Origin of the sequence: Halorussus sp. AFM4 (assembly GCF_051194995.1) — an archaeon.
Classification (GTDB): domain Archaea; phylum Halobacteriota; class Halobacteria; order Halobacteriales; family Haladaptataceae; genus Halorussus.
Genome location: NZ_JBNTJT010000005.1, coordinates 171,028 through 283,660, shown reverse-complemented (window position 1 = coordinate 283,660; position 112,633 = coordinate 171,028). Strand labels below are relative to the sequence as shown.

The window sequence follows — 112,633 nt, the reverse complement described above, 5'->3', positions numbered from 1 at the left end:
GGGGAGTCGCTCTCCGAGTGGTTCATCGGCGACCGCTGTCCGAGACATGCAGACCATGTCCCGGCGAACGCGGACATCATCGTTCAGTACGAAACGTCGCCGACAGCTCGCCGCCTGAACGCGCTCAAGCGTAACGCCCGCAAGATCGCCCGACTCAACGACTAACTGCCCCATTCCGACTCGGAGTTCGATATGATATTCCTCGGAGTTTCCACCCCACTCGATAGCCGGCCAGACCCAGTTCAACGACTGTACGCCACTCTCGCGGATGTAAACGATGCCGTAGATGGGCCCAGATACCTGCGAAACGCAACTGGGTCGCTCGACTGGCCGGACCGTGGAGTGTACTTCTTCTTCTCGTCTGACTCCGATCTGGAGTCAGCGCCGGCGCGAGACTGGCACCTTACTCGCGTCGGGACCGTCGGAGTCTCCGAGGGCAGCTCGAACACGCTCTGGAACAGGCTCCGGCAGCACCGAGGGAATTTCCGTGGAAAGTACGCCGGCGGCGGCAACCACCGGGGGTCGATCTTCCGACTCCACGTCGGCCGTGCACTCATCGAACGCGATAACCTCCACGATGACTACCACCACTGGGGAACGCCGCTGCGCGACCTCGACGTCGAAACGACGACCATCCGTGAACAAGAGCATCCGCTCGAGCAACGGGTCAGCGACTACATTCGCGACCTGCCGTTCCTCTGGGTGAACATCCCCGACGAACCGGGCCCCGAGAGCGACCGTGCAACGGTCGAAAAGAACGCCATCGCGACGCTTAGCCACTTCCGTCGAACCAACCCCGACCTGTACAAGGACGGCTGGCTTGGCCACGAATCGCCGAAGCCAGAAATCTACAAGACGGGGCTCTGGAATATCAACCACGTCGAGGCGTTATACAGTCAGCACGTCGTCGATCTCATCTCCGAGTACGCCGAAAAGACCCAGCCTCTCTCCGAGGAGTGATGGGGCGTTTGTCTCCCCCTCCAGGCAGGTGGAGGAATAACTTTGAACGCTACTACCACCGACCCGCCGTATGAGGCGGTCTTCCTCGATGAACCACCGCTTCCTGCCGGGTTCATGCAGGAGTGTAAGTCTGAACACGACCTCCCGTTCTACGTCGACGTGCCGCTCCCGGACAGTGTCCCGAAGGATACTGCCGACCGCGAAATCGACCTTGCAGAACGCATCCTCTCGGCCGGCGGGACAGAGACTCAAACGGCGCCGACTCACCACGAGGAGATCCGGAAGTCAATGACCGAGTGGGCGCCCGACCATGGCGAAGACATCGATGGCGACCCCGGCTACTGGCGGCGGATGGTTCTCTCGCTGTCGCCTCGTGAGCGGAACTTCGGCACTCTTCGTGGCGAGTACGAAGAGCAACTGCAGAAGGCTCGAACGATTCTCGCCTGGGCAGCCGACACCATCAGCCAGGACGTCCTCGAGGAGGTCGAGCAAGAGCAAGCCGACGCTATCCGGGAGAAGTGTCGGGACGCTGCAGAAGCGGTGAAGGCCGAGCGAAAGCGGGAAGCGTTCAGAGACGACCCACCGGTGTCGGTCAACGGCTGGGAGCGCGTCGACGTCGACCACGGTGACGTCCGACTCGCCTACCAAGCAGAGAACCATGGAACGCCGGTCATCGCGGTCGTCTACGACCAGCCTGACGGCGGGTTGGAAGCTCGCGAGTTCACGCTGGAGAGCTGGAACAAGGCAGGAGGTAACCCTCACGAGACGCGGACGAACCGACATCTCGTGAGTTCGGTCGGAGACACTGCGTTCGACCGGCTCTACAGCCACGTCCACACGTTCGACGTTGAACCACTCCCGGCCGACGCCGTGGAGGCGTAACGATGGGCGACGAGCGAGCACGCGCCGAAGACGCGATCGAGGCAGCACTACGGGAGCGAGGTGGCACAGGGCAAGAACTGCTCGGGGAGTGTCCATACAACGCGATTGCGCTCTCCGACGAGCTCGAGGAGAGGTTCGACGACCGCGTGGTTCTGCTAATCCGTGGGCTACTCGACATGGACCGGGCGCCGTCGCCGCTACCAGTCATCGATCCAGACCACCACGGGAACGCTCACTGGTGGGTCGAGATGCCTATCGGCGGCGTCTGGCACACGCTCGATATCGCCTCGGAACTCCCGGACCGTCGAGGAGAGTCCATCATCGTGAAAGGGCGCCCAGAACACTACGTTCCCTACAAAGTCAACCCTGAAACCAAGTATTTCCGACCCAGATGATGCGAGTGGCTGGATAAAGATACCGGGAGCTTGAGCCATCTCCAAACTGACTGTCACGGTCTCGATTGGGGTGGTTTGTCACTCTCAAAACCGAGTGAGAGAGGTTCTCAGGTGAACAAAAGTGGCAGTCTTGAAAATCGTTACAGCATCCAACTGGCCTCAAGTTTCGGGTCGCGAATTCATCGAAGCAGTGATCGGCCGATACCGGTTCCGCGGTCACAGCTCTAACCTGACCGTCGAGGTCAAAGACACCGACGAAGGTCAGGACTTGGCAATCAACGGGAGGACAGGCTTTGCCGCCTTCCCCGAGGAGAACGTCGACAGCAAGGACGATCTTTCAGACCCCGAAAAGGTGCTCTATTGAAAACGACAGACGGCGTCAGGATTGTTTCGTAACGGTTTGAGAGAATGAGGTCGAGAAGTCGAGTGTGGCAGTCGCGCTCCTCGACCTCATTGAGAAGGCACTACGTGTAGCCAAACAAGCGTTGGGAAATCACGCGGGGAAGCCCGAGTCAGGCGGGCTTCCCCGCGAGGCCCACATCGTCGCGCACTGTATTCGCAAGGAAGAGGGTCACACCTTTACGGAACTGGTTGATCGGCTCGGACTTATGCCGGAGGTGTGCGACCGCCTCGGCATACATCCCGAGGCGTTGCCTGACCCAACCACGTTCTACCACTCACTTGATCGATACGCGATGTACGTGTGGCGGGCGTTGCTGCGCGTCTCCGCGCAGCAACTCCGCCAGTCTGGCCACGTCGCCCTTGACAGCACGTTCTTCGAACGTGACCAAGCCTCGCAGTATTATCTCCAACGTCAGAGCCGGACAGTCACAACAATCAAAGCGACGACGCTAACTGATACAGAGTCGCTGGCGGTGCTGGACGTGCATTGCTGTATCGAGCGGGAACACGATACGAAGGCTGGCCCGCGGGTCGTCCGCCGGAATGCGGACGACCTGCGGGCCGTCGTCGCCGACAACGGTTTCCAAGACTGGCATACCGAATACGAACTGTCCGCGTACGATCTCGACTACCGCGTCCATCATCGTGGATCGAAATTGATGGCTGTGGCACACAACGCACTCAACCGGACGAACGGCTACCCGCAGCGGTGGATGGCGGAGACGTCTTACTCAACGACAAAGCGAACGCAAGCCTCCGCCTTGCGTTCGCGGTTCTGGTATCGGCAGTTCCGTGAAATCGTCTTGATGTTCGCTCTCCACAACATCAAGAAGACCGCTAAGAAACTATGATCCTACCGCCGTACCGCATATTCATAGAGCAGATTGAACAGCAATCTCGGCGATGAATATTCCGTTATCGACTATTCGATTCAGATTCTCCAAGATAGAGAGTTGCCAACGGTCTTTTAGTCCAATCTGGTTGCTCATTCGTTGGTCTAGCGCGGCGAGATCCTCCGTGATTTTCTCGGATTCCTCTAACGTATCGAAAACGGCTTCTAAATCTTCGTGGCCCAACGTTACATCTACAGCTCGTCGTACTACGTCGGTGACGTCCAACCCTAATTGTTCGATTTCGGTTTTCAATTTACTCGGCGGAGACTGTTTCATCTGGAGGACAACATTTGCGATATCTTCTGCGGAGTCAGCGATTCGCTCAAGATGTTGAGCTAACATGTAACACTCGAAAATCGTTGGTCGGTCGAGTCCAAGATCGTCTACCGCGTCATACGAAGTCATCGTTCGGTGAAAATAACCTGAGACCATGGCGAAGATGCGATCTGCCTCGGCTTCACGCGTGATAACTCCTTGGCGTGCAAGTTCTGTGTTCTGCTCGACAAATGAAGTTATCGCATCCCGTTGCATGGATAGAACAACGGATTTTAGCCGGACCACCGATTGTCGAAGCGAGATGTCCGACGTATCGAGGATATTTTTCAATGTAATTCTGGTTCCGGTCTCTTCCATAATCTCAATTCCCATGAGCTTCCCAACTGTTTCCCTAACGCACCGTCGCTGATCAGTTGTAAGCTCTTCTGCAGTAATCAAATCAATTTGTTGAAAACCGTTAGCATAGATTGCCCGGATTATCCTCGCCACATGAATCTCGTTTAATCCCTCTATTGGTACCTGTACATACTCTCTCTCCTCGTCCTCTTGGTCCTGTGGATGAAGTAGCAGAGACCCATCTCCGTGGGGTTCGATATAGACTGATGACCCGGCTTCGAGTCCTTGCTCTATCGCCCATTCTTTCGGGAGTGAGACGGTGTACGTCGTTCCTCCGGCGAGCTGGACTTTTCGTGTTACTCGTTCGTTTTGGGAAGCCGTCATCGGGTTAAAGACCGTGGTAATAGACCACACAATTGAATAGTTCTTCAACTGTTTTAACGCTTTGTTGCATATCTCGTCGAACCATTCTTAATTGATAGCATTCAGTTAGAGGCCTCAAGCGCAATTAGAACGAACAGAAGAATACGTCTACCCGGATTACCCGAACTTTCCGGTAATGTAATCGTTGACCCGGCTATCGTCTGGATCCTGGAAAATCTTCTTCGTTGGACCGAATTCAACGAGTTTTCCACCAGTGAGGAATACACCGGTGTTGTGGCTGATTCGCGCAGCCTGTTGCATATTGTGCGTCACGATGACCACGGTATAGTCAGTACAGAGTTCAGCAATGAGATCTTCGATCTCGGCGGTTGCAATCGGATCGAGTGCGCTAGCGGGTTCGTCCATGAGGACAACCTCTGGGTCAACTGAAATTGCCCGTGCGATACAGAGTCGTTGTTGCTGTCCACCCGAAAGGTCGAGCGCACTCTCGTCAAGTCTATCTTTGACTTCGTCCCAAAGTGCTGCGCGCTTGAGTGCTGTTTCCACCTTTTTGTCTAGATTGTCGTCCTTGTTCTGAATTCGCAATCCGTATGCGACGTTGTCGTAGATGCTCTTGGGAAACGGATTCGGGGTCTGAAATACCATCCCGATTCGACGCCGGAGCACAACAGGATCGACGTCGCTAGTGTAGACGTTTCGCCCATCAAAGAGAAGTTCTCCCTCGACGCGAGCGGCTTCTATCAAGTCGTTCATCCGATTGATGCATCGCATGAAGGTGGATTTCCCACATCCCGACGGGCCGATAAGAGCGGTTACCTTGTTCCTCCGGACTTCCATACTGACGTTTTCCAACGCTTGTTCGTCATTGTACCACACGCTCAAGTCGCGCGCTTCGATAATCGGTTTGGTTTCAGCCTCTTGACCCCCCTCCGCGGCTGCCTCTGTGACCTCCGGATCAACCTCCATATCTACTAAGAAGTCGCTTCCGCCGTTCGTGTCCGTGTCAGTGGTGTTGCGTTCGTTCATAGTTCTCGTCGTTACTTCCCCCGTTCGTAGCGGTATCGAATGAGGATCGCCGTCCCGTTCAACAGTAACATTAATCCGAGCAACACGACGACGCTGGCGGCGACCACGCCGAACCGAAACTCCGGCTGAGGGAACGACGCCCACGCAAATATTTGCAGGGGGAGCGCGGTGGCCTTCTCGAACAGCCCCGTCGGCGGACGGAACACCGTCGTCGCCACCCCGATCATGATGAGAGGGGCCGTCTCCCCGATGGCTCGTCCGAGTGCGAGAATCGTCCCCGTCAGGATTCCCGGAAGCGCTTCCGGGAGGACGACGTTGCGAATCGTCTGCCACCGGCTCGCACCCATCCCGTAGGATGCTTGTCGATGGGAATCGGGGACCGACCGGAGTGCCTCCTGCGCAGAGACGATGACGATTGGGAGAATGAGGAGGCCGAGTGTCACCCCAGCCGTGATGACGAGTCCGCGATCCATGTTCAGCGTCTTCAAAAACAGTGCCAAGCCGAGCAGTCCGTAGACAACCGAGGGGACGCCAGCGAGGTTGCTAATGTTCACCTGAATTAACTGCGTGAATCGGTTGTTCGGCGTGTACTCCTCAAGGTAAATTGCGGCTCCTACCCCAACTGGAAACGTCAACAGCGCCATTACGCCGACAACCAATAACGAGCCGATTATCGCTGGATAGATACCCGCGTCTTCCGGGAATCGAGAATACGAATTCGTCAGCAGCTCCCAATTGAGCCACGACCCTTCGGGCTGAAATAGGGCTAACGCGTCAACGGTGACGTAGCCTAGGAGCACGGCAAGCGAGACGATTCCGATGAGGGTTGCGCCTAGTAGAATGACTTCGAACAATCTTCCCCGAAGTTCTTCGTAGGTCCGGGACGCACCACCCTGGAGGAACCCCTCGGCGTCGGTGTCTGTTGCCATTAGCGGTATACCTCCCGATATCGATTGCGAATATACTCTGCGATGAGATTCATGCTGAACGTCATGACGAATAACGTCAGTCCTAGGGCGAACATGGCATAGAAGGCAGGCGTTGACCCCGTAATGTCGCTCAGGCCGATGTTGACCATCGCCGCCGTGATGGTTTCGGTCGATTCGTAGAAGTTCTTCATGACGTCCGGAAAGTATGGCATCTGGGGGCTCTGCCCGGCAGCAATGGTCACGGCCATCGTCTCGCCGATGGCCCGCGAGAGCGCAAGGACATACGATGAGATGACGCCGGAAAACGCCGCTGGCACGACGACCTTCGTAGAGACATCGAACTTCGTGGAACCGAGGCCGTAGGCTGCCTCCCGAAGCGAGTCAGGGACGGAACTGATCGCGTCCTCACTGATCGAGGAGACCATCGGAATGATCATGATGCCGACAACCACGGACGCGCTCATGGCGTTGAACGTTCCGAGAGGAAAGAACGTCCGAAGTGCTGGCGTGATATACACCAGCGCGAAGTATCCGTAGACGACCGTGGGAACGCCAGCGAGGACCTCTAAGGCGGGCTTGATAACCGAACGAACGCGGTCACTAGCGTACTCGCTCAAGTAGATAGCAGCCGCGAGTCCTATTGGGAGCGAAACCAATGCCGACCCGATTGTGATGATCAGTGTTCCGCTGACGAGCGGAAGCACGCCGAACCGGTACGGCTTGATTGCTGGCTCCCAGTGGGTTCCGGTGAGGTAGTCCAGTATCGAAACCCGCTGGAAGAACACAAGCGTATCTCCAATCAGCGCTCCGATGATTCCGAACGTGACGAAGACGGTTAGCGCAGCGCAACTCAACAGGATGTACTTGTACACCCGTTCTTTCCTGACGGCGACTCCGCTGCGCTGGAATGATTGCTCCGTACCCCGGCTAGATTCCCCACTCATTTGTAGTCGTTCGTAATCATGAAAAATTGATTAATCAATCCGCGATCTTCGTCCCCCTGTTCAGTCGGCATCGAAACCGTTTGAAGCTCAATTTGACGTTGTCGTGCCTTCTGCGGTCGTGTTTTCACTTGCGGTGGTGGTCGGTATCGTCGTGGTGAGCTGCCCGTTGATCGCCTGCTCCAGTTTTTGGAGATCGCTCTGGACGTCCTCCTCCGATTGGGGAACGTATCCAATCTGGTTGGCGATGAGTTCCGTGCTATCGGTCTGATTCAGGTAGAACCGAACGAACTCCTGCAGCGCTTGCTTGTTCTGTAGCCGCTGGCTGTTCACGTAAATGAACAGCGGACGTGCAAGCGGATACTCGCCGCTCTTGGCGGTTTCGAGGTTCGGCTGGACGCAGCCATCGCCGCTGTCTATCTGAAGCGTGCGCACGTTCTGAGTCGGGTTATTTTGGATGAACGCGAACGGGACGTATCCCATTGCGTACTGGCTGTCGCCGACGCCCTGCACGATGAGGTTGTCCTGCTCGGTCCCCTCGAAGTCCGACCGCATGCTGTCCTCCTCGCCGACGACCTCTTCTGTGAAGTAGTCGAAAGTGCCAGAAGTCGTGGCCGGACCGAAGAGTTCGAACTGTTCGTCGGGCCAGTCGGAGTTCACGTCGGCCCAGGTCTCGGGCGCAGTATCCGGCGACCAGATCTGTGCCAACTGCTCGGTCGTCATGCACTCACCTACCCAGTCATTCTCGCTGTTGACGATGACAGTCAAGGCGTCGCTGGCAATCTGGAACTCGACGGGCCAGAACCCGGTATCGACCGCCTGCTGAATTTCCTCGCGCGAAATTGGCCGACTCGCGTCGTTGATGTCGCTGTTCCCCGGAAGGAACGCGTTGTTGAACCCGGCACTGGTACCGTCCCGTGATACCGAGATGTTCACGTTCGGATGCTCCCGGGAGAACTCCTCAGCGACTGCGGTCGAGACCGGATAGACCGTGCTGCTCCCCGAAATCGAAATTTCTCCCGACAGTTCTTGGTCCTGCGCTGCGCTGACGTGTCCAGCGACCCCCAGTCCTGCAACCCCCGTTGCGAGCAAGAACTTGCGTCTCGTAGCTGTTCCCCACTCCCCGTTCTCTGACGTGTTAGACGCCATCAACAGTTCGGGCAACCGAAAGCGGAAAAACAGTTGCTATGAGGGATATAGCTCGCCCAATCGGTACCACTAGTACTCCGTTCTGCTTCCCCAAGTACGACCTTGCGTACGTACTCTATTTATCGAAATGTTATGCGGCAGAAATGCATCCACGCCGTCAGCTTGATATTCTCTACAGATGTTAAAGATTTCGTTAGTTGATACGCGAGGATGCCTCAACCTACCTGATTGACTCTGAGAAAATATTAACAGACACCTTGGGCGTCGCAGAGCGTCGTGTACGAGAGTGGAACCTCCTCGCAACGAAGCCGATGAGTTCGCTTTCCGCTAATCCAGACCTCCGATTCTTCGTTTTCTCGTTCCACCCAACCCTCACGCTCCAGTTCCTGAAGCACTTCTATTACTGTACGATTAGGGAGGGAAGTGTCTAGAGCTTTCACCAACTCTTTGGTAGTGAATGCATCCGTGATGAGGGCATACCGAACGGCTTCACTAGCAATCGTTGCATCCCGATGGATGGGCTCTCCCATATGTTACCATATATCATATCACGCTAAGAATCTTTCGCCGCCACTAAAACAAAATTTGACGAAAAAGACATACAGTCACCGAGAATACGATGGATGAATGCGTTGGAGGCCTCAGAGTCACTTGGCATTTTCCCACACGTATATAGACCACATAGTAAGAATTGAATCGTCGCGCCCTCTCTAAGGTACAAACAGCAGGGCTGAGAATCCTGATGACAGAAAGACATCCGGAGGTCTGCAGATGAACCAAGCAACGATTTTTGGCGACATTCACGGAAATATTGCTGCACTAGAAGCCGTCTTCGACGATATGGCAGAGCGCGGTGTCGATCAGAATCTGTACTGTCTCGGCGACCTCGTCGGATACGGGACGTCACCCAACGAAGTCACGGAGTTCGTGCGCTCGCGGGAGATCCCCACTATCATGGGCAACTACGATCAAGGCGTCGGCAACAACAGTAACGACTGCGGTTGTGCGTACGAGACGGAAGATGAGCAACAACTGGGCGAACAGTCTATTAGGTGGACGAACGAACAGATTACGGAGGAGAACAGAGAGTTTCTACAGGGACTGGAATCGGAGATCAGGCTTCAACTCGGTGACCTGCAGGTACTCCTCGTCCACGGCAGTCCGCGTAAAATAAACGAGTATCTGTATGAAGACCGTCCCGATGCCAGCTTCGAACGGCTCCTGGACAACGCAGAAACCGACGTTCTGGTCTGTGGACATACGCACCTCCCGTATCATAAGGTACTGCCAAGTGGACGCCACGTGATCAACGCAGGGAGCGTCGGGAAACCAAAAGACAACGACAATCGGGCGTGTTACGTCGTGCTGTCAGCGGATGGTGAGAAACTCGACAGCGAGTTCATCCGCGTATCGTACGACATCGAACGAGCAGCGACAGGAATCGAGACGACAGCGATGCCCGACGAGTTCGCCGAGATGCTCCGTGAGGGAACGGGATAGGAGGAGTAACCCTGTCTTCGAGCATCAGGATGTGTCAAGGTGATATGAATCAGAGTAGGTTTTCGACCGAACTTTCACCTCGCTAGTTCTCATGAATACAGATATGGTGGAAAAGGTATCCGTTAGTGAAGTTGAGACTACAGCGGGTTTAGCGAGGCTATGATGCGTGGTTTCAGCCGAATCAGTGAACAGAAACTGCTTCAGATCTCTCTTCGTTCGCTTCTTCGTGTCGCACTAGCAACCAAATAGTCGTTTTCCCGAGATTCTCGATAGCGTTGCCACTCGAAAATCTGCGCTGACCCAGAGCGAGGACCCTGCTATCCGATTCCTGTCTCCTTCTTCAGCAGCGTCAATGTGTTATCAGCCGTCACGACCGGCGCGTGCTCGTACTCACCAGTCAACTCGACTTGGACGAGTAAATCCACGGCTCGCCAAATCGAGTACAGCAGACACGCGAACGCGAAATAGAAGAAACGAAGCCCAAAATCCTTCGACGTGGTGGCAGCCATGAACCGTTTGATCGACTTGTACCCGCTCGGCTCTGTTGAAATCCTATTGGTCAAACACTATCTGCGGTGAAACATCCGTTAGGTAGGTGTGCGAACTGACCGCGGTATGTTCCTAAAAATGGCATCGAACTACCTACTGTCTCCCTGTTTAACTCCACGCTGCACCCAGAGCGACACCTATTGCCAAGCCGATAGCCATCCACGGTGCTAAATCGTTCATCGCAACGCCAAGGGCCGCTCCAACTCCAGTCCCGACCGCAATGCCCAGCCCCATCTTGTTTCGGGTCCCATGTTCACTTTGACTTTTGGACATATGGTCTTATACACTTCCTCAGACATTAACTCTATCCACTCTACTTAACGACCGATGTCAGAATCTGTTAGCTGTTGAGGATTTCAACAGAGCCGTTCGCGCTGTTGTTTCGACGGTATTCTGGAGTTCAGTAGTGAAGCGATGGTGCCAGCTGCGCCACAGGGTCGATTGATCGGGCACTGACTCCAAACCTATCCGTTCGCAGAGATCGGGATGTTTGGTGAGGTATTCGACGGGGGCGGTCTCGTAGTCCCAGCCATAGCATTCTTTCAGCAGGAACAGGCGAAACAGTGCCTCCATCTCGTAGCTCATCGACCCTGTGTATCGATCGTGGTGATCGAACTGGACGTATGCAAGCGGCACTGCATGGACGAATGGTTCGACGGCCTCGTGATCGTCATGCTGGAACCATGTTTCCGCAACGAGGCGAACATCCGATTCCAGTGCGGGGAGAGATGAGCGATCGAACAGCGGAGAGGACTCGTACGTCGGCCAGTCGACGTACGATAGCTGGGCAATCCGGCGGAAGACGGTACGGCGAGACTCACGTGTCAAGACCACGATGAGAGGGTGGCGGCGACACGCTCAAGTATTCGTTCAACTGCTCAATACAGAGTAGCGATGTATCGTTTCGATAAGCAACCTACTCGGTCTCTGTCAAGAGCCGCGTGCTGAATGCAGCGCGCGTGCGTCGCACAAGTGTCTTTCGGATATGTCTCTGTTAAATCACGCGTTTCACACAGCCGTCCTCCTTCGAGAAGGGGAATCCTCTACGGAGAGCGGATGCAACCAACAATCAGAGATCGCTTGAGGCTGGCTGACTCAGCAATCATGTCGGTTGCCGACACACAGAGCTCGTGCCGCCGGTGTATCGTGTCGCCCCCTATGTGGTTGACGACGCCACGTTCGCCTCAAACCCCATCCCGTTGATTACGAGAAACGAGAGGAGGAGAATCGCGGCGATGCCGATGAATGCCCACGAGAGGATTTTCCGGGTGGCCGTCGAGAGTCCCAAGCGGCGACCCGATAGTTCGGTGGCGAACAGTGCTCCGAGGAACATAGACAAACCAGCCGTGGCGATTCAGACGGCGCCTAAGGGCGACACAGAAACGAGCAGGAGGCCGTAGGCAAACATCAGACCCCCGACCAACATGCCCGCGATAGGGATGTAGCCAAGCGACCCGCCCGCCCGAGAGGCGACAGGGGTAGTCATGATAACATAACCGTCGTATGAGGATATATCCGTTCCGTGCTGAGTGGTATCTACTGGTCCAGAACCGCTGGACGCCAACGGCCCAGAAACCACAGGCCTGAGTGTGGACTCTACAGTCGCTCGCGAACGGCATTGCTGCACACAGTTGCTAGACTGGCCGATGAGAACACACTGAAACGCGAGTCGGGGTTCGATCAAGACGGGCGGAGCCTGTGACCGGGCGGGAAATCAGTCGGTTGGCTCTTCAACGGACCCGGGAGTTCTGTCCCCCTCGGCTCGTTCGAATAGTTCGGGGCGCGTGGTGTAGAGGAGATATGCAACGCCGGCGAACCCCAGCGCGACGCTCGCGAGGGTCTCCGCAGGGATTTCATCGGTGACGGTCAGCCGCGTAAATCCGAGGACGAATAGGAGGCTCGCACCGGCCAACATGAGCTTGGCGTCGCGGGTGCGGAACTCGCCAGTGTCAGTCCGGACAGCCCGAACCAGTAGGTGAGCGGCAAGGAGACTGATTCCCAGGAATCCGACCACGACGAGCCCTTGCAGAACGGTCAGGAGGAGTTGGTCAGTCACTGCCGTTTGGAGAACTGGGAGCAACCCTTCAGCAATCATGTACATAGGTTGTTCTCTGAAGGCATAAACACCGCCGTGAACGCTGGTAGCACCGGGCAGAACGCGTGGCTCAACGCCCTGTGGAACATTTGTGCACGTTTCCTGTAGCCCGCACACAGGTACTGACAGGTGCTCGGTGGCTTCCCGAGACGCTGCTGGATAGAGTGCGCGAGTCAGTCACTCGAATTTCTCGGTCTTAGTGCGACGTACAGAGTGTACGTTCAGAAACCGGCTACTGATGATTTCACACCGATACAGATAAGCTAGTGAATCAGTAGAACTCCGCTCAATCACCCTCAATTCTATCTTTCTGTAGCTTATAGCGGCGCTTGATGAGCGAAAGAATACTGTCTGGGTATACTGTAAATGAAATAATTTTGCTAGTGAGTATACTTACGACAGCAGTATTCGCCGTTATTATCGCAATAGCTGAGGAGAAGACAGTTCTCTATGCCGGTTTGACCATTGGTGTGGGATTAGTGGCACTTGCTGTAGTGCTCAGTTTTTATGCAAACAATCAGCAAGACGGCAGATGAGTCGCGCCTGTGCTGTAACGGCCAGCTCAAATGGCTCTGATCCCCGAAGTGTAACGTCGGTACTTCCCGACTGGCGTAATCGGCGGAATTGAATCGACGAATTGACCACGAGAAAGTATCTGTATCTAGATGTGTTCAAGATCTGCTCTATTGAGAATGGGAGGCAGCGGCAGGATTACTCCGTAATAGTTTAAGGAAAGTGATACTTTCAGCATCTTGCAGACGAGTCAGTACGTATTGAGACTGACAGTCTCAACTATTGTGGCTGTTCGAGGCACGTGGTAGCGGGGAGACGACCGATTGGATACCGAGATGTCGGGTGTGGGTAAGGCGGCATAGGTCGGTTTTGTACCCAGATATTAAGCGAAAAGAGAGCCACAGTCAGGCTAATGGAATATACGATTCAGCTTGACGAACCGGTCTCTGATGAAATCAAGCGGATCGTCGAGGGCAAAATCGAGGCCGGCATCGAGCACATCGATGGGGATATGGATCGCCACGAAACGGTCCACGAGGTTCGCAAACGCTGCAAGGAGGTACGTGCTGCCGCACGGCTTGTTCGGCCGGTGTTGCCGACATACAGTGAGATGAACGCCCACTACCGGGACGCTGCCCGCCGCATTTCGGACATCCGGGACGCACAGGCTGCCATCGAAACCTTTGATGACCACGTCCGGCCAGCGGCAGATGACGATGGGCGACTCTCAGCGGACACATTGGATGGGATCCAGGAGACGCTCGTCAACCGTCGTGAGGAAGTGGCAGCCGAACAGGATTTTGACCAGCGACTAGCGAACGTCCGGGCGGACTTGGTCGAAGGCCGTGAATACGTCCCCTACCTGCCTATCGCCACGGATGGCTACGATGGCGTCGCCGGTGGTCTGCGGAAGTCATACAAGCGGGCACGCAACCGGATGCCAGAAGCGTACGAAGACCCTGACTTCGAAGCCTTCCACGAGTGGCGCAAGCGGATCAAATACCACCGCTACCACACCCGACTACTGCGGAGTATTTGGGTCGGCCCAATGAAAGCTCGCCGGGCAGAACTGAAGACTCTCTCGGATGTCATCGGTGACGAGAACGACCTTGCGGAGTTCGCTATATTGATGCACGACGAGAACCTGTTCACAGCGGAAACCCGCGTCGTCCTCGACTCCGTTATCAGGGGACGACGGGCTAAGTTACACCGGAGGGGCCGACCATTAGGCGAGCGACTGTTCGCCGAAAAGCCCGACCGACTTGTCGCCCGGTTTGGCCAGTATTGGGGGGCCACCAGAGAGTACGAATATAAAGATTCGAAGGAATAGATTCTTGAAGATAGATCAATATCACTATCCTGCTGCTGGAATTGAACAGTAAGTGGTCCCGACAGCAGTTTCGCATCTGATTTTGTAAAAAGCTTCAGTGTTACACGCCAGGACAGTATGATTGTGTAGTGAGAAGTAGTAGTATATATACCTATTATAAAATTGTTATAGGCCACGACAATGGACAATACAATATCGCCTGTCCGTTTGGGAAACCCCAGCGTTGATCAATTATGCCATTGCCATTAGATTCGACCGATAGTTTGCAACGCGTCCATCAGCGGCTCGACGCTGACCAGTGGGAAGATATCTACATTATCGGAGACGTTCATGGCTGTTTCTCGGAACTCGAGGCATTAGTTGATAAGCTTTCCATAGGGCCGGACGACCTCGTCGTGTTTGTCGGCGACCTCGTCCGCAAGGGTCCCGACAGTTGCGGCGTGCTCGAGTTCGTTATGGAGCGCCCAAATATGTTTACGGTCCGTGGCAACAACGAGCAGAAACTCATCGACGGCGACGCCGAGCTACCGGCACTCGGCCCCAAACACTTCGAGTACATCGAATCGATGCCTGTCATCATCTCGTGGGACGACGTGGCAGTCGTTCACGGCGGCATCGACCATCGGAAACCTCTGGCCGAACATTCCGTCGATGAACTGCTGAATATGCGGTCGCTGGCCGAAGAAGGTGGATACAATCGACCGTTCTGGTTCGAAACCCGCTGCGAGTCGCCACGGGTCTTTTTCGGTCACACTGTCCTCTCCGAGCCCCTCGAGACAGAGGCGACGGTCGGACTCGACACCGGTTGTGTCCACGGCCGTCAGCTCACTGCGTACGATTACCGAGCGTCGCGGTTCGTTACACTCTCCCCGGAGACCACCTACGTGGACCGCAGTTCTGACTCCATCGTGACACCCCAAGCCCAATCGGTTCTGACGGCAAGTGACTGAGGATACTGCCGAGAACGTGTGCATCGGCGAGCCAATGCCGCGCGCCGTACTGACCGACTTCGTCAAATAGTGCCGCAGCAGCCAGCTCTCAGGTAGCGTCCAGATTCTCGACACGTGTGGCAACTAGCACCCGGAAAAAGCGTGCGAGTTCGTGGACAGTCGAGATAGAGTCGACGTACTCGTACCGCGAGAACTCGGTACAGATACAGTCTCCCTCGCGCTTGTACGTCTCAATGCACCCTTCGAGGCGGGTCTGAACAGTCTTCATTTCCCCCGCTGACAGTCCGTCGGCGAGGTCGACCCCGGTCACGTCCTCAACGATCTGCTGGTAGTGGTCGGCGCGCAACCGCCATTCACCGTCCTGCTGTTCCAGACCGGGCAGTTCCGGTGGGTCGCGCCCGTCGATGCCCTCAGTACGGATCCATACTGCCATCAGCATTGAGTGAAACATTGTCAACAATACACAAACGTATTTCGGATTAGATTCGGCGGCTGGCCGGAAGAGTAGTCCTTCGCCCGGCATTTCCCGGACAGACTCAACGATTCAGACTTGGTTCCGGGATGTCGAGATGAACATCGAGTCGTGAGGATCTTCGTAAGCATAGTCCGGTTCGACACTGACGGTTTCGTCGCGATGGAGGTCGTAGGCGGTCAATGCACCGCCGTACACACAGCCGGTATCGAGACCGACGGCATGTGGACCGACGACCGGATCCTCAAGGACAGTGTAACCGAAAAAAAACCCGCGGTGGCCCCTCGTAGCTGTCGAACCAGAACGGCCGTGTGTACCCGCCCTCGGGAGCGAGCGATCTGACGGTCTGTAAGTCCTGGACCGTGTGGTCCACAGGCGGCTTTCGCGGGTCGATACCCGCGTGTGTGACGATCACCTCGTCCCAGGAGACAACTGCCGGAAGCGACGCGATCCAGTCCAACTCGTCTCCGGTGAGATCCGGAAGACGCGTATCGCCTCTGAGGAGTGTCTCCTCGTTGTTCCCGCGGACTGAGAGCATGTTGGGGGACGACCGGACGAGGTCAACCACCCCATGGCTGTCTGGCCCTTTCGTGACGAGGTCACCGACGAACACGAGGAGATCGCCTGAGCCCGGGTTCAGTTCGGAGAGCAGTCTGTCGAGTTCCTCGCGGCACCCGTGAACGTCCCCGATAATGTAGATACGATCCCACTCGGATCCGTCAAGCCGTTCGTGCTGGGCCTCGATATCGTCGTTGAACTCCATACGGCCACTTATTTGATTAACGGAGTCGCTCGGTGAAAAACCGTCGCTGTGAGTTGTTTCAGTATATATTCACACAGAGACCCGAAGTAACAGGCAAACGCCGTTCTGGGAACCGGAGGGTGGATATCCGCTACTGCGTCCGTCGGGAGTTATCCGGATAGTTGCGAACCCGTGTCATCACCACGGTACTCATATATTATTATATACAGATATATAGATGAACGTAGACGTATTAGCAAGACGTTACTGATCGCTCTCGATAGATATGGCTGAGATGTCTCACGGCCCGCTCATCTGCAGAGACTGTTACACCGAGTCGGAGATCGAAGCGGTTTCCCAGGGATCACAGACGGACACTGACGGCGGACTGACGTGTCCAAACTGTGAGAGTACGTCGTTCGGTGTCTGACAAGAGCTAGAGAAGACGATGGCAGACGAACCGACGGCAAAAGGCGAACCTGACCTCTCGAAGCCAGAATACTACCTGAACCGCGAGCTTTCGGAACTGGAGTTCCAGAGCCGTGTTCTCCACGAGGCGGAGGACGACCGCAATCCCCTGTTGGAACGGGTGCGGTTTCTCGCATATTTCACGAAGAACACGGATGAGTTCTTCATGAAGCGGGTCGGTGGGCTCAAACAGCAGATCGAAGCTGATATCACAGACCGGTCAGTCGACGGCCGTACACCTGAAGAACAGTTGCGGGAGGTGATTGAGAAGGTCCGGCCGATGTTCCAGCGCCAGACAGATGTCTGGGAGAACGAACTTAGGCCGGCGCTCGCCGATGCGGGCGTTCACATCTTCGATTACGGTGATCTCCCGGAAGATAAACAGGCCGACATCCGGGCGTATTTCAGGGAATCGATCCTTCCGACACTCACCCCGCTCTCGTTCGATCCAGCACACCCGTTTCCCTTCATTTCAAACCTCTCACTCTCGCTCGGGATCCTGACCCGGCGCGGGGACGACGCCGAACCCACGTTCACCCGCGTGAAGGTTCCGCCGAACCAGCCGCGTCTCGTCGAGGTTCATCGCGAGGGTGACGAGTCCGCGTACGTCCTCATCGAGGACGTCATCGAGGCGAACCTCGACATCCTCCTCCCGAACGTTGAGATCATCGACGTCTCGAAGTTTCGGTTGACGCGCAACGCCGAGATCAGGCGGGACGAGGAGGTTGCGGAGGACCTCATCGACGCCATTGAAGACCTGATCGAACAACGCCGGTTCGCTAAGGTGGTCCGACTTGAAGTCGCCGATGATATGCCCGACCGGAGTCTGGACCTCCTCGTCGAGCAACTCGACATCGAGAGACGGGAGGTGTACTACCGGTCCGGGGCGATTGACTACGAGGATCTCTTCGCCCTCACAGACCTCGACCGGCCAGACCTGAAACCGCCGGCGTGGTCCCCCCAACCCCATCCCCGTCTGAATCCGATGCGGACGGAAGCCGATATTTCCGATGACAACTCGGACATCTTCACGGAAATCAAGCGTGGAGATTTACTGGTTCACCACCCGTACCACTCCTTCGAGACGACCGTCCAGCAGTTCCTCAACGAAGCGGCGACTGACCCTAAGGTATTGGCGGTCAAAGCAGCGATCTACCGAACTGCGAGCGACTCGAAGGTAATCCAGAGCCTCATTGACGCCTCGGACAACGGAAAACAGGTCGCTGTGATGGTCGAACTGAAAGCCAGGTTCGACGAGCAGAACAATCTCGAATGGGTGCGTCGGCTCGAAGAAGAGGGAATCCATGTTGCATATGGAACTGTCGGATTAAAAACACACACCAAAACCGCGCTGGTGGTCCGGCAGGAAGCGGACGGCGTTACCCTGTACTCACACGTCGGCACGGGGAACTACCACTCCGAGACAGCGAAGGGATACGTCGACCTTGGCATTCTCACCGCCGACCGTGACATCGGGCAGGATCTGGTCAAGGTGTTCAACTTCTTTACTGGACCCTCGCTGGACGAAGAGTTCCGCAAGCTGCTCATTGCTCCCGAGACGATGCGAGAGAAGTTCACCGAACTCATTCGTCGCGAAGCCGAACACGCGAAGGCTGGGCGTGGCGGCCGCCTCGTCGCAAAGGTAAACGGTCTCGAGGACCCTGAGATCGTCGCGGAGTTGTACCGAGCATCGATGGCAGGGGCAGAAATAGATCTCTTTGTCCGGGATATCTGTCGCCTCCGTCCCGGCGTGGACGGCCTCAGTGAGAACATCACGGTCCACTCCATCGTCGGACGGTTTCTCGAACACTCGCGGATCTTCTATTTCGAGAACGACGGTAATCCGGAGTGGTACATTGGGAGTGCCGACTGGATGACCCGGAACCTCGACCACCGCGTGGAGGCCGTCGCTCCGGTCGAAAGCCCGACGGTTCGTAAACAGCTTCGGTTCATTCTCAGAATAATGTTCACAGACAACCGTCGGCGGTGGGTAATGGAACCTGACGGGAGTTACGAGCAGGTACACCCGGACAGCGACGAACCGATACGAGACACTCAGTCGATCCTTATGGAACAGACTCGGTGCGCAACAGACGGTACGACGAACCAAGGCGTAGTCATAGACGACCACTTCATTGACGAAGACCTGCTGGTTGAACCGTCCTCAAGGGCGAACAACGACACCCGTCCACCAGGAGATGACGACAATCCAGAGGTGCTGGACGCCCACTCTGAACACTGGTACGTCCCTGACAGTGACCAATACGCCTACGCCGTCCGAACGCCCGAGGGCGACCGTCGATATTTCAAAACCCAAGAGGGTGCCACACAGTTGCTCGAGCGGCTCTACGACTAACTCTGAGCGAGGGCCCTGGATTATTCAGCACTGAACATCTGTGTCGGGTATCAGATAGCAGACGACGACCTCGGGCTGAACCATCTAATTATGCTCCGTTGAATGACGACGCCCTCTGTGGGTTGGATCGCTGATTTCAGGTGATTTGGACGCCGTCTTGCGATATGGGGCGTCTCAGAAACCTCTCACAGACGTTTCACGAGTTCGCTACGAACCACGTTGAGGAATCGGACGTACCCGCCGTCGCCGATGGCGACGACGGGTACGACAAATCCACGAAGATCGCGCTGCTCTTGCTCAAAGAGGAAGTCAACAAACTGCTCCGGCAGTTCGAAGACTATCTCAACGAGATGCCGAGAATCCTTGACGTGTTCGGGCTTGAGAAGTCTCCTGATTACACGTCGTTCAGCGTGTGGGACGGTGAATTTCCGATGCGAGAGTTGCGCCGCCTGCTCCGCCGGTCAGCGGAGCAGGCGGGCCTCTCAGGAACGGCGTCGATTGATGCGAGCGGCTTCCAGCGAGATCAGGCCAGCTCACACTACCGAAATCGTGTCGGCTACTCGTTCAATGCCATGAAGACAACGCTGTTCGTTGATACGGAGTCACTCGCCATCATGGACGCTCATTTCACGACGAAGAAAGCCTATGACGGCCATATTGGGCTGCAGGTCTTTCGGCGGAACGCCGAAGACCTGCAGGCACTGCTGGCTGACAAGATGTATTCATGGAGTGATCTCCGGGAAGCCTGTCGTGACGCGTCAACGCGTCCAGTGATCAAACACTGCGAGCAGAATGCACTCAAGAAGGCTCACAACGCTCGAATTGACGACGAAGTCTACAATCAGCGGTCGATGAGTGAGACGGTGTTTGCGATGCTGAAGGACGATGGCGACGAGATCCGCTCCCGGAGCTGGCACGGCCAGTTCCGGGAGCTCACACGGAAGTGCATCGTACATAACCTCTCGCAGGCGGCGAGTTAGGGCTCGCCGCCTGCTTCCCTTCTCCGGACGTATCCAGGAGAGGCATCGCCATCGTCCATCTCAGACTTCACGCGGTATCTTGTGAAACTGATGTTTTGATCACCGTGCACGTCGGCTGAAATCGAATTATCCGATCTCAGAATCTGTCGATAGAGCGTAGGTACTGGCGGAAATCTGAATGTCACAATGTTGATTCCGCCGCCATCTTGCGTTCAACACTGCAAAGTTAGTCGTCCAGACGGTCGGTCACGAGAAAACTCGGTTCCCCCTTCTCGCAACCCAGTACACGGTGTGGCCCGACAAGACTGTCGAGTACACCGAACTCGAGAGCGACCCGCAACACCCAGACAAATCCGGCGACCAGTAACCCGGCTGTTGTTCTCGCACCAGCAGCCCCGCATTTCCAGATAGACACATGTCCACCGAAACTACCACGGCAGCCCCCGACGAGAGTCAGACCGACGTATCGAGTGACAACGACGAAGACACCATCACGACGCTCAAAGATCAAGCACCGGCGTTCGAGTGCTATATCACGGAAACCGCGACGGTCAACGTCTCGAAGTCCATGAACCTCGACCCGGTCGAAGGCCGCATCTTCGAGGACGACACGTACAGTCGGCCACACTGGGATACGGTCTCGGTCGAAGACTACTACTGTAGCCACTGCAGAGAAGAATTCGAGACGGAAGAAGAGGCGAAGAGCCACCTGAAGCGTCAGTACTACCGGTGGCGGGCAAAGTACCAGCTTCCGGGGATTCCGGGGTCGACGACTGAAGAAGTAGAGGGAACACTGACGGTGGACGACGAGCTCGAGGAGTTCGACGTCGATGGCCTGCCGGTCGTCGGAGCGACCAACAGCAGCCGGAGTGCAGCAGTCGTCAGAGACGGGGTCAGTGGGCTCATCGCGACGAGCCGCCGAGCGTACTCGATCCCCGAGAACTTCGAGTTCGACGATTGGGAGCCCCTGGACGACGGCCAGCTCACCACCCCAGATGGAGCGCCCCGGCTCAAGAAGCGCCTCCTGAAGAAAGCCATCGACTACCTCTCGACATCGTACAACCAGCCGTACGATCCCGAGAACTACACGCTCTACGACCGTGGCAACAGTGTGTTCCTACTCGTCGCGAACGGAGAAGCGATCGTGATCGCGCCGACCGTCACCAAATCCTCGTCCTGACCTCACTACTCCGCCACCGCAGAGCAGTTTGTTACTCTCAGTCAGAGCGAGAGAGTCATGTCCCTAGATGCATCCACACGGTCGAGTCGTTCCGATGCGGTCCAACTCCCGCTCCCGGCCGAGAATGGACTGTCCTCGGTCGCGCCCGTCGTTCAAGAGACGCTCGCAGCGGTCACGCGCCGACTCATGGACGACGGGATGCCTGAAGGGACCGGTCCAGAGCTTCGAGACCGAGTTCTCCTGGCACTCGAGTCCGAGTGCGAGGAAGTGACGGTCCCGGACGTCCGCGAGTTCCGGGTCATCACGGACGTCGACGAGGCAGCATCGTACCCCGACGTCCTCCGAATCGTCGTACAGGAGGTCCTCCCTCACGTCTTCGAGAGACCAGTAAGCCACGGCGATCAGCCGATTCTCAGCCAATAACAGAGAACACCGATGAGTTTCGATACCAGCAGTCAGAACACGACACTGAACCGATACGGTTCGACCAGCACGAGTGAAGCGTCAGCGACCGCGGGGCCAGGACAACCAATTCCTGACTCTATCGAGCCGCTCACGCTCACTAACCCTCCAAGCCGGCCCGATACTGACGTTCCCGAGTGGAAGCACAACCGGACCGAGCACGGGCTCTCTCTGAAGAGTTTCAAGGGCGCTGGGTTCGTCGGCGGAAACGGAGATCTTCAGGTCGCCTCGCACGACGGACGGTGGATCGTCGACGGTAGCGTCAGGAAATACATCGAGGCGCACGGCGACCGAATCTGGCCCATTCCAGAGACATACACGGCATTCAACGAGTTCCCGCGATACCTCGCCCGGATGGACGGCGCGCTCCACCGATACGGATGGGGAATTAGCGCAGACCAGCTCGAAAAGACGCTCCGGCTGTTGACCGGCGGCGGACGGTACGACGCGACCGAGTACACGCTGTACGCCTGCTGTGAGAAACCGTACGTGCTTGCGGGCCCGGAAGGAGCGGTCCTCTCAAAAATCGGGCTAGTCCATCGCCCCGACCACGAGTACAATCGTCCGAAGGAACAGATCGGTGTTCCCGGTGGCCAAATCACGGTCGAGGAAGCGAACGAGGACATCTTGACCGGCATCTCGCGGTTCGCCGCGATTCTCGACACGCACTTCGATCGACGACTCGTCTCGCACACCGGGTCGCCGCGAGCAGCGCAGGGTCGGCACTGGTTCGAGACTGCCAGTGGCGACTCGGTTGCCGTCGACGCGGGAGAACTCGAGACGCTCGGCCAGCTTGCGACCACGCCGGAAGACGTCTCGGTGTATCAGGGGACCGAGGTCGACCTTCCCGTCGGGGACCATACTGCAGAGGTGTCGTGGACTGACCCGTCGTATCAGGTCGGTGAGCGCAATCGAGGAAGCCCAATTGTGGGCTACGAGTTCGTCTGGGGACGCCGACCAGGCCTGACGTACTCGGCGGAAATCCACACCCACTGGCTGTACGAAGCAAAGAATCACGGTCACTTCCAGTACAAGATGAATCACTATACGACTCGGCTGAAGACGGTAGAGGTCTGAGCGATTAGACGCGCTCAACTATTTTATCGGACGACACCGTTTTTCGTTGATATGTATCTCCCCTACCTTGCTCTATCTCAAGTTTGAAGCTCGTGTTCCCCGCAATAATCCGTTCGATCGTCCAAACACTGCCATCGCGGTGGCGGACCTCATCGCCGATATCGAAATCATTGACAGACCACCCACGAGTCATTTCGTCTAAGACCAGTTCTTTGAGTTCATCGAACAGTTCTGGCTGCTCTTCTCGGAGTACATCGATATCTTCTGGAAGCCGATCTTGGATTCGTCGACGAACACGATTTGCGGTGCGGCGTTGAGCGCTCTTATCTGCATCAAGTTCTCCCCGAATAATCCCCCGCTCTGCATCCGATAGTAGTGCTTGAAAGCTTTGAGAATTCTCTTGGCCCTCAGAATCCGCTCCGACTCCCGGGACTGTTTCCATCCCTAATCCAAGAAGGAGATGGCGAATGCTTTGGACTTCGTGATGGACCTCGTCAAGAACCTCTACCCGTTCACGGACACCAGACTTGTTCGCAAGAACCTCGGTATCGTGTTCTAAGTCGTCCAATTCGTTAAACACAGGAAAGAGTACGGCTGCTGAACCTCCATGTCCGTACAGTACGGAAGCATACTCTTCGGCCTTGAAAGGGCCTGAAACAAGCTCTTCTATCGTGCCATGAGGGATGCGGTCTTCTGCTTCAGACCCAATCTCTCTGATTTCGTTGATTCGTTTCTCTGCAGTATCTTCTCGATAGACGTCCATACGTTATTTCAAGAGGTGGTGGGTTGTATATCTTCACCCGTAAAGGTCACCGCCCTTGCCTGTTTCTCACTCTCCGTTAGAGTAGGAGAGTACCATGCCTGCTTCTTGCCCCCTCGACGAAGAGCCCGTGTACTCAACCCGGTACGGGTCCGCCTACAGTGGCGACAGCCGCGAGCTACTCGCGAAGCTTCCCCCGAATTCTATCGATCTGATCGTCACTTCGCCCCAGTACGGGCTCGTCGCCCAGAAAGAATACGGGAATCCAGACGCGACCGATTACGTCGACTGGTTCTATCCGACACTTCCCACACAAACCACCGTCGATGGCAGGCCGGATATTCCACGCTAATCCACATCATTAAGTAGAATTGTCTACATAGACTATGTATGGCGACTGAGGCCACGCGTACCTACGTTGGTTCCATTCAGAACCAGCATCAGGTCTGCGATGGCCTCGACTCGCTCGGTGATTCCGCCTCAAAAATCTGGAACGTCGCACGTTGGACAGCCGACCGCATCTGGAACGCAATCGGGGAGATTCCAGACGAAGGGGCGCTGAAATCGTACATGAAGAACCAGCCGTGCTGGAAAGACTTGAATGCACAATCCAGTCAGAAAGTCATCGAAGAACTTTCCGACGCTTTCCAGTCGTGGTTCGACCTGCGACAGAAAGACGACAAGGCGAATCCGCCAGGCTACCGCAAACACGGCGACACTCGACCCCGTAGTACGGTCACGTTCAAAGAAGACGGCTTCAAACACGACCCCGAGAACAACCGCGTCCGACTCAGCAAAGGCTCGAACCTCAAAGAATCGTGGTCGGACTTCATCCTCTGTGAGTATCAAACCCGTCCGGACATTGACCTCTCGGAAGTCAACACGGTGCAGAACGTTCGCGCCGTCTGGAACGGCGACGAGTGGGAACTGCACTTCGTCTGCAAAGTCGAACTCGAAACTAACGACTCCGCAGGCGACGAAGTTGCAGGCATCGACCTCGGCATCACGAACATCGCCACGGTCGCGTTCCCCGACGAATACGTCCTGTACCCCGGCAACTCGCTCAAACAGGACAAACACTACCTAACGCGATCCGAGTACGAGACTGAGGGTGAGAACGGCCCGTCGGAGAAGTCGATGTGGGGGCGTCGAAAACTCGCAGAACGCGAGACACACTTCTACCACACGCTTACAGATACCATCATCACGGAGTGTGTTGAACGCGGTGTTGGCACGCTCGCGGTGAGTTGGCCCGAAGACGTGCGAGAGTCAGACTGGGGCAAGACGGGGAACAAGAAATTACACTCGTGGGCGTTCGACCGCATCTACCAGTATCTTGAATACAAGGGCGAGATATATGGCGTTGAGGTGTTGAAGGAGAACGAGTGGGACACCTCGAAGACCTGCTCACGGTGTGGTGACGACACGAAGTCAAATCGTGTCAAACGTGGCCTGTACGTGTGTTCGTCGTGTGAGTTGGTAGCCAACGCGGACTGTAACGGGGCGGAGAATATGCGTCAGAAGATAACTCCGAGTCCTCATGGAGAGGATAGGAGTAACGGCTGTGTGGCACAGCCCTCGGTACACCTGTTCGACCGCGAGAGTGGGATGTTCACCACGAGAGAACGGGTCGTATCGTAGACCGGAAAATATCCCACCTGCGGTACGGGAAGCCCCGCCGTTTACGGCGGGGAGGATGTCACCCGTTCGCGAAGGCCGCCGCTCAAGTCCTCAAGCCCGAGGGGAATTTCATCATCAACGTCGACGGTGCGTTCCAACCTGACCAAGCCGTCCGAACGCTGTACCAGTATCAGCTTCCGCTCCTACTGACGGGGAGCAACAATATCGACGTAACGCCAGTCACAGACCAGGACGACACCACCGGTGCCTACGAAGTCGCCTCGACCGACGAAACCCGGACGCCGCCCGAGATGTTCGATCTCGTGCAGACATACTACTGGTTGAATCCTGCCCCTGACCCGAACACGGCCCAGGAATACGTAAAGAATAGACGGACGAGGGCGTTACCGTCGATGGAGTTCTGCTTCTGGTTTACGCCGGCAGGAAGCCCGCCAGCGCTCAATTCGGACGGGTTCGGCGACGATCACGACCTGCGGCCCGACCCCGACGAAGGCTGGATGATGAACGGCGACCAGCCGATGAACATGTTCGTCGAAGCGCCTGCAGGGATGCCGGTACCCGACCACGGACGAGACATGGGGGAAGTGACGCTCCAAGACGCAGGCCGCGAGCGTAGGCGTGACACCCACGGTCCCAGTGAGACAGCCGGGGACAGCGAAGAAGCACTCTCGAATCAACAGCTACTCGCTCAGGAGCCGAACATCCTGTCCATCGCGAACACCGCGTGGAACACCCACTACCTTCGAGCCTGTCGGAAGCTCGGTCGCGACCCCCACCCAGCACGGTTCCCCCACGCCCTGCCAGAGTACTTCATCAAGCGAGCGAGCGAACCGGACGACGTCGTGCTCGATATCTTCGCCGGGTCGAACATCACGGGGATGAAGGCCGAAGAACACAACCGCCAGTGGCTTGCGTTCGAGCGCGACCACGAGTACCTCGCCGACTCTGAGCTCCGGTTCCAGACGTGGAGCGAGATCGAGATGGAGGCAGACGAGGGCCAGGCGTCGCTCACGGGGTTCTAACAGTGGTTTATGGGGTCCCTTTGAGGAAAATCCGGATTCACGGAAGTATCAGATTTGGTGCATAGATTGGCCAGATACGTTTCGATGGTGTCTATCGCCCCTACGAGGGGTGGCGGGACGCATTAGATGCCGCCGATAGACGATAGCTTCGGAATGACGCACCGAAACACGGGCAGCGCACCACGCAGGAATAACCTCCAATGGTGAGGCGCCATGGGCGGGCCTCGAGGTGACGGTCCCCGACCGATCGGGCTCAAGTGTCGGTCGTCGCGCTCGTAGAGTGTGCCCTCGTCGAGCTCACGGACGAGGCCGTGGGCGCCGTCTTCGTCTCACGGCAGGTCGGACGATCGACGCGGACACAGTACGTCGCCGGCGACGACATCGGTGAGTAGTTCCAGAAGCGGCACTTCGACGACCGGCTGGGCTGGCACGAGACAACCGTCCCTCGACGAACCGTTCGAGACGAACTCATCCCCCAGCTCACACGGTCGGCCTCGACGCCGGCAGAACGGTCATATGAGGGAGCAGCCAGCGAGCCAGACACCTTCATGGTGAAACCGGTTCGAGATCTCCAGACACGATAGCGGCTAGGCTTAACCAACATCTCGGACTGATACCGGCACAGTGTTGGTTAATACTGAGGGGCGGATATACACCCTCGCCCCCGTCCGCTGCCCTGTCCCTCAAGTGAACTCATCCCGAGGCACGGAGACACTTTCCCAAATAACAAACAAGCCAAATAGCTATGTTCCAACAGTCCCAACACTATTCTATGTCGAGCGGCACCATCGATATCGACGAATTCGAGAACGCCGACGCCGACGAGTTCGAGGAACGGAATGACACCGAGCAGATCGTACTCTTCCTCGACGAGCATGACGACCGAGCGTGGAAGGCGGCGATGATCGCCGACCGACTCGGGTTGGAGACGGACGCTGTGAGCGCGATCCTCTCGCGATTGAAGGAACGCGGGGTCGTGCGGCACAAGCGCCCGTACTGGGCAATCACGGACGACAAGGAACGACTCCAATCGGCCTACCGGCTCCACCGACACCACGAGACGGCAGACGAACAGTACGGTGAGGAGCGTCTTGAGGACCTCCAGACCGACGAGATGGAAGAGGTACAGTGACTGCGTTCGAAGAACTAGACCGTGGTGATATCGTCTGGGCCACCGACCCGCTTTCGGAAAAAGGTCGCCCGATGCTCGTTCTCGGGACACCTCGATTCCCGAACCATGGAGTACAACTCATCACGTGCCTGATTTCCACGAAGACCTATCACGAGGAGTCGATCACGCTCCGAGATGACGATTACGAAGGCGATTCGCTCGGAGAACGAAGTTACGTCCTCCCGTGGTCGCTTGCGACCCTCAACAGTGCTGCAGACGTGGAGCACTATCTAACCTCGCTCGTCGACGAACGCACCGAGGATGTGACGAATCAGTTGATCGACTACATCTCCTCCTGAGAATCCCTCCCATTATTGCTGTTAGAAAAGCACGTCATCCAGGCCGATAACAAGGATATCGAACTGAACCTTCCCAAATGCCGCGGAGCGTTCTAGAACTCTTACAGCCTTAATCGGTCAACCATTACGCCGGCGTCGTCGAAGTCACGCAGGACGAGTAGCCACGCCAGTATGCCACTCGGGATATCGACCGGACCGTGACGACGGTCGCCGGGGACCGCGGGTATACGATTACGCCGGCGTTCATAGATGCTGTCGGCCGTAGCGAGACGAACGCCGACATCGACACCTACATCAACCGCCACGGCGTCGCCGACCTCGCGACGGCGCTCACCTACGCGGTTGCTCAGTAGCGCGGCGAGGTGACCCATCGGCGGATTGCTGAAGCTCTCGATATCCCGTCACTATCTGCGGAGATGATCCTGCAGGCGCTCTGGCCCGTGGTCGACGAGCAATACGATATCAAGGAAGTAGGGGCGGCACTCGACAAGTTAAACGTCTGCGACAGCGCCGCTGATGATGCGTGAGCCGCCCCACATCGCCGACACCGGCCTGTTCGTCGCGATAAGACAGCCCTCGAACAGTCGCTACGGGGCTGTTCGGCGATTCGCTCACCGGAACGACATCACCTTCGTCCTGCTGGAACGGGTGTACCGGGAGGTGACCGTCGACGACCTTGACGTCGAGGACGTGCCGGTAGACACCGCGATAGACGAAGGCTGGCGACAGTTGTGGCGCCGCTCGAATGCTCCGAGCCTATCGCCTCGAGGGTGATGGACGGCGTCCAGCGCTACATCGCGAACGCCGACGACCGGCCCGCGGACGAGGTCGAACGGGTGGACGTGGCCCCCGCCGCCTTAGCTACCTAGCATCTTAGCGCGGTGACTGAAATCTACAGTTACACAACCGATGTTGCGGATGGCCAGGGAGCCCAAACCATGCTCCCGGGTGAGGGGTACGGTGACTCGTTGACGTTGGTGAACGGGTTCTGATTCATCGAGGACCTGGTCGCCGACAACAGCTGAGGGGATTCAGTCCTCATTCAGTGGGAGAGAACGCTCAAAAGCCCTCGGCCGCTCGGCGTCCCGCGACCGCCGCTGCGCGCGCAGCCACGACTTAGAATACTCAATTTAATATCGGCATCTTAGGATCCAATTAATGTACTTCTCTAATTGTCCAAATCTATTGAGGCGGTCGGTGTTTCCTCACCCGCGAACGTCTCCAGCAAGTACAGAACACTGAACCCGAAATTCTCATGAATCCAATCCTGATTCGAATAGATGTCCGTGAAGTCACCAGTTATGAAATGGCTGATACCGATCTCCTCCTTCAGGAACACAGCATCGCAGATCAACGCGATATCCGCGTTGTTCTTCATGTGGACGGGCCACTCCTTCAACCGCTTCTCGACGTCCGGATACTCTCTGTCCCGCACCGGTTCCAGATAGACACGGGCCTCGATCTGGTCCTTGTGCTTGATCGACCGCTCCATCAAGACGTCCTTCAGCTTCCGAGCAGCCTCACGAGCGGTCCGCCGAGTGAGCTCGCCCTCCTTCTCGAAGTACCACTCAAAGTACTTCTGGAGCCGTGGCCGGACCTCCATCTCCTCGGACTCCTTCATGTCGAACCGGTCGACGTACTCGTCCATCACCGTCTCAATATCGAGCTCTTCGTCGCTGTAGGTTTGCAGCTTTTTCCCGAACTGCCTCAGCTTCAACCGGAACTTCGCCCGTTTCTCCCCGTACAGGCCTTCATCCCGGTCTAACCGGATGTCGGCGGAGCGCCGACTGTTGTCGCCAGTACTGGAGCAGTACTCGTAGACTGCGTTCTTTCCGGTGTAGATTGTGTTGTCGGTGTCGAACAGGCGTTTGGCGTCGGGGTACCACCGGTCGTTGATGAATGTGAGTCCGAGCAGGCAGTTGGTATCTACGAAGTACCGGGTCATGGAAGGGTTAGTTAGGGGGCGGGTGAGAGACCGAGGAGGGCGATTGCGACTCCGTCAGCGGCTTCAGACACTACTTGGTTCTCTTTCAGGTCTGTGTGTAGCCGGGAGCGTTCTCGCTCTATCAGTTCGAGTTCCTTCCGAATCTCCTCTTGTCGGCCTTCGAGGTCCTGCGTGTCTAGTTCCTCGGCGATCTCTTCGGGGGTCAATCCGGTGTTTTCGCGTTGGGCGAGGTCGATGCAGAAGATGGTCCAGAACAATTCAGAGACCTTCAGGGCCTTCTGCGGCCGGTACTCTTCGGCATCAAGTTCAGCACTTACGACCGAGTACCAGAGATCCAGGTCCTGCTCCAGCCACGGGTAGTCGTCGACCGGGAAGGTATCGATGATATCGAAGACCGTGTTGATGACTGCTTCCCTGCTGGAGTCTACTTCGGGGTAATCTGGTTTGTCGTCGATAGCGTCACTGAGCTGTTTGTCGAGTCGTCGGTAGTGGCGTTGGACGTCGTAAGGCGCGTCCTCGTACATGTCATCGGTCAGCCCCTCCGTATTTTGTTCGTACAGACGGTTGAGTGCTCGGGAGAGTGCGAGTCGAGCCTTTGTTTCTTCCTCCCTAGGGAGGCTGACCTGGGAAGCTGAAAGGCTGCAACGGACTTCTCGGCTATCGTCACTCCAGTCTACCGTGACTGGGGATCCACCGGTCTTCGCCATGGTTCCGAACTTGTACCAGAAGTGCTGGATATCCGTGTCTAATCCGACGTCGTTGAGTTCCTTGTCTGCGAAGTAGAGCAGTTTATAGAAGGTTTTGGGGCGTAACGGGTTCGAGTAGAATCTCTCGTCCAAGAGAAGGGCCGTTACCTCCCCTACGCTCAGTGTAGAGGTCATGCTTATCCGAAGCTAACAGCACCACCTCTAATTACTGTATTGAAAACAGTGAATCTGAATCAGGAACGCCCAAAACCGTGGCCAAGCATCCAATTCTTGGCCTGAATCCGGGACCATTCACTGCGACGAAATGATTTAGGTACTCCATTGTGAGGTTCGGCATAACGTGGCGCTCACCAACCTCCTAGGCGAACGCGAGGCCCTCGCTAAAAACTCGGAAATCTACGGTGACAAGGTCCAGGAGTACATGGAGGCGATGGGATACTACATCACGGAAACATCGCCTACCCATGGCGGGCTTGTCGACCAGAAATACGAACTCCCAGAGATCAGGGGTGACCGAGAGGTCTGGGTCGAGCTCAAGTGGACAGACCAGCGCCGTCACGGGAAGAAATTCCTCGAGGAGATGGGGAAGTACTTCCTCCACTACATGGACCGGTCTCCTGAGAAACGGTTCGACGTGGCCATCTTCGGGCGGAACCTCGAGAACTTCAAAGAGTGGCGGAAGATCTTCGACGTCACCAAGCAAACCGACGAGGCAATCCAGGAGTTCTACGATCGGGTCTGCGAGAACGACAAACTCTCAGACGACCATCGAAGGAAGATTAAGAGCTATCCGATGGACGATTTCGAGGAGTTCCTGAGTGACACCCACGTCTACCAGGCCGACTACGACTCGCTCTTGATGAAGATCGAGGAGTTCGAGAAAGACGACCGGTTCAAACCCGACTTCTTCCAGCGCGAAGCCGAACCCATCACCGACAGATCAGAGCTGACCACCAACCTCGTCGAGATAACAGAGTACCCTGAAACTCTGTACATCGGAGACCAGGTGGAGGGCGCGACACAAGAGGTCGCATTCAAGCTACGCCCATTCACGGTACCGACGTGGTTCAAGTCGAACAAGGTGTATAGCCTGTTGCCGCCGGAGGAAATGCCGAGAGCGGTCAAACAGTTCATTGACCCGGACACGGTCGAGGAGACCGGGTTCCGGTCGTGGGTAGAAGCCGATCAAGGGAACGCCGATATTGGGAAACGGCTGATCCGGGCCGTTGTCCTCTCCAATGGTGAAGACCGTGGCTGCATCGCGATAAACTACCGTAGCGACTATCACCTATACTTCCCACACGAAGACCCCGAAGCGGAGGTCCGGAAAGAAGAGGGGCGACAAGTCACAAAACACTACGATGAGGCCGAATCACCCTTCTTCCGCCACCACTCACTCCGTATCGGCATCCTCGAATACTCGGGACAGTACTTCCTCACCCTGAAACCAGCTATCCTGTTCACCACCAACGGGAAAGAAAACCGGATCACCGGGGAACAAGCCAAACCGTTACACGACAGGTTCAGCCCCAGCCGACACGGGAACAACCGGAAAACACGGAGCCGGATCAACCACTGGTGGAAAATCCTGGACTACGGCGACCCCAAACAGGACGAGCTGGACATCGGGACAGAACCCGTGATGCTCGAAGTCAACAAAAGGCCGCCGAAAGACACCGACGAACGGGACGGCACCATGCAGAACAAGTGGATAGGAGATTTCCAATGAACGAGTTCACCGCCGAAGTCCTCGACGAACCCGGCTTGATGTTCGCTGACGGCGAGGACTCCATCGACCCCCGAGTCGGATTGATGAAATACGGACCAAGAACTCCATCCGGCAAATCCGAACACCAGGTAATCAACGTCGGATACATCGGGTCTGGCCGGTCTCTCGGCGGCCTCGAGAAACTGTTCAAGGACATGGAGCTGGCGATCACCGCCGACGAGGACAAGTCGAAGCGGTGGAAACCACCGTTCCCCGGCCTCGGCGAACGGTCGCCGCTGAACTTCACGTTCAATACGCAGAAGCGGTGGCGGCAGACGATTACTCGAGGCGAGATCCGGGACCTGAAACAAATCCGCAGCCGGAAAGACCGATTGGAAGAAGCGGTCGAGATCATCAAGATCAACCTTGAAGTCCTGTACGCTAAGGAAACGCCGCCTGACGTCGTGTTCATCGCGATTCCAGAGGCGATGTGGGACGCATGCACTCCATCCCACCAGGACCATGCCCGGATGCAGTCAGAGACCAGCGACTTCCACAACCGGATCAAGCTGCTAGGGATGGAAGTCGGGTTGCCGACGCAGCTGATGCAGCCGAAGACCCTCCGCGGTGAGGATGTCCAGGACAAGTCCGAGATCGCATGGAACATCGCGGTCGGAACACTGTACAAGGCGCAACGCGGCCATCCCTGGAAACTAACCGAGCTGGAGGATGGAACGTGCTTCGCCGGGATATCCTTCTACAAAGAGCGAGGCGGAGACCAATCCCGAACACGGACAGCTATGGCCCAAGTCTTCCTGGAGACAGGGGAGAACTTCATCCTTCGAGGTGACCCCGTCGAAGGAGAGAAGCACGGCCCAGGGAACAACCACCTCGCAGAAGACGACGCCAAGCAACTGGTAAAGAAGATTCTCAGGCACTACCGTAGCCACAAAAAGACTGAGCCGCGACGACTGGTGCTTCACAAGCGGTCGGAGTTCTGGGAAGAGGAGCGAGAGGGCTTCATCAAAGGTGCCGGGAACATCGAGTTGATGGACTTCGTCACGGTCCGAGAGCGGCACCCAGTCCGGGCCTTGAGTTCCGGGATTTATCCGGCGCTTCGAGGCACAATGGTCTCCGCACCGAACAACGAGGAGCACTACCTGTACACGAAGGGGTACATCCCGGCCTTGTCGACGTATCCGGCCTCGAACATCCCGGAGCCGATCGTGGTCAAGCCGGATCCAGAGGTCAGTGATTCATCGCCACAGAAGCTGTGCCGAGAAATGCTGGCGTTCACGAAACTGGACTGGAACACTTCGGATTTCTGCACGAAGCTTCCGGTTACAATCGGAATCTCAGATGCCGTTGGGAACATTCTGGCTGAAGCCGAAGCTCAAAACACCAGTCTGGACATCCATTACTACCATTATATGTAGAACATCAGCTGGATTGTGTTCTAGTTGACTGGAGTACCGATACCATCCGTTTCTATCGGCCCCTCAATGGGCGAGGGGTTCGCTGTACTGGCGGGTTCCCTGAACACGGTGAAAACGATGGCAACCAGAGACATCTACGAGAGCGGATTCGACGAAGACGTCCGAACGGAATCGAGTGCGAACCAATGTCCCGAATGTGACGGCCGAGTCACCACGAACGCGGTCAAAACGATCTGTGAGGACTGTGGCCTGGTCATCGACGAACAGCGTATCGATCACGGGCCGGAGTGGCGGGCGTACGACGACGAGGAGTGTGAACGAACGGGCGCCCCACTCACTGCCGCCCGCCACGATCGCGGCCTGTCGACGGAAATCGGTCGCGGCACCGACGCGAAGGGGAACGAGATCTCTGGGCAGAAGCGGCGGCGACTCGCGCGGATGCGCCGTGAGCAGACCCGTGGGCGCTGGCGGTCGAAAGCTGAACGTAATCTCGCTCAGGGACTAGGCGAAGTGCGTCGGTTGGCGAGTGCACTCGAACTCTCCGATTTGGTCCGCACCAGGCGTGTCAGCTCTTCCGGAGCGCCCAGAACGAGGATCTGCTTCGTGGCAAATCCATCGAGGCCATCGCCGCGGCCAGCGTGTACGGGGCCTGCCGGTGCAATAGCCGCTCACAGTTGGTGGACGACGTCAGTGAGATGGCCTTCATCGCGGAATGGCAGGTCACGAACGCGTACAATACCTGTCATTCCGATTGCCGTTCGGGATCGTTTCCATCGTAAATTCTTCCTTGGCATTTCTTTTTAAACTTTATTAGAATACGAAGGCCCGACTTATATACCACATCTCAGATGCCCCCGTGGTAGAGTGAAAAGACTGAACGGGGGGTAGTAGAGTGAATTTGCAGAGTCAACTTCGAAGCGACCGGGCCAGCTCTCGGAAGCGATTGTCCTCGTCGTTCGCCAAGTTCTCCAAGGCAGTCTCAACATCCACTAATAAGGCGTAGGTATTCGTGATACCCCGCCCCCGACCACGGCCATGCCGATCCTTTTCTAACAGGCCAGAGTGCTCAAGATCGTTCAACTTCTCTCGGAACGTATGTTCAATCAGCGTATCCGTTCCGACTGCCTCGCTGAAGTCTAGATAAGTATCGTATAGATCACTCGTTTCGGCGGGCGTCTCCCCATTTCGTGCAGCCGCTACTACCGTAAGCAGTGCTAGCTTCCGCTGAGTGGTTTCAGCACGAATACTCTCTCCGACACGGTCACGTTCGAGCTGAGCTTTAGCATGGCGGACATGCTCTTCAGTTACGGTCTCCTCGTTGGCTTGCTTGGAAGTCTCGCACGCTTTCGATAACAATCTTAGTGCCTGTCGAGCGTCGCCCGAATCCTGGGCAGCAAATGCTGCGCAGAGCGGAATCACGTCGTCAGAAAGAACATCACTCTCAAGTGTGGCTGCTGATGCCTCTTTGTCAGTGAACCGAGTGTCGCGTAGCGCCTTTACTGCACGACGAGCGAGAATGTCCTTAAGCTGGTCAGCTTGACATCCTCCCACCCCTGAAGGGGTGGGATTCCTCCAGTGGGGATGTTGGCTACGCCGCACCCACGGAGGCAAGTTTCCCCTCGCGGGTACTCTGGTTTGTGCGCTCCTCGTTGGGACTTACCCTCTCGGGAGAGCGTGATGACTCCGACCACGTATGGTCGTCCCACTTGAGGCGCACGGGCCGTGCCATCGACCCGACTTCTTTGCCAGCCTGCCGTTCAAGGAACGTCCGCGAGGCACCGAGGTCGGCGTGTCCCTCGTAGCCGCACGCGCACCGGAACACGTCGCCCTTTCGTTCCGTGTTCTCGCGCCCCCCACACGCCGGACACTCCGCCGTCGTGTACGCTTCCGACCGCAGTTCAACTGTAATGCCGTACTCCTCGGCAGTCGTTGCGAGCTGGTCGATGAACGAGCGGAACGCCCAGAACTGGTGGGTCTTTTCGTTCACCACCGCACTCCAGTGCTTCGACAGCACGTCGGTGAGATCGCCGACGTACACGGTCGCGACGCCCTCGTCGTACAGTCGTTCGATGAGGTCGCGTACAAGGGCGTATTGGACGTGGTCGCGCCGTCGTGTTCGCTTGCGATACAGCCGCCGAATCCGCTGGCTGCTGTATCGCCCCTCGCGAAGTTTCGACTGCAGGCGAGCAATCTCTCCGGTCGTCTCGCGGAAGCGGGCGAATAGGTCGCGGCCCTCGTAGAGGTACTGCTGGCCGGTCGTAGTGGTACAGGCGACGAGGTTGTTCGCGCCCACATCCAGAGCAGCCGCTTGGTCAGCTAGTGGTGGATCCTGTCGAGGACCGGATACGGTGACAGGCTGAATGGCTCTGAACGTGTCGGCCACCTCGTCGTAGTACAGTTCTAGCCGGCCCTGTTCGCCGTCCCACTTGGGAGCGCCGCAGACTTCCAGTCGCAGGCGGTCGTGGTAGCCAAGCCCGTACTCGTCTTTCAGGTCTTGCCCCACGGGGATTTCGAGGCGACTCCGCTCGCCGGTAACGAGGGTGTACTGGTCGTTGCGGATGTACGTCCGCAACTGCCGACCGTCGTCCTCGTTGCCCCAGTAGCCGGGTGGGGCGGTGTCCTCGCCGTCCTCTCGGGCGGCGAAGAACGACCGCCACGCCTCGCCGTTCTTGCGGATGACCTGTTGTGCGGTGGCGGAGCCGAGGACGCCGACGTACCGTTTGCGGTAGTCGGCGGTGTCCCACACGGAGTTGCCATCGAAGAGCTGCTGGCGGCGTTCGTAGTTGAGTTCGTTCCACAGGCTGGCGGAGGCGTCCAACAACTCGCGGAGCAGTTGCTCGTCCTCGGCGGAGAGCGGGCGCACTGCGAACGTATTGGTTCGCCTCACGATAATAGACATTTGGAGTCTTCCGTCCAAATGTCTTTTGGACACGGACGATGCGACCGAATATCGACATCTCGCACACATTGAATGGGCGCGTGAAAGACTACGCCGAACGGCAGGACGTGAGCCTCGAAGAAGCCTACCGGGAAATTATTGAAGCAGGTCTTGAGGCGGTGGAACATCCAGACGAGCCGTAGCGCGTGGATTGCCGGGCTGTGTTGTCGCTCACACCCACCCCTAAAGGGGTGGGCTTCCGCTCGCTACGTGTCAGAACCGACGGAAACACGCCTTCATGCAGAAATCCCGGAAATATAGCGATGGTGGGAAACGGTGATCCTCTGCTCCCCGCCTTGACTTCGCTTTCGAGAATACAATAGGTCAGTGAATTCCCATTGCTTCGATCTGTTCTTGATAGCGGTTCCGAATCATGACCTCAGTCACTTGCGCCACGTTGGCGACCTCCCTCTGGGTTTGCTTTTCGTTACAGAGGAGCGACGCCGCATAGATCGCAGCCGCAGCGAACCCCGTTGGAGACTTCCCCGACAGCAACCCTTGGTCTGCAGTCTCGTCGATGATCTCGTTGGCCTTCATCTTCACTTCCTCACTCACATCGAGTTCAGACGTGAACCGTGGGACGTACGCTTTCGGATCGACGGGCTCCATCTCGAGGCTAAGTTCCTTCGTAACTTACCGATACGTACGGCCGATTTCTTTCTTTTCGACCCGAGATACCTCAGCAACTTCATCAAGACTCCGGGGAATGGTCTCTTGGCAGCAGGCGGCGTAGAGACAGCTGGTCGCAACCCCTTCGATGGACCGGCCACGAATCAAGTCGTCTTGGAGAGCCCGACGATAGATGACTGACGCGACTTCGCGGACCGACCGAGGGACACCGAGCGTCGACGCCATCCGATCGATCTCCGACAAAGCGAACTGGAGATTGCGCTCACCTGCATCCTTCGTGCGAATGCGTTCCTGCCACTTCCGTAGCCGATGCATCTGACTTCGTTTCTCCGAGGAGAGCGACCGACCCTAGGCATCCTTATTCTGCCAATCGATCTAGGTGGTCGGAGCGCCAACACGACTCATACTCTAGCGTTCGCCATGATTGAACGCCCGCCACTCCGAATCTCTGTCCACATTGATTTCCTCAACAACGAGTTCGCAATCCTCACAGACGATATCGTTACTATCGTCGCTCAGAACGAGAACAAAACTATTCGTCGGCTAAATCATCGGGGATCTCGAGACCGCGAGCGTCCATGACATAGCGGGCCCAGAGTTCTGGATGGTCTGCCGCCATCCGGAAAATCGCGTCATAGTGTTCGCGGCCAGCTACGTTCTTAACTCCATGCTTATGGAGAATGCGGTCAACCTCGAACTTCTGAATCTCGTCCTGAGTTTCACGTGTTTCCTCCCGGACGTAGACGTTCATCTGCATGTCGCCCTGGACGAAGGGAAACGCCGGGTCCTCATAGGGGTCGACTGAGTCCTCGACCTCCGTCTGGTCGTCGCTTGTTGGTTCCTCAGTCTCCGTTGTCGTTGCCGATTCGTCCATCGACGTCTCCGTGTCCGCTTCCGAATCTGTCTCCTGCGACTGCTCTCCAGCCGCTTGGTCAAGATCCTCAAACGCCATTATCGGACCACCTCCCCGGTTTCAACGATTGCAGCCAGTTCAGCATAGTATGGGAGCTGGTCACAGTCTGAATCATAGTCGCGGAGGGGTTTGCCTACGTCGTGGGCTTTGTCAATTGCGCTTCGATGCCGAATACCCGGTAGCGGCCCATCATAGTCACCATCATCGATATCTTGCCAGTCACTCTCAGTAAGACGGGCAAAGTTCGGGATGATTGCGTCCGCGTTACTCAGACCGTTTAACTCTTCGAGCAGGCTGCGGTCTCGAGTATCGTAGTCGATGCGAGCACGGAGATCGGTGGGGACAACAGCAAGGATGTTCAGGTCGAAGTACTCACGTGCTTCTTTGACGAGGCGGTTCATCGTGTTGGTGAGTCCGCTCTCGTAACCATTTTCTGGTCGAAGCGGTAGGATGATGTTCTCAGTAGCATACATTGCGTTGTCGTTCAGCTTCCCGCGGTTCGCGGGGCAGTCCACGATAATGTAGTCGTATTCGTCGCCCAGAAGCGGGTCAACGATGTTCTTTTTGAGTCGAGTGGTTCCCATTGTTGCTTCCTTGAGTGCACTCTGCACGGTCTCAAGGTCTTCGTGAGCAGGGAAGAGGTCGAGGCCATCAGCGACGGAAACGATATGCTCTCTCGGGTCAGCGCCCTCGACGATTACGGACTTCGCGTGATTATCCTCCTCGTCATCGGCGCTAGCGTACAGGTCCTCATAGCCGAGGTTCAGCGTCATGTGGCCGTTGTCATCAAGATCGATGACGAGTGCTTGACCGTTCCTGTGAGCAAGTTCACGGGCGAGGTTAATTGCTGTCGTAGTCTTGCCGGAACCACCCTTAAGCAAGTTGACCGCGACAGCGCGTGATTCTGGCTCGTGAGGCTGATACGGGTCAAGTACGTGTTCTTCTTTATCCATTGGCGTCCTCCCGCCAGACTCGGTGACGCGTCCACAACCGGCGACGAGTCTACAACTTGCACCGGGTGTACACATTGTGGCGATTGGTCCGAGTCTGGCCTTTGTACGCTAACCCCCTCACCCATACTGCATAAAAGTTTCTACCGAGTGTACAAATTCTAGTCACGGCGCCATCGGTAGCAGTTGCACAATTTGTGCCAATTGTACCGATTGTGGACTTTCAAGGATTCAGTCCACCGTCTACTAGTACACTCTCTAGGTAACGCACCGTCCACGCCCGCTACAACCGTCACGGAGTGTGAGGCCGCCACCAATTGTACAAACGCTGCCGATTGGACCGAAACTGGCCTTGGTACGCTTACCCCCCCCTTACTCAAGCCGCATATAGATCCTCACCGGGTGTACAAATTGTATCTCCAGCGCCACCTGTGACGGTTGTACAATTTGTGCCAAGTGTACCAATTGTACAACCGATGCCGGTGGTTCCGAGTCCGGCCTTTGTGCATTAACCTCCTGGCCTGTAGCGCATACAAAGCGCCACCAAGTGTACAAATTCCAGCCACGGAGCGACCTATAACGGTTATACAAATTGTGCAAATTGGAGCGGTTCTACCCTTTCTAAAATTCAACTTGCCGTCCAACAGAACACTCCCCCTGGGAGACGTACTGTCCACGCCCGCTACAACCGCCACAAAGTCTGAGACCGCTACCGATTGTACAACCTTTGCCGATTGTTCCGAGACCAAACGCGGTCCTCCAGCGCCGCCCTCCAAGAGCGACCCGTACTTTTTCACCCTCCATACGGATGAGAGGGTCGCTAACCGCCGCCTCGCCTAGCAGCCATGCACGACAAACTCACATTCTACTGGACAGTCGCGAGCGGGAGTTCTCGGAAAGCTATCCGCACCGCCGGTCTCTCAGTCGACAAAATGGAAGACGAGCTCACAACCCGAAACGTCGACCTTGACCCAGACGACGTTCCAGAGCCCGAATTCGCGATGGTGTCGCACGCGACGAAGATGAACGAGCCTTGGGACGGGCCCGACTGGATGATCGACTCCGGCGGCTACTCAACGCTGAACTCGAACGCCAGCTACGAAACCGACGTCGAGGAGTACATCGACTACCTGCTCGAGCATGAGTCGAAAATCAGCCGGTACGTCCTGCGAGACTGGGCGTGCGAAGACGAACTCTTACGGAAGTACGACCGGACGGTTCGCGACCACCAGAAGTGGACGATTCGCGACCATATCAAATGCCGCGAGCAAGCGGACGCTGCCGGGTTGGACGCAGAACCTGTCGCTGTCCTCCAGGGCTACGACATTCGTGACTACCTCTGGCACTACGACTACCTCCGCGAACACGGCTTGCTTACCGACCATCTGGGTATCGGGTCGGTCTGCCGGCGGAACTCCGAAGCGCAACTCCGATCGACGATCGTGCAGCTGCGCGAAGAGATTCCCGACAGGATTACGCTCCACGGGTTCGGCGTGAAACAGACACTTCTGGGCTACCCTGACGTCGTCGACGCGCTCAACAGCGTCGATACCGCTGCCTGGAACTACGGCCTACGGATGGACGCCGAAGCGAATAATTCTGCAGAAGGCCATCGGAATACCTGGAATCGGAATCTGGAAGCCTACATCGCGTACCGCGAAAAGATCACCGGGTTGCTGGACGCCGTCGAGGACGGAGACGGTACTTCCCAAATCACGCGCATCGGGAACTGGTCGGCGACGCCCGACGTTCCAGATGGAACGTATCCGATGGTCGAGTGTCTGTGCGGGACGGTCCTCGACCCGAACTCGCTCATCAACGACGATCTCCCAGACCCGGAGCCGGCTTGTCGGCACTGCGAGCGGTTCATCATGTCTCTGTGGGACCGGAATCTCGACCCCCACGACGAGTTCGGGACTCCTGACGACGAAGTCGTGCCCGACCCGTCAGATTCGGTGTCCTCACCGGGCGAGTCACAGGGAACAGACCCGATTCTGAAGCCAGATGCGGGGATTCCGACCGGCCTCGCGGCGCCCGGTCGATAAGTCCGGGGACAGGTATTTGAGAGAATCGCGACGTGTGCACCACATGGAAGATGATCCATCCGTTTTTCGCCAGCTCGTGGAGACCGGCCAGGGGGACGTGATTGCTATTGACCCCGATGGAGGGATAGTGGAGATTGGAGAGACATCGCTTCGCCTCCGGAAGCAGACCGAACACGAAGGGTTGGAGGTTCTTTCTCCGTCCATCACGGAGCATGGGAGTCTACTATTTAAGGACGATCGCGATGGTTCGTATATCGAAATTGAGTTCATCGATGGGGGATGTGAGGAGTCGTAGGGTGTTTTTCGCCGCCACAGGTGGTGGCGCGGCGCTCGTCAGCGCATAGGCAGCCACACCGTCGGCAGTCCGAGCGCCGGCCATACAAAGGTAGTTTGCCATGTTAGAAGGAAGAACCATCGAGAACGTTCGGCGCATGACCGACGAAGAACTGGAAAGCGAGCACTGGCACCACTATCGGGGGAGTACACCCCTCGTCCTTGAACTCGATGATGGGACGAAGGTGTACCCATCGAAGGACCCCGAAGGGAACGGCCCCGGTGCGCTTTTCGGCGAAAACGAAGACGGCCAGAAGGTTCGATTCGGACTCAAGTAATCAGCAGGTTGAGAACCCCCTACCCGGCTTTTCATACAGGTCCACGCGGATTTTCAGAACTGCAGTAGCCAACAGGACCGTTCGTGAACGTTAGAGCGGTGCTCTAACAAGTTTTCTTGCGCTCCGGGCGGTGAGAGCGATGGTCGCAATTCAAAACCCGTTCAGTCGAGACCTCACGCAGGTCGAGGCCGACGAAGTAGACCAGCCCCGGCCTACCAATCCCCGCTACGGAGAACCGGAAAGCACAGTCGCAGTCCGGGCCCCATGCGAAGCCTGCGGCTGTCGCTGGGTCACCAACCCCGAGATCGTCATTCCGGAGGGACTCGTCGAATGCGGTCACTGCGGGATGGTTCGGGGTCACCTCTACCGTGACTCGAAACTCACAGAATACGCCGACGAGGACACAACATCAGCTGACGGCTCGACATTCGAATACAAACGGGTGAGCGGAGGGCCGCAAGACGGCTTCGACGAACTGCTTAACGGCAGCCGGTACCTCGTGTTCGTCTCCCCCTGGTTCGACTTCCTCTCCGCGTTCGATGCGCTCGTTGAGCGCTGTCCATACATGCGTCACCGGTTCCTCGAGGACCACTCGCTGGAGGGAGAGTAGATGCCGGCAGAGAACGGGTACGTCCCGACGCCGGCGCCGGTCGCGGACTACGCTGCTGCAGCCGCGTTCGGAACGTCCCGGCCGGGCGAGATCGACGACGGTCGGATGCTATTCCCAGGTCTGGGAACCGGGAATCTCTACGATGCGGTTCGGCGGTACTGCACGGAAGGTGAGAACTGGTACGTGCCCAATTCGACTACGAGTTCCCGGACTGCGTCGGAGTCGAGAACGACCCGGCACGAATCGAAGAGTTTGACGACCAGCACGCTGACGCGCCGGTCGACGTCGTAGAGTCAGATTTCCTGTTAGACCCGCCAGACGGGAAGTTCGACTGGATTCTCGGGAATCCGCCCTATGTCCGCTACAATCGGCTGCCAAAGAACAAGCGCAGTCGGTACCGAGAGAAGTTCACGCTCGCGACGGATCAATTCCCCCTGTACGTGCCGTTCTTCGAGCAGGCGCTCCGACTGCTCAAGCCCGGCGGGTGGCTCACGTTTATTCTCCCGATCGGAGCTCTCACAACCGGGGTTGCCGCACCGCTGCGGGACACGCTTCGCTACTACTTCACGGGCCCTATCATGTACTTCCCCGAGCAGACATTCAACCGGCAAGTCGAGACCTTCCTGGTCGGGCTGAAGAAAGAAGAGACGAAGGGACACCATCTCTGGCTTGAATCGCTCTACGAATACGAACTACGGCCGATCCTCAAGAGGCTCGACGTCGACGATATCGATGACGCAGTATCCAGCTACTACACGAGTCACAAGCTCACCGAACGGATGGTCACTTCCCGAGACGCTCGAGAACGAGAAGGCCGGCAGACAACTCGGCTGGCGAAGGAGGCCGGAGAGTCGACAGGGTCGAGTGGTCGGCAGGTCGCCCTCGGAGAGTATTGAATAGCAACACGATAAAGTATAAAACAAGAAAGAATGAGGATAAACCATGGTTGACCACTCGAGAGTAACTGGCAGCGGAAAGGCTCGAGAAGTCTTCAACGCCCTCCGAACTAGCAAGTCCGACGAAATGGAGCTAATCGACCCCAAAGGGGCAGAAGCGTAGAGAGGCCAAGTCGTATTCTAGGGACTTCTTCTACGGACAGCTGCCGGTCGGTAGCCACTGCTATCAAAGGGGGAGCGGGCGGCGTCGTTTGTGGCCTCCAGGGCAGTGAGGAGGTCGCTATTCCCACATGATTCAGATGGACACGTACGATATTGCGCCCCCGCCCGATGCGGTCCGGACCGGCGAAATCCCGAAACCAGACCCAGATACGGACCCAGTCGATATCTGGGAGATCGGGAGAGTGCTCGACACGTCTGGAGTCAGTAGCCGCGGAAAGGACAAAGGAGTCCTGTTCAGCGGCGGAGACGACTCGTTGGCGCTGACTCACATGGCGATGGAGCAGGGTTGGGCCGACTTCGTCATCCACCTGGACACGAACAGTTCCATCCCCGAGAACATCGACTACGTCCGAGAAGTCTGCAAGGAGTATCAGTGGCCGTTCTTCATCATCTCGTCGCCGATGCCGCTTGACACCTTCGCGTACCGCTACGGGTTCCCGGGAAGTTCCTGTCACACAATGGCGTTCCAGTACTTCAAGGGACGCCAGCTGGGACACTTCTACCGGAAGCGATCTGGTGACGTGAAACTCTTCTCGGGCGTTCGGAAGCTCGAGTCCGACCGCCGCATGGAGAACATCGAAGCAGAAGTCCAGTACGAGGACGCCTCCGAGAGTGGGAATTTCACCGGCTGGTGGGTTTCGCCACTCATCGACAAGACCGACGACTGTGTCCACGAGTATCGCGGGCGCCACGACCTCCCCCGGAATCCCATCAGTCAGAAAATCCACCGTAGCCGCGACTGTCAATGCTTGGCCTACGGGAACCGTTCGGAAGAGCTCGTGATGATCGAATCCGAGTACGCCGAGTTCGCCGAGTGGCTGTTAAACGTCGAGAAGCGCGTGCAGGAATACCGCGGTCGCGTCTACCTTCTTGAGGACAAGTACCCCGAAGTCGCCGAGCGCGTCGAGGACCTCCGAGAACGTGAGACACCGTATCCGATGAAGCTCACCGTCCTCAAAAATCACTTCCCCCATGTCTACGAGGATATTGTGACCGTCACGACCGAGGACGCGATCCTCCGGGGGAAGATGGAGCCAACAAGCTACATCGGTCACGGCGGACTGTCCACGAAGGAACTCCGCAACCTCACCGCGTCGGCCGACATCAGCCAGAAGACGCTCTGCGAAACCTGTGGGGATGGCTGTAGTACGCTCGTGACGTCCGTCAAGCGCGACGTCGAGGCCGCCAAGAGCAGGCTCGAAACCACGTCGACGAACAGCATGTCGCAGGTCCAGACCAAACTCACGAGCCATTGACCGTTATCGCTAACTGCCGGCAGGCGACTATCGAGGCCGTGAGCCTAGCAATTACAGCGGAAAGATGGTGTGTCGCAGGGGGTTTTATTTCCCCCAGGGGGAGCGAGGGGTTAATTCCCATCGCAGTCAGCACGAGGTAGTCAACTCATGAGCGAAAGTCAAACTTCGACGGAGAAGGCAGAATCGTCCACCAAGGGCCCGAACGTGACCCCCGGCAGCATCCCGACCGGCAGTGCTGTCCCGGCAAGCCCGAGTAGCAACAACAACTCGGGCACCGAAGACAGTCCGAACGACGACACGGAGAGTCCGGAAGCAGTCCCCGAGAAGACCGAGAACGAGGGCAACGCCGAGGAGGGTCAGGACAGTCCTGCCGCCGAGGTCGGAGCAGCGTCGGTCGAGGAACCCGAGCCCGCTGCTGTCGAAGACGACGGCGAAGACGAGGAAGTAACGGACGGCAAGGACGAGGAGAACGACACCGAAGAGACAGCAGCAGACGTAGATCCGGCCGAGGTCGAGAACAACGAGAAGGAAGCGCCGGACGTCGAGGCTGAAGTCGAAGAGGAGACCGAGATCGATGTCGAGGAGGACGGCGGCGAGGACACCGCAGCGGACGACGCCGCCGGCGACGAGGAGGAGGAGAGTGCGGAGGTGTCGGGGAAGGTCTCGCACTTCAACACCGCGATCAAGGCGGGTGTCCTGAAGGACACGGTGTCTGCGCTCCGAGCGCTCGTCGACGGGTGCAAGATTCGGCTCACGCAGTCTGGCTTCCACATCCGGGCGGTCGACCCGGCCAACGTCGCGATGGTCGAACAAGATATCGGGAAGGCCGCGTTCGAGACCTACGAGATCGATGAAGGGCTCATCGGGCTCGACCTCGAGCGGTTCGAGGACATCATCTCGATGCCGGGCAAGGACGATCTGGTGACGCTCCGGCTGGACCCCCAGTCCCGGAAGATGAAGATCCTGTTCGACGGGCTCGACTTCACCATGGCGCTCATCGACCCGAAGAGCATTCGCGCAGAGCCCGACATTCCGGAACTGGAGCTGCCCGGCGCCGTCACGGTCAACTCCAAGAAGATCGACCAGATGGTCACCGCCGCGGACATGGTCTCGGACCATCTCTCGTTCGGCATCGACGAGACGAAGGGTGCCTTCTACGCGACCGCGGAAGGCGACACCGACGACGTCACCGTCGAGTACGAGCAGAACGAAGTCGAGGACCTCGAACTCGGGGACGCCCACTCCATCTTCTCGCTGGAGTACATGGGTGACATCGAGAAGGAACTGCCGTCGGACACCCTCATCAAGATGCAGCTCGGAGACGGCATGCCGACGAAGCTCTCGTTCCAGTTCGAGAACGAGGCGGTCGACGTCCTCTACATGCTCGCCCCGCGGATCGAGAACTGACCTGCGTTCCCTGAGCCGCTTCGGACCTCCCGTTTTTGTACACGAGCACCGGCAGTGCGCTCGTTCAATACACTAACCAGTAGCTTTCCAGACCCATGACAGCCAGTGATACGACCGCGATTTCGACGGAGAAAGACTACGGGGAGACCGTGGACGCTCGCGGGACGCCCGAGGACCTAATCCGTGAATTCCAGGAGGCAAACGGTGGACTGTTCACGACTGACCCGTGTTCCGGTGCCAAACACGCCCAATTGCAGAGACCCGGTGGACGGTCAAGGACAACGGTCTCGCCGGCACTGTATAGTTAGGCCAGTTTAAGAAGTAAGAAGGTTGTAGCGGTCGTGTCCTATGCAAGCCGCAAACCTGCTCAGAGCGACGTTAGACACCGTGACTCATGAGTGTTGGCAGCGGGAACAGACGGCGATACCCGTCAGGGCGTTCGCCGTCCGGCTCACGCTGCCGGCTGTTCGCTCAGAGAAACAGCAGCGATTCTTGGTTTGGAGTTGGGTGCATCGGCTAGCTGACAGCGTCGGCGACCCGCAGTCGGGCCAGCCGACGCGGGTCGCAGTTGACGAGACAGCTGTCCGAATTAACGGAGAGTGGTCTTGGGTATACGATGCAATCATCCTTGACGAAAAGGTGCTGTTAGACATTGCAGTGTTTAGACGGCGTGGGACTGATCCGATGGCTGTGTTCCTCCACGGTCTTACCGAGAAACATAATCTTTCTGATACAGAGTTTCTCGTTGATGGCGCAGGCTATCTGACATCACTCTAACGATTAGAGTTGAGCGGTCAGCTTGAATATCACGATCAAAACCATATCGAGAAGTGGTTTTACACCTTCAAGATGAAGATCAACTGCTTCCATTCGTCGTGGGTGGACAGTCGGCATTGAGTCCGCCAATGGATTGCATATTCCGCCCATTACTATAATGTCCAGCGACCGCACTAAGCGCTCGATGAACGTACGCCAGTCAAGGAGGAAAACTAGACGATGCCTCCACTAGGACATGACGGTCGCTGGCCAATGATTCTGGAGCGTCAATGAGAACGCTGTCAGCCTCCTCGATGACTCAGGGTCACCAGTCGTTGCTGTCAGTGCCATGAACAGAACGTCTTGTGATTCGACGGTCGCGATACTCGTGAGATTCCGACTCGGTCGGAAGAACCGGAGGTCATGACGACCTACGCGGACCAGCCGATATCCAACGATGAACTGCCTGACGTCACAGCATAAGAGTTATTTCAGAAGACGGAGGAGAGTACCTCCAGTAGATCGACACGGATACCCAACCACTCGACTCCTTTGTACCCTAGGAAGATTCCGACGATTCCGAGTACGCCAGAGAGATTAGCTGGGGCCGGGATTGGTATCTGTACAAGGCTGAACAGGGTCCCGGCGAGAAACCCCGTCAGTAAGGCCAGAACGAGTTGAGAGGCCATAGTCACCTTACAGGTTCAGAACTGATAAAGATCGAGTCTTCAGAGGAACCGGTCAGTGAGTCCCCGGGTATCGCGTGACCTACATCTGGCGGTGGGGAGACAATGTGTTCCTCACCCGGTGTACCGTTGGATATCACGCTCGCGATCGATATCACGAACAACGCCCACATCCTCGGTCTCGATGAGGGCCGCATCCTCGTGCTCCTCGATAAGCCGTCGACCACCCCGGTCACCCGTCACGTCTGAAAGCACGTCGAAATGCTCCGAACCGAAGAGTACGGGATTGCCCCGTTTACCCTCGTAGCTTGGGGCCAAGATCGTTCCCACTCCTGCCACGTACGCATCACGTAGAGCGTCGACTGTGTCGGAAGCGACGAACGGCATATCACCAAGTGCGAAGACCACACCGTCCCAACCGCGCTCCAACGCAGTTTCGACCCCAACACGGACGGAGGTACTTTGTCCCTCCGCGTAGTCTTCATTATGCCGGAACATCACGTCTAGACCATCGAGAGCATCTCGTACCGCTTCAGCCTCGTGTCCGACAACGACGACGACCTCAGCAAGTTCGGAATCGAGGAGGGACTGGACTGAGTGTCGCACGATGGGTTCGTCCGTGACGGTCGCGAGGAGTTTGTTCCCATCCTCGAACCGCTCACTCACCCCGGCAGCGAGCACGACACCGCCGACGGCCCCTTCTCCATCGGTGAACACGTTGGAGGTCACGTCCAGATCGGTCGGCATCCTCTCGCTGGTCATTCGGTCGTAGCGTACGGAACGACGGGTACTGACTCTTCCGACTGGAATCCGGTCTTCGTCAAGACGAACCCGTCAGCGCGGGTTGCACGGGTGCTCGAGGAAAGGACGCTCGGGTCGAACGTGTCACCGTAGACGGCAAGCGGTGAGCTTTCGTGTCCGAGTGGCTCCGCACGGCCGTCACCGAGCGTTACCGGGATGGCGTACTCGAACCCTTCAGTTGGCACATCGACGCTGACGGTGGCAGTGGCGGACACGTCCGCGAGCGACGACTCGCCTGTGAAGAAGGGTCGGAGTACGAGCGTCGCGATGGTGTGGGCGCCGACCGGTTTACCGGGGACGGCGAACGCGACGGCATCGTGGTCCGGCAGCACCGCGGCGGCGATGGGTTTCCCTGGCCGGACTCGGACTCGGTGGAACAGTACGTCCCCCAACAACCGAAGTGCACGGATGACGTGGTCCTTCTTCCCGACGCTCGTCCCGCCGGTGGTGACGACGACGTCGCGATCGGCAGCGACCGACGCGATAGCGTCTTCGACGCGGTCGTACTCGTCGGGGACCGTCCCCTCGTACGTCGCCTCGTGACCCCACGACCGTACCAGCGACGCCAGCATCGACGAATCGAGGTCGGTGCTTCGACCCTCGTGAATCTCGGTTCCGGTCGCCAGCAGGCCCACATCGAATCGCTCGACGACAGGGACAGATTCGTAGCCGAGGTCCTGGAGGAGGACGGCGTCCTTCGCGGAGAGGCGCTCGTTGGACTCGAAGAGCGTCTCTCCGGCGGCGACGTTACTGCCGCGTTCGTAAACGTACGTCCCTGGGTCGAGAGGAGGACCGTGGAGTTCACCGTCTCTGACGGTGGCCTCCTCGATCTTCAGGACTGCGTTGGCCTCCTCGGGAATCGGTGCGCCGGTTGCGACACGGACCGACTCGTTCGGGGCCAGTGACGGTGGGTCGTCCTCGGGGAACACCTCACCGTCGAGGATCTCGAACGGGTACGACTCGTTCGCGTCGAACGCGAACCCGTCCATCGTGGAGTGACTGTGTTTCGGAACGTCGGATCCGGCGAGCAGCGACTCCGCGAGGACGCGTCCCTCGAACGCGTCGGACATCGAGATGTGCTCGCTGGACTGCGCGGCGAGAGTTCGAGAACGGAGCGTGAACACGGTCTCGACCGCCTCTGACCGCTCGACCGCGTCCCCGTGGTCGTGACTCGGGTGGCCGTGGTCGTGTGACATATCGGAAGGTCTCGGGATGAGACCATATTTGTTATGTCGTCAGTCGATGATGTCCCAGTCGGATTGATGGCGTTCGAGGACCTCGCGCGAGTGGTCGTCGAGGGGGTGGTCTCTGTCCGGCACCGCTATCTCGTGATCGGGCTCGAAGAGTTTCGTCGTGAAGTAGCGATGGCCGGTGTCGGTGACGATGGTCACGACCTCGTCGATGTTGGGCCGCTCCCGGGCTATCTTGATCGCCCCTTCGACGTTGGCTCCGCTGGAGATACCACAGAAGATGCCTTCTTGGTCGGCGAGTGAACGAGCACGCTCGATCGCGACGTCGCTCTCCACGACCACAACGCCGTCGAGGAGTTCCGGGTCGAGGTTCTCGGGGACGAACCCGTCCCCGATGCCCTCGATCTCGTGTGTGCCCCACTGGCGGCAGGACAGCAGGGGCGCTTCCGCCGGTTCGAGGGCGTATATATCGACGGCCGGGTCCGCGTCCCGCAGTCGCCGTCCCACACCGGTGACGGTGCCGCCCGTTCCCTGCCCTGCGACGAACGCGTCCGGCGCACCGCCGAGCTGCTCCACTATCTCCGGCCCGGTGGTCTGTTCGTGCGCGGTCGGGTTATCGGGATTGCTGAACTGGTTCGGGAACCAGTACTCGTCGGGGGACTCGTCGAGCATCTCCTCGACGCGCTGTACGGAGAGGTCGACGTCACTCTCGCCGCCGGGTGTCTCGATGAGTTGGCCTCCGTAGGCCCTGATGACCTTCTTACGTTCCTCGCTCATCCCCTCCGGCATGACAATCGTCACGTCGTAGCCGAGCTGGGAGCCGACGAGCGTGCAAGCGATGCCCGCGTTACCGGTCGAGCACTCGACGATTTCCATTCCCGGTTCGAGGTCGCCCCGGTCCTCGGCGGCGGTGATCATCTCGTGGTAGATGCGGTCCTTGATGCTCCCCGATGGGTTGACGAACTCGAGCTTAGCGTAGATGGTCGCGTCAGCGTCGTCGCTCGCTCCCGGAAGTTCAATCAGTGGTGTGTCGCCGATGGTCGAGAGGACGTCGGTCGTCTTAGCGCCCACGTCAGTGTCTGACGAACGCATGCGTCATACAGAACATATCCAGGTAGAAAGTATCGACGGACCCGGCGATAATCGATATCCCAGGGCGTTCTGATGTCACGACCCATCGTAGAGCCCTCGCAGAACGGTCGTTCGAGAGGGTGAAGGATGTTACTTGGGAACCTTACCCTCGACGCCTTCCACGTAGCTACTCATCTTCTGGAAGATGAACGTCTCGTTCTTGTCCGCGAACTTGCTGTTCGCCCACACGTCGAGGTTCCCCTTCTCGATCGCCGAGCGCTTCTTCGAGACCGTGTTCTTCACGTCCTTCGGGACGGACGGCCCCCAGTCGGAGAGGTCGACGAGACCGCTTTTGAGTCCCTTCCAGTAGAAGTCTGACTTCCACGAGCGATTCCGCACGGACTTGAGTGTCGGCTCGTAGAACACATCCCAGTGCCAGATCGGCGAGGTGAGGTAGTTGTCACCTCCGAACTTGTCCATCGGCGCATCGTAACCGGTCGCCCAGATGTTCGCGCTGTTCGCCGCTTTCACGGCCGCCGGTGAGTCCTGATGCTGCGCCATGACGTCTACGCCCGCGTCGATGAGCGTCTGTGCTGCCTCCTTCTCCTTCGGCGGATCGAACCACGTGTTCGTCCAGCGGACCTTCGTGGTCACCTTGTCGTTCACCGACCGGGCACCGAGCGTGAACGCGTTGATGCCGCGGACGACCTCGGGGATGGGGAACGCCGCGACGTACCCGAGCTGGTTCGCTTCGGTGACGAGGCCGGCGGCGACCCCCGCGAGGAATCGCGCCTGGTACATGCGGCCGAAGTACCGGCCCATGTTCTCCGCTGTCTTGTACCCCGAACAGTGTTCGTAGAGTGTGTCCGGATTCTGCTTGGCGACCTGTAACATCGGGTCCATGTACTCGAAGGTGGTCCCGAAGATGATGTCGTATCCTTGCCGGGTGTACTGCTCGATGACTCGCCGTGAGTTCGCCGGGTTGACGGCCTCCGAGTACGCCGTATCAAGCCAATCGTACTTCTTGGCCACGGTCTTCCGACCTTGGTCATGGGCCCACGACCACCCGAGGTCACCGACCTCCGAGATGTAGAGCCACGCGGCCTTGACCGATTTGCGTTGGTCCTGAGTTGCGTTGTCCCCACCTGTACAGCCGGCGAGTCCCACCGTACCTACCGTACCGATCGCTTTTATCGCGTCTCGGCGAGTTGCGTTCGTGTCCATGGTTGTTGGCTTTCGTGCTTCGTTGTGGTTCGTCAAGGTCCACCGACGGACCCCCTGTTACGACCCGTGCTAACGTAACACAACCCATTCCATAAGAGTATGCATTACTGACAGTTGGGCACACAATTTGTTCAATGGGTCCTCTAGATTCCATTTTCTTCGATTGATAGGTATCCATCACCCCCTGACTAACTTTCACGCTTCATACCGGCCAGAGGAGAACAAACGTTATACCCCTGGCAGATGCAGACGTGCTTGTGACTACCAACCATGGATGAAACTCCATTCCTGTCGATGGAGGGGATCGTCAAGGAGTTTCCCGGGGTGATCGCCAATGACCACGTGGACTTCGCCGTCGAACGCGGCGAGATCCACGGACTGCTCGGGGAGAATGGGGCGGGCAAGAGTACGCTGATGAAGATCCTGTACGGACTGTACTCTGCAGACGAAGGCAACGTCTGGCTCGACGGCCGTCGACTCGAGCTAGAGTCCCCACAGGACGCTATCGATGCCGGCGTCGGCATGGTCCATCAGCACTTCAAGCTGATCCCCAGATTGACCGTTGCGGAGAACATCGTACTTGGCGAACGCGAACCCGCGTCGGCCTTCAGGGAGGACGGCGAGTACGACGGGTGGCTTCCGGCCGAAGTTCGCGAGAACTCTGTGTTTCGGAGTCTTGCCCGGCGGTTCTCCCTCGGACTCGACGTCCCTGAACGCGAGATACGTGAACTCGCCGACGAGTACGGCTTCAACATCGATGTATCCTCGCACATTTGGCAACTGGATGTGGGCCAGCAACAACGTGTGGAGATATTGAAAGCGCTCTACCGCGACGTCGAACTGCTCATCCTCGACGAACCGACCGCGGTGCTGACGCCGACGGAGGCCGAACGACTCTTCGACACCCTCGAACGGTTGGCGGAACAGGGACTCTCCATCATCTTCATCACGCACAAGCTCAAGGAGATCAAGACGATAACGGACCGCGTGACCGTCCTCCGCGAGGGAGAGAAGGTCGGGACCGTCGAGACGTCGGCTGTGAGTCGAGCGGACCTCGCCGAGATGATGGTCGGCCGAGAGGTTCTCTTCCAACTCGACAAGGAGGCCGTGGAGATCGGTGAGACGGCGCTTCGAGCAGAGAACCTCCACGCCGCCGACGACCGCGACATCGAAGCGCTGTCTGGCATCGATCTGACCGTCCGCGAAGGCGAGATCGTCGGTATCGCGGGCGTCAGCGGGAACGGACAGAAGGAACTGGCCGAGGCGCTCGTCGGACTCCGTGACCTCACGGCCGGGTCGATAACACTCGGGGAATCGGACCTCACTGGCGAACATCCCCGCAAATTCATCGACAACGGCGTCTCGTTCGTCCCGGAGGATCGGTTGAGGTACGGCTGCGCGGAGGACCTGTCCGTGATGTACAACGCGACGATGAAGGAGTACCGCGACGGCCAGTTCGGCGACAACGGATTCCTCGACTACGACTCGTTGTGTGAGTACGCCGAGACGCTCGTCGAGGAGTTCGACGTCCGCGGCGTCCACGACGTCGCCGAGGTCCCAGCGGGCGACCTTTCCGGTGGCAACCTCCAGAAACTCATCCTCGCCCGCGAAATCCACCGCGACCCTCGCCTTCTCGTCGCCAACCAACCCACGCGCGGCGTCGACGTCGGCGCGATCGAGTTCCTGCGGTCGGCGCTGCTCGACCAGCGCGAACGCGGTACCGGCATCGTCCTCATCTCCGAGGACCTCGACGAGATATTCGATCTCAGTGACCGCATCCTCGTCATGTACGAGGGGGAGATCGTCTACGAGACCACGCCAGAGGAGGCCGACCGCGAACGCGTCGGCCTCGAGATGACCGGTGGTGCGGGGACCGCCACTGTTGATCCAAGGGGCGAGTCCGGAACGGACTCGACCGACTCAGCGGTGACCGACGGGGGTGTAGAGCGATGAACATCGACGTCTCGATCTCCGCCAGGGAGGACGTCCCTTTCTGGCTGGCCTACGGGACACCCGTGTTCACCGTCGTCGCCGCCCTCGCGGTCAGCGCGATCGCCTTGGTCGCGCTCGGCGTCAATCCGGTGGCGGCCTATGCGTTGATGTTCTTCGAGACCGCCACGAGTACGTTCGGCATCACGGAGACGTTGATCAAGGCGGTGCCGCTCATCCTCACTGGACTGGCCGTCTACGTCCCGCTCCGAGCCGGACTGTGGAACATCGGTGCGGAGGGTCAGCTCTACGTCGGCGGTATCGCCGGCACGTGGATCGGACTCAACGTGGGGCTGCCAGCGATCGCGCTGGTGCCGTTGGCGTTCCTCGGTGCCGCAGTTGCGGGTGCCATCTGGGCCGGCATCCCGGGCTGGCTCAAGGCGCGGTGGGACGTCAACGAGATCATCACGACCCTGCTGTTGACGTTCGTCGCCATCCAACTCACGAACTACGTGGTTCGCGGCCCGATGCAGGGTGGTGCTGGGAACTTCCCCGTGAGCGCGATGCTACCCACGGCGGCACAGCTGCCGACGATCCTCGGCACCGGCGTTCACGTGGGACTGGTTCTCGCCGTACTGGTCGTGATCGGGACGTACGTCCTCGTCAACAAGACCCGGTTCGGGTTCGAGGTGACGTTCGTCGGCTCGAATCCCGAAGCCGCCGAACAGGCCGGAATGAGCATCTACAGGGTGTACCTGTACGTGTTCGTCCTCGCCGGTGCATTCGCCGGATTCGCCGGCGTATCAGAGATCGCGGGGGTACAGGCTCGGCTCAGGCCGGACTTCTCGCCCGGTTACGGATTCACGGCCATCCCCATCGCCCTACTCGGACGGAACGGGGCATTCCGCGTCATGCTCGCAGCATTGTTCTTCGCATTGCTGTTCGTCGGCGGGTCGAGCATGGAGGTGAACTTCGGCGTGCCAGCCGCATTGGTAGACGTCATCCAGGCGCTCATCATCCTGTTCCTCATCACCGCCGAGTTCATCAAGAGCTACAAGGTCGACGTTCGGATGGAACGCGAACGGTCGAAACAGCCGACCGGTCAGGTGGAGGAGGTCTGAATGGTGGGATTCCTCGCAGGCCTGCTCGACGCGACCGTACAGGCGGCCACCGTTCTGATCTTCGCGAGCCTCGGCGAGATCATCAGTGAGCGCGGCGGCGTGCTCAACCTCGGGGTCGAGGGGATGATGCTCGTCGGGGCACTCGGTGGATTCGTCGTCACGGTCATCACGGGTAGCTACTGGTTGGGGTTCCTCGCAGGTATCCTGCTGGGAGTCGCGATGGCGTCGATCCACGCGTTCCTGACGATCTCGCTCAAATCGAACCAGGTCATCAGCGGGATAATGCTGACGCTGCTCGGGACCGGCCTGACGACGTTCTTCGGCCAGCAGTGGGTCAGCAAATCGATCACCGGGTTCCCGAAGGTGACGGTCCCGATCGTAGGCGAGTACCTCGTCGAGATACCCATCATCGGCGAGGCGTTGTTCCGCAGCACCGTACCGGACTTCATCGCGCTCGCGATGGTCCCGCTCGTCTGGTTCTTCCTCTTCCGGACGAACCTCGGACTGGAGATGATCTCCGTCGGCGAGGACCCCGAGACGGCCGACACCATGGGCGTCGACGTGTTCAAGATGCGATATCTGAGCGTCCTTCTCGGCGGCGCCTTCGCCGGCGCGGCCGGGGCCCACCTCTCGCTCGCGTACTCGCAGCTGTGGGTACCCGGGATGGTTGCGGGTCGTGGATGGATCGCCGTCGCGCTCGTGATATTCGCACAGTGGCGGCCCGAGCGCGCACTCGTCGGAGCGTACCTGTTCGGACTCCTGGACGCCTTACAGCTACGCTCGCAGGCGATCTCGCTACAGCTCGACCCCGGAACGCCGTTGGCCGAGCTCGTCAATCCGGTCCTCGAGTTCCTGATGCATCCGACGATCATGGCGACGTACCCCTACCTCGCGACCATCCTGGTCCTGGTCTTCACCGTGGTCCAACTGGAGAACAAGCAACTCGGCGTCCCGTCGGCCCTCCTCGAACCCTACAGCCGCGAGAGTGACTGATGGCGAGCGCCAGTCCAGTTCGGGACCTAGCTTTCGACGGTCTCGAGCATCCCGGTGTCGAAGGAGGTGACGAGACCGTGGGAGAACCGGTCGGTCCGTTCGAAGGTCGCCGCGACGATGTCGCGTGCCGATTCCCGGAGTGCGGGCGTGTCCGCTTTGTTTATCAGTAGGACGGCGGTCGCTCCGCCAGGCACGTTTTTCAGGCCGCCGTTGGTGCTAGCGAGAACAGTCCCCATCGCATCCGGTGTGAGGGTCGTTCCGACGTCGCGTCCTGCGATGGCCGCCACGCGGTCCGGTCGATGTACCGTCGGCGCTTCGAGTCGAGAGCCGACTGCTCGAACCGAGGCGACCACGGTCACGACGGTGCTGGTCTCCGGCACGACCGGTTCGTTCCGACCGGGCGCCTTGAACTCCCGGCGCCGCGCACCGTCGGCCTTGACGAGAAGCCAGTCGAACAGCCCGGATGCGAACACGGACTCGACGACCGACGGGTCGTGACCACGGACCTTCTCGTCGGCACGTTCCGGATTTTCGACCCGTTCGGCGGCGAACGCTACGGGGGCTCCGCGGTCGGCGAGAGCATCTGGCAGGTCGTCCGGTGCGGCTATCACCTGTGGAAGTCCATCCGGAGGCGGCGTGTGGGTCGTCGTCGTGTATCCCACGGTCACATCGCGGTGTGCGGCCTCACCGACGAGGTGCTGCATCGCCGTCTTCTTACCCCCTGCGCCGACGAACGACACGAGTTCCCGGTCACCCAACCGCAGCGCTTCCGCGAGGTCCATGGTTCACGGTCCGCGGCCACGGACAATAGCGTTACCCCAGGTCACGTCGAGGGAGACGACAATGTTTTGCATTCTCATGGGGAATGGGCGGACATGAAACGCGTCGACGTCACGGGCGAGGTCTGTCCGCGACCTGCACTCATCGTCCGACGGGAGCTCTCCGAGATGGAGCCCGGCGAGGAGCTACTCGTTCAGGGGGACTATCCCCCAGCCAAACGCAACCTGGAGCGGACGTGCACCAAGCACGGATACGATGTCACGGCGCTCGATGACGACGACGCGAGCGAGACGTTCGAACTCCGCGTCACCCTCCCGGCGGACGCTTCGGAGGCGGAGGCCGAACAACGATGAGCGACGCCGATACTCCCGGAACCGATTCCACCCGACTCACCGAGTACGTCGAACTCCACGGTTGTTCCTGCAAGGTCGGACAGGACGATCTCGACGCCCTGCTGTCGGAGGTCGGCCTCACCGACCAGCAGGACGAGCTCCTCCTCGGCGTCGGCGAGGACGCCGCCGCGCAGCGCTTGCGCGACGACCTGGCGCTGGTCTCGACAGTCGACTTCTTCACGCCTATCGTCGACGACCCGTACGACTTCGGTCGGGTCGCCGCCTGCAACGCAGCGAGCGACGCGTTCGCGACCGGCGCGATCGACGATGTGAGCTGTCGTGTGGTACTGGGCGTTCCCCGTGAACTTCGAGACCGCGCTCCGGCGATCCTGGCGGGTATCGTCGACGCGTTCGCGGCGATGGAGGGGACGGTTGCCGGCGGGCACACCATCCTGAACCCCTGGCCGTTCGCTGGCGGTGCGGTCACGGCGACTGCGGACCCGGACCACCTGCTCGACACGCGTACCGCCGCGCCAGGAGACCAACTCTACCTGACCAAGCCGCTAGGAACGCAACCTGCGATGGGTGCCTTACGCGTCAAGGACGGCGAGTTCGCCGAGATGCTCGAAGAGACGGCCCCTCGGTCGATGGACCGGATCGGCGAAGAAGCGACTACGTGGATGACCACACCCAACCGCGCTGCCGCCACGGCGGCCCGCGAGCACGCGACGGCGGCGACGGACGTCACCGGGTTCGGTCTCCTCGGACAGGCCCGGGTGCTGGCAGAGAACGCAGACGTCGGCGTCGAGATAACCTCCCTCCCCGTGATCGCGGGCACCGTCGAACTGTCGCACCTCTTCGGGTACGGGCTCGAGGAGGGTGAGAGCGCCGAGACGAGCGGCGGTCTCCTGTTGTCGGTCCCCGCCGAACGGAGTGCGGATCTGGAGGCCGCGCTCTCGGATGCCGGGGTGTTCCACCGGCGGGTAGGCCGCGTCACCGACGGGTCCGGCGCTCGACTCACCGACCCCGAGATCGAGGCTGTCTCCCGCTGACGGATCGAGGCGGTCGCCCTATCGGAGGTGCAGCATCGCCTCCAGGACGCCACCGCCGAGACAGAGCGCCTTGTCCGATACCTTTGTATGGTCGACCGACTCGCCTCGGGGGTCGACATCGCCGAGCTTCCCACCTTCCGAGACCCCGACACCGTCGTGGACCAGCCCGCGAACGAGGCCGTCGATGTCCGCTTCCACGGGGTTGTCCTCCACGTATCCGACGACGTCGCCCGCAGAGACGAGGTCGCCGATGGCGGCCGTCGTCTCCCACTGCCCGTCGGTCGGCGCGCGGAGGACACGCTCGTGGGTGTACCCCCGACGCTCGCCCGGTTCACCGTCGTAGGTGCTGGCCGTCCCCTCGTAGAAGACGCGACCGAGTTGGTGACCGCGGTCGGTCTCGACCACGGCGTCGACGTCCTCACCAGCCTCGAACCCAGGGCCGAGTCCGATGACAACGTCGGCGTCGTCCCGCGCCGTCCCCGTGTCGCGACGACCCTTGGCCATTATCGCATCGACAAGCACGGCGGCGTCGAGTTCGGTGGCGACCGCTGCGTCCGGATCGTCGAGCACCGGTACCTCGTCGTCCGTGAGGATCTCCAGTGCCTCGTCGATGTCGGCAGCACGCCGTCCGACAACGCCCTCTACCGAGATCTCGTCCTCGTACATCGCCGTGGCGAAGGCCACGGTTCGTCGGACGACCGTCGGCCTCGCGACCTCGGTCACGATGACGGGATACCCTGCCTGCTGGAGCCGGTACACGACACCGCTTCCGAGGTCGCCGCCGCCTCGGACGACTACGAGATCGTCGAGGTTCAATCGCGACGCCCTGCGTCCCGACGCGTCGTAGCGGTCCATGCTGATCTCCGCGAGGATGGACACCGCGATGTCCTCCGGGCCGCCGCCGCCGAGGTCGAGACCCACGGGCGCACGGACCTGCGCGAGATCGCGGCGGCTGTATCCGTCTTCGACGAGCGACTCGATCACGTGTTCGGTCTTGGTCTCGCTGGCGACGAGACCGACGTACCCCGCGTTCCCGTCGAGGGCGGCCGCGACCGCCTCCTGATCGAACGTCCCGCTTCGCGTCGCGACGGCCACGGCCGTCTCGGACGTCATGGACTTCTCCCTGAGAACGTCGCCGTAACTACCATGGATCACGTCCGTACCATCGGGGAACTGCTCCGGATCTGCGTACTCTTCGCGGTCGTCGACGACGGTGACGTCGTAGCCCAATCGGTCAGCGAACGCTGCGAGTTCGACGCCGATGTGACCGCCCCCAGCGATGTAGAGTCTGGGCTGGCCGCGGATGCGGTCGACGAAGACGTCCATCTCGCCGCCGCACACCATCCCGGTGTTCCCGCCGCGTTCGAGTTCGTACGTCCGGACCCCTGGCTCCTCGTCGCCCCGGAGCACCTTGCGGGCGGCCTCGATAGCGAGCCCTTCGACCGAGCCGCCGCCGATGGTCCCGTACTCGTCGTCCTCCGTGACGAGCATCCGGGTTCCGACGCTCCGCGGGGCGCTCCCGTCCTTCCCCACCACGGTCAGCATCGCTGCCGATTCGCCCTGGTCGACGAGTTCTGTGAGTCTCTCGAAGGGGCTCATAGGAAGTTCTTCACCTCCTGTTCGAGGACGAGCTCTATCACCGTGTCGTACGAGATACGTTCGACGTCGGGCGGAAGGTCGACGCCCCTTACCTCGACGTCCTTCGCCACGGCGTACGTGGGGACGTCGAGGTCGGGCTCCAAGAGGACGCCATCCTGGATGAGGACGATGCGTGCATCGTCGTCTCCTGCTGCGGTTCTGAACGCGACGTCTGCCATCGGTTTGTCTACGAGGTAGAGCATGGTTAGAAGTCGAGTGTACGGTCGACATCGCGGATCATCTCGGCGACATCTTCGCCCGATCGGACCGCGATGTCATCGGCTATCTCTTCGGAATCGATACCTCGCTCGGCCATCGCAGCTGCGTCCGCGACCATCCGGCCGTTCTCGGCATGGAGGTCCGCGATATGCTCCGGCATGTTCAGCGCGTCGCGGTCGACGGCGGCGCGTGCGGCGTAGACGCCGTCACCGGTGAAGACGACCGTGACGTCATGGCGGTCGAATCCCGCCGCGACCCCGCGGGCGGCCCGCAGCCCCTCAGGGACGTGGACCCGGCCGTACGGCGGCCGTGTGATCAACACGGCGACGTCCCGCTTCATAGCGATATCACCCGGTCGGCTTCGCCGAGCATGTCCGCGAGGTCGGGGAGCAGCCCGATCTCCACGCCGTCCGGGTAGTCGGTCTCGGCATCGATGCCGCGTGCGTTCACGCAGAGTCCGCAACAGATGACCCCCGCCCCGTCCTCGACGAGTTCCTGGAACTTCTCGGTGGGCATCTCGTCGTACAACCCTGCGTCCGAACAGTCCGGGAACTCCTGGTCGGCGACCGGAACGAGCGCACCGTCGAGGTAGTGGAAGTATGTCACCTCGTGGCCGTCGTCGAGCGCCGCCCGGCCGAGTTCGTAGGCGGTCCGCCACCGTTCGCTGTCGAACGGACCCCCGGTGACGAGGAATCCAAGATGAGCCATGTTAACAACGTAGTGCAGTACTCGGTATTATGGTTTGCCCCGATCTCGCCCGACGATCGCTCAGCCTTCGCGTTCCGCCAGCGCCTGCTTGACCTTCTCGGCCGTGATGGGGAGCGTGTTCATCCGGACGCCGACGGCATCGCGGATGGCATTACTGAGCGCCGGCGGGACGCCGTTCGTCGGCAGTTCGGCGATGGACTTCGCACCGAACGGCCCGGTCGGTTCGTGGGTCTCGACGAGGATCGTCTCCATCGGTGGGTGGTCGGTGGTCCTTGGCATACCGTACAGTCGGAAGCCGAGCGTCTTGGGCTGTCCGTCGTCGTCGAACTCGAGACCGCCGCTGGTCGCGAACTCGAGGCTCATGTGTTCGCCGCCTTCGATCTGGCCCTCGACCTGGGGCGGGTTGATGGCGACACCGCAGTCCGCGGCGAAGACCATCTTGTTGATCTCGAACTCCCCTGTATCCTCGTTGACAGTCGCGTCTACGAACTGGGCACCGTACGGCGGTGGGCTCTCGTCCGTCGAGTGGTGGCCTTTGCCCATGATCTGCTCGCGCTCGTCGTCTCCGTACGTGGCCTCGTAGCCTATCTCCTCGAGCGAGACGCTGTGGCCGGTCTCCTCGCTGTAGACCTCCCCACCGCCGGTCTCGAGGTTCTCCGCGGGCTCGTCGAGGAGCTTCGATCCCCAGTGGAGGATCCGCTCCTTTGCGTCCTCGGCCGCCTTCTTCACCGCCTGGCCGCTGATGTAGGTCGTCGACGACGCGTACGCACCGTAGTCGAACGGGGTCAGATCCGTATCGGAGGACGTGACGACGACGTCTTCGGGGTCACATCCCGTGACCTCCGCGGTGATCTGGCTGAACATCGTGTCCGTCCCCGTCCCGGTGTCGACGCCGCCGACCTGCAGGTTGAACGAGCCGTCCTCGTTCATCCTGAGCTGGGCGGCGCCCAACTCCTTCCCGGCGACGCCGCTCCCCTGTGCGATGATCGCCATCCCGACGCCTCGATGGAGATGCTCCTCGTCCGGTTGGTCGAGATCGTCGTACCTGATGGCCTCCTTGCCGCGTTCGATGCACTCGTCGAGACCGCACGACCGGATGCGCCGGACGAACCGGTCGCCGTCCTTGAGGATCGCAACGTTCCGGTCGATGTCCCCTTCGCGGACGGCGTTTCTCCTCCGGAACTCGACGGGGTCCATGTCGAGTCGGCGGGCGACCTCGTCCATGTGTGATTCGACGGCGAAGTGGCCCTGAGGCGCACCGTAGCCGCGCATGGCCGCCCCCATCGGTAGGTTCGTGTGGACGACATCACCTTCGAAGCGGACGTTGGGTACCCGCGGGTACAGCGGGAGCGGCTTCGTCCCGACGTTGAACGCGACCGTCATCCCGTGGGTGCCGTACGCGCCGGAGTTCGACAGGGTATAGAGGTCCATCGCTCGAAGGTCGCCGTCTTCCGAGACGGCCGTCCGCATCCGCATCCGCATCGGATGGCGGAATCGGAGCGCGTAGAACTCCTCGCGGCGGGTCATCTCCAGCTTGACGGGCATCTCCGCCTTCAGGTGCAGGGCGAAGGCGATCGGCTCGATGGCCATCTCCTGCTTCGAGCCGAATCCGGCGCCGATCCGCGGCTTCTTGACCCGGATGTCGCGGATCGGCACGTCGAACAGGAGCGAGAGCTGCCGTCGCGTGTGGAAGGGGACCTGCGTCGCCGTGATGAACGTGTATCGGTTGTCCTCGTCGGTGTACGCTATCGTGGTGTGGGGTTCGGGGACGCAGTGGGACTGATAGGGGGTCTCCCACTCGGTTTCGAGCACATGGTCGTCGTCGGCCTCCTCGAAAGCGCCCTCGACGTCGCCGAGCTCACCCTCGAAGTGGGACTCGAGGTTGCGCTCGTAGTCGGCGCCGGTCTGTTTGTTCTCTACCTCGTCCGGTTCGAACAGTTGCGGTGCGTCGGGTGACAACGCCTCCTCGGGGTCGAAGACCGCGTCGAGTTCCTCGTACTCCACGTCGATCTTCCGTGCAGCCTGGTCGGCGGTCTCCTTGTCCTTCGCGGCGACGGCCGCGATGGGGTCGCCGACGTATCGGACGTGTCTCCGGAGCACGCGCAGGTCCCAGGGACTCGGCTCGGGGTACGACTGGCCGGAACTGGAGTAGGCCTTGTCCGGGACGACGTCGTCCCACGGTGTGACGACCGCATAGACGCCGTCCATCGCCTCGGCCTCGCTGGTATCGATGTCGGTGACGTAGCCGTGGGCGATGTCGCTGCGGACGACCTTCGCCTCCGCGAGTTCGGGGAACCGCTCGCGGTAGTCCGCGGTGTACCGCGCCTGCCCGGTGACGATCTTCCGTGCGTCGTACTTCTCGGTGTCCTCGCTGATGTTCTCGCGTTCCCGTCGTTCCGTCGACGCCTCTCCGGTCTCGACGGCCTCCGTCTGAGACTCGTCCAGCTCCTTGACCGCCCCGCCATCCGGTTCGGTCTTGTCGGCTTCGCGACGCTCGTCCTCGCCTTCGCTCATCTCTTATCACCTCCGACCGAGTCGCTGCACGAGCAGTTACAGCCGCTCGCATCCGTCACGTCTGTAGGCAGCCCACCGTCGGCAGCCACGGCCTCGTCGTCGCGGAGACGGTCGCTCGCATCGAGGACAGCTTCGACGATCTTCTTGTAGCCGGTGCATCGACAGAGGTTGTCCGACAGTGCTTCCCGGACCTGTCGCTCCGTCGGGTCCGGGTTCTCGTCAAGCAAGGCCTTCGAGCGCATTATCATGCCGGGGATGCAGAACCCACACTGCAGCGCGAAGTTGTCGACGAAGGCCTCCTGGACCGGATGGAGGTCATCCTGACTTCCGAGGCCTTCGATGGTACGGACCTCAGTCCCATCCGCCTTAGCGATCGGCGTCACACACGATTTCTCCGGTTCACCGTCGACCATGACCGTACAGAACCCACACGCACCCGTATCGCATCCCCGCTTGGCACCGGTGTATCCGTTCTCCCGTAGAACGTCGAGAAGGCTATCCGATTTCGATACCTCCAACCGCTTTTCCTCACCGTTGATTTGTAGTTGCACCTGCAAGCGAACCACCGTCCTGGGGTAGGTTATACTGTAACACTCTGGCTGTGGAGCATAAATAAACTGTCGAGGTTTCTGCTATGATTAATTCGTAATAAAACATTTGCTGAGGTGCTCCGGCGGAACTGTCGCCCACCTCACGTCGATGAAGGTTCGAACAGGAGACAAACTCGTCACACTCGGGGCTCCTCACGAGGTTGCTCAGACTTGGCCCCGAGGGACCCCGTCGGCTCGGATGACGGTATCGACCACCTGAGGGAGATTCGTGTCCTCCAAGCTGAGCTAACCTGCAAGATCAAGATCGGACCACACAGAAGGCGCCAAGCGATTTGGCAACAGGACACATTCGTCCACACACCGTTTGGCAGGATGGACAGAGCGCCTGGACTCATCGGAACCAGATAGGGATTCACCACCGTCGGCCAGTCAAGATGACATTATCGGTATCAGAGACGGGTACAATTAAGGGACGGCGCAGCGATTTGCAATCATGAGAGTCGTGGTGCCGTTCGACCCGCGTGACCCGAAGACCCGACTCGACGCAGTTCTCGGCGAGAGCGAGCGAGGGGAGTTCGCGCGTGTAATGCTGGCCGACGTCGTCGAGGCAATCCGCAGTACCGATACCACCCCAGAAGTGCTGACCCCGACACACATCGAGGTGTCCGGAGCGACGACGCTCGTGGACGACAGACCATTGAGTCGGGCAGTCAACGCGGTACTGAACGCGTCTGCGGAACCTGTTGCTGTGGTGATGGCAGACCTCCCGATGCTCACGCCGGCAGCGTGCTCCCGGCTCTTCGAAGCCTCGGGAGAGGTGGTTCTCGCGCGGGGCACAGGTGGTGGAACGAACGCACTCGTAAACCGCCACCCAGACTTCCGGGTCGATTACCACGGCGCTTCGTATCTCGACCACCTCGACATCGCCGAGCGGTGCGGTGCGTCGGTGACCCGGTTCGACTCCTACCTTTTCGGTGTGGACGTCGACGAACCCGACGACCTCCAGGAGGTTCTGCTCCACGGACGCGGACGGTCGGATGAGTGGCTCCGAGATGCGGGATTCCGACTCGAGACCGGTGACGGCCGCGCGACCGTCAAGCGGAGACGAGAACCTGACGACATGACCACAGTACGTACGTAACTACTGGCGGTACATGTGGATTTAAGGGTGAGTGCGGAATCATCTGACCCGTGAAACGCGTAATCAGTTCGCACGATGCTCCGGAAGCGGTCGGTGCGTACAGTCAGGCGACGACGAACGGCAACATCGTCTTCACAGCAGGGCAGATTCCGATGACGCCCGACGGGGAGCTGCTCGATGACGAGCCGATAGCCGTCCAGACCGAGCAGTCGCTATCGAACATACGGGGCATCCTCGCCGAGGAGGGACTCGAGATGAACGACGTCCTCAAGGTGACCGTCTTCCTCGACGATATCGATAGCTTCGACGAGATGAACGAGAGCTACAGCGAGTACTTCGACGAAGACCCGCCGGCCCGGAGCGCGGTCGAGGTTGCGAACCTTCCGAAGGGTGTCGGCGTCGAGATAGAGGCCGTCGCGGCGAAAGACTGACCAGCGCGGTACGCTTCGATCTCCACTCTGCTGGCACCGATCGAGGTCGGTGGTCGACGACTCGCCGGCGTCCCCTTCACAGTGGGAGTCGGCAACTCCCCCGGACGCGACGTGAGGTATCGCTCGCACAGAAACAGAAGACGGCCGGTAGGTTGCTCCACGGAGGACACAAATTTCTACTGGAGTTTGGCAAACAGTCTTTATTACGTTCGTATTGAGTTATAAATAACAAGTTATATGATGTTGTGTGGTATCGATATTCACGATACTCCATGTCAGGGGAGGCCAACCCAGATGAAGTGATAGCCAGCGACGAGCCCGAGACTGGGGAGGTAGTGGAGGAGTCGTGGTTCGCCAACTTCTTCGGATTCGAGGAGCACGGCACCGATCTCCGCACGGAGATACTCGCGGGGATCACGACGTTCCTGACGATGTCGTACATCGTCGTGGTCAACCCTGCGATCATGGCCGGGATACCCGGCACGAAACCGGGTATCATCATCGACGGGTATGCACCGGGTGAGGTCAGGCAGATGTTGGCCGTTGTCACCGTTCTGGCGGCCGCGGTGGCCATCTTCGTGATGGCGTTCTACGCCAACAGACCCTTCGCCCAGGCGCCGGGCCTCGGCCTGAACGCGTTCTTTGCGTTCACCGTGATCGGCGCGCTGGGTATCCCGTGGCCGACGGCTCTTGCAGCGGTCGTGACCGAAGGAGTGCTGTTCATCCTCCTCACGGCAGCTGGTGCCCGGAAGTACATTATCCATCTGTTCCCGGAACCCGTGAAGTTCGCGGTCGGGACGGGAATCGGACTGTTCCTCGCCATCATCGGTTTGGAGGAGATGCGGATCGTCGTCGACGATCCGGCAACACTCGTAACGCTCGGCAGCGTCGCGTCCGACCCCATCGCTATCGTTTCAGTGCTGGGTCTGTTCCTGACCCTGATGCTGTATGCACGCGGAATCAAAGGGTCCATCGTCCTCGGTATCATCGCGACGACGGTCGCGGGCTACGCCATCGAAGCCGCTGGCCTGGTTGAGGCCGGGACGTTGACGGCGCAGATTCCGAACGCACAGTACAACATCACACCGCTGGTCGGTGCGTTCATTCAGGGCTTCCAGAACGTCGACGCCTTCGCGTTCGCGCTCGTCGTCTTCACGTTCTTCTTCGTCGACTTCTTCGACACCGCAGGGACGCTCACCGGCGTCTCGCAGGTCGCCGGCTTCCTCGACGAAGACGGGAACCTCCCCGAGATCGAGAAACCGCTGATGGCCGACGCCATCGGAACGACCGTCGGCGGGATGATAGGCACCTCGACGGTCACCACCTACATCGAGTCCGCGACCGGCGTCGAGGAGGGCGGTCGAACCGGGATGACCGCGCTGGTCGTCGGACTGCTGTTCCTCGCAGCGCTGGTGGTCGTGCCGCTCGCTGCCGCGATCCCGCTGTACGCCTCTCACATCGCGCTAGTCGTCGTGGCGCTGCTCATGCTGCAGAACGTGACTGACATCCGATGGGACGACCTTTCGCACGCTATTCCAGCGGGGATGACCATCCTCATCATGCCGCTGACGTTCTCCATCGCCTACGGCATCGCTGCAGGCATCATCAGCTATCCGGTGGTGAAGACTGCGCAGGGGGAGTGGGACGACGTCCGCGTGGGCCAGTGGGCGCTCGCCGCGGCGTTCGTCGTTTACTTCGTCGTCCGGACGAGTGGCCTGATGCAGACGGTCAGCTAGGTCGGGCACGTTCGCGCTTCGCCCGCACCTCGGGTTGGAGGTCATCCGCCACAGGAGGATGCCGTCGGCCGTTGTCGGATATCACTCATCCATCCGTAATCGATAGAACATTCAGGTCCTCCATTTGGTATATGGTTACTAGTAGCAAGGTATATGTTGGTTCACCCTGTGATATCTTGGCATGGCGGATAGTGACTCCAGCGTCGACGTCATCTACGGTGTCGACGACAAGCCACCGATGCACGAATCGATTCCGCTGGGACTGCAGCACATCCTGGCGATGATCCTCCCCAACATCGCACCGCCACTGATAATCGCCGGCGCGGTCGGTCTCGCGACGGGGAAGACGACGTTCCTGGTCCAGATGGCGCTGTTGTTCGCCGGACTCGCGACGATCGTACAGGCGATACCTGTGGGACCGATTGGTGCTCGATTGCCGATAGTCATGGGGACGAGCTTCGCGTTCGTCGGCGCGATAATCGGCGTGGCGACCCAGTACGGCTTGCCCGCTGCATTCGGCGCGTGCGTCGTCGGTGCCGTCGTCGAGATATTCATCGGATGGAAGTTCGAGTGGTTCGAGGAGTACTTCACGCCGCTCGTGAACGGCCTGATAGTCGTGATAATCGGCCTGTACCTCATCCCGGTCGGGATGGACTACCTTGCCGGCGGAGTCAACGCATCGAACTACGGTGCGCCGGTGAACCTCGCTGTCGGCGGCCTCGTGTTCGTCGTCGCAGTCGGCCTCAACCAGCTGTTTGACGGCTACGTCCGGATTCTGAGCCTACTGATCGGTATCGTCACCGGGTATGTTGCCGCTGCGGTCCTCGGACTCGTTGACTTCACCCCAGTCGCCGAAGCGGCGTGGTTCGCCTTCCCGTCGCCGCTGAAGTTCGGTATCGCGTTCGAGCCCGTTCCGATACTGATGCTCGGCGTCATCTACGTGACGACGTCGATGGAAACAATCGGGCACATCTCGGCCATCACGGCTGTCGAGGACCGCGAGCCGGAGGAGGATGAACTCAGAGGCGGCCTGCTTGCCGACGGTGTGATGAGCGGGCTCGCCGGGCTGTTCGGTGCGTTCCCGAACACCTCGTTCGCACAGAACGTCGGCGTCGTCACGTTCACCGGTATCATGAGCCGGCTCGTCGTCGCCGTCGGGGGAGCCGTCCTCGTGGTGCTCGGATTCGTCCCGAAGGTGAGTGCAGTGTTCTCGACGATGCCCAACCCGGTCCTCGGGGGTGCCACCCTCGTCATGTTCGGTATGGTCCTCTCCAACGGGTTCAAGATCCTCAACGACAACGTCAGACTCAACCAGCGCAACATGGTCATCATCGCCGCATCCATCGGCCTCGGCCTCGGCGTCGCCACGCGGCCGAAGGTGCTCCAGCAGCTCCCCGAGCAGGCACAGACCTTCTTCGGCGAGGCCGTCGTCGTGACGGCTCTCGTGTCGCTGCTCCTCGATAACCTCATCCCGAGAACCCGCGGCGAAGTCGACGAGAGCTCCACGGACCTCGGACCGAGTGCCGCCGTGGAGGACGACGATTAAGCCATCGCTGCGGTTTCCGTCTCTTCGACAGGTCGAGCGCGAACGAAGGACGCCACGGAACGTAGTGACAGATAGCTCAACTACCAGCCAGAACGTCGACGTAGTCGAACGCATCGACGTCGACGAGTCCGTTGTTGGTGAGTCGGTACTCCGGGATTACCTCCAGCGCCAGGAATGACAGTTCCATCAGTCCCCCGTCGTGTGAGAGTCCAATCTCGCGAGCGGCCGCCTCGACCGTCTCGAACCTCCGTTTGACGTCGGCGAGCGGTTCGTCGGACATCAGTCCGGCGACCGGAAGCGGAAGCGCCGTCAGGTCGTCCGACGCGGGATCGTACGCTGCGACCCCGCCACCGATATCTCGGAGGTGGTTGGCGACCTGCGCCATCGCATCATGGTCGGTCCCCGCGACGATGCAGTTATGCGCGTCGTGAGCTACCGTGGAGCCGACGGCACCGCGGTCGAGACCGAGCTGACGGACGAAGCCCCGACCGATACCGCCATCGCCGCCGTGCCGCTCGATGACCGCCAACGGAAGGACGTCCGCGTCCGTATCCGCCACGAGAGCGCCCTCCAACGCTCCTGGCGCGCCCCCGACGACGACCGGGACCTCGGCCGTCATCCCGGCGGTCTGGAGGCCACCTTCGGCGTCTACGACGCGGACCTCGACCGGACCGGGACCCGGGTGTTCGATCGCCAGGTCCGCGCCTGTCACACGGTCGAACTCGACGGTGTCGGTCGCCACCGCCGACGCCGGCGGTTCGCCCGCACCGGCGGTGGGGTCGAGCCGACCGTCGACGAGGACGTGCTCGACGTCCCACGACTCGAGGTCCGCAAGCAACACCAGGTCAGCCGGTGCCCCGGGTTCGATGCGGCCGAACGGGAGGTCGTAGCTCTCGGCCGTGTTGATGGTCGCCATCTGGACCGCTTCGACCGGGTCTACGCCCGATCGGATGGCCTTCTCGACGGCGAAGTCGACGCCACCTCGCTCGACCAGGTCCTCGACGTCACGGTCATCGGTACACAGGGACAGCCGGCGCGTGTCGACATCGTCGACGAGCTCGACGAGGTCCTCAAGGTTCTTGCTCGCCGAGCCCTCGCGGAGGTAGACGCGGAGGCCGGCGGCCACCTTCTCGCGGGCCTCGTCGAGCGCGATGCTCTCGTGATCGTTGTCGAGGTATCGAGCCACCTCCTGAAGGTCCGAACCGGTCACCCGCGGCGCGTGCCCGTCGACCGGCAGTCCGCGTTCGCGGGCAGCCGAAACCTTGCGGTGGATGGTCTCGTCGCCGGCCAGCACGCCCGGGATGTTCATCACCTCGCCGAGCGCGACGACCCTCTCTGCGTCGAGTAGTTCCGCCACGTCGTCGGCGTCAACGGTCGCACCGCCGTCCTGTAGGTGTGACGTCGGCACCGACGACGGAACGGTGAACCGGGCCTTCAACGGCGTGTGTCTCGCGTCCTCGATGACCTCACGAACGCCCTGTGCGCCGAGCACGTTCGCAATCTCGTGTGGGTCGTGGATGACGCTGGTCACGCCCCGCGGAACCACGGCGGCGCCGTACCGCGCGAGCGTCACCATGGACGATTCGACGTGCATGTGGGCGTCGATGAGTCCCGGCGCGACGTATCCGGTCTCGAGTTCGCGCTCTGCCGGCCGTTCCTCGAGGGCGACAACTTCACCGTCGTCGACCGCCACGGGACGGTCCTCCAGGTTGCCGGTGTTGACGTTCACCAGGGTCCCGCGGATCAGCAGGTCGACGGGGTCGGTCATCGCCAGACACCCCCGTCTCGGAACGGACGCTGTGGAATCCCATCTGTATGCCTCGGGATAACACCTGACATACGAACAGTATCATCGACGGAGGACTAATATCTTATCACGCGGTCCATAACGTCGGTCGAGTCGGAGTGTCAAGCTTGCTGCGTACGTAGGGTCGGTTAGACAGCGTGGTAGTCCACGTATGGCCTTCTGAATCCAGGATGATGCCGTCAGCGAGTCCTACACAGAGGTGATGCGTACCAGTACAGGCAGCTTCAGAGAACGATGGAACCGTCAGTGAAACACTGACAGAAAGAATCGCTGATGAACTGGGCCCTATTCGTCCAGTGCCCGCTTTATCTTCTCTGCCGTTATCGGCATCTCGTTGATGCGGACGCCAACAGCCTCACGGATCGCATTACTGAGTGCTGGGGGGACGGTGTTCGTCGGTACCTCGGCGACCGACTTCGCGCCGAACGGCCCGGTCGGTTCGTGTGTCTCGACCAGGATGGACTCTATCGGCGGCGACTCGGCCGCGGTCGGGAACTCGTAGTCGTCGAAGTCCCTGACCTCGGCGCGACCCTCGTCGTCGAACGTGATACCGTCGTTGACCGCCATCTCGTAGCTCATGTGGTTCGCGCCCTCGATCTGTCCTTCGGCCATGCCGGGGTTGATGGCGACGCCGCAGTCGACCGCCACCGCCATCTCGTTGACCTCGAACTCGCCGGTCTCCGAATCGACAGTCACGTCGACGAACTGCGCGGCGAACGGCGGCGGACTCTCCTCGGTGCAGTGGGTGCCCTTCCCGAGGATGTGTTCGCGCTCTTCGTCGCCGTAGGCGGCCTCGAACCCGACCTCCTCGAGCGAGACGCTATCGCCGGTCTCCTCGCTGTAGACCTCCCCACCGCCGGTCTCGAGGTCCTCCGCGGGCTCGTCGAGGAGCTTCGATCCCCAGTGGAGGATCCGCTCCTTCGCGTCCTCGGCCGCCTTCTTGACGGCCATCCCACTGATGTAGGTCGTCGACGACGCGTACGCGCCGTAGTCGAACGGCGTGGTGTCGGTGTCCGAGGATCGGACGACGATGTCGTCCTCGTCGACGCCGAGCACCTCCGCGGCGATCTGGATGAACGCTGTGTCGGCTCCCGTCCCGATGTCGACGCCGCCGACCTGCAGGTGGAACGAGCCGTCCTCGTTCATCATTATCTGGGCGGCGCCGAGTTCGTCGCCGGCGACGCCCGTCCCCTGTGCGGAGAGCGCCATACCGATTCCGCGGTGGAGGTGGTCGGCGTCGGGTTGGTCGATGTCGTCCCAGCCGATGGCCTCCTTGCCGCGCTCGATGCACTCGTCGAGACCGCACGACCGGATGCGACGCTTGGCGCCCTCCCCGCCCATCATGCCCGCGATCTCGTCGAGATCGCCGACCTCCATGTAGTGGCGCTGGCGGAACTCGACCGGATCGAGGTCCAGGTCGCGCGCGACCTCGTCCAGGTGGCCTTCGAGCGCGAGGGTCCCCTGCGGAGCTCCGTAGCCTCGCATCGCGCCCGTCTGGGGTGTGTTCGTGTGCACGATGTCGGCTTCGAACCGGACGTTGGGGACCTTCGAGTACAGCGGCATCGGTTTGCTCCCGACGTTGCCCGCGACCGTCATCCCGTGGCTCCCGTACGCGCCGGTGTTCGAGAGCGCGTACAGCTCGAGTGCCTCGATGGTGCCGTCGTCGGTGACCGCGGAGCGAGCTCGCACCTTCATCGGGTGGCGCGAACGCATCGCGTAGAACTCCTCGGCGCGGGACGCTTCGTACATCACCGGTCGGTCGGCCGCCAGCGACAGCGCGAGCGGGATCGGTTCGACGACCATCGCCTGCTTCCCGCCGAAGCCACCGCCGACGCGCGGCTTCTTCACCCGGATGTCCCGGATCGGGATGTCGAACAGGTGGGCCAGCTGGCGCCGCGTGTGGTTCGGGACCTGCGTGCTCGTGATGAGGACGTGTCGGTTGTCCTCGTCGGTGTACGCCAACGAGGTGTGCTTCTCGACCTGTGCGTGCGACTGGCGGATCGTCTCCCACTCGGTCTCGTGGACGTGAACGTCCTCCTGTTCCATCGCCGCCTCGACGTCGCCGATCTCCCCCTCGATGTGGGACATCCGGTTACGGTCGTAGTCGTGGCCGACGATCTTGTTCTCGACATCGTCCTCCTCGAAGAGTTGCGGGGCGTCCTCGCTGAACGCCTCCTCGGGGTCGAGGACGTAGTCGTCCTCCTCGTACTCGACCGCGATAGACTCCGCCGCGGCCGCGGCGGTCTCGGCGGATTCGGCGGCGACGGCCGCGATGGGGTCGCCGACGTAGCGGACGCGCTCGTTGAGCACGTTCATGTCCCACGGGCTCGGTTCGGGGTAGGACTGTCCTGCACTCGTGTACTTCGCGTCCGGGACCTCGTCGGACCACGGCGTGAGGACCGCGTGAACGCCGTCCATCGATTCGGCCTCGCTCGTGTCGATGTCGACCACCCTGCCGTGTGGGATCTCGCTCCGGACGACCTCGGCGTGGGCCAGGTCGGGGAACTGTTCGTCGTAGTCGGAGGTGTACTTCGCCTCGCCGGTGACGAGCTTCCGGTCGTCGTCCTTCTCGGACGGCTGGGAGACGCTCGCGCGCTCGTCGGGCGCCTTCCTGTTGTTCGCGGGTTCGTCCCACTCGAGGGGATGTTCCTCGGGTTCATCGAGTTCCTCCCCGACCGGCTGGGATGCCGCTCCGCCGTCCGCCTTCGGTTCGTTCGCGTCGTCACTCATGGGATCCACCTCCACAGCCGGATGCGGCTGGTGTACCGCCGTCGGTCACGGCGGCCTGCTCGCCGCGCAGACGTCCGGCCGCGTCGAGGATCGCCTCGACCGGTTTCTGGTAGCCCGTACAGCGACAGATGTTGTCGTCGATGGCGTCGCGGACCTCCGCCTCGGACGGATCGGGGTTGTCCGAGAGCAGCGACTTCGCCTGTAGTATCATGCCGGGGATGCAGAACCCGCACTGCACCGCGAAGTGGTCCACGAAAGCCTGCTGGATGGGGTGCAGATCGTCCTGGCTACCGAGGCCCTCGATGGTGGTGATGTCGTGGCCGTCGGCCTCCTCGGCCGACATGCCGCAGGCCATCCTCGCCTCGTCGCCGACCAGCACCTTGGACGCTCCGCAGACGCCGCCGTCACAGCCGCACTTCACGCCGGTGTATCCCTCTCGTCGCAGTACCGTCGCCAGGTCCTCCTCGCCGCCGACGTCGACAGCTTCCCGTTCGCCGTTGATTGTCAGGTCGATCTTCACGATGTTGCCTCCGTTATGTGCACTGGTGGCACACCAGTTGTACTGTAAGATGTGAGAGCGCAACACAAATATCTATGGTTGGAATTGAGAGGGATGGGTCCTTCTCGCCTCGGAAGCCGAGACGGATCGCCGGCAGAGCTACACCGCCAAGACGCTCACAGAACGGTTCCGCCGCCACGTCTCGGCGCAAATCGTGTGGCAACTCCCGGCCAACGACCGCACGTCCCGACAGAAGATTCCACACGACACGTATATTTTTCAATGTGGGTGTGATTCTCAACCGCATGGAGATAGCACTCCTCGGCGGTACCGGCGACATCGGTGAAGGACTCGCACTGCGCTGGGCGCGTGACACGGACCACACCATCCTCATCGGCTCCCGGATGCCGGAGAAAGCGAGGAGCAAGGCCGATGCCTACCAGACGCAGTTGACCGAGCGCGGCGTCGAGCACGACGTGGAGGGATACGGCAACGAGGAGGCCGCGGCCCGTGGTGAAATCGTCGTGGTGAGCGTTCCACCCCAGTACGCGTCCGACACGGTCGAAGCGGTCGTGCCGGCGCTCGACGACGGCGACGTGCTGGTGAGTCCGGCCGTCCAGATGACACGCGACGCTGACGGGTTCCACTACGACCCGCCTGCGGCGGGAACCGTCGCGGAAGCCATCGCGGCGGCCGCACCGGCCGGCATCCCCGTCGTCGGCGCGTTCCAGAACCTCGCTGCGGGCGCGCTCACCGACCTCGACAACGACCTGGCAGCCGACGTGGTCGTGACCGGAGACGACGGGGACGCCAAGGAGGTGGTCCGGTCGCTGGCCGAAGACATCACGGGAATCCGCGCCCTCGACGGCGGGCCGCTCGCCAACACGGGCGTCGTCGAGAGCATCACGCCGCTGCTCATCAACCTCGCGATGAACAACGAGGGGATGCACGACCTCACCGTTCGGTTCCAGTAGCAGTCGGAGAACGTCTACAGTTCGCAACTCGATACAGCCGCAGATGCGACTCCACTGCGACGGCCAGTTCAGCTGCTGACAGGCGGTTCGTCGACGGACGACACCGATTCGGTCACGCGAATCTGTACGGAGAACTCGTCCTCGGCGTCGCGAGGCGGACCGTCGGACACGTCGTATCCGTGCTTGTAACAGGTCCGCCTGATACTCCGCTCCGCCGGCGGATAGTCGCCGACGACGACCAGTTCGTCCCCCGGGTCCAGCTCCGCCAGACACCGGCGAACGACCAGCACCGGTTGCGGACAGACCAGGCCGCTCACGTCGATCTTCACGGGGCGATGTATGTGACCGATACCCATAATGATTCGGTCCGTCGCGGCGTTCGGGAGGTGGCGATGGGTGGCGGGTCGGGCACATCATCCATGGCAACTCGTCAATGGGGGTATGATGCGGGGAATCTGCCAACCACGGAATGAGCGTATCTCGGTGAAGTCGCCGCCGTTGCCCTCTGAGGGTGTACGGGCCGGGGTGGCGAACCGAAGCCCTCGATGGGCGTCGTGCCGAACGTGGGTCCAGTTACCGAGATACAGGAGAACACGGAATCCGCGTCGTACCTGGAGGAGGAACCCGGGGGAAGACTACCCTATGGCTTGACCTTTCGGGCAACCTTGCGCGCTTCCTCGAGGTCGAGGTCGATCTCATTCGCCCGACGGCGTACCTCGTCCGGGTCGGCGGTCATGACCTCCCCGTCCTCCATGAGGACGTTACCGTCGACCATGGTGAAAACGACATCGTCGCCGTGAGCCGCGAAGACGAGATGTGAGAGGATATCGTGCAGCGGTGTCGCACGGGTGATGTCGGTCCGGATGCCGATGATGTCGGCACGCCAGCCCTCTCGGAGTCTGCCGACTCGGTCGAACCCGGCGGCCTTCGCACCGTTGATCGTCGCCATGTCGAATATCGTCTCCGCAGGCGTCGCCGTCGGGTCGAGGTGCTCGACCTTCTGAAGCAGGCTGGCCTGGCGCATCTCGGTGAAGGGGTCGAGCGTGTTGTTGCAGGGCGGGCCGTCGCTACCGAGCGCGACGTTGATGCCTCGGTCGAGGTAGTCCGAGATGGGTGCGACGCCCGAGGCCAGTTTCATGTTCGACGACGGACAGTGGGTGACGTGGGTGCCGGTCTCTGCGAGTATCTCCCGCTCGGACTCGTCGGTCCACACGCAGTGGGCGAGTACGACATCGTCGCCGGTGAGTCCGACCTCGTCGAGCCAGCGGATGTTCCGCATCCCGGTATCCTCCTCCACGGTCTCGATCTCGCTGCGGTTCTCGCTCGCGTGTGTGTGGATACGGACATCGTCATATGCATCCGCTATCTCGCGAGCGCCTCTGAGACAGTCCTCGGTGCAGGAGACCGCGAACCGCGGTGTGACGGCGTACCGGATGCGGTCGTCGTAGGACCTGTGGTACCGCCGGATGAGTCGCTCGGTCTCGTTCAGTGCACGGTCAGTGTCCTCGAGCAGGCCGTCCGGTGACCGCCGGTCCATGAGGACCTTCCCGATGGCGCCGCGCAGCCCCATCTCGCCGGCGGCCTCGAACGCGCGGTCGGCGTGCGCGACCGAGAGGTGGTCGATGGCGGTCGTGGTCCCGGTCTCGATGAGTTCGAGGTAGCCCAGCTTCGCGGCCGACTCCATCTCGTCGGCGGTCAGGGACGCCTCCATCGGGAGGACGTAGTCGAACAACCAATCGAGGAGCTCGGTGTCGTCGGCGATGCCGCGACCGAGCGACTGGACGGAGTGGACGTGCCCGCCGACGAGCCCCGGCATGAGAACGTCGTACTCCTCCCGCCTGTGGTCGGGATACAGGTCTAGCAGTTCCTCGCGCTTGCCGACCGCCTCGATGCGCGAGTCCGAGACGACGACACTGCCGTCACGGATGACAGTCGACGAGTCGGCTACCACGGTCCCCGAAAGTATCATGTCCACCTTAGAGTCTGACGCTGCAATCTCAAAGGCTTTGCCCGTAACACCGTCCGTGAGGGGCTGTGAACCAAGTCGCGGGTGACGAGGAGTGAGAGTTCGAGGGCCTCACTCGTTCGCCTTCTTCTGCACCGCACCGAGGAGAACGTCGGTGCCGACCAGGATGTCCTCCCACTCGGTGTACTCGCTCTCGCGGTGACTGATGCCGTCGACGCTCGGGACGAATATCATGCTCGTCGGGCAGATCTTGTTGAGGTAGTTCGCGTCGTGGCCGGCACCGCTGACCAGTCGTGTGTAGTCGTAGCCGCGTTCCTCGATCGATTCGACGACGGTGTCGATGCAGTCCTGGTCGAACGGGTCTGCGTCGATGCGCATGATCTCCTCGAACTCGTACTCCAGCCCTTCGCGTTCGGCGGCCAGTTCGATCTCCCGCTGGATCTGCTGGACGGCCGTCTCGACGACGTCGTCGTCGTACGACCGGAAGTCGATGGTGAACTCGACGGTCTCCGGGATCACGTTGATCGCGTTCGGCCAGACGTCCACGCTGCCGACCGTGCCGACGAGATCCGTTCCTTCGGTGGCGGTGAGGCGGCGGACGGCCTGGACGATGTCACTGGTCGCGACCATCGCGTCGTGGCGCATGTTCATCGGCGTCGGACCGGCGTGATTGGCCTGGCCTTCGAACGTGACGTTCATCCAGGAGAAGCCGAACACCCCTTCGACGGCGGCGACCGGGAGGTCCTGCTGTTCGAGGAACGGTCCCTGCTCGACGTGCATCTCGAAGTAACAGTGCAGGTCGCGGGGCTCGCAGGGGGCCTCGCCCTTGTAGCCGATGCGTTCGAGCTCCTCGCCGAACGTGTTGCCGTCCTTGTCCTCGCGCTCGTAGGCGTACTCCAGGTCGAAGACGCCGCAGAACACCCCGCTCCCGAGCATGTCCGGTTGGAACCGGACGCCCTCCTCGTTGCTCCAGGAGACGACCTCCAACGGCCGTTCGGTCGAGACGTCGTCGTCGTTGAGTGTCTCGATGACTTCGAGGGCACCGAGGACGCCGATGACGCCGTCGAATCGCCCTCCGTTGTACTGGCTGTCGACGTGGGACCCGAACATGACCGGATCGAGGTCCGGGTTGGAGCCTTCGCGTCGACCGAAGATGTTCCCCATCTCGTCGATCGTCACCTCCAGACCCGCGTCGCGGAACCACTCGACGATCTGGTCGCGCGCTGCCTTGTTCTCGTCGGTCAGCGACGGTCGGTTGACGCCGTCGTTCTCCGTGGCGCCGATCTGGCTGAACTGTTCGAACCGTTCTCTGAACCGCTGGTCATCGATTGCAACATCCGGCATACACAAATCAACCGGGAGTACCAACTTCAACATTCCGCCGACATACCGTCTCTTCACGATCTCGCTCGCGTGGACGGTGTCTGTCCGGATTGTGGTCGCGTTGGAGTCCGCCGACGGCCGTACGTGTCAACCTACCAACCTACCGAAAGAACAAAAGTCGTGATACGCGATTTCAGCCTATGGCTCCACAGCGCAGCGACTCGCTCGAACTGCGGAACGCACGGATTCTCGACGGAAGTGGACGAGATGCGTTCGACGGACACGTGCTGGTCACCGACGGCCGGATTCAACGCATCGCCGACGACCCGATCGGCGTAGAGCACGTCATCGACCTCGACGGGGCGTACCTGGCACCGGGGTTCGTCGACATGCACGCCCATTCGGATCTGCGGCTTCTCCACAGGCCCGGGGCGGAGGAGAAACTGACCCAGGGCATCACGACCGAGGTACTCGGACAGGATGGCGTCAGCGTCGCACCGGTGCCGGCGGACCTGAAGTCCGAATGGGCCGCACGGGTCCAGTCGCTCGACGGGACCATCGACGGGGAGTGGCCGTGGGAGACGGTGGGGGAGTACTTGGACGAACTCGACGCCGCCGACCCGGCCGTCAACGCGGCCTACTACGCCCCACACGGGAACCTGCGGTCCCTCGTAGCGGGGTTCGAGGACCGCGAGCTCTCGGACACGGAGATCGACACTGTGCAGGAGGAACTGCAGATGGCTATCGATGACGGTGCGTTCGGGATGTCGAAGGGGATGATCTATCCGCCGAGCTCCTACGGGCGCGATACCGAACTCGAGGCGCTGGCGGAGACACTCGCCGAACGCGACTCGTTCATGATATCACACGTCTGGAACGAGACCGACTACGTCGTGGAATCCATCGAACGGTACATCGATATCTGCCGCCGCGGCGGCTGTCACGCGCACGTCTCCCATCTCAAGGTCGGCGGGGAACAGAACTGGGGGAGGTCCGAGGCCGTGCTCTCGCTGTTCGACGAGGCAGAAGCGGCCGACCACCGCGTCTCGTTCGACCAGTACCCGTACACGGCGGGGTCGACCATGCTGACCGCGCTCTTGCCACCGTGGGCCCGCCAAGGGGATTCCGCGGACATCCTTGAACGACTTCGGGACGACGAAACGGTCGGCCGTATCGCCGACGATATCGATTCACCCGGTGAGTGGGAGAATCTCGCCCGGGCGGCCGGCACGTGGGACAACATCCTCATCACCAGGACCGCCAGCGGTGCGCATCAGGGCGAGACCGTGGCCGACATCGCCGACGAGCGTGGCCTCGACCCCGTCGAAGCGATGTGTGAGCTACTCGTCGAAGAGGACCTCGACGTGACGATGGCCGACTTCATCATGTCCGAGGAGGATATCGAACGGTTCCTCGCTGACGAGCGGGGGACGTTCTGCACCGACGGTATCTTCGGCGGGAAGCCCCACCCCCGTGCCATCGCGACGTTCGGACGTATCCTCGAACGCTACGTGAACGAGCGCGAGGTGCTCTCGCCCGAACGCATGGTCTACAAGGCCGCCGGCCGGCCGGCCGACATCCTCGGGCTCGAGGACCGGGGGTACGTGAAGGAGGGATACGTGGCGGACCTCGTCGCGTTCGAGCTTTCGGACGTATCGGCCAACGCGACCTACGAGGACCCGTATCAGCTGACCGACGGCATGAAGTACGTGCTCGTCGGGGGCGAGATCGCCGTCAAGGATGGCGAACGGACGGCTGCCCGGAACGGGTCCGTCCTCCGTTCGACCGAGGAGTGGGACGGCGACGCTCGCCCGCATCTCGACCGCAAAGTGACCGAACAGGTTCCTTCGGAGTAAGGCGGACGCGGCCGGTGAGTGTCGCCGGTTCCCGTCCGGACAGATCGAGCTAGGAACCGCCACATACGGTGTGTCCAATCGCGTGGCAGGATGTTGTTGTTAGACACACCCATAGTTATATATGAGATGTCGGTCTACTTGAAGAAGGACTCCATGAGCGATACGAACAGAGTGAGCGATAGAGGAGACCGTGTCGGGCTTTACCTCCAGGACAAACACTCCATCCGGGAGAACATGGAACTTGTACAGTACGCCGAGGAGAACGGCTTCGACGAGGTCTGGCAAGCCGAGTCTCGCCTCGCCCGCGACGCCATCACCCCTATGGCGGCGTACGCCGCAATGACCGACGATATCAAGATAGGATCGGGCGTGATCAACAACTGGACCCGGAACACGGCACTCATCGCCCAGACGATGAGCACGCTCGAAGAACTCGCCGGACCGAACCGTATCCTCTGCGGCATCGGTGCGTGGTGGGACCCGCTCGCCGAGAAGGTCGGCATCGACCGCTCGAACCCCCTCCGAGCGATGCGCGAGTGCGTCGAGGTGACGAAACAGCTCCTCGACATGGAGAACGTCACCTACGACGGCGAGTTCGTGAACGTCCGTGACATCGAACTCGACGTCGTCCACGGCGACTCCGGGCCCCGCACGGTGCCCGTCTACGTCGGCGCAACCGGGTTCAAGATGCTGGAACTGACCGGTCACTTCGCCGACGGGGCCCTGCTCAACTACCTCGTCAGCCCAGAGTACAACCAGAAGGCGCTCGACGCCCTCGAGACGGGGGCCGAACGCTCCGACCGGAGCCTCGAGGACATCGATCGGCCGCAGTTGGTCGTCTGTTCGATGGACCACGACACCGACAAGGCGCTCGACAACGCCCGGGAACTCATCACCCAGTACCTGGGCCAGCAGCCCCACATCATGAAGGCGAGCGGCGTGAGCCAGGACCTCATCGACGAGGTCGGCGAGGCCATCGGGGGCTGGCCGGCCGACAAGGACGACATCAAGGAGGGGATGCACCTCATCCCCGACGAGGTGGTCCACAAGCTGACTGCCAGCGGCACGCCCGAACAGTGCCGGCAGAAGGTCCGCGAGTACGCAGAGAACGGCTGTCAGTGTCCCATCCTCTATCCCCTCGGCGATGATCCCCGCCTCATGATCGACGAGTTCGCAGACGGCTATATGTAGTCCGAAAGAGACGCCTCCTTTTCATCACGAGAACAGACATCCATCAGACGGGGTCTGGCATCACCAAGGACGGGTCACCGTCGGTGGCATCAACTACATCCTGTTCGCGCTCCTTGCACTACTCACTGACCGACGGAGATCGTATCGGGTAGCCGCCTGATTCGGGAAGGACGCAGAGGCCAAGACCCTTCGTCAGATCGTGCTCACATCACGAGACCACCGCCGGAGGAGATCGGAAGCAGGGATACCCGCGGTATCAGTCGTCCGCCACGGCCTCCTGGGCGTCACCGTAGAGGTTCTGGACCTCCGAGAGTTCCGGGTCGATACGTTCGACGTCGCCGGTCGCCTTCTTGGCGCTCTCGGTGTCCTTCAGTCCGAAGCCGGTGGAGTTGACGACGACAGTCTCGTCAGGCTCGACGATACCCTCCTCGAGGGCCTTCCGAACGCCAGCGACCGGCGCCGCTCCGGCGGGTTCGGAGTATATCCCCTCGGTGCTTCCGAGTAGCTTCTCGGCCTCGAGTATCTCCTCGTCGCTGACCAGGACGGACGTTCCGTCGCTCTCCTCGAGCGCGCGACACGCCTTGATGGTGTTCCGCGGGCGACCGACGGCGATGCTGTCCGCCAGCGTGTCGGCGATCTCGTCGACGTCGTCGTGTGCGTGGAACGCATCGTGGATCGCGGAGGCGCCCTCGGCCTGCACGCCGAGCATCTTCGGCGTGTCCTCCACGTAGTCGAGTTCGTAGAACTCGCGGAATCCCTTCCACGCACCCGCGATGGTACACCCGTCGCCCATCGAGAAGACGACCCAGTCCGGAACCTCACCGCGGACCTTCGACTGTTCGGCCAGTTCGTGGCCCACCGTGCGCTTGCCCTCGACCTGGAACGGATTGATCGCCGCGTTGCGGTTGTACCAGCCGTACTCGTCGGTGACCGTGACGCTGAGGTCGTAGGCCTCGTCGTAGGATCCATTGACTGCGAGCACGTCCGCACCGTACACCAACGGTTGGGCCAGTTTCCCCGCGGGGGCGTCCCCCGGGACGAAGATGCGGCAGTCGAGACCGCCGCGCGCGGCATACCCGGACAGCGAGGCGGCGGCGTTACCTGTCGATGCGCACGTGATGATGTCCCGGCCCGCGTGTCTGGCCTTCGTCACTGCGATGGAACTCGCTCGGTCCTTGAAACAGCCGGTCGGGTTGCGGCCGTCGTCTTTCACGAGCGTCGTGACGCCGAGCTCGTCGCTGAGATTCGGGGCATCGAAGAGGTCGGTGCCCCCCTCGTTGAGCGTCACGGGCTCCGCGTCGTCGTGGACCGGCAGGAACGCCTCGTACTTCCATTGTGTCGCGATATTGCCGTCGAGGTCGGCGTCGAAGTTGTCCTGGATGACATCGTAGTCGTACTTGACCTCCAGGATCCCCTTGACGCCCTCGTGTTCGGGACAGGTGTAGATGACCTGGTCCGGGTCGTACTCCGCTCCACAGATGGTACACTCTAGCGTGGTTACGTGGTCCATCGCCATGCAGGAAGAACAGAGCGGTACTACTTAAAAACCACGCCGCAGCGGCCGGCCGTCCACGTTGACACATCGATTTGGGCAATGTTAACACGCGTCTCGTTTCCGTATACACTCTGTTCCATCCTCCGTATACACTCTCGGCGGGCGGACACCGAGGATCGGCCGGTGGTCAACCTTTTTGTCAGCCGACGGTCGTAGTTCGGGTATGGCCGATATCTTCCGCGCCGAAGTTACAGGTCCATCGGGAACGACGGAGTACGAACATCGTCCCGAGACGGACCAGTCCTTCGAGAACGCTCTCGAGAAGGCGAAGCAAGGCCAACGCCTCACCGTCGCCGACGGCGTCGAGCTCCTCACGACGGGAACCGACCGACTGGGGATCGACCGAGAGCGAAAGGAGGAGGTGCTCCGGATCGCCGACCGTCGCAGGGCCGAGACGGTCGGAGAGGAGGTCACGTTCGTCGCAAACATCAACAACAACGTCACAACGGCTTGCAACACTGGTTGTCTGTTCTGTAACTTCAAGGACTCAGCAGCGAAGTTCGAGACAGAACACGCAGGAGACCACAGTGGTTTCACTAAGACGCCCGCGGAATCCCGCAAGATCGTTCGAGACGCAGTGGACCGGGGTATCTACGAGGTGTGTTCCGTCAGCGGCCTGCATCCCGCACTCGTTCTCGACGACGAGCACCGTGAGCTGCTGGAGGCGAACGACAACGGTGACCTCAACTACAAACCGACCTCCGCGTACGAGGAAGACCCAGGAACGTACTGTGAACAGCTCCGAGCGATGAGCGTGGACGACGTGCACGTTCATTCGATGACCCCAGAAGAGGCGTATCACGCCCGGCGCGGGACGGACTGGGATTACGAGGAGGTGTACGCCCGGTTGAAGGACGCCGGACTGGACAGCGTTCCAGGGACGGCGGCAGAGATCCTCGTCGACGAGGTGCGTGACGTCCTCTGTCCCGGCAAGATCGGGACTGACGAGTGGGTCACGGCCATGGAGGCCGCCGCGGACGTCGGCCTCCCCATGACCGCGACGATCATGTACGGCCACATCGAGAACGCGAAGCATCGTGTGGAACACCTGCAGGTCGTGCGCGAACTACAGGACCGGACCGGTAACATCACCGAGTTCGTTCCCCTCTCGTTCGTCCACCCGAACACGCCGCTTGCCGAGTACGGCATGGTCGACGGCGGACCGAGCCGCGAGGAGGACGAACTGATGACCGCCGTCTCGCGGCTCTTCCTCGACAACATCGACCACATCCAGTCATCCTGGGTCAAGTTCGGCGACGAGCACGGGCTCAAGATGTTGAACTGCGGCGCAGACGACTTCATGGGGACGTTGTTGTCCGAGGAGATCACCAAGCGGGCCGGCGGTGGCCACGGTGAGTTCCGGTCGTTCCAGGACTACGTCGAGATGATCACCGCTATCGGACGGACACCGGTCGAGCGGTCCACCGACTACACCGAGCGAAGGCCGATCCCGCTCACGGACGAGCCCGTCGGGCCGAAGCTCGGGCCGAAAGCCGACGGTACGCCGCTTCTTCCGGAGTAACCCGGCACCGTTTCTGCGGCGGTCTTGCCACAGACCTGTGGTGGCCACACCGGAGTGATAACGCTTGACACACGAGGTGGCAGACCTGACAACCGGCACTACGTTTATACGGAACACCTCTGTTCGTATGGTCGTACGCTAGCCGACCACGGACGGGACCGTCAGCGGCCCGGATGTACGAATACGGCTAGTACGGAGACAACCATGTACGGAAGACGGTTAGCAACGATAGAAGAGATAATCACTCTCGTGAGTCCGGATAGCGACGAAGAACTCGCCGAGATCGAAGCCTGGGCCGACGACCGCGACGTCCGGGTGAACGCCGTCCCCGTCGGCGACGACATCGAGTCGGTGTACACGCCCGGAACGGAGTACCTCGGTGTCACGCTCGGCGGCGACGGAACGTACCTCGAGGGCGTCCGGCAGTTCAGCCCCCGAGGGATCCCGATACTCGGGGTCAACGCCGGAACCCTCGCCTTCCTCGCTAGCATCGCACCCAGCGACCTCACCGAGGCCCTCGACGAAGTGATTCGGGGCAAGGCGAACGTCGACAAGCGCCAGCAGCTTCACGTGGAGGCGAACGGCGTCGACTGCACGGGCATCAACGACGTCATGATCGAACACGTCCCACCTGAGGACCCGGTGGACCGCAAGATAACTCGGTTGCAGGTGTTCGCGGACGGGGAGTTCGTCGGCGAGTACGAAGGTAGCGGTGTCGCGGTCGCCACGCCGACGGGGTCGACGGGTGTCTCGTTGTCGGCGATGGGCCCAGTCCAGTATCCGAAGAACAACGCGTCTCTCCAGATCGTGCCGCTACACACCCACCGGATGGGCGTTCGCCCGCTCGTCGTCGACGCGGGAACGACCGTCACTGTCGTGTCCGACGGGCCGGCGAACCTACAGGTCGACGGCGGTCGAGCGCATACGGAACTCGGCGAGGACGACGTTGTCAGCATCGAGGGTGCAGACACCTCCGCGCTCGTCGTGAACACGAGTTACGACGACGACTTCTTCACTTCGGTGTCGGAGAAACTCGGTTGGAGCGTCCGCGAGGACCGACACGATACGGGGAAACAAGACCTGCTCTCTGCCGACGCGGACCGGGTCGACGCGGAGGAGAGCCTGCTTCGCCGCGCGAAGGAGGTGGCCGAGGAAGCCGCGCTCGCAGCCGGCGAACCGCTGAGAGAACTCCACGGGCAGACCGAATCGATCGAGTACAAGTCGGACAAGTCGGACATCGTCACGGAGGCCGACTACAAGGCCGACAACATCATCTCGACGGTCATCGCCAACGAGTTCCCGGACCACGGCATCCGTTCCGAGGAGGGCGACGCGATAGAAGGCGACGGCAGGTTCACGTGGCTCGTCGATCCGCTCGACGGAACCGGTAACTTCGCACACGGGAATCCGAACTACTCCGTGTCCATCGCCCTTCTGGAGGACGAGACGCCGGTCGTCGGCGTCGTATACGCGCCCGAGACCGACGAGATGTTCAGCGCGGTCGAGGGCGAACAGGCGCTCCTCGACGGGTCGCCGATATCGACGACCGACCGCGACTCGCTCGACGAGTGCATGCTGCTGTCGGGGTACGATCCGGACGGCACCTTCCTCTCGCACTGCTACCGGGAGACTCGCGGCGTTCGAAGCCTCGGGTCCGCGGCACTGAACCTCTGTTATCTCGCCCGCGGGAGCGCCGACGCGGTCTGGGAGTACGACACCCATCCGTGGGACGTCGCAGCCGGCATCGTCATCGCAGAGGCCGCGGGGGCCACCATCTCGGACACCGACGGGAGCGCGTACGACCCGCTCCCGGACGACGGGTCGCGCAACGAACTGGTCGGCTCGAACGGCGCGGTCCACGAGACGCTCCTCTCGCACCTCGAGAGCGAACAGGCCCTGCAGATGACCGAGCGGGGGACGGCCGACTGATCGGCTACTACAACTCACCCTTCTTGCGTCGGTACGTCGACTATCTGCTACACGGACAGTCGACCGCCGGAAAGCGGTCGGCCATCCAAGGATGCCGTGAACCGAGCTCTGGTGGGGTCACCGCAACGGTTCGCGGGCGAGGAAATCGCCGTCGCCGGGCGAGGAGAGCACCCGGTGGTCCCGGGCCGCGACCTCGCCGTCTGCGATGACGGTGTCCACGCGTCCGGTCCACTGGCGTCCCTCGTACGGCGTCCAGCCGCCGACGAACTCGAGGTCGTCGGCAGACACCTCGTACGCTTCGCGGCGGAGCAGGACGATGTCGGCGTCGGTACCGACCCGGAGGCTGCCTTTCTTCGGATAGACACCAGCTTCCCGTGCGGGGCGGGCGGAGACGAGTTCGGCGAGCCGCGGCCACGTGAGCCGGTCCTCATGAACCCCCTCGCTCACGAGGAACTCTAGCATCGTCTCGATGCTCGGCAACCCAGCATACGGTTCCCAGATGTCCTCCCACCCGCGTTCACGTTCCTCCCGATAGGTCGGGAAATGTTCGCTGGCGATGAGATCTATCGTCCCGTCCTGGACCGCGTCCCAGAGGCGTTCGACCTCGTCGACCGACTTGAGACTCGGGTTCACCTTCAGGAAGGGGCCGAGGTCTGCCACATCATCGTCGGAGAAGGCGAGGTAGTGCGGACAGGTTTCGAGCGTGACGGGGACGTTGGCTCTGGACTTGAACCGACCGCCTTCCCGGGCACCGCTTCCGCTCGACACGTGGACGACGTGGAGCGGACAGTCGGCGTACTCGGCGAACCACCCGACCCTGTTGATGGCGTCGAGTTCCGCCTCTAGCGGCCGGGAATCCGGGTACACCTCGGGGTCGTCGCCCTCGATCTGCTCGCGGGCGTGGTCCAAGATTCCCTGCGTCTCGCAGTGGACGCGTACTTTGCCACCTGCCGCGCCGACCTCCGCCATCACCTCCACGATGGTGGCGTCGTCAGCGAGATACGGTTCCGCGGTGAACGTCTTGAAGTCCCGCGTACCCGCGGCCATGATATCCTCGACATCGATGTCCGCGTCCTCGACGTTACCTGCAACGAGACCGAAATCGACGTGGGAGAGGTCCTCACAGGCCTCTCGCTTCTCGCGGAATGCCTCGGGAGACGTCACGGGCGTCTGTGTCGGCAGTTCGATGACGGTCGTGACACCGCCGGCGACAGCACTCGCCGTCTGCGAACCGAAATCGATGCCGTCCGGGAACAGCGCCTCGTCGTGCATGTGATTGTGGATGTCCACGACACCTGGAAGCGCGACCATGTCGTCGGCGTCGATGCGGTCGTCCGCATCGTACCGCTTGGCAACATCAGGTCCGACGTCGGCTATCGTTCCGTCATCGATCGCGATATCGCCAGTCGTCACGCCAGTCGGTTCCACGATGCGAGCATCTGTGATGAGACGGTCTACCATAGCCGACTTCACACGGGACATTGGGAAAATTGTTGGCAAAAGTGTAACCAGTCTATCATTGGTTGAGGCAGATTCGACCACGGACGGGAACACGCCCTGAAGGCGAGTGGTCGGCTGAGATAGTTTTTTGTACTATGCCAACATTCTGAACGGTGTGATACTCAACGCTGGCACGCTCGTCACGATGAACGACGAGCGCGAGGTCAGGGAGGAGGTACATGTCGTCGTCGAAGACGCTGAGATAACGGCCATCGAGGACGGCTTCGAATCCGGTGATGATGTCGTCGACGCCCGGGACGAGGTCATCATCCCGGGACTCGTGAACTGCCACACGCACATGTACGCGCTCCCGATACGCGGCGCACCGCTGACGGCGTCCCCTGAGAGCTTCTACGAGGCGCTCGTGGACATCTGGTGGGAGGTCGACGAGGCGTTCACGATGGAAGATGCTCGTCTATCGTCGCTCGGGTCGTCGGTCGAGATGCTCCAGAGCGGCGTCACGGCATTCTGCGACAACTACTCCGGGCCCAACACGCTCCCGGGGGCGCTCGACGCCGTCGCGACCGGCGTGGCGCAGACGCCGATCCGGGGGATGATCACGTTCGAGACGACGGCGCGCAACTCCGAGGACGAGGCCCGAGCGGGGATCGAGGAGAACCAGCAGTTCATCCGCGAGGACGAGGACGAGTACGACCGTGTGTCGGGTCATTACTGCCTCCACACGTTGTTCACGAACACGGAGGACGTTGTCAAGCAGACCGTCGATGCAGCCGAGGCGGACGACCGTCCTATCCAGATCCACCTGGAGGAGGGACTCGTCGACGTCCACAGGTCCATCGAAGAGTACGGCAAGCGTCCCGTGCCGGCCCTGGAGGAGATGGGCTTCCTGGATGCCGAGGTCATCGCGGCCCACTGCGTCCACTCGACGGAGACGGAGATCGAGATCCTGGCGGACCACGACGTGAACGTCGCCCACAATCCGTACTCGAACATCAACAATGCCGTGGGCATCGCCAACGTCGAGAAGATGGAGGACGAGGGGATGACGATCGGCATCGGGGACGACGGATGGGACCCCGACATGTTCGAGACGATGCGGTCGGCCGTCGGGATCCACAAGCTGAAGAAGAACAACCCGAGCGGCTTCGACATGGCGAAGGCTCTCGAGTGGGCGACCATCGGTTCGGCGCGCGTCATGGGTATGGACGATAGCATCGGAAGCATCGAGCCCGGCAAGCGCGGGGACTTCGTCACGCTCGACCTCGGTCCGAATCCCGTTCTCCCAGGGAGCGCTCCCTACTATGTGGTGAGCGCTGCGAGTCGTGGTGATGTCACCCGGACCATCGTCGACGGTGATGTCGTCTACGAACGCGGCGAGGGTGTACGCGGCGTAGATGATTCGGACATGGAGGCTGTCGGCGAGGCCAGTGCCTCCCTCTGGGACCGACTCTGAGGCGACCGCTCGAACTGAACCTCCACCGGTCTTCGTTCGGCTATGACACAATCGTGTTCCACCGTCGGGAATCTTCGGCGTCTTTCGATTAACAGACTGAGTCCGTTAATCGACACGGATACTCCGCGAGTGAAGTCTGTCTCAGAGGTTGGACCAAGACTTAACAGACTAAGGGTGTTAAACACCATTGCGGAATGACGGAGGCAATCCAGCCGTCATCGATTCCGAGGAGTGGCGTGAAGGGCGAACGTGACCTATCGTACACACTCCGTCACGGTTATCAGGGTCAAGATAGAATACGTACCCGATGGAGTCAGACTCCGGTTGTAAAGTCGACCGCGTGATCGAGGAGTATGACCTCGATTCTGCGGATCCTCGCCATGACAGGATGGACGAAGGGTTGCTCGCCAGATGGCGGGGAGACAACGGCCACTCCGCAGAGGGCTATCGAACGCTGACGGAGTGGTTCAACAAGCGACTGCTGCGGCGGGTGTTCGACGAGAACGGTCGCGACGCCCTCGGCGCCCGTGTAGACCATGACTACGAGATGCTGACAGGTGACGACGACTTGCTCCGGGAAGAGACGATCGAAAGCCTCGCAGACGACGGAATCGACGGTGCACGGGTCCGTGAAGACATGGTGTCGTGGGGGACGATGCGGACGCACCTCCAGGACTGCCTCAACGGAGAGAAGGACACACGCAGCAAGGAGACCGACTGGGAGCGCAAGAGCGTAGACATGGCCACATCGTTCGCGCGCGAGAAGATCGAAACCGTGCTCAGCTCGCTGGCGTCAGATGGCGAGCTCGAGGGCGTCGAAACGTCGTCGGTGACGGTGCAGGTACAGGTGAGTTGCGACATCTGCCCGACGCGCGTACCACTCGACGTCGCGCTCGAACGAGGGTACGTCTGCGAGGAGCACGGACGAACGAGCACACAAGCGGACACACAGACCAACACATGACTTGGGAGATCGAGATCGAGAACATCGCCGGCATCCTCGACGGGACAGCAACGATAGAACCAGGGCTCAACGCCGTCCGCGCCTCGAACTGGCAAGGGAAATCGAGTTTCGTCGCGTCGATCAAGACAGCCCTCGGTGTGACGACGCCGCTGACGGAGGGGCAGGACGAGGGACGGGTGCATCTCGACACGCCAGACCGCGACATCGAGGTCGAGCTCGTCCGCGAGAACGGCTCCGTCCGTCGTCGCGGCCAGCCCTACCTCGACGATGAGTACGACATCATCCGGACGGACCTGTTCGCCTGTCTCGACGAGCGGAACGAGATCCGTCGCACGGTCCGCGAGGGGGAGAACCTCGAAGAGGTACTGATGCGCCCGCTGGATTTCCAGAACATCGACGAGCAGATCGCGGACCTCAAGCGAGAGCGCGAGCAGGTCGAGTCCGAGCTCGCGCAGGCGAACGAGGCGAAGAAGCGCCTCCCGTCGGTCCAGGAGAAGGTGACGCGGCTGGAGTCCGAGCTCGAGGACCTTCGGAAGAAGCACGAGTCGCTGACGCAGGACGCCGAGACGGACCCCCAGTCATCGACGTCGACCCAGAGCGAGTTGGCGCAAGCCCAGTCCGACCGCGACCAGGCCGAGAAACAGATCGAGCGCCTCGAACGGAGCATCGAGCGCACGGAATCTCGCCTGGAAGAGCGACGGGAGGAACTCGACGATATCGAGTTGATCGAAGATGAGAACGTGGAAGCGGAGCTTGCCGAGGCGCGGGACGAGCTGCAGGAGAGCAAGCGCGATATCGAGGTCCTACAGTCGGTGTACTCCGCGAACGAGATGGTCCTCAAGGAGAACCGTCTCGACCTGCTCACAGAGGTCCAGCGGGAGTTGACCGGCGATACGGTCGAGTGCTGGACGTGCGGTAGCGAAGTATCCCGGTCGGATATCGAGGACCACCTCGACCAGATCGGCGACAAGATAGCGAACCTGCGGGCGAAGACCGAGTCCCGGCGCGACGCGGTCGAGGAACTCGAGGCGAAACGCGAGGAGAAGAACCAGGCCCAGCGGCGCAAGCGGGACCTCGAAGCCGAGATCGCCGAACTCGAGGAGAAACTGTCCGACTACCGCCAGAGTCTGGAGGACGCCGAGGAGCGACTGGAGAGCGCCGAGCAACGGGTCGAGGAGCTCTCCGACTCTGTGAACGAAACCGTCGACGAGATCACCGACGTCGAGAGCGATATCAAGTACCGCGAAGCGGAGCTGAAGGACGCGGAGGACGAACTCAACGCCCTCGAGACGCGTGCCGACCGTGTCGATCTCCTGGAGGAAGAGCGTGAGAAGCTAGATTCGGAGATCGAGGAGCTCCGTAACCGCAAAGATGACATCAAGTACGACGCCCGGGAAGCATTCGACGAGGCGATACGCGACGTTCTCTCGCGGTTCGACACCGGATTCGAGACGGCGCGTCTGACATCCGAGTTCGACCTCGTGGTGGCCCGTGAGGGCAGGGAGGCGAGTCTCGACGCACTGAGTGAAGGGGAACTGGAACTGCTGGGATTCGTCACCGCGCTGGCCGGCTACGAGGCATTCGACGTTGGCGACGCGGTTCCGATCATGCTCATCGATGGCGTCGGCGGTCTCGCCGACGACAACCTCCACACCCTCGTCGACTACCTGCGAGAACGCACCGAGTACCTCGTGTTCACGGTCTATCCGGAGTACGGGTCGTTCGATGGGAAGGACATCAGCCCTGCGGAGTGGGAGGTGGCGACCGACCGAGAGGTGGCGGCGGACTGATCTCGCCCGACGTAACTGTTTTGTCACAAGCGCGTGTCCAACGATACGATGTACTCGCCCGGCGAGCGGCCCGGTTGGGACGGTACCGACGTTGACAGCGAGATAGATATCGAGACGGACGCAGTGGAATATGCGCTCGACGTCGAGCCGAGCGATGTGGAGTCCCCTGATACGCTCACCTTCGCGAAGAACGTCTTCCTACCGCTGACGACGGCGTGTCGGTACACCTGCACCTACTGCACGTTCTTCGACCCGCCAGGTGAGGCCTCGCTGATGCCACTCGACGACGTACGAGAGGTGCTTAGACAGGGTGCGGATGCCGGCTGTACCGAGGCGCTGTTCACGTTCGGAGATAACCCGGACGACCGATACACCGATATCCACGACCAACTGGATGAGTGGGGATACGACTCCATCCACGACTACCTTCACACTGCCTGTGAGATCGCGCTCGACGAGGGGTTGCTTCCACATAGCAATCCCGGAGATCTGACGTACGAGACGATGGAACGACTCGCATCGGTCAACGCAAGCATGGGTGTGATGCTCGAGACGACTGCCGACGTCGACGCTCACGCTGGTCCGCGGCGAAAGACCCCTGCTCAGCGGATCCGGACACTACGGAATGCGGGTGAACTTTCCGTCCCGTTCACGACCGGTATCCTCGTCGGCATCGGGGAGACCTGGCGTGACAGAGCCGAGAGCCTTCTCGTCATCAAACGGCTTCACGAGCGATACGGGCACGTGCAGGAGGTCATCGTTCAGAACGTGGTGCCGAACCAACGCTCGCGGTTCGACCGACCATCCGTCGAGACGATGCGTCGCGTGACCGCGATGGCGCGGTCAGTCCTCCCCGATGACGTCGAGGTCCAGGTCCCGCCGAATCTCTCGCCGGTGGAGGAACTTCTAGACTGTGGCGTGGGTGACCTAGGTGGCGTCTCACCGGTCACCGACGACCACATAAATCCCGAATACGAGTGGCCGGAGCTACGGTATCTCGAAGATCTCGCCGCGGATGCAGACAAGGAACTCGTCGAGCGGCTCCCCGTCTACGAACGGTACCTGGATGCAGAGACGCCGACGGACGACGGATCCGGCCGCGATCGGTGGGTATCTGACCGCGTTCAGCGAGCCATCACCGCCGATGACCGCTGGTGACGGCTGAGAGTGACCTGCGACCACTTCCGTATCGACGTACTCCACGGTTGACCGTGGGGAGAACCAGCGTCACTGTTTCTGACGGGTGATGTAGCCCGCGATGCGGTTACGCAGGTGGATCGAGTTCACGTTCGTGAGCGTCTGAACGGCCTCCTTGTTCCTGTTGAACTCCTGGGTGAACGTGTCCGGATACTGCTCTAGAAGCCGGTTCCCGATACTCATCACGTCGTTTGGGTCGACCGTCATTGAGTACGATACTATACCGTGAAAATAGATATAAGGGCTTTGGTTGGTCGCGTTCGAGACGACTGAGGCAACTCGGTTGTCATCGGATGTGTGGAGCTGTGGCGATGGAACACCGAAGCAGGACCCCCATCCGAGGGCAACCGTACCCCAATCTGTTCATCGATCGCCTGCGCTTTGCTCGGGAGGGTCGAGGTAACCGATACGGCGGCAAACCTCGGCCGGTGTCACATCCGCTTGGGGGGAGGAAAGACGCGTCATGACCAGGTCCAGAAGGTCGAAATCGGTCAGGAGTTGCCGTGTCGCATCGTAGTCGGTATCGAGCCGTTGTGCGACCTCGGTCACGGTACGAGACTCCTCGAGGATGGTGGTCAGGTCCCCGACGGTGCAGTCTCTTGGAACGCCGAGTCCATCGGCAGCACGCTTCTCTTCCGTTTCGTCCTCGTCTACGGCGGTGAACGCTTCGACGAGTTCAACATCAGCGATCTCACGCTCTCGCTCTCCGTCTGCTCCAGTAGGGACCTCGACAGGATCGTCCTCACCGTCGTCATCCGGATGAGCGTCTCCGTCTGCCGCTGGGTCATGGATATCGTACTTGACCATGTACCGACGGACAGTCTCGGAGGTGACGTCGACACCAAGAGCCTCGGTCATCTCCGTGAAGGTATCGTACTCCTCGTAGACGGCCCGTAGCGCGTCCGGGTCCTTGTACGCCGGCGTTCCGGACCGGGTGGTGTCGAGTGGTCCGACCTGTGAACCACCGATCGACGCTTCGGTCTTGTCAAGGGGTGAGGTGAACGGGGAGTCGGCCGAACGACCGTCCGTCGGTACTGTGACCGTGAGTTCGAGATCGTGCTTCTTCTTGGTGAGATCCGTCCCGTCGACCTCGATGGAGATGTCGTCAGGGACGTCGAGACCGACGAACAGTGGAACTCCGACTCGAACGTCGGCCGAGATCGTCTCGTTCTCGTCGACTGCCCGTTCGTCGAGGGTGATGTCACGTACCTCGGCGTCGGTGAGCTCCAGACATTCCAGTATCTCGGCTAACTCCCCAAACGCAGTGCTCACCACCATGCTTGAGATTATTCCACAAACCAGGGTATAAATCAACATCTACCGGCAAATTTTTCCTCTACATCCAGGCTTGCTCAGGCAAGATGATTCTGCGGGAGTTCGCCTCGTCAGAGACGATATCGACATAGGACTGAAAGCTCGTATCGGTGACGGTCCGCCTCCCTCTGCGGCGGGTCGAGAGTGGAACAAGCGCTGGAGGAATGGATACTACATATCAAGCACATCTGGGCAAGATCGTCTGTCGAACCGACCCCGTGCGTCACATGGAGCTACTGCTCCCACTGCCATCCGCTATGGGTGGATTTTTCGGCGTTACGACGAACGAGACAAGAACAGCCGGGGATACGGACTATTTTATGCGGAAACGGAGCCGTTGGTCCTCGAACCGTCGTAGGAAACTGTGATGTACTCGGTGAACTTGATGATATCGTACTGGGCAAGTTCATCTGCCGCTTCGGGTTGGACTCCGGACGTCGTCTCGTCGTGCGCGACACGTGCAAGCGCATCCTTCGCCGTCTCCGAGAGTTCATCGAAGTGGCAGACGTCACCGCCATCCGCTATCGAGGTGGTCGGACTAACCGTTATTTGCCGAGGCATGCTATGCTAACCCATGACTTGATTCAAGACCGACCCCCTTCAAAATACCGTTTGTTAACATGATGAGGGCCCCGTCTTAGATACCAACGGCACCCTCTCCAATCACTCTATTGTACTGCGTGCTCTCTCGCGTGTGTCTACTGAGCGTTCACAACATATGTACGGGGTCGAAGTCGATCTCCGTCCCTTCGCTTAATCGAACCTTGTGGAGCTGTACGGGCCCCCGTTGGAACACACCCCACGTGGCATGACCGGTGGTACGTAGTAGCAAGGACTATTTGCCACATCCACGAACGCCAAGTATGCCGATCGACGCCGACGATATCATCAGCATCGGGAACGAATTGTTACAGCGGTATCCAGACACCTTCTCTGACGATTTTGAGCGGAACAAGCGTGAGGTCGAACGGCTGACCGACCTCCAATCGCGACACATCCGCAACCGTGTTGCTGGGTACATCACCAGGAACTGCCAGGGTCAACGGGTGAAGAGGAACGATGCAGAGTCGTAATCCACGGGTAGATGTACTCTTCTGGGCAAAAGTTAATAGGTTGTGAACAATCAGTTCACACAATGGCAACAATACGGGTACGCGACTGGACGAAGGAACAAATCGAAGAGATCCGCGAGGCGGAATCGCATTCCTCACACGATTCTGTCATAAAGACACTACTGAAGGACAGAGAGTTGGCGAAGTTCGCCGGCGAGGCGGTAGTGAGCGAAGAGAGAGGAACGGATGACGAAGAGGAAACTCCCACAGAGCCGACGGACAAGCTGTTCGACGATCTCACCGTGTTGTCGGAGGTAGTCTCGGCCGACAACGGTGTTCTCTTCTTCTGGTGTCCGAACTGTAGTAACGAGATCGCGCACGTCGTAACGGAGAACCCTATCTCGATGTCCGTCTTCGAGGTGGAGTGCCAGCGGTGTCTCACCAGACTTGACCAACATGCCATCGTCTGCATCGAGATCGGCTACCCGATCGAACAGCGGACCGTCGAGGAGACACTCCACGATGACCTGAAACGATGCGTCATCGACTTCTGGGATAGAACGCTCGAACGTCTTGCCAACGGTTCGTTCGACGACGACGTTGACCCGGAATCACTGCTTTCACAGTTCGATACGTACCTGCGAGAGTTCGGCTGGGAGTGGCCGGCAGATGTGCCAGTCATCGGTCTCGAGGTTGGCCGAACGTACCAGAACGAGGCAACGGACGAACGGTTCGAGGTTCTCGAGGTGATCTCCGGTAACCACAATACACTTGATGATTATCGGGTGAAGAAACAGACTGCTGACGGGAACGAAACCGAGAAGACCGAGGTGATAGAGTCGAACACGATCACGAACCTTGTCTTGAGCAGGAACCTGTATCTGGCGGAGCATCGATGATGGCGGAAAGGATCGACTCTAGCGATGGGCTGCTGTGGTTCCTTCGTGAGAACATCCACCCTCAGGACCTGACGGTTACCGTTCTGCTGACGGTATCTGGAGGATATCTTTTCTATCTGTACTACGGCGTCGTCTCTGTCATCGTCCCGGTAGTGCTCTTCACTGTCATCACGACAGAGGTCGGGCTGTGGTACGTTCGGAACTTCGATATTGGACCGTGGGCACGCTCCTCAGACCTGTATCCACAGAAGGAAGAGGAACACACACCACTATCCGAACAGGTGAAGGGCGATTGGAGGATGATTGTCGGACTTGCTGGAGCCATATCGAGTTGGCTCGTACTATTAGGAATCATGTCCATGACACCGGGTAGTTCTCCATCCAACAGCTCTCTTCGTGAGCAGGTACTTCTCGAGACGTCTCTCGCTGGACGGGCATTCGTCGTCCTTCTGGTCTTCTTGGTCAGCGTCCATCTACTTCTTTCGGGTACGACCGTGAAAGAGGAACCCAGTTCCTTCGAGGGTTGCTGAGTGTCGGTCGTCACGAGGGTACAATCATCACGATCGGATATCTTCCAAATATCTTCCAAGTTAGTCCGACGAGCGGGAACCCACCTAGATGGTCGTGAGGGTGTACTGATTACTCGGTTGGTCAGTCATCAGGTGATGGTTATCCGTGGTGCGAACCATGCGGTTCGTTGGAATGACGGTCGCAAATCCATGTGAAGGGAGAGAGTTCTATCCGACGATGGTGGCAGCTCGTGCGGTCGGTGATGGCCATCAAGGTGTTCACCGTTCGCTGGTGGATGTTCGTTCGAAGGTATAGTAGCAATCCTCGGGCCTCTCAGCATCGTCTCTCTACACAGAGCAGTTACTAGAAGGTATCTCTGCTACGCCGACCCGGGTCGCGGTCGTCGAGACCTCTCTCCGATGTATACGAGTCTGTATTGTATATATTGTACAATTTGAGGGGAAGACGTACTGCTAGTGGTGACTGTGTTCCGTCGATATGGCATCGGTTCGGTGGGTGCTATCATCCAAGATTCCTAGGGACAATGACCCATCATAGACTGTGTTTCTAATGGAGAATATCCCTATTCGGCCTACTGACTCGCGGAAGAATCTTCAAGGTCTGTTCGGAAACGCTAGTAGGCATGATATCGAGTGGTGATTTCCTCCACATGATGAGGGTATTGACTCTGTCCGTCGAGGGTGGAGAATCGGCAAAGGGACCAGAATGATGTTGTGCAGATTCCACAATACGACTGTTCCCCAGTTACCTATCCTAGCGCTTGATGGTTGGACATCGGGGAGGAGAAGAACTAGATAAGGACCGATTCGGGTCCTCGCCGTTCGGTCGTGCTCAGCGTCGTCCTTCGTTCAGATTCAGGACGGGAATCATATCCTAGTGATGAAACGGTAGTTCCTTTCGTGTGACCATCCTGGTGGTGATGCTCCAGACTAGATTTATATCTGAGGCTCGTAGACTCTAGAGGGTGGATGAGATTGTCACCCAAACCAAGATCGAGGCTTCACCTGCCAAGGTCTGGGAGTTCCTCATCGACTTCGATAGCTATCCAGAGTGGAATCCAAGTCTAGATATCGATGGGGACGCCAAAGAGGGCTCCCAGCTAGAGGTGACGTTCAAATATCCGAACCAGTCCCCGACTACGATGAAGACGACGGTACTCGTGGTGGACGAACCCACCGAGCTCCGGTGGGACGCTCGTTTGTTCATCCCCTACCTCTATGATGGGGAGCATCGGTTCGTCCTTACACCTCTTGACGACGGCGAACGGACACGGTTGGTGCAGGCTGAGAGTTTCAAGGGGTTGCTTGTAGGATTTGTCAATCGTCGCATCGGGGATGATATCGAAGAGGGATTTAGACAGATGAACGAGAGGCTGAAGGAACATGTCGAAGGTACCACCGTAGATGGTCCCAATGATGTCATCCAAGATGCGAGGACAGAGTGATACCTCTTCCAGACTCCGTTCCTCGGCGTCAAGATCTTCGATGTCCTCTCACATCTCACAGAATCAGAAGCGATACCAGCCACTCCCACGACTGAGGTCGTGAGCTCCTTCTGTCCACAGAGCAGGCCCCGTCACAGGCGGGTATCGCAAGGACCGAGCCGTCATATCAGATATCCAACTCCTAGCTGGGTCATGATGACCTTGATCGAGAAGTGGCTTCGATGTGCTTCCTTCGGTCGCGGCGATCATGCAGAATACTGCTCAGCTTCCTGCCGGATTATCCTTCCGGATGGTTGAATCATCTGAACTGATACGATCTTCCGACTCAGGGCACTGCTGCATGCTCGCCTATCCTCCATCTCATCCGTAAAGCCTAATCAGATAGCCTAATTGAACAACCTAACTGAACGCAATGGCCTTCGTCTTGCTCCCGTGGCCTCCGACCCCGATATAGGTTCTCACACACCCTTCAACCGCATCGGTGTCGCCGTTGTTCTACTCAGGGTTGAGGATAGGATGAGACGACCATGGGAGCATCTCTTAGGGTATCCGGTCCATATCGGCACATTGGTGGCAAGGCGGACACGAACAGAGACCACTCGAGCGATAGAATCTCGTGCACTGGACGTGTCCGCTCGATTACTGTGACGATGGCCTGGCACCTGTCGATACGCACGCCTGTAACCTCCCTGCCGGCCCCGGAGGATCCCGACCTGAGTGTAGATCAAGGTGACCCGAATCTCTCCCTGCAGCTGGGTGAGGCCTGATTCCAGACCTTCCTGTTGGTCAGGTACTCAGGGTGCAGGTCGGTATTCGAAGCCATCTTCCGACAGTTGCGTGACCCAGACGGATAGGGGTTACCTGACCCTCGAATCGTAGAGATGCCCGATACGCTGTCAGGGCGATCGCGGATAGATGGGACGCGTATCGGGGTCCGCTACGTGATAGCCTTCGGTGAACAGGGCCGCAGATCCAGGGAGATCCCCTGAGGGCAGTGTCCGCAGGTGAGCGAGGACGATGCTCGGACAGCCAACGAGTGGGCCGAGGATTATCCCGCCCGGCTGGCGGAGTTTCCTCATGAGGACGAGGCCTAGGGCTCCAACACGACATCCTCCAATCGGCCATCGACGCCGGTGTCGATGCATATATCGAGAAACTGTAATCCATATTGGTCAAGCGACTGCCCAAGGAGGACATCGACCCTCTTCGCCTCTAGCGAGTCGCTTCCGTAACCGATTCGAGCAGGCGAAGGTTGGAGATTGCTATCGATACCGAGGAGAGCCGTGTGGTCATCGACATGGATGACGAGCTCGTGTATCAGCTCGATCACCTTGGCCCTGAATCGTCATCCACAGAGTGGTCGTCTGGGTCTGACCATGGTGGAACCCTTGTCCTCTTCTAACTGCCCGGCTCAAGAGCCTAACCGAACAGGCTAACTGTGTAGTCTAACAAGCCATGGGCCATCTCTGTCCTGTTCACCTGGATCGGTAGTCCTTGGAGAGGGACGTTCTTCGTTACTTCGATCACCTAGCTTCTCTGCTCATCCGTCCTGACCAGACCGATCAGACAACCTTCTCGATCGGCCTCCCCAGCTCTCCTGCCTATCTAGTCTGATATGCCAGCCTGCCCGGTCTGTCTGCTTGGACGGGCTGGTCATGCCGCTTGGTCAGGCCGACTGTCCAAGAAGCCTACTTGACACGCCCAACCATAGAGTCTGACTAGGCAGCCTAACTAGGTAGCCTAACCGTACAGTATGATGAGTCTGTCTATGTAGGATGGTCATCTATCCTTCCTAACTATCAAACATAGGAGGTTCGTCTGACGTAACTTTATAGGGTGCCTCTTTGATTAGCCTCGTATGCTGACCTACACGACATACAGCGAGGCGGGGGGCGTCGGGAAGACGACGCTCTCCGCGAACCTCGCCAGGGCGCACAGCGACCACGGCCACCGCGTCCTCGTCGTCGACCTCGACCCCCAGGACGGCTGTCTCTCGTACCTCCTCGGCGTCGACGACAACCGCAGTGACGAGGACATCGACACCATCGTCCATCACATGATCGACCGTGGCGATGACTTCGACGGGCTCGTCCGGACGGCCGAGGGCATCGACGTTGTCCCGAGCCACAACATGCTCGAACGACTCGGTGACCTGCTCGAGAAGGCCGCGTCCATCGCCGAACAGACCGGCGAGTCCTTCTCGAAGTACGCCCGTCTCCGTCACGTCCTCGCAGCGAACGACGTACCGCAGGAATACGACGTCCTCATCGTCGACCCGCCCGCGACGAGCGGACCCCACCTCTACAACGCCATCCATGCGACACGAAGCCTCGTCATCCCGGTCGAACCCAGCGGCAAGGGCGGCGAGTCCATCGCCGGGTTGGAGTCCGTCGTCGCCGGGATCGAGTCCAGCCTGGACATCGAGGTCGGCGTCCTCGCGACCGTGGTGAACCGCTTCGAGGGGACGAACGACCAGCAATCGGTCCTCGATGACGTGACCCACCTGCCGTATCCGAACCCTGTCACACTCCGGAAACGATCGAGCCTCTTCGAGGGGTGTTGGGCCAAGCAGTGCAGCGCCTTCCAGTACGTCGAGACGCATCGCGACCGTGAGCGAGAGCATGAACGAGAGACCCTCGATAAGCTCGACGAGCTCGCGACCTTCCTCGAGGAGCGTGGTGACCTATGAAGGAGGGGACCGGCGGCGATCCGTTCGGAGATGACCCGATCGACGATCAGCCACCTGAGGACGATCCTGGGCCGGACACTGGAGCAACCAGCGCTATGACCACAACTTCGACGTCGGCGGAATCGAAGAGCGGTTCCGCCTCGGCCTCTGGAGAGGATGACGACCGCGACCAGAACGATGACGGACTGCCGTGGGCGGTACAGCGGAACAGCGTGAAGAGCGGTCGGGAGATGGTGCAGTTCTACCTCCGGGAGTTCGTACAGGAACGCGAGACGGACTTCAAACGTGATGTCGAGGCTGAGACCGGCTACGAGACGTACCTGACCGACGTCCGCGAGGCTGCCTACCTCGTCGCGATGAAGCATCCCGAGGAGGTCGCCGAACTCCTGGACGAGTGGGGCTGCGAGTACGTGTAGTGAACATCGCGATATCGTCGGGGATGCTGCCGTTACGAATTCCCCCGAAAACGTTCACGGGAATTGCTACTTTTCGCTGTCTCACTCCTAAGAACCACCGGACTGATGCAAACTAACCTATCAGGAGAGCCTACTCACTATCGCCCACATTGAAAACAGCCTGGAAATTCGACGAACCAGATGTCCCAGTTACTACAGGCGAACAGGCGAGCAGGACCACCCATCACTGACGAGCAGCATTTGAGGCAATCAATTGTTCGTAACGCTCGTTTGTAACAGGGGTTTGCAACAACTGCTTTAAACAAGTGTGGGCGATGGAAAGGGAGGGTCGCCGACGGGGCACTGGTCAGAGGTACCGGTCGAAGATGTCCGCGAGTTCGGTCCGGACGAGCTCGCGCATGGCGTCGGCCCGGGCCTGTCGGCGCGTCCGCTCGTCGAGGTAGTTGCGCTCGGAGACCGAGGCGTCCCGGCTGCCCTGCGCCGACGCGACCGCCGCGGTCCCCGCCCGGATGGAGGGGCGCTGGCGGCGGTAGAGCCGGTACCACGTCCGGCGGCCCATCTTCGGCAGCGGCGACCCGCCCGCGATCCGGACGTCCGCGCGCTCGCCCAGGTCGCGGAACCACCGCCGCGCGGTCTCGGTCGTCATCGGCCGCCCGTACGACTGTCCCGGAAGGAGGTAGCCGGTCCACTCGTCGGCCTCGCCTAACGCGTCAATGCGGTCGCGGACGGCGTCGACGCCGACGAGGATCTCGACCGTGTTCCGCGTGCGCCGGGCGTTCTTCCGTTCGCCCGCGGCGAACGCCACGTGCGGGACGTCCCCGTCGCCGGGGTCGAGCACGAGCTGGTCGACGTGGAGCTCGCAGGCCTCCACGGGCCGGAGCCCCCAGCCGGCGAGCGCGAGCAGGAGGAACCGCTCGTCGGCGTCCGCCGCCTCCAGGAGGGCGGCGAGATCGTCGCGGTCGATCGCCGGGTGGTCGTAGCGGGGGTCCTCGTCCCAGCCGAACCGGTTCAGGAGGTTCGCCGCGGGGTTGTAGAGCCCGCGGCCCATCTCCTCGAGGAACGTGTACCAGTTGCGGACGGCCGAGACGTACTTCTTCTTCGAGGCGAGCGTGCCCAGCTCCTCGTCGAGGACGCGGAAGGTGTCGCGCACGCGCGCGATCTCGTCCGGCTTGGCGGTCTCGTCCAGCAGCGGCGTGAGCAGGTCGTCGGTGTCGTTCGCCTCGCGGTAGGTCGTGACGTACGTCCGGAGCCGGGACCGGCGTGGGCCGACCGTGGTCTCGGCGCGCCCGCGGTCGCGTTCGAGCTCTTCGAGGTAGTCCTCGAGCGCGCGGACGGTCGGTCCGTGGTCGATTCCCCAGTCGGTCTCGCCATCGTCGTCCCCGTTCGGCGGGAGGCCAACCGCGTCGTAGAACTCGCCGGGCGAGAGGTCGTAATCGCGCCTGAGACGCTCGACGAACCCCGAGAAGTTGCGCTTGAGCCAGGCGTAGGTCGGGGTCTCGCGGTCGGGGTCGACGTCGGCGTCCGGGTCGTCGCGGAGCGCGGGCGCGATCTCCTCGCGGTAGAACGTCTCGAAGTCGTCGAGGTCGTCGAAGTGGGCGTAGTTCGGCATGGTCAGTCGATCGAATCGCAGAGCGATTCCATCTCGGAGACGAGTCGTTCGGTCCGTCGGAGGAGCGCGTCGACGTCTTCGTCTATCGCCTCGTAGCCGTAGTCGGCCTGCCGGCGGAGTTCGGACAGTTTGTTGAGGAACCGGCCGCGCTCGCGCGGGGCGTCGCCGGCGGCGACGATCTCCGAGCCAAACAGCGAGAGCACGCCGCCGTGGGAGGTCGGTTCGTGTCCGCGGTCGTAGAGGGCGGCCTGGACGGCGTGGAAGCCCGCGTAGTAGAGGCGGTTGACGATAGCCGCGTCCGAGAGGCCGGCGTCGAGCGCCACGTCGGCGTCCGAGAGCGCCTGCCGGGCCTGCTGGAGTTCACGTTCGACCGTCGAACTGCTCGGCGACTCCTCGCCGTCGTTTGGCGGGTCGCTCGCAGAATCGTCGTCAGGCATACGACCGACCCTCGGCGACGGCGTTGCGGACGAACGGGTTGCCCTCCTCCCGATACCGAGCGAACGTCGACTCGGAGAGGACGTGGAGCTCGACGACCGGACCGTGTTCGAGCATGACGTCGTACGCGATGTCGCGGAGCGAGTCGGCGGTGGCCTTGCGATCGGTGTCGTCATCGAGGACGACGAGGACGTCGACGTCGCTCGAACGACCGCTCGCTTCGCCGCGAACTGTCGATCCAAAGACGTACAGCTCGACGAGGTCCTCGCCGTGCCGGGACCGCGCTCTGTCGACGAACGCCGCCGCCGCGTCCGCGTGGGCACCCTCCGGGAGAGGCTCGGCCGCGGGCTCGTCGCTCATGCGCGGCGATACGTTCTTCGTCGTCATTTATATTTCCCCGGCGCTGTGCTGGGACCCGAGAAGGCCGGTCGCTCGGCGTGGTGTCGATTCTAAGCCCATAGTTTCCTGTGGGTAGGACGATACAGTCAGTTGTTTTAGTGTTTGTGGTGCGTGGTTGTCTGCTCTGGACAACCAGACAACACGGTGAACCCCGGCGGAAACGCCACTAAGTGCATGAACCGTATCCCGCGATATATAATATCGGGTCGGGGAGATGCCCTCAATCACCGACCCGCCCCGAACAGTGATGGCAGGGAATGGACTAGTGGAATCAGTCAACGTATGGACGAAACAGGGTTGGACGGCCGCAGACGGGCAGTGATCTGGCTCGCGGGTGCTACTCGTGCGGCCTGCGGCGGAATGCTCACGACTGCGCTCGCGCTCGTCGTCGGTCGGATGCAGTCACCGCTCGCGGTGAGTTCACTCGCAGTCGTCTTTTTCGCCAGCACGATGATTTTCGCTCCGCTGTGGGGATCGCTCGCCGACACGACCGGCCGCCGACGTGCCTTGCTGGTCGGAACCGGAATCGCGGCGACACTCGTGCTCGTCGGACTGCAGTTCATCTCGAGTGCCTGGGGATACATCGCCGCCCGCGGCGCGTACACCGTGTTTGCGGTCGGATTCGCCCCGGTCATCCTCGCGATCGTGAACGACGTCACCGGATACACCACCCAAGGCCGATCGGCTGGACTGGTCAACAGGACGTTCGCCGTCGGCGATATCGGCGGGCAGATCGCCATCGGTGCCCTGCTCGGCCTGGCAGTGCCGTCGGTCGCGTTCGCTATCATCGCGGGCGTCAGTTTTCTCGGGACAGCAGCAGTTGCCCTCATTCACGATTCGCCCCCGGTCGCCACCAACGGGGGACTCCGCCGTGGGTTGAAGCGCTTGTTCCCCTCTGCCACCGAGTGGCGGGTACTCCGGCGAACCGGCCTCGACCGACTGTACGCCGCCTTGGTACTGCGTCACATTGCGGTCCAGGGCATCGGTGTCCTCGTCCCGATATACGTCGTCTCGCGGCTCGACGTCACCGCGTCGACGATGGGACTCTTGTTAGCGGTGAGTCCGACGACCCAACTCGCGACGTTACCCTTCATCGGGAAGATAGCCGACGCGGGCTACCGTGTCAGACTCCTCGGAGGCGGGATAGCGGCGAGCGCTGCGTATCCGCTCGCGCTCGCACTCGCAGCGATGCCGAAAGCAGTCGAGTTCCGGCTGTCGCTCGCAGTTGTCGGGTTCGTCTGCTTGGCGGTCGGATTCGCCGCGATGGACGTGGGAGCCGTAGCAGTCATCAGTGCCGTCGTCCCCCGACGTCGGACAGCAACGTTCCTGGGGCTCCGGGCAACTGCGATGGGTCTCGGCGGAATTATCGGGTCCGTCTTGGTCGGGGTGGTCGCTCTGATGGCGAGCATCCGAGTGGCCTTCATCGTCGGTAGCCTACCGGCGTTCGGTGCAGCCCTCCTCGTGATGAGTTCAGTTTCCGAGCCCGACGACGACGGCGAGACGCCGCTGCTGAACGCAGTCGAACCCGTGTTTGCGAACACTCGACTGCCCGGCCTCTGGTGGCGATGAGCCACACTCCGCTTACACTCGACGGTCGCCGACTCCACCGGCCGAACCTGCGACACGGAGCTCTCCCACGGTAGAGGACTTCTGCGGGTTCAGTTCTGCTTGTGCCGACGCAGCGGTCCGGTCGACACCGGCAATGAATTCGGACTCTCGTCAGAGTCGCTGTCGCAGTCCAGGGGTGTCGGTACTGGATCACCGACACTGAAGGGACAGACAGGCTCAAACGGTGGGACGAGCGTCGACGGACGGTCGTCTTCCTGACCGGCGACCACGCCTCGTACGTCACCGGTCACCTGCTGTCCGTCGACGGCGGTCACCTCGCGGTCTGACTACTTCGCCGCGTTCTCGTCTGCTCCGTCCTCGCCCTCTTCTTCCGAGAACGCGATAGAAAGCGCGATGGCGAGGCCGATGCCGACCCCGATGTACGCGAAGTTGTCGAGAGCGACGCTGAGGGCGACGCCGATGGGGAGGCCGACGCCCAGGCCGCGCGCCAGACCCTCGCCGGTGAACCCGGAATCGTCACGCATACCGGCCGTAGGACGGCCGGGAAATTACGTGTGTCGACGAGACGAGGGGTCGGGGTCGCGAGCGACGTCTCGATCCGGTTCGGCCCCGAGTCCCGATTTCGTTCGTCGCTACGTCTCGGTCTCGTTCGCTTCCCCCGTCTCGGACTCGCTCGCGGTCTCGGTCTCCGTCCCGTTCGCCGTCTCGGACGCGGTCGTCACCGCGGACCCCTCGACGACGACGCGCAGGTCGTCGCCGTCCTTCAGGACGTACTCGGTCGGATCGACCGGCTCGCCGTTCACCGTGATCGAGACGGTCTCGTTCGCGACGCCCCGGTTGTACGTCGTCCCGTTGTACGTGACTGCGTCCGCGGTGACGTTGATTCCGGGCAGCGTGTTCAGCCCGTACTGGAGGGTGACGCTCCACGAGTGGGCGTGCCACGGGTCGGCGTGGCCGCCCTCGAAGTGGAAGTGGCGGTGGCCCGACTGGAAGCGCGGCTCGCCGAAGTCGACGGGCTCGCCCTCGACGACGAACTCCATCTGGCCGTGGACGTGCTGCTGGGCCGCGGGGATGTACTCGCCGGGGACCGAGTAGTTCGTCGCGGCGGTCTCGACGGTGACCCACACCTGGTCGCCGTCCCGCAGCGCGTAGGACTCGGGGTCGACGGGTTCGCCGTTCACGCGGACGCTGACGGTGGTCCCGTTCGCCGCCTCGCGGTAGGTCGTCCCGTTGTAAGACAGCGCACTCGCGTTCGCGTCCACGCCGAACGCCGACAGCGCCTCGGCGAGCGTGAGCTCCGAACTCGCTCGCCAGGTGTGCTCGTCGTCCGCGGCGACGGAGACCCGGTCACCGGTCGCGAGTTCGTCGAGCGGGAGTTCGTTCCCCGCGACCACGACCGTCATCTTGCCGGAGAGCTGGGTCGACTCGTTCGTCGCCGTCTCGTTCGTCTCCGAATCGCCGGTCGGACTGTTCGCGTCGGCGTCGTTCGTCTCGCCGGCCGAACCGCCTGGGCCGGCCGATTCGTTCGACTCGTCCGACTCCGAGTCGGTCGTCGTCTCCCCGTGGGAGTGGCTGTGACCGTGACTGTGGGAGTGGCCGTCGGACGCGGTCGTTCCGGCGCCGTCGTTTGCCGCGGTCGTCTCGGCGGTGTCGTTCGTCGCGCCCGACGCCGTCGCGGCCGTCGTCGGGGAATCGGTGGTGGTTCCGTCGCCGGTCGTATCGCCGGGCGGGTTCCCGCCGAGTCCGGAGCAGCCGGCGAAGGCGAGCAGCAGTCCGACGGCGGCCACCGCGGCGATGCGGAGGACCCGCCGTCCGTCAGTCAGTGGTCCGAGCATACTCTCCGGGTCGGGACGGTCGAGGATTATTATCGGTGACCTATGCCGGACTTATCGGCGACGTAATCGCGCAGGAAACGACGCGGACGCGCCGCCGGAACCCGGCCCAGACAGTCGGTGCCGTCAGGAATCGTAGACCGATGGTGTCGGAAATCGTCGCGGAGGAGTCGGGAGTCGCCGTGGAGGAGTGGGGAGTCGCCGCGGGGGCGTCAGGAGTCGTCGCGGGGGAGCAGCGCGTTGGCGACGAGTTCGGCGGTCGCGCGCCGGAGGCGCTGGGAGACCGCCGACGTCGAGAGGTCCAGCGACTCCGCCAAGTCGGTCTGGGAGACCCGCCGCGGCACGTCGAAGTAGCCGGCCTCGTAGGCGAGCCGGAGCAGCCGCCCCTGGTCGGCGCTGAGCCCGTAGTCGTGGCGGCGGTCGAGGCCCTCGGTGTCCGTGATCCGCCGGATGGTGAGGTCGACGTCGGCCGCCCGGCACTCGCGGACGAAGCCGACCAGCGCCTCCCTGTCCGGCAGTTCCATCCGGACCGTCCAGCCGTCGCGGGTGCCGCTGGCGTCGTGGACGTAGGCGTCGGCGGACGCCAGCAGCGACAGGGGCTCGCGGGCGCGGTCCGCGACGTCGACGCGGTAGACGCGCCGATCGGCGCGCTCGCCGACCAGCGACGGGTCGACCACCGTCGGGTCGTCGACGAGGCCCGCCTCGAAGCTGGCGTGGTCGCCGCCGGTTCCGACGACGAACAGCCGGGCGGTACCGGGCAGCGCCGACCGCGGGCGGACGCGCATCTCCGGGGCGTCGCCCAGCGCGGGGACCAGTGGCAGGTCTGGATGCGAGAGCTGGGCCCGGACGAAGATGGCGTACGGGCGGTGGGGTAGATTCGGGTCGCGTCGCCGGTCGGCGTCGGAGTCCCGCGGGTCGTCGGCGTCGGAGTCCCGCGGGTCGTCGGCGTCGGAGCCGTTCGGCTCCTCGGCGTTCGAATCCGGCGCCTCGTCGTCGTGGTCCCGACTCATTGCCCGTTCATCGTTCGCGGAAGCTGGTGCACGTGTTCGTGACCTCGGCGGTCAGCGTTGGCGGTCAGCGGTGGTGGTCAGCAGTGGCGGTCAGCGGTGGCGGTCAGCGGTGGCGGTCGGCGACGGCGATCAGCGGCGGCGGTCGATGCGCGTGATCTCCACCATCCAGGCGGTGGTCTCGGCGGGTCCCGCGACGTCCATCGAACGCGGCGCGGCGAGGTCGCTCCGGGCGGCGCGCCGGAGCAGCGCCGCCAGCGTCGACTCGAACTCCTCTGGCGTCAGGTCGGCCCCTTCGACTGGTAGTTCGGCGTCCTCGGTGGACGGGTCGCCGCTCTCGGCGGGTGGTTCGTCGTCTCGGGTCGGCGGGCCGTCGGCGAAGGGCTCTGATGTGGTCACGTCGTCTCGTCCTCCCGGTGCCGGGTCGGGAGGGCGGCGAGTTAAATCGGTGCGACCGTTGTGAGCGGCGGGCGGGTTTAGCAACCGCATAGGACTCGGGAACAGGTCCGGCCGAACGTCCGCGTCGCGTCGAGATAGCGCCGGTTGAACGCCGCAACGACACCTCACACTTAAGTCCCCGCGTGCGGACGGGCGAACATGAGTCGGCCGGAGAAATCATCGGACTCAGCGGCTCGGAGCGACCGGTCCCGCGGCCCCGGACCCGCGGGGACGCCGCCGGACGAGGAGTTCTACCAGCACGTTCGGACCGTCGTCGACGAGGCCAGCACGCCCATCACCGTGAGCACGCTCGCCGAGCGACTGGACGACACCGACGACGAGAGCGCGTACGGTGACGTCCACGAGGCCCTCTACCGCGACTGCCTCCAGACCCTCGACGCGGAGGGGGCGCTCGTCTTCGACATGGAGGTGGGGCTGGTCTACGCCGCCGACTCGGGGGACGTGGCGAGCGACGGCTTCTCGGTCTAGGTCGACCGGCTCCCGCGAGACGTCCGGACGAGACGCTCCGTCCGGATTTGCCAACTGTTGCGGCGCGGTGTGAGACGTGTTATCAAGGCAATAGATAAGGGCGCGTGGCACCTTCGGACGGTCGTGCCCGGGATGACTCCGGAACCGAACGAAGCGCAGCCGGGCGTCGACCGACCGCGCGGCGACCGGGCCGCCGAACAGTGGACCGACGACCGGACGTACGAGCTGCTCGCCAACGCGCGGCGCCGCGAGTGCGTCCGCCACCTCCGGAACCGCGCGGACGGGGACGGCGTTCCGGTCCGCGAGCTCGCCGACGCGGTCGCCGACGCCCTCGCGGACGGCGACGCGGCCGGCGACCGCCTGCGCCGGAGCGTCTACACGTCGCTGTCCCAGCACCACCTCGACAGGCTCGACCGGTGCGACGTCGTCGACTACGACCGGGACGGGCGGCTGGTCGCGCGCGGGTCGAACTTCGGAACGGTCGCGCGCGCCTCGATCGACGCCGAGTCGGGGCCGCGACCCATGGGCCTGCTGCCGTGCTGGACGAGCGCGCTGACGGCCGCGATCCTCCTCCTCTCGGCGGTCGCCTACCCGGCGCTGGCGACGCCGCCGGTGCTCGTCGCGGCGGCGCTCAACCTCCTCCCCGTCGGGCTGTTCGTCAGGACGCGTTTCGGCGGCGTCCGGGCGCGTTTCGGGGGCGTCCGGACGCGCTTCGAGGGCGGACGGTAGCGCGGGTCGACCGTCCCGGGATCGGAGTTTAGGGGGCATATAAGAACGTGGGTGCGGACCGTCTCGACGTGTGGCGTTCGAGCGTCGGACGCCCGCCCGGGCGGTGCGCGCGCCGCGGGGTCCTGCCGACCCCGCAGTCCACCTCGCGCGTCGTACCGGTCCGGGGATTCCCGGTATCGAAGCCCCGTGTCAGCGTAGTCGTGGTCGGTTCGCGCCGACCCGTCTCCGGGGCCGTCGGACCGCTCGCGGTCCGGTCGGCCCGCTTCTGAATTTCCTGTCACGCGCTCCGACCCCGTTCGAGGGGGTACCGCGCCGGGACGGTGAATCCGAAGCGCCGGAGCCGCTCGGCGTTCCCGACCAGGTTCCCGTAGAACTCCCTGCCGCGGCCGGTCAGGTAGGCCGCGCCGTACCGGATCGGCTCGCCCCGGACCGTCTCGCCGTCGACCGAGACGGTCGCGCTCCGGTAGTGGTCGGCGAGTTCGGGGTCCGAGAGGTCGATGCGCTCCGGGAGGTCGACCCGCGGCAGGTCGTGGGCGACCGCCATGTTCCGGTAGGCGAACGCGGCGTCGACGCCGCCGGCCTCCAGCGTCCGGAGCAGCTGGGTCTCGGGGAACACGTCGGAGTTCTCCAGGATCGCCGTCGCGGGGACGCCCCTGCGCTCGGCGAGGTCGAGCGCGAGCAGGGTGCGATACCCCAGCGGATCGCGGGCTGGGTCGGTCCGGCCGACCGACACGTCGTCGCGCGCGAGTGCCGACCGCCAGTCGGCCTCGATCGCGTCGGCCCGCGGGGAGTCGGGGTCGTAGACCACGCTCACGGCGTTGGTGGCGAACGTCGCCCGCCAGCCCGCGAGGTCCGAGACGAGGCTCGGGTCGGCGAGGGCCAGGACGTCGGGGTCGCGGGCGCCCGACCGGACCAGTTCGGCGGCGGCCAGGCTCCCGTGGGCCTCGACCGTCGCGCCGGCGACCTCGTCGGCGACCGTCTGGAGGCTCCCGGCGACGAGCGCCCGGGCCGACTCGGCGTCGGACCCGCCGACGCTCGACCCCGTCGTCCGGACACCGAGCGCGCCGCCGGCGAGCGCACCCCCCGCCAGCAGGAGCGTTCGTCGTCGCATGGTCGGGGATGACAGCCGGTTCGTAATAAGGAGCCCGCGCGTTCTCAGCTGCTCGGAATCGCGCTGAAAACCGTCTGGCCGAAGGTGTTCGCGGGCGTTCTCACGGGACTGAAATCGCTTCGCGGGTTGAAGGGTGAGACGCCGCGAGAGACCACTGTATGACCCGAGTAGCAACGTCGGAACGACGACCGAGACGAGGTGGCCCGCCATGAGCCTGTCGCGGCGGGACTTCATCCGGGGAGCGGGGGCCGGTGCGGTCGGCGCGCTCCTCACGAGCGACTGGGGCGCGACCCAGGGCGTCGAGCCCGTGACGGAGGTGAAGAACCCCCTCGAGTCCTATCCGAACCGGGACTGGGAGCGGGTCTACCGCGACATCTACGCCTACGACGACGTCGACTGGACGGTCTGTCACCCCAACTGCACCCAGTCGTGCGCGCTCAACTTCTACATGAAGAACGGGGTGCCGATCCGGGCCGAGCAGGTCTACCACAACGAGGAGCCAAGCGTCGGGCCGTCGGGCTACGAGGACGCCGACGTGAGCCAGAACTGGAACCCCCGCGGGTGCATGAAGGGACTGACTCTCCACCGGCGGACCTTCGAGCCGAGCCGCATCAAGTACCCGATGGTCCGGAAGGGCTGGTCGCCCGACGACCCCAACCCCGAGGGTCGGGGCGAGGACGAGTTCGAGCGGGTCTCGTGGGACGAGGCGGTCGACCTCATCGCCGAGAAGATGGCGAGCCTGGACGACCACAAGCGGTTCCACGTCTTCAACGCCATCAAGGCCGACGGGCTGTTCACCCGCCACGGCGCCGGCCGGCGGCTCGCCTCGATCTTCGGGGGCTGCGAGTGGACCGAGTACGACTGGTACGCCGACCTGCCGCCGGGCCACGTGATGACCACCGGCTACCAGACCAGCGACTCCGACGCCAACGCCTGGCGGAAGGGCGACTACACCATCATCCAGGGCAAGAACCTCATTCACAACAAGCTAGCGGACAACCACTGGCTCCAGGAGGCCCGCGAGCGCGGGGGCAAGATGGTCGGCATCTACCCCGACTACTCGCCGACCGTCCAGAAGTGCGACCGGTGGCTCCCCGTCCGTCCCGGCTCGGACCCGGCCATCCCGCTCGGGTTCGCCCACGTCATCATCGAGAACGACCTCTACGACGCCGACTTCGTGCGGAAGTTCACCAGCCTCCCGCTACTGGTGCGCGAGGACAACAGCAAGTATCTCCGCGCACACGAGGTGTTCCCCGACCGCGAGCCCCCGAGCGAGGAGGACGAGCACGACTGGGGCGACTTCGTGGTCCTGAACGAGCGGGGCGACCCCGTCCCGGTCACCCGCGAGCAGGTCGGCGACGAGATGCCGGCGACTCCGAAGCTGGAGGCCGACACCGAGGTGTCGCTGGCCGACGGGTCGTCGGTCCGCGTCCGGACCGACTTCGCCCGCCAGAAGGCGAACGTGATGGAGAACTACTCGCCCGAGCAGGTCGAGGAGATCACCACGATCCCGGCCGACGCCATCCGGAAGACCGCCGAGGAGTTCGCCGCCGCCGAGCGCGGCCAGTGGTTCACCGGCGAGGGGATCAACCACTGGTTCCACTCCAACAGCGAGCTCCA

107 protein-coding genes and 8 pseudogenes (2 of these 115 running past the window's edge) are annotated in these 112,633 nt (G+C 60.8%); 64 read left to right on the top strand and 51 right to left on the bottom strand.

The window, feature by feature from the left end; all coding sequences use genetic code 11:
* The 6 genes from ACQUQF_RS21555 to ACQUQF_RS21530 all read left to right on the top strand — a co-directional run.
* Nucleotides 1-165, top strand: partial view of a hypothetical protein gene (locus tag ACQUQF_RS21555; protein WP_435181269.1) — the 3' portion only. The gene continues 276 nt to the left of window position 1, outside the view; only the last 165 of its 441 coding nucleotides appear in the window; its start codon lies off the left edge, out of view; it ends in the stop codon at nt 163-165.
* Between the two features lie 27 nt (nt 166-192).
* Nucleotides 193-960: a hypothetical protein gene (locus tag ACQUQF_RS21550; protein WP_435181267.1), complete on the top strand. Its 768-nt coding sequence runs from the start codon at nt 193-195 to the stop codon at nt 958-960.
* A 42-nt stretch (nt 961-1,002) separates the two neighbouring features.
* Nucleotides 1,003-1,842 (top strand): hypothetical protein, encoded by an 840-nt coding sequence (locus tag ACQUQF_RS21545; protein ID WP_435181265.1) that lies wholly within the window; start codon nt 1,003-1,005, stop codon nt 1,840-1,842.
* A 2-nt stretch (nt 1,843-1,844) separates the two neighbouring features.
* Complete coding sequence (locus tag ACQUQF_RS21540; RefSeq protein ID WP_435181264.1) at nt 1,845-2,237, top strand: hypothetical protein; 393 nt, start codon at nt 1,845-1,847, stop codon at nt 2,235-2,237.
* A 121-nt stretch (nt 2,238-2,358) separates the two neighbouring features.
* On the top strand, nt 2,359-2,601 hold the full coding sequence (locus tag ACQUQF_RS21535) for a hypothetical protein (protein ID WP_435181262.1): 243 nt from the start codon (nt 2,359-2,361) through the stop codon (nt 2,599-2,601).
* 64 nt (nt 2,602-2,665) lie between these two features.
* Nucleotides 2,666-3,490, top strand: a complete 825-nt coding sequence (locus ACQUQF_RS21530) for a transposase (protein ID WP_435181261.1) — start codon at nt 2,666-2,668, stop codon at nt 3,488-3,490.
* A gap of 21 nt (nt 3,491-3,511) precedes the next feature.
* Here the strand turns inward: ACQUQF_RS21530 and ACQUQF_RS21525 are convergent, their stop codons facing one another.
* From ACQUQF_RS21525 to ACQUQF_RS21505, 5 genes are all read right to left on the bottom strand, one after another.
* Nucleotides 3,512-4,528, bottom strand: coding sequence for a PhoU domain-containing protein (locus tag ACQUQF_RS21525; protein ID WP_435181260.1), 1,017 nt, complete (start codon nt 4,526-4,528; stop codon nt 3,512-3,514).
* Between the two features lie 156 nt (nt 4,529-4,684).
* The gene (pstB, locus tag ACQUQF_RS21520; RefSeq protein ID WP_435181259.1) at nt 4,685-5,554 is read right to left on the bottom strand and encodes a phosphate ABC transporter ATP-binding protein PstB; all 870 of its coding nucleotides are present in this window, start codon (nt 5,552-5,554) and stop codon (nt 4,685-4,687) included.
* An 11-nt stretch (nt 5,555-5,565) separates the two neighbouring features.
* Nucleotides 5,566-6,483, bottom strand: coding sequence for a phosphate ABC transporter permease PstA (gene pstA, locus ACQUQF_RS21515; RefSeq protein WP_435181258.1), 918 nt, complete (start codon nt 6,481-6,483; stop codon nt 5,566-5,568).
* Nucleotides 6,483-7,427, bottom strand: a complete 945-nt coding sequence (gene pstC / locus ACQUQF_RS21510; RefSeq protein WP_435181257.1) for a phosphate ABC transporter permease subunit PstC — start codon at nt 7,425-7,427, stop codon at nt 6,483-6,485. Before pstC ends, pstA begins: the two co-directional genes overlap by 1 nt.
* A gap of 87 nt (nt 7,428-7,514) precedes the next feature.
* Nucleotides 7,515-8,573, bottom strand: coding sequence for a phosphate ABC transporter substrate-binding protein PstS family protein (locus tag ACQUQF_RS21505; RefSeq protein WP_435181256.1), 1,059 nt, complete (start codon nt 8,571-8,573; stop codon nt 7,515-7,517).
* Nucleotides 8,574-9,344: 771 nt separating this feature from the next.
* Here ACQUQF_RS21505 and ACQUQF_RS21500 point away from each other — a divergent pair.
* The gene (locus ACQUQF_RS21500; protein WP_435181255.1) at nt 9,345-10,073 is read left to right on the top strand and encodes a metallophosphoesterase family protein; all 729 of its coding nucleotides are present in this window, start codon (nt 9,345-9,347) and stop codon (nt 10,071-10,073) included.
* Between the two features lie 317 nt (nt 10,074-10,390).
* On the opposite strand, the pseudogene ACQUQF_RS21495 reads toward ACQUQF_RS21500, so the two are convergent.
* The 4 genes and pseudogenes from ACQUQF_RS21495 to ACQUQF_RS21480 form a co-directional block, all read right to left on the bottom strand.
* Nucleotides 10,391-10,609 (bottom strand): annotated as a pseudogene (locus ACQUQF_RS21495) (transposase); the annotation flags it as partial.
* 343 nt (nt 10,610-10,952) lie between these two features.
* The gene (locus ACQUQF_RS21490) at nt 10,953-11,207 is read right to left on the bottom strand and encodes a transposase (protein WP_435181254.1); all 255 of its coding nucleotides are present in this window, start codon (nt 11,205-11,207) and stop codon (nt 10,953-10,955) included.
* 571 nt (nt 11,208-11,778) lie between these two features.
* Nucleotides 11,779-11,955: a hypothetical protein gene (locus ACQUQF_RS21485; protein ID WP_435181253.1), complete on the bottom strand. Its 177-nt coding sequence runs from the start codon at nt 11,953-11,955 to the stop codon at nt 11,779-11,781.
* A gap of 381 nt (nt 11,956-12,336) precedes the next feature.
* Entirely contained in the window at nt 12,337-12,717 is a 381-nt protein-coding gene (locus ACQUQF_RS21480) for a hypothetical protein (RefSeq protein WP_435181252.1), read from the bottom strand.
* A gap of 332 nt (nt 12,718-13,049) precedes the next feature.
* Here ACQUQF_RS21480 and ACQUQF_RS21475 point away from each other — a divergent pair, with 332 nt between their 5' ends.
* The 3 genes from ACQUQF_RS21475 to ACQUQF_RS21465 all read left to right on the top strand — a co-directional run bounded on the left by ACQUQF_RS21475 (nt 13,050) and on the right by ACQUQF_RS21465 (nt 15,510).
* Nucleotides 13,050-13,253: a hypothetical protein gene (locus ACQUQF_RS21475; RefSeq protein ID WP_435181251.1), complete on the top strand. Its 204-nt coding sequence runs from the start codon at nt 13,050-13,052 to the stop codon at nt 13,251-13,253.
* A 389-nt stretch (nt 13,254-13,642) separates the two neighbouring features.
* Entirely contained in the window at nt 13,643-14,560 is a 918-nt protein-coding gene (locus ACQUQF_RS21470) for a CHAD domain-containing protein (protein WP_435181250.1), read from the top strand.
* Between the two features lie 233 nt (nt 14,561-14,793).
* Nucleotides 14,794-15,510: a metallophosphoesterase family protein gene (locus tag ACQUQF_RS21465; RefSeq protein ID WP_435181248.1), complete on the top strand. Its 717-nt coding sequence runs from the start codon at nt 14,794-14,796 to the stop codon at nt 15,508-15,510.
* Nucleotides 15,511-15,598: 88 nt separating this feature from the next.
* On the opposite strand, the gene ACQUQF_RS21460 is transcribed toward ACQUQF_RS21465, so the two are convergent.
* A complete protein-coding gene (locus ACQUQF_RS21460) occupies nt 15,599-15,943 on the bottom strand; it encodes a hypothetical protein (protein ID WP_435181247.1) in 345 nt (114 codons plus the stop codon).
* Nucleotides 15,944-16,054: 111 nt separating this feature from the next.
* Nucleotides 16,055-16,745: pseudogene (locus tag ACQUQF_RS21455) on the bottom strand (metallophosphoesterase family protein).
* A 427-nt stretch (nt 16,746-17,172) separates the two neighbouring features.
* On the opposite strand from ACQUQF_RS21455, the gene ppk1 reads away from it, so the two are divergent.
* The 5 genes from ppk1 (at nt 17,173) to ACQUQF_RS21430 (ending at nt 23,247) form a co-directional block, all read left to right on the top strand.
* A complete protein-coding gene (ppk1, locus tag ACQUQF_RS21450; protein ID WP_435181246.1) occupies nt 17,173-19,548 on the top strand; it encodes a polyphosphate kinase 1 in 2,376 nt (791 codons plus the stop codon).
* 164 nt (nt 19,549-19,712) lie between these two features.
* Entirely contained in the window at nt 19,713-20,528 is an 816-nt protein-coding gene (locus ACQUQF_RS21445; protein WP_435181245.1) for an IS5 family transposase, read from the top strand.
* 415 nt (nt 20,529-20,943) lie between these two features.
* Nucleotides 20,944-21,708, top strand: coding sequence for a hypothetical protein (locus ACQUQF_RS21440; RefSeq protein WP_435181244.1), 765 nt, complete (start codon nt 20,944-20,946; stop codon nt 21,706-21,708).
* A gap of 57 nt (nt 21,709-21,765) precedes the next feature.
* Nucleotides 21,766-22,131, top strand: coding sequence for a hypothetical protein (locus tag ACQUQF_RS21435; protein ID WP_435181243.1), 366 nt, complete (start codon nt 21,766-21,768; stop codon nt 22,129-22,131).
* A 12-nt stretch (nt 22,132-22,143) separates the two neighbouring features.
* Nucleotides 22,144-23,247, top strand: a complete 1,104-nt coding sequence (locus ACQUQF_RS21430) for a hypothetical protein (protein ID WP_435181242.1) — start codon at nt 22,144-22,146, stop codon at nt 23,245-23,247.
* A 4-nt stretch (nt 23,248-23,251) separates the two neighbouring features.
* Here the strand turns inward: ACQUQF_RS21430 and ACQUQF_RS21425 are convergent, their stop codons facing one another.
* Nucleotides 23,252-24,010: a hypothetical protein gene (locus ACQUQF_RS21425; RefSeq protein ID WP_435181241.1), complete on the bottom strand. Its 759-nt coding sequence runs from the start codon at nt 24,008-24,010 to the stop codon at nt 23,252-23,254.
* Nucleotides 24,011-24,397: 387 nt separating this feature from the next.
* Here ACQUQF_RS21425 and ACQUQF_RS21420 point away from each other — a divergent pair, with 387 nt between their 5' ends.
* From ACQUQF_RS21420 to ACQUQF_RS21390, 7 genes and pseudogenes are all read left to right on the top strand, one after another.
* Nucleotides 24,398-25,648 (top strand): RNA-guided endonuclease InsQ/TnpB family protein, encoded by a 1,251-nt coding sequence (locus ACQUQF_RS21420; RefSeq protein ID WP_435181240.1) that lies wholly within the window; start codon nt 24,398-24,400, stop codon nt 25,646-25,648.
* A complete protein-coding gene (locus tag ACQUQF_RS21415; protein ID WP_435181509.1) occupies nt 25,570-26,670 on the top strand; it encodes a DNA methyltransferase in 1,101 nt (366 codons plus the stop codon). Before ACQUQF_RS21420 ends, ACQUQF_RS21415 begins: the two co-directional genes overlap by 79 nt.
* Before the next feature lie 190 nt (nt 26,671-26,860).
* A pseudogene (locus tag ACQUQF_RS21410) lies at nt 26,861-27,254 on the top strand (hypothetical protein).
* A 188-nt stretch (nt 27,255-27,442) separates the two neighbouring features.
* Nucleotides 27,443-27,802 carry a MarR family transcriptional regulator gene (locus tag ACQUQF_RS21405; protein ID WP_435181239.1) on the top strand — a complete coding sequence of 120 codons (360 nt, stop codon included), beginning with the start codon at nt 27,443-27,445 and terminating at the stop codon, nt 27,800-27,802.
* The gene (locus ACQUQF_RS21400) at nt 27,799-28,140 is read left to right on the top strand and encodes a type II toxin-antitoxin system PemK/MazF family toxin (protein WP_435181238.1); all 342 of its coding nucleotides are present in this window, start codon (nt 27,799-27,801) and stop codon (nt 28,138-28,140) included. The genes ACQUQF_RS21405 and ACQUQF_RS21400 overlap by 4 nt, the downstream gene beginning before the upstream one ends.
* Nucleotides 28,141-28,268: 128 nt before the next feature.
* Nucleotides 28,269-28,667 (top strand): annotated as a pseudogene (locus ACQUQF_RS21395) (DUF7437 domain-containing protein); the annotation flags it as partial.
* A pseudogene (locus tag ACQUQF_RS21390) lies at nt 28,660-29,132 on the top strand (hypothetical protein). The pseudogenes ACQUQF_RS21395 and ACQUQF_RS21390, both read left to right, overlap by 8 nt.
* A 176-nt stretch (nt 29,133-29,308) precedes the next feature.
* Here ACQUQF_RS21390 and ACQUQF_RS21385 read toward each other — a convergent pair.
* Nucleotides 29,309-30,085, bottom strand: a complete 777-nt coding sequence (locus ACQUQF_RS21385) for a hypothetical protein (protein WP_435181237.1) — start codon at nt 30,083-30,085, stop codon at nt 29,309-29,311.
* 11 nt (nt 30,086-30,096) lie between these two features.
* Nucleotides 30,097-30,966, bottom strand: coding sequence for a hypothetical protein (locus tag ACQUQF_RS21380; protein ID WP_435181236.1), 870 nt, complete (start codon nt 30,964-30,966; stop codon nt 30,097-30,099).
* A gap of 166 nt (nt 30,967-31,132) precedes the next feature.
* Between ACQUQF_RS21380 and ACQUQF_RS21375 the strand changes: the two genes are divergently transcribed.
* The 3 genes and pseudogenes from ACQUQF_RS21375 to ACQUQF_RS21365 form a co-directional block, all read left to right on the top strand.
* Nucleotides 31,133-32,521, top strand: a complete 1,389-nt coding sequence (locus tag ACQUQF_RS21375; protein ID WP_435181235.1) for a hypothetical protein — start codon at nt 31,133-31,135, stop codon at nt 32,519-32,521.
* Nucleotides 32,518-33,936 carry an argonaute/piwi family protein gene (locus tag ACQUQF_RS21370; protein WP_435181234.1) on the top strand — a complete coding sequence of 473 codons (1,419 nt, stop codon included), beginning with the start codon at nt 32,518-32,520 and terminating at the stop codon, nt 33,934-33,936. The genes ACQUQF_RS21375 and ACQUQF_RS21370 overlap by 4 nt, the downstream gene beginning before the upstream one ends.
* A 117-nt stretch (nt 33,937-34,053) precedes the next feature.
* Nucleotides 34,054-34,688, top strand: a pseudogene (locus ACQUQF_RS21365) (transcription initiation factor IIB); the annotation flags it as partial.
* 154 nt (nt 34,689-34,842) lie between these two features.
* Here ACQUQF_RS21365 and ACQUQF_RS21360 read toward each other — a convergent pair.
* Together ACQUQF_RS21360 and ACQUQF_RS21355 are read right to left on the bottom strand one after the other, a co-directional pair.
* On the bottom strand, nt 34,843-35,487 hold the full coding sequence (locus tag ACQUQF_RS21360; protein ID WP_435181233.1) for a Cdc6/Cdc18 family protein: 645 nt from the start codon (nt 35,485-35,487) through the stop codon (nt 34,843-34,845).
* Nucleotides 35,488-35,524: 37 nt separating this feature from the next.
* Nucleotides 35,525-36,835, bottom strand: coding sequence for an RNA-guided endonuclease InsQ/TnpB family protein (locus tag ACQUQF_RS21355; protein WP_435181232.1), 1,311 nt, complete (start codon nt 36,833-36,835; stop codon nt 35,525-35,527).
* 38 nt (nt 36,836-36,873) lie between these two features.
* Between ACQUQF_RS21355 and ACQUQF_RS21350 the strand changes: the two genes are divergently transcribed.
* Complete coding sequence (locus tag ACQUQF_RS21350) at nt 36,874-37,017, top strand: hypothetical protein (RefSeq protein WP_435181231.1); 144 nt, start codon at nt 36,874-36,876, stop codon at nt 37,015-37,017.
* Between the two features lie 181 nt (nt 37,018-37,198).
* Here ACQUQF_RS21350 and ACQUQF_RS21345 read toward each other — a convergent pair.
* The 3 genes and pseudogenes from ACQUQF_RS21345 to ACQUQF_RS21335 form a co-directional block, all read right to left on the bottom strand.
* Nucleotides 37,199-38,023, bottom strand: a pseudogene (locus tag ACQUQF_RS21345) (transcription initiation factor IIB).
* 13 nt (nt 38,024-38,036) lie between these two features.
* The gene (locus tag ACQUQF_RS21340) at nt 38,037-38,456 is read right to left on the bottom strand and encodes a hypothetical protein (RefSeq protein WP_435181230.1); all 420 of its coding nucleotides are present in this window, start codon (nt 38,454-38,456) and stop codon (nt 38,037-38,039) included.
* On the bottom strand, nt 38,456-39,370 hold the full coding sequence (locus ACQUQF_RS21335) for a ParA family protein (RefSeq protein ID WP_435181229.1): 915 nt from the start codon (nt 39,368-39,370) through the stop codon (nt 38,456-38,458). Before ACQUQF_RS21335 ends, ACQUQF_RS21340 begins: the two co-directional genes overlap by 1 nt.
* A gap of 929 nt (nt 39,371-40,299) precedes the next feature.
* Between ACQUQF_RS21335 and ACQUQF_RS21330 the strand changes: the two genes are divergently transcribed.
* From ACQUQF_RS21330 to ACQUQF_RS21290, 9 genes and pseudogenes are all read left to right on the top strand, one after another.
* Nucleotides 40,300-41,412, top strand: coding sequence for a DUF7221 family queuine tRNA-ribosyltransferase-like protein (locus tag ACQUQF_RS21330; protein ID WP_435181228.1), 1,113 nt, complete (start codon nt 40,300-40,302; stop codon nt 41,410-41,412).
* 43 nt (nt 41,413-41,455) lie between these two features.
* Complete coding sequence (locus ACQUQF_RS21325) at nt 41,456-41,707, top strand: hypothetical protein (protein WP_435181227.1); 252 nt, start codon at nt 41,456-41,458, stop codon at nt 41,705-41,707.
* A gap of 136 nt (nt 41,708-41,843) precedes the next feature.
* Complete coding sequence (locus ACQUQF_RS21320) at nt 41,844-42,023, top strand: hypothetical protein (protein WP_435181225.1); 180 nt, start codon at nt 41,844-41,846, stop codon at nt 42,021-42,023.
* A gap of 139 nt (nt 42,024-42,162) precedes the next feature.
* Nucleotides 42,163-42,633: a hypothetical protein gene (locus ACQUQF_RS21315; RefSeq protein WP_435181224.1), complete on the top strand. Its 471-nt coding sequence runs from the start codon at nt 42,163-42,165 to the stop codon at nt 42,631-42,633.
* Nucleotides 42,634-42,924: a hypothetical protein gene (locus ACQUQF_RS21310; RefSeq protein ID WP_435181223.1), complete on the top strand. Its 291-nt coding sequence runs from the start codon at nt 42,634-42,636 to the stop codon at nt 42,922-42,924.
* On the top strand, nt 42,810-43,529 hold the full coding sequence (locus tag ACQUQF_RS21305; RefSeq protein ID WP_435181508.1) for an Eco57I restriction-modification methylase domain-containing protein: 720 nt from the start codon (nt 42,810-42,812) through the stop codon (nt 43,527-43,529). The genes ACQUQF_RS21310 and ACQUQF_RS21305 overlap by 115 nt, the downstream gene beginning before the upstream one ends.
* A gap of 290 nt (nt 43,530-43,819) precedes the next feature.
* Nucleotides 43,820-45,007: a phosphoadenosine phosphosulfate reductase family protein gene (locus ACQUQF_RS21300; protein ID WP_435181222.1), complete on the top strand. Its 1,188-nt coding sequence runs from the start codon at nt 43,820-43,822 to the stop codon at nt 45,005-45,007.
* A 648-nt stretch (nt 45,008-45,655) separates the two neighbouring features.
* Complete coding sequence (locus tag ACQUQF_RS21295; protein WP_435181507.1) at nt 45,656-46,414, top strand: DNA polymerase sliding clamp; 759 nt, start codon at nt 45,656-45,658, stop codon at nt 46,412-46,414.
* Nucleotides 46,415-46,762: 348 nt separating this feature from the next.
* A pseudogene (locus ACQUQF_RS21290) lies at nt 46,763-47,368 on the top strand (DDE-type integrase/transposase/recombinase).
* Nucleotides 47,369-47,661: 293 nt separating this feature from the next.
* Here ACQUQF_RS21290 and ACQUQF_RS21285 read toward each other — a convergent pair.
* The 5 genes from ACQUQF_RS21285 to ACQUQF_RS21265 form a co-directional block, all read right to left on the bottom strand.
* On the bottom strand, nt 47,662-47,859 hold the full coding sequence (locus tag ACQUQF_RS21285) for a XapX domain-containing protein (RefSeq protein ID WP_435181221.1): 198 nt from the start codon (nt 47,857-47,859) through the stop codon (nt 47,662-47,664).
* 111 nt (nt 47,860-47,970) lie between these two features.
* Entirely contained in the window at nt 47,971-48,618 is a 648-nt protein-coding gene (locus ACQUQF_RS21280; protein WP_435181220.1) for a nucleotidyltransferase family protein, read from the bottom strand.
* Complete coding sequence (locus tag ACQUQF_RS21275) at nt 48,615-49,853, bottom strand: molybdopterin molybdotransferase MoeA (protein ID WP_435181218.1); 1,239 nt, start codon at nt 49,851-49,853, stop codon at nt 48,615-48,617. Before ACQUQF_RS21275 ends, ACQUQF_RS21280 begins: the two co-directional genes overlap by 4 nt.
* Nucleotides 49,854-49,892: 39 nt before the next feature.
* Entirely contained in the window at nt 49,893-50,939 is a 1,047-nt protein-coding gene (locus tag ACQUQF_RS21270) for a PLP-dependent cysteine synthase family protein (RefSeq protein ID WP_435181217.1), read from the bottom strand.
* A 129-nt stretch (nt 50,940-51,068) separates the two neighbouring features.
* Complete coding sequence (locus ACQUQF_RS21265; protein WP_435181216.1) at nt 51,069-52,142, bottom strand: BMP family ABC transporter substrate-binding protein; 1,074 nt, start codon at nt 52,140-52,142, stop codon at nt 51,069-51,071.
* Between the two features lie 270 nt (nt 52,143-52,412).
* Between ACQUQF_RS21265 and ACQUQF_RS21260 the strand changes: the two genes are divergently transcribed.
* The 3 genes from ACQUQF_RS21260 to ACQUQF_RS21250 are packed head-to-tail and all read left to right on the top strand — an operon-like array spanning nt 52,413 to nt 56,185.
* The gene (locus ACQUQF_RS21260) at nt 52,413-54,095 is read left to right on the top strand and encodes an ABC transporter ATP-binding protein (protein WP_435181215.1); all 1,683 of its coding nucleotides are present in this window, start codon (nt 52,413-52,415) and stop codon (nt 54,093-54,095) included.
* Nucleotides 54,092-55,192: an ABC transporter permease gene (locus tag ACQUQF_RS21255; protein WP_435181214.1), complete on the top strand. Its 1,101-nt coding sequence runs from the start codon at nt 54,092-54,094 to the stop codon at nt 55,190-55,192. Before ACQUQF_RS21260 ends, ACQUQF_RS21255 begins: the two co-directional genes overlap by 4 nt.
* Nucleotides 55,193-56,185 carry an ABC transporter permease gene (locus tag ACQUQF_RS21250; protein WP_435181213.1) on the top strand — a complete coding sequence of 331 codons (993 nt, stop codon included), beginning with the start codon at nt 55,193-55,195 and terminating at the stop codon, nt 56,183-56,185.
* A 26-nt stretch (nt 56,186-56,211) separates the two neighbouring features.
* Here ACQUQF_RS21250 and yqeC read toward each other — a convergent pair whose 3' ends face one another.
* The gene (gene yqeC, locus ACQUQF_RS21245) at nt 56,212-56,967 is read right to left on the bottom strand and encodes a selenium cofactor biosynthesis protein YqeC (protein WP_435181212.1); all 756 of its coding nucleotides are present in this window, start codon (nt 56,965-56,967) and stop codon (nt 56,212-56,214) included.
* Between the two features lie 93 nt (nt 56,968-57,060).
* On the opposite strand from yqeC, the gene ACQUQF_RS21240 reads away from it, so the two are divergent.
* Together ACQUQF_RS21240 and selD are read left to right on the top strand one after the other, a co-directional pair.
* A complete protein-coding gene (locus ACQUQF_RS21240; protein WP_435181210.1) occupies nt 57,061-57,318 on the top strand; it encodes a sulfurtransferase TusA family protein in 258 nt (85 codons plus the stop codon).
* Entirely contained in the window at nt 57,315-58,349 is a 1,035-nt protein-coding gene (gene selD, locus ACQUQF_RS21235; RefSeq protein WP_435181208.1) for a selenide, water dikinase SelD, read from the top strand. The genes ACQUQF_RS21240 and selD overlap by 4 nt, the downstream gene beginning before the upstream one ends.
* An 18-nt stretch (nt 58,350-58,367) precedes the next feature.
* On the opposite strand, the gene yqeB is transcribed toward selD, so the two are convergent.
* The 6 genes from yqeB to ACQUQF_RS21205 are packed head-to-tail and all read right to left on the bottom strand — an operon-like array spanning nt 58,368 to nt 63,985.
* Nucleotides 58,368-59,948 carry a selenium-dependent molybdenum cofactor biosynthesis protein YqeB gene (yqeB, locus tag ACQUQF_RS21230; protein WP_435181207.1) on the bottom strand — a complete coding sequence of 527 codons (1,581 nt, stop codon included), beginning with the start codon at nt 59,946-59,948 and terminating at the stop codon, nt 58,368-58,370.
* Nucleotides 59,945-60,190: a hypothetical protein gene (locus ACQUQF_RS21225; protein WP_435181206.1), complete on the bottom strand. Its 246-nt coding sequence runs from the start codon at nt 60,188-60,190 to the stop codon at nt 59,945-59,947. Before ACQUQF_RS21225 ends, yqeB begins: the two co-directional genes overlap by 4 nt.
* Before the next feature lie 2 nt (nt 60,191-60,192).
* The gene (locus ACQUQF_RS21220; RefSeq protein ID WP_435181204.1) at nt 60,193-60,546 is read right to left on the bottom strand and encodes a DsrE family protein; all 354 of its coding nucleotides are present in this window, start codon (nt 60,544-60,546) and stop codon (nt 60,193-60,195) included.
* Nucleotides 60,543-60,914, bottom strand: a complete 372-nt coding sequence (locus ACQUQF_RS21215) for a DsrE/DsrF/TusD sulfur relay family protein (protein WP_435181203.1) — start codon at nt 60,912-60,914, stop codon at nt 60,543-60,545. The genes ACQUQF_RS21220 and ACQUQF_RS21215 overlap by 4 nt, the downstream gene beginning before the upstream one ends.
* Nucleotides 60,915-60,974: 60 nt before the next feature.
* Nucleotides 60,975-63,428 (bottom strand): xanthine dehydrogenase family protein molybdopterin-binding subunit, encoded by a 2,454-nt coding sequence (locus ACQUQF_RS21210; protein WP_435181202.1) that lies wholly within the window; start codon nt 63,426-63,428, stop codon nt 60,975-60,977.
* On the bottom strand, nt 63,425-63,985 hold the full coding sequence (locus tag ACQUQF_RS21205; RefSeq protein WP_435181200.1) for a (2Fe-2S)-binding protein: 561 nt from the start codon (nt 63,983-63,985) through the stop codon (nt 63,425-63,427). The genes ACQUQF_RS21210 and ACQUQF_RS21205 overlap by 4 nt, the downstream gene beginning before the upstream one ends.
* A 487-nt stretch (nt 63,986-64,472) precedes the next feature.
* Between ACQUQF_RS21205 and cofC the strand changes: the two genes are divergently transcribed.
* The 4 genes from cofC to ACQUQF_RS21185 all read left to right on the top strand — a co-directional run bounded on the left by cofC (nt 64,473) and on the right by ACQUQF_RS21185 (nt 68,833).
* A complete protein-coding gene (cofC, locus tag ACQUQF_RS21200; RefSeq protein WP_435181198.1) occupies nt 64,473-65,120 on the top strand; it encodes a 2-phospho-L-lactate guanylyltransferase in 648 nt (215 codons plus the stop codon).
* A gap of 50 nt (nt 65,121-65,170) precedes the next feature.
* Nucleotides 65,171-65,551 (top strand): Rid family detoxifying hydrolase, encoded by a 381-nt coding sequence (locus ACQUQF_RS21195; protein WP_435181197.1) that lies wholly within the window; start codon nt 65,171-65,173, stop codon nt 65,549-65,551.
* A gap of 272 nt (nt 65,552-65,823) precedes the next feature.
* Nucleotides 65,824-67,287: an NCS2 family permease gene (locus tag ACQUQF_RS21190; protein ID WP_435181196.1), complete on the top strand. Its 1,464-nt coding sequence runs from the start codon at nt 65,824-65,826 to the stop codon at nt 67,285-67,287.
* Nucleotides 67,288-67,468: 181 nt separating this feature from the next.
* Nucleotides 67,469-68,833 (top strand): uracil-xanthine permease family protein, encoded by a 1,365-nt coding sequence (locus ACQUQF_RS21185; RefSeq protein WP_435181195.1) that lies wholly within the window; start codon nt 67,469-67,471, stop codon nt 68,831-68,833.
* A 76-nt stretch (nt 68,834-68,909) separates the two neighbouring features.
* On the opposite strand, the gene ACQUQF_RS21180 is transcribed toward ACQUQF_RS21185, so the two are convergent.
* From ACQUQF_RS21180 to ACQUQF_RS21170, 3 genes are all read right to left on the bottom strand, one after another.
* Nucleotides 68,910-70,601 (bottom strand): adenine deaminase, encoded by a 1,692-nt coding sequence (locus ACQUQF_RS21180; RefSeq protein WP_435181194.1) that lies wholly within the window; start codon nt 70,599-70,601, stop codon nt 68,910-68,912.
* A 324-nt stretch (nt 70,602-70,925) separates the two neighbouring features.
* Nucleotides 70,926-73,370 carry a xanthine dehydrogenase family protein molybdopterin-binding subunit gene (locus ACQUQF_RS21175; protein WP_435181193.1) on the bottom strand — a complete coding sequence of 815 codons (2,445 nt, stop codon included), beginning with the start codon at nt 73,368-73,370 and terminating at the stop codon, nt 70,926-70,928.
* Nucleotides 73,363-73,890 (bottom strand): (2Fe-2S)-binding protein, encoded by a 528-nt coding sequence (locus tag ACQUQF_RS21170; protein WP_435181191.1) that lies wholly within the window; start codon nt 73,888-73,890, stop codon nt 73,363-73,365. The genes ACQUQF_RS21175 and ACQUQF_RS21170 overlap by 8 nt, the downstream gene beginning before the upstream one ends.
* Before the next feature lie 284 nt (nt 73,891-74,174).
* Here ACQUQF_RS21170 and npdG point away from each other — a divergent pair, with 284 nt between their 5' ends.
* Nucleotides 74,175-74,843: an NADPH-dependent F420 reductase gene (gene npdG / locus ACQUQF_RS21165; protein WP_435181190.1), complete on the top strand. Its 669-nt coding sequence runs from the start codon at nt 74,175-74,177 to the stop codon at nt 74,841-74,843.
* A gap of 68 nt (nt 74,844-74,911) precedes the next feature.
* On the opposite strand, the gene ACQUQF_RS21160 is transcribed toward npdG, so the two are convergent.
* From ACQUQF_RS21160 to ACQUQF_RS21150, 3 genes are all read right to left on the bottom strand, one after another.
* Nucleotides 74,912-75,172, bottom strand: coding sequence for a sulfurtransferase TusA family protein (locus ACQUQF_RS21160; protein ID WP_435181189.1), 261 nt, complete (start codon nt 75,170-75,172; stop codon nt 74,912-74,914).
* Between the two features lie 311 nt (nt 75,173-75,483).
* The gene (locus ACQUQF_RS21155; protein ID WP_435181188.1) at nt 75,484-76,812 is read right to left on the bottom strand and encodes a 5'-deoxyadenosine deaminase; all 1,329 of its coding nucleotides are present in this window, start codon (nt 76,810-76,812) and stop codon (nt 75,484-75,486) included.
* Between the two features lie 108 nt (nt 76,813-76,920).
* Complete coding sequence (locus tag ACQUQF_RS21150) at nt 76,921-78,153, bottom strand: Zn-dependent hydrolase (protein WP_435181187.1); 1,233 nt, start codon at nt 78,151-78,153, stop codon at nt 76,921-76,923.
* A gap of 263 nt (nt 78,154-78,416) precedes the next feature.
* On the opposite strand from ACQUQF_RS21150, the gene ACQUQF_RS21145 reads away from it, so the two are divergent.
* Complete coding sequence (locus ACQUQF_RS21145; protein WP_435181186.1) at nt 78,417-79,988, top strand: N-acyl-D-amino-acid deacylase family protein; 1,572 nt, start codon at nt 78,417-78,419, stop codon at nt 79,986-79,988.
* A gap of 153 nt (nt 79,989-80,141) precedes the next feature.
* Nucleotides 80,142-81,179, top strand: coding sequence for an LLM class flavin-dependent oxidoreductase (locus ACQUQF_RS21140; RefSeq protein WP_435181184.1), 1,038 nt, complete (start codon nt 80,142-80,144; stop codon nt 81,177-81,179).
* Nucleotides 81,180-81,435: 256 nt separating this feature from the next.
* On the opposite strand, the gene thrC is transcribed toward ACQUQF_RS21140, so the two are convergent.
* On the bottom strand, nt 81,436-82,695 hold the full coding sequence (gene thrC / locus ACQUQF_RS21135; protein WP_435181182.1) for a threonine synthase: 1,260 nt from the start codon (nt 82,693-82,695) through the stop codon (nt 81,436-81,438).
* Between the two features lie 202 nt (nt 82,696-82,897).
* Here thrC and cofH point away from each other — a divergent pair, with 202 nt between their 5' ends.
* Together cofH and ACQUQF_RS21125 are read left to right on the top strand one after the other, a co-directional pair.
* Nucleotides 82,898-84,256 (top strand): 7,8-didemethyl-8-hydroxy-5-deazariboflavin synthase subunit CofH, encoded by a 1,359-nt coding sequence (cofH, locus tag ACQUQF_RS21130; RefSeq protein ID WP_435181181.1) that lies wholly within the window; start codon nt 82,898-82,900, stop codon nt 84,254-84,256.
* Between the two features lie 204 nt (nt 84,257-84,460).
* Complete coding sequence (locus ACQUQF_RS21125; RefSeq protein WP_435181180.1) at nt 84,461-86,185, top strand: inositol monophosphatase family protein; 1,725 nt, start codon at nt 84,461-84,463, stop codon at nt 86,183-86,185.
* 117 nt (nt 86,186-86,302) lie between these two features.
* Here the strand turns inward: ACQUQF_RS21125 and ACQUQF_RS21120 are convergent, their stop codons facing one another.
* Entirely contained in the window at nt 86,303-87,646 is a 1,344-nt protein-coding gene (locus ACQUQF_RS21120; protein ID WP_435181178.1) for a dihydroorotase, read from the bottom strand.
* A gap of 154 nt (nt 87,647-87,800) precedes the next feature.
* On the opposite strand from ACQUQF_RS21120, the gene ACQUQF_RS21115 reads away from it, so the two are divergent.
* The 4 genes from ACQUQF_RS21115 to cofG all read left to right on the top strand — a co-directional run bounded on the left by ACQUQF_RS21115 (nt 87,801) and on the right by cofG (nt 93,011).
* Nucleotides 87,801-89,099, top strand: coding sequence for an amidohydrolase family protein (locus tag ACQUQF_RS21115; protein ID WP_435181177.1), 1,299 nt, complete (start codon nt 87,801-87,803; stop codon nt 89,097-89,099).
* Nucleotides 89,100-89,406: 307 nt separating this feature from the next.
* Nucleotides 89,407-90,063: a rod-determining factor RdfA gene (gene rdfA / locus ACQUQF_RS21110; protein WP_435181176.1), complete on the top strand. Its 657-nt coding sequence runs from the start codon at nt 89,407-89,409 to the stop codon at nt 90,061-90,063.
* A complete protein-coding gene (locus tag ACQUQF_RS21105; protein WP_435181175.1) occupies nt 90,060-91,853 on the top strand; it encodes an archaea-specific SMC-related protein in 1,794 nt (597 codons plus the stop codon). The genes rdfA and ACQUQF_RS21105 overlap by 4 nt, the downstream gene beginning before the upstream one ends.
* Before the next feature lie 48 nt (nt 91,854-91,901).
* Nucleotides 91,902-93,011, top strand: coding sequence for a 7,8-didemethyl-8-hydroxy-5-deazariboflavin synthase subunit CofG (cofG, locus tag ACQUQF_RS21100; RefSeq protein WP_435181174.1), 1,110 nt, complete (start codon nt 91,902-91,904; stop codon nt 93,009-93,011).
* 69 nt (nt 93,012-93,080) lie between these two features.
* Here cofG and ACQUQF_RS21095 read toward each other — a convergent pair whose 3' ends face one another.
* The 3 genes from ACQUQF_RS21095 to ACQUQF_RS21085 all read right to left on the bottom strand — a co-directional run bounded on the left by ACQUQF_RS21095 (nt 93,081) and on the right by ACQUQF_RS21085 (nt 94,925).
* Nucleotides 93,081-93,257 (bottom strand): 30S ribosomal protein S17e, encoded by a 177-nt coding sequence (locus ACQUQF_RS21095; protein WP_435181173.1) that lies wholly within the window; start codon nt 93,255-93,257, stop codon nt 93,081-93,083.
* Between the two features lie 156 nt (nt 93,258-93,413).
* A complete protein-coding gene (locus ACQUQF_RS21090) occupies nt 93,414-94,328 on the bottom strand; it encodes a hypothetical protein (RefSeq protein ID WP_435181172.1) in 915 nt (304 codons plus the stop codon).
* 354 nt (nt 94,329-94,682) lie between these two features.
* Complete coding sequence (locus ACQUQF_RS21085) at nt 94,683-94,925, bottom strand: hypothetical protein (RefSeq protein ID WP_435181171.1); 243 nt, start codon at nt 94,923-94,925, stop codon at nt 94,683-94,685.
* Between the two features lie 302 nt (nt 94,926-95,227).
* On the opposite strand from ACQUQF_RS21085, the gene ACQUQF_RS21080 reads away from it, so the two are divergent.
* The 5 genes from ACQUQF_RS21080 to ACQUQF_RS21060 all read left to right on the top strand — a co-directional run bounded on the left by ACQUQF_RS21080 (nt 95,228) and on the right by ACQUQF_RS21060 (nt 99,279).
* Complete coding sequence (locus tag ACQUQF_RS21080) at nt 95,228-95,437, top strand: 30S ribosomal protein S17e (RefSeq protein WP_435181170.1); 210 nt, start codon at nt 95,228-95,230, stop codon at nt 95,435-95,437.
* Nucleotides 95,438-95,499: 62 nt separating this feature from the next.
* A complete protein-coding gene (locus tag ACQUQF_RS21075; protein WP_435181169.1) occupies nt 95,500-96,315 on the top strand; it encodes a hypothetical protein in 816 nt (271 codons plus the stop codon).
* Nucleotides 96,315-96,845, top strand: a complete 531-nt coding sequence (locus ACQUQF_RS21070; RefSeq protein WP_435181168.1) for a hypothetical protein — start codon at nt 96,315-96,317, stop codon at nt 96,843-96,845. The genes ACQUQF_RS21075 and ACQUQF_RS21070 overlap by 1 nt, the downstream gene beginning before the upstream one ends.
* 965 nt (nt 96,846-97,810) lie before the next feature.
* Entirely contained in the window at nt 97,811-98,290 is a 480-nt protein-coding gene (locus ACQUQF_RS21065) for an SRPBCC family protein (RefSeq protein ID WP_435181167.1), read from the top strand.
* Between the two features lie 881 nt (nt 98,291-99,171).
* On the top strand, nt 99,172-99,279 hold the full coding sequence (locus tag ACQUQF_RS21060) for a DUF433 domain-containing protein (RefSeq protein WP_435181165.1): 108 nt from the start codon (nt 99,172-99,174) through the stop codon (nt 99,277-99,279).
* Nucleotides 99,280-99,380: 101 nt separating this feature from the next.
* On the opposite strand, the gene ACQUQF_RS21055 is transcribed toward ACQUQF_RS21060, so the two are convergent.
* A complete protein-coding gene (locus ACQUQF_RS21055) occupies nt 99,381-99,620 on the bottom strand; it encodes a hypothetical protein (protein ID WP_435181164.1) in 240 nt (79 codons plus the stop codon).
* A gap of 528 nt (nt 99,621-100,148) precedes the next feature.
* Here ACQUQF_RS21055 and ACQUQF_RS21050 point away from each other — a divergent pair.
* Complete coding sequence (locus ACQUQF_RS21050) at nt 100,149-100,979, top strand: ParA family protein (protein WP_435181163.1); 831 nt, start codon at nt 100,149-100,151, stop codon at nt 100,977-100,979.
* Nucleotides 100,976-101,395 (top strand): hypothetical protein, encoded by a 420-nt coding sequence (locus ACQUQF_RS21045; protein ID WP_435181162.1) that lies wholly within the window; start codon nt 100,976-100,978, stop codon nt 101,393-101,395. Before ACQUQF_RS21050 ends, ACQUQF_RS21045 begins: the two co-directional genes overlap by 4 nt.
* Before the next feature lie 346 nt (nt 101,396-101,741).
* Here ACQUQF_RS21045 and ACQUQF_RS21040 read toward each other — a convergent pair whose 3' ends face one another.
* From ACQUQF_RS21040 to ACQUQF_RS21030, 3 genes are read right to left on the bottom strand one after another with little or no spacing between them, the layout of a single operon-like run.
* Nucleotides 101,742-103,004, bottom strand: coding sequence for a tyrosine-type recombinase/integrase (locus ACQUQF_RS21040; RefSeq protein WP_435181161.1), 1,263 nt, complete (start codon nt 103,002-103,004; stop codon nt 101,742-101,744).
* Between the two features lie 2 nt (nt 103,005-103,006).
* Nucleotides 103,007-103,441 (bottom strand): HEPN domain-containing protein, encoded by a 435-nt coding sequence (locus tag ACQUQF_RS21035; protein WP_435181160.1) that lies wholly within the window; start codon nt 103,439-103,441, stop codon nt 103,007-103,009.
* Nucleotides 103,434-103,799 carry a nucleotidyltransferase domain-containing protein gene (locus tag ACQUQF_RS21030; RefSeq protein WP_435181159.1) on the bottom strand — a complete coding sequence of 122 codons (366 nt, stop codon included), beginning with the start codon at nt 103,797-103,799 and terminating at the stop codon, nt 103,434-103,436. The genes ACQUQF_RS21035 and ACQUQF_RS21030 overlap by 8 nt, the downstream gene beginning before the upstream one ends.
* Before the next feature lie 321 nt (nt 103,800-104,120).
* Between ACQUQF_RS21030 and ACQUQF_RS21025 the strand changes: the two genes are divergently transcribed.
* On the top strand, nt 104,121-105,407 hold the full coding sequence (locus ACQUQF_RS21025; protein WP_435181158.1) for an MFS transporter: 1,287 nt from the start codon (nt 104,121-104,123) through the stop codon (nt 105,405-105,407).
* A 326-nt stretch (nt 105,408-105,733) separates the two neighbouring features.
* Here ACQUQF_RS21025 and ACQUQF_RS21020 read toward each other — a convergent pair whose 3' ends face one another.
* The 4 genes from ACQUQF_RS21020 to ACQUQF_RS21005 all read right to left on the bottom strand — a co-directional run bounded on the left by ACQUQF_RS21020 (nt 105,734) and on the right by ACQUQF_RS21005 (nt 108,645).
* Entirely contained in the window at nt 105,734-105,931 is a 198-nt protein-coding gene (locus tag ACQUQF_RS21020) for a hypothetical protein (protein WP_435181157.1), read from the bottom strand.
* A 108-nt stretch (nt 105,932-106,039) separates the two neighbouring features.
* On the bottom strand, nt 106,040-107,242 hold the full coding sequence (locus tag ACQUQF_RS21015) for a hypothetical protein (RefSeq protein ID WP_435181156.1): 1,203 nt from the start codon (nt 107,240-107,242) through the stop codon (nt 106,040-106,042).
* A 209-nt stretch (nt 107,243-107,451) separates the two neighbouring features.
* Nucleotides 107,452-108,249, bottom strand: coding sequence for a helix-turn-helix domain-containing protein (locus ACQUQF_RS21010; protein WP_435181155.1), 798 nt, complete (start codon nt 108,247-108,249; stop codon nt 107,452-107,454).
* Between the two features lie 129 nt (nt 108,250-108,378).
* A complete protein-coding gene (locus ACQUQF_RS21005) occupies nt 108,379-108,645 on the bottom strand; it encodes a hypothetical protein (protein ID WP_435181154.1) in 267 nt (88 codons plus the stop codon).
* Between the two features lie 198 nt (nt 108,646-108,843).
* On the opposite strand from ACQUQF_RS21005, the gene ACQUQF_RS21000 reads away from it, so the two are divergent.
* Complete coding sequence (locus ACQUQF_RS21000; protein WP_435181153.1) at nt 108,844-109,173, top strand: hypothetical protein; 330 nt, start codon at nt 108,844-108,846, stop codon at nt 109,171-109,173.
* 132 nt (nt 109,174-109,305) lie between these two features.
* A complete protein-coding gene (locus ACQUQF_RS20995) occupies nt 109,306-109,902 on the top strand; it encodes a DUF7344 domain-containing protein (RefSeq protein WP_435181152.1) in 597 nt (198 codons plus the stop codon).
* Between the two features lie 277 nt (nt 109,903-110,179).
* Here the strand turns inward: ACQUQF_RS20995 and ACQUQF_RS20990 are convergent, their stop codons facing one another.
* Nucleotides 110,180-111,013, bottom strand: coding sequence for an extracellular solute-binding protein (locus ACQUQF_RS20990; protein WP_435181151.1), 834 nt, complete (start codon nt 111,011-111,013; stop codon nt 110,180-110,182).
* Between the two features lie 208 nt (nt 111,014-111,221).
* On the opposite strand from ACQUQF_RS20990, the gene ACQUQF_RS20985 reads away from it, so the two are divergent.
* Nucleotides 111,222-112,633 carry the 5' portion of a molybdopterin-containing oxidoreductase family protein gene (locus ACQUQF_RS20985; RefSeq protein ID WP_435181150.1) on the top strand. It continues 1,771 nt past the right edge of the window, so only the first 1,412 of its 3,183 coding nucleotides appear in the window; its start codon is at nt 111,222-111,224; its stop codon lies beyond the right edge, outside the window.

Excerpts from the sequence above, each read along its gene's own strand:
- ACQUQF_RS21500 (WP_435181255.1), top strand. The coding sequence starts at position 9,345 with ATGAACCAAGCAACGATTTTTGGCGACATTCACGGAAATATTGCTGCA.
- ACQUQF_RS21315 (WP_435181224.1), top strand. The coding sequence starts at position 42,163 with ATGGTCGCAATTCAAAACCCGTTCAGTCGAGACCTCACGCAGGTCGAG.
- ACQUQF_RS21070 (WP_435181168.1), top strand. The coding sequence starts at position 96,315 with ATGGCGGAAAGGATCGACTCTAGCGATGGGCTGCTGTGGTTCCTTCGT.
- ACQUQF_RS21210 (WP_435181202.1), bottom strand. The coding sequence starts at position 63,428 with ATGAGCGAAGGCGAGGACGAGCGTCGCGAAGCCGACAAGACCGAACCG.
- ACQUQF_RS21190 (WP_435181196.1), top strand. The coding sequence starts at position 65,824 with ATGTCAGGGGAGGCCAACCCAGATGAAGTGATAGCCAGCGACGAGCCC.
- ACQUQF_RS21525 (WP_435181260.1), bottom strand. The coding sequence starts at position 4,528 with ATGACGGCTTCCCAAAACGAACGAGTAACACGAAAAGTCCAGCTCGCC.
- ACQUQF_RS21105 (WP_435181175.1), top strand. The coding sequence starts at position 90,060 with ATGACTTGGGAGATCGAGATCGAGAACATCGCCGGCATCCTCGACGGG.
- ACQUQF_RS21225 (WP_435181206.1), bottom strand. The coding sequence starts at position 60,190 with ATGCTCTACCTCGTAGACAAACCGATGGCAGACGTCGCGTTCAGAACC.
- ACQUQF_RS21540 (WP_435181264.1), top strand. The coding sequence starts at position 1,845 with ATGGGCGACGAGCGAGCACGCGCCGAAGACGCGATCGAGGCAGCACTA.
- ACQUQF_RS21000 (WP_435181153.1), top strand. The coding sequence starts at position 108,844 with ATGAGTCGGCCGGAGAAATCATCGGACTCAGCGGCTCGGAGCGACCGG.
- ACQUQF_RS21275 (WP_435181218.1), bottom strand. The coding sequence starts at position 49,853 with ATGTCACACGACCACGGCCACCCGAGTCACGACCACGGGGACGCGGTC.
- ACQUQF_RS21445 (WP_435181245.1), top strand. The coding sequence starts at position 19,713 with ATGGGGCGTCTCAGAAACCTCTCACAGACGTTTCACGAGTTCGCTACG.
- rdfA (WP_435181176.1), top strand. The coding sequence starts at position 89,407 with ATGGAGTCAGACTCCGGTTGTAAAGTCGACCGCGTGATCGAGGAGTAT.
- ACQUQF_RS21015 (WP_435181156.1), bottom strand. The coding sequence starts at position 107,242 with ATGCTCGGACCACTGACTGACGGACGGCGGGTCCTCCGCATCGCCGCG.
- ACQUQF_RS21475 (WP_435181251.1), top strand. The coding sequence starts at position 13,050 with ATGAGCGAAAGAATACTGTCTGGGTATACTGTAAATGAAATAATTTTG.
- ACQUQF_RS21420 (WP_435181240.1), top strand. The coding sequence starts at position 24,398 with ATGGCGACTGAGGCCACGCGTACCTACGTTGGTTCCATTCAGAACCAG.
- ACQUQF_RS21300 (WP_435181222.1), top strand. The coding sequence starts at position 43,820 with ATGATTCAGATGGACACGTACGATATTGCGCCCCCGCCCGATGCGGTC.
- ACQUQF_RS21095 (WP_435181173.1), bottom strand. The coding sequence starts at position 93,257 with ATGACGGTCGACCCAAACGACGTGATGAGTATCGGGAACCGGCTTCTA.
- yqeC (WP_435181212.1), bottom strand. The coding sequence starts at position 56,967 with ATGGACCTCGCGGAAGCGCTGCGGTTGGGTGACCGGGAACTCGTGTCG.
- ACQUQF_RS21255 (WP_435181214.1), top strand. The coding sequence starts at position 54,092 with ATGAACATCGACGTCTCGATCTCCGCCAGGGAGGACGTCCCTTTCTGG.
- ACQUQF_RS21215 (WP_435181203.1), bottom strand. The coding sequence starts at position 60,914 with ATGGCTCATCTTGGATTCCTCGTCACCGGGGGTCCGTTCGACAGCGAA.
- ACQUQF_RS21025 (WP_435181158.1), top strand. The coding sequence starts at position 104,121 with ATGGACGAAACAGGGTTGGACGGCCGCAGACGGGCAGTGATCTGGCTC.
- pstB (WP_435181259.1), bottom strand. The coding sequence starts at position 5,554 with ATGAACGAACGCAACACCACTGACACGGACACGAACGGCGGAAGCGAC.
- ACQUQF_RS21240 (WP_435181210.1), top strand. The coding sequence starts at position 57,061 with ATGAAACGCGTCGACGTCACGGGCGAGGTCTGTCCGCGACCTGCACTC.
- ACQUQF_RS21120 (WP_435181178.1), bottom strand. The coding sequence starts at position 87,646 with ATGGTAGACCGTCTCATCACAGATGCTCGCATCGTGGAACCGACTGGC.
- ACQUQF_RS20990 (WP_435181151.1), bottom strand. The coding sequence starts at position 111,013 with ATGCGACGACGAACGCTCCTGCTGGCGGGGGGTGCGCTCGCCGGCGGC.
- ACQUQF_RS21260 (WP_435181215.1), top strand. The coding sequence starts at position 52,413 with ATGGATGAAACTCCATTCCTGTCGATGGAGGGGATCGTCAAGGAGTTT.
- ACQUQF_RS21155 (WP_435181188.1), bottom strand. The coding sequence starts at position 76,812 with ATGATACTTTCGGGGACCGTGGTAGCCGACTCGTCGACTGTCATCCGT.
- ACQUQF_RS21385 (WP_435181237.1), bottom strand. The coding sequence starts at position 30,085 with ATGACCCGGTACTTCGTAGATACCAACTGCCTGCTCGGACTCACATTC.
- cofH (WP_435181181.1), top strand. The coding sequence starts at position 82,898 with ATGGCCGATATCTTCCGCGCCGAAGTTACAGGTCCATCGGGAACGACG.
- ACQUQF_RS21435 (WP_435181243.1), top strand. The coding sequence starts at position 21,766 with ATGTCCCTAGATGCATCCACACGGTCGAGTCGTTCCGATGCGGTCCAA.
- ACQUQF_RS21270 (WP_435181217.1), bottom strand. The coding sequence starts at position 50,939 with ATGCGTTCGTCAGACACTGACGTGGGCGCTAAGACGACCGACGTCCTC.
- ACQUQF_RS21430 (WP_435181242.1), top strand. The coding sequence starts at position 22,144 with ATGAGTTTCGATACCAGCAGTCAGAACACGACACTGAACCGATACGGT.
- pstC (WP_435181257.1), bottom strand. The coding sequence starts at position 7,427 with ATGAGTGGGGAATCTAGCCGGGGTACGGAGCAATCATTCCAGCGCAGC.
- ACQUQF_RS21280 (WP_435181220.1), bottom strand. The coding sequence starts at position 48,618 with ATGACCAGCGAGAGGATGCCGACCGATCTGGACGTGACCTCCAACGTG.
- ACQUQF_RS21355 (WP_435181232.1), bottom strand. The coding sequence starts at position 36,835 with ATGTCTATTATCGTGAGGCGAACCAATACGTTCGCAGTGCGCCCGCTC.
- ACQUQF_RS21140 (WP_435181184.1), top strand. The coding sequence starts at position 80,142 with ATGAGCGATACGAACAGAGTGAGCGATAGAGGAGACCGTGTCGGGCTT.
- npdG (WP_435181190.1), top strand. The coding sequence starts at position 74,175 with ATGGAGATAGCACTCCTCGGCGGTACCGGCGACATCGGTGAAGGACTC.
- ACQUQF_RS21550 (WP_435181267.1), top strand. The coding sequence starts at position 193 with ATGATATTCCTCGGAGTTTCCACCCCACTCGATAGCCGGCCAGACCCA.
- cofG (WP_435181174.1), top strand. The coding sequence starts at position 91,902 with ATGTACTCGCCCGGCGAGCGGCCCGGTTGGGACGGTACCGACGTTGAC.
- ACQUQF_RS21335 (WP_435181229.1), bottom strand. The coding sequence starts at position 39,370 with ATGGATAAAGAAGAACACGTACTTGACCCGTATCAGCCTCACGAGCCA.
- ACQUQF_RS21460 (WP_435181247.1), bottom strand. The coding sequence starts at position 15,943 with ATGGCAGTATGGATCCGTACTGAGGGCATCGACGGGCGCGACCCACCG.
- ACQUQF_RS21285 (WP_435181221.1), bottom strand. The coding sequence starts at position 47,859 with ATGGCCTCTCAACTCGTTCTGGCCTTACTGACGGGGTTTCTCGCCGGG.
- ACQUQF_RS21150 (WP_435181187.1), bottom strand. The coding sequence starts at position 78,153 with ATGCCGGATGTTGCAATCGATGACCAGCGGTTCAGAGAACGGTTCGAA.
- ACQUQF_RS21470 (WP_435181250.1), top strand. The coding sequence starts at position 13,643 with ATGGAATATACGATTCAGCTTGACGAACCGGTCTCTGATGAAATCAAG.
- ACQUQF_RS21330 (WP_435181228.1), top strand. The coding sequence starts at position 40,300 with ATGGAAGACGAGCTCACAACCCGAAACGTCGACCTTGACCCAGACGAC.
- ACQUQF_RS21250 (WP_435181213.1), top strand. The coding sequence starts at position 55,193 with ATGGTGGGATTCCTCGCAGGCCTGCTCGACGCGACCGTACAGGCGGCC.
- selD (WP_435181208.1), top strand. The coding sequence starts at position 57,315 with ATGAGCGACGCCGATACTCCCGGAACCGATTCCACCCGACTCACCGAG.
- ACQUQF_RS21485 (WP_435181253.1), bottom strand. The coding sequence starts at position 11,955 with ATGTTCCTCGGAGCACTGTTCGCCACCGAACTATCGGGTCGCCGCTTG.
- ACQUQF_RS21050 (WP_435181163.1), top strand. The coding sequence starts at position 100,149 with ATGCTGACCTACACGACATACAGCGAGGCGGGGGGCGTCGGGAAGACG.
- ACQUQF_RS21060 (WP_435181165.1), top strand. The coding sequence starts at position 99,172 with ATGCCCGATACGCTGTCAGGGCGATCGCGGATAGATGGGACGCGTATC.
- ACQUQF_RS21175 (WP_435181193.1), bottom strand. The coding sequence starts at position 73,370 with ATGAGTGACGACGCGAACGAACCGAAGGCGGACGGCGGAGCGGCATCC.
- ACQUQF_RS21265 (WP_435181216.1), bottom strand. The coding sequence starts at position 52,142 with ATGGACACGAACGCAACTCGCCGAGACGCGATAAAAGCGATCGGTACG.
- ACQUQF_RS21185 (WP_435181195.1), top strand. The coding sequence starts at position 67,469 with ATGGCGGATAGTGACTCCAGCGTCGACGTCATCTACGGTGTCGACGAC.
- ACQUQF_RS21085 (WP_435181171.1), bottom strand. The coding sequence starts at position 94,925 with ATGCCTCGGCAAATAACGGTTAGTCCGACCACCTCGATAGCGGATGGC.
- ACQUQF_RS21490 (WP_435181254.1), bottom strand. The coding sequence starts at position 11,207 with ATGAGCTACGAGATGGAGGCACTGTTTCGCCTGTTCCTGCTGAAAGAA.
- ACQUQF_RS20995 (WP_435181152.1), top strand. The coding sequence starts at position 109,306 with ATGACTCCGGAACCGAACGAAGCGCAGCCGGGCGTCGACCGACCGCGC.
- ACQUQF_RS21075 (WP_435181169.1), top strand. The coding sequence starts at position 95,500 with ATGGCAACAATACGGGTACGCGACTGGACGAAGGAACAAATCGAAGAG.
- ACQUQF_RS21035 (WP_435181160.1), bottom strand. The coding sequence starts at position 103,441 with ATGCCTGACGACGATTCTGCGAGCGACCCGCCAAACGACGGCGAGGAG.
- ACQUQF_RS21465 (WP_435181248.1), top strand. The coding sequence starts at position 14,794 with ATGCCATTGCCATTAGATTCGACCGATAGTTTGCAACGCGTCCATCAG.
- yqeB (WP_435181207.1), bottom strand. The coding sequence starts at position 59,948 with ATGAGCCCCTTCGAGAGACTCACAGAACTCGTCGACCAGGGCGAATCG.
- pstA (WP_435181258.1), bottom strand. The coding sequence starts at position 6,483 with ATGGCAACAGACACCGACGCCGAGGGGTTCCTCCAGGGTGGTGCGTCC.
- ACQUQF_RS21220 (WP_435181204.1), bottom strand. The coding sequence starts at position 60,546 with ATGAAGCGGGACGTCGCCGTGTTGATCACACGGCCGCCGTACGGCCGG.
- ACQUQF_RS21310 (WP_435181223.1), top strand. The coding sequence starts at position 42,634 with ATGCCGGCAGAGAACGGGTACGTCCCGACGCCGGCGCCGGTCGCGGAC.
- ACQUQF_RS21350 (WP_435181231.1), top strand. The coding sequence starts at position 36,874 with ATGCGACCGAATATCGACATCTCGCACACATTGAATGGGCGCGTGAAA.
- ACQUQF_RS21325 (WP_435181227.1), top strand. The coding sequence starts at position 41,456 with ATGGAAGATGATCCATCCGTTTTTCGCCAGCTCGTGGAGACCGGCCAG.
- ACQUQF_RS21405 (WP_435181239.1), top strand. The coding sequence starts at position 27,443 with ATGTCGAGCGGCACCATCGATATCGACGAATTCGAGAACGCCGACGCC.
- ACQUQF_RS21180 (WP_435181194.1), bottom strand. The coding sequence starts at position 70,601 with ATGACCGACCCCGTCGACCTGCTGATCCGCGGGACCCTGGTGAACGTC.
- ACQUQF_RS21080 (WP_435181170.1), top strand. The coding sequence starts at position 95,228 with ATGCCGATCGACGCCGACGATATCATCAGCATCGGGAACGAATTGTTA.
- ACQUQF_RS21090 (WP_435181172.1), bottom strand. The coding sequence starts at position 94,328 with ATGGTGGTGAGCACTGCGTTTGGGGAGTTAGCCGAGATACTGGAATGT.
- ACQUQF_RS21370 (WP_435181234.1), top strand. The coding sequence starts at position 32,518 with ATGAACGAGTTCACCGCCGAAGTCCTCGACGAACCCGGCTTGATGTTC.
- ACQUQF_RS21040 (WP_435181161.1), bottom strand. The coding sequence starts at position 103,004 with ATGCCGAACTACGCCCACTTCGACGACCTCGACGACTTCGAGACGTTC.
- cofC (WP_435181198.1), top strand. The coding sequence starts at position 64,473 with ATGAGAGTCGTGGTGCCGTTCGACCCGCGTGACCCGAAGACCCGACTC.
- ppk1 (WP_435181246.1), top strand. The coding sequence starts at position 17,173 with ATGGCAGACGAACCGACGGCAAAAGGCGAACCTGACCTCTCGAAGCCA.
- ACQUQF_RS21440 (WP_435181244.1), top strand. The coding sequence starts at position 20,944 with ATGTCCACCGAAACTACCACGGCAGCCCCCGACGAGAGTCAGACCGAC.
- ACQUQF_RS21125 (WP_435181180.1), top strand. The coding sequence starts at position 84,461 with ATGTACGGAAGACGGTTAGCAACGATAGAAGAGATAATCACTCTCGTG.
- thrC (WP_435181182.1), bottom strand. The coding sequence starts at position 82,695 with ATGGCGATGGACCACGTAACCACGCTAGAGTGTACCATCTGTGGAGCG.
- ACQUQF_RS21030 (WP_435181159.1), bottom strand. The coding sequence starts at position 103,799 with ATGAGCGACGAGCCCGCGGCCGAGCCTCTCCCGGAGGGTGCCCACGCG.
- ACQUQF_RS21020 (WP_435181157.1), bottom strand. The coding sequence starts at position 105,931 with ATGCGTGACGATTCCGGGTTCACCGGCGAGGGTCTGGCGCGCGGCCTG.
- ACQUQF_RS21320 (WP_435181225.1), top strand. The coding sequence starts at position 41,844 with ATGACCGACGAAGAACTGGAAAGCGAGCACTGGCACCACTATCGGGGG.
- ACQUQF_RS21380 (WP_435181236.1), bottom strand. The coding sequence starts at position 30,966 with ATGACCTCTACACTGAGCGTAGGGGAGGTAACGGCCCTTCTCTTGGAC.
- ACQUQF_RS21010 (WP_435181155.1), bottom strand. The coding sequence starts at position 108,249 with ATGAGTCGGGACCACGACGACGAGGCGCCGGATTCGAACGCCGAGGAG.
- ACQUQF_RS21340 (WP_435181230.1), bottom strand. The coding sequence starts at position 38,456 with ATGGCGTTTGAGGATCTTGACCAAGCGGCTGGAGAGCAGTCGCAGGAG.
- ACQUQF_RS21425 (WP_435181241.1), bottom strand. The coding sequence starts at position 24,010 with ATGGACGTCTATCGAGAAGATACTGCAGAGAAACGAATCAACGAAATC.
- ACQUQF_RS21045 (WP_435181162.1), top strand. The coding sequence starts at position 100,976 with ATGAAGGAGGGGACCGGCGGCGATCCGTTCGGAGATGACCCGATCGAC.
- ACQUQF_RS21505 (WP_435181256.1), bottom strand. The coding sequence starts at position 8,573 with ATGGCGTCTAACACGTCAGAGAACGGGGAGTGGGGAACAGCTACGAGA.
- ACQUQF_RS21480 (WP_435181252.1), bottom strand. The coding sequence starts at position 12,717 with ATGATTGCTGAAGGGTTGCTCCCAGTTCTCCAAACGGCAGTGACTGAC.